This window comes from Gottfriedia luciferensis, assembly GCF_001712755.1.
Lineage (GTDB): Bacteria > Bacillota > Bacilli > Bacillales > Bacillaceae_G > Gottfriedia > Gottfriedia luciferensis_B.
On the sequence record NZ_MDKC01000023.1, the window covers coordinates 1 to 115343 of the forward strand.

The 115343-nt window shown below is 32.9% G+C and carries 124 protein-coding genes and 2 pseudogenes (1 of these 126 running past the window's edge); 25 read left to right on the forward strand and 101 right to left on the reverse strand.

All coding sequences use genetic code 11. From position 1 onward, the window contains the following. The 13 genes and pseudogenes from BED47_RS23740 to BED47_RS13160 all read right to left on the reverse strand — a co-directional run. Nucleotides 1-389: pseudogene (locus BED47_RS23740) on the reverse strand (hypothetical protein); the annotation flags it as partial. A gap of 361 nt (nt 390-750) precedes the next feature. Beyond that, on the reverse strand, nt 751-1224 hold the full coding sequence (locus BED47_RS13115) for a hypothetical protein (RefSeq protein ID WP_069034027.1): 474 nt from the start codon (nt 1222-1224) through the stop codon (nt 751-753). 203 nt (nt 1225-1427) lie between these two features. After that, nucleotides 1428-1814, reverse strand: coding sequence for a hypothetical protein (locus BED47_RS13120; protein WP_069034028.1), 387 nt, complete (start codon nt 1812-1814; stop codon nt 1428-1430). 182 nt (nt 1815-1996) lie between these two features. Next, nucleotides 1997-2437, reverse strand: a complete 441-nt coding sequence (locus BED47_RS13125; RefSeq protein WP_069034029.1) for a hypothetical protein — start codon at nt 2435-2437, stop codon at nt 1997-1999. Nucleotides 2438-3010: 573 nt separating this feature from the next. After that, nucleotides 3011-3796 carry a GNAT family N-acetyltransferase gene (locus tag BED47_RS13130; protein ID WP_069034030.1) on the reverse strand — a complete coding sequence of 262 codons (786 nt, stop codon included), beginning with the start codon at nt 3794-3796 and terminating at the stop codon, nt 3011-3013. Between the two features lie 171 nt (nt 3797-3967). Further along, on the reverse strand, nt 3968-4201 hold the full coding sequence (locus BED47_RS13135) for a hypothetical protein (RefSeq protein ID WP_069034031.1): 234 nt from the start codon (nt 4199-4201) through the stop codon (nt 3968-3970). 108 nt (nt 4202-4309) lie between these two features. Then, nucleotides 4310-4486, reverse strand: coding sequence for a hypothetical protein (locus BED47_RS23745; protein ID WP_175403498.1), 177 nt, complete (start codon nt 4484-4486; stop codon nt 4310-4312). Nucleotides 4487-4548: 62 nt separating this feature from the next. Next, a complete protein-coding gene (locus tag BED47_RS13140) occupies nt 4549-4728 on the reverse strand; it encodes a hypothetical protein (RefSeq protein WP_069034032.1) in 180 nt (59 codons plus the stop codon). A 542-nt stretch (nt 4729-5270) separates the two neighbouring features. Beyond that, entirely contained in the window at nt 5271-5411 is a 141-nt protein-coding gene (locus tag BED47_RS23750; protein WP_175403499.1) for a hypothetical protein, read from the reverse strand. Nucleotides 5412-5601: 190 nt separating this feature from the next. Continuing rightward, a complete protein-coding gene (locus BED47_RS13145) occupies nt 5602-6810 on the reverse strand; it encodes a macrolide family glycosyltransferase (protein ID WP_069034033.1) in 1209 nt (402 codons plus the stop codon). Nucleotides 6811-7180: 370 nt separating this feature from the next. Then, nucleotides 7181-7396: a hypothetical protein gene (locus BED47_RS13150; RefSeq protein ID WP_069034034.1), complete on the reverse strand. Its 216-nt coding sequence runs from the start codon at nt 7394-7396 to the stop codon at nt 7181-7183. A 514-nt stretch (nt 7397-7910) separates the two neighbouring features. Further along, on the reverse strand, nt 7911-8429 hold the full coding sequence (locus BED47_RS13155; protein WP_069034035.1) for a GNAT family N-acetyltransferase: 519 nt from the start codon (nt 8427-8429) through the stop codon (nt 7911-7913). Nucleotides 8430-8614: 185 nt separating this feature from the next. After that, a complete protein-coding gene (locus BED47_RS13160; RefSeq protein ID WP_069034036.1) occupies nt 8615-9136 on the reverse strand; it encodes a hypothetical protein in 522 nt (173 codons plus the stop codon). A 349-nt stretch (nt 9137-9485) separates the two neighbouring features. On the opposite strand from BED47_RS13160, the gene BED47_RS24385 reads away from it, so the two are divergent. Both BED47_RS24385 and BED47_RS13165 read left to right on the forward strand, forming a co-directional pair. Next, nucleotides 9486-9614: a hypothetical protein gene (locus tag BED47_RS24385; RefSeq protein WP_286143842.1), complete on the forward strand. Its 129-nt coding sequence runs from the start codon at nt 9486-9488 to the stop codon at nt 9612-9614. A 140-nt stretch (nt 9615-9754) separates the two neighbouring features. Next, on the forward strand, nt 9755-10153 hold the full coding sequence (locus BED47_RS13165) for a hypothetical protein (protein WP_069034037.1): 399 nt from the start codon (nt 9755-9757) through the stop codon (nt 10151-10153). A 481-nt stretch (nt 10154-10634) separates the two neighbouring features. On the opposite strand, the gene BED47_RS13170 is transcribed toward BED47_RS13165, so the two are convergent. The 4 genes from BED47_RS13170 to mce form a co-directional block, all read right to left on the reverse strand. Continuing rightward, complete coding sequence (locus BED47_RS13170) at nt 10635-11018, reverse strand: hypothetical protein (protein WP_069034038.1); 384 nt, start codon at nt 11016-11018, stop codon at nt 10635-10637. Between the two features lie 195 nt (nt 11019-11213). After that, nucleotides 11214-12332: a M20/M25/M40 family metallo-hydrolase gene (locus BED47_RS13175; protein WP_069034039.1), complete on the reverse strand. Its 1119-nt coding sequence runs from the start codon at nt 12330-12332 to the stop codon at nt 11214-11216. Nucleotides 12333-12370: 38 nt separating this feature from the next. After that, nucleotides 12371-13912, reverse strand: a complete 1542-nt coding sequence (locus tag BED47_RS13180) for an acyl-CoA carboxylase subunit beta (protein WP_069034040.1) — start codon at nt 13910-13912, stop codon at nt 12371-12373. Beyond that, nucleotides 13899-14318, reverse strand: coding sequence for a methylmalonyl-CoA epimerase (mce, locus tag BED47_RS13185; RefSeq protein WP_069034041.1), 420 nt, complete (start codon nt 14316-14318; stop codon nt 13899-13901). Before mce ends, BED47_RS13180 begins: the two co-directional genes overlap by 14 nt. A gap of 437 nt (nt 14319-14755) precedes the next feature. On the opposite strand from mce, the gene BED47_RS13190 reads away from it, so the two are divergent. Beyond that, entirely contained in the window at nt 14756-16417 is a 1662-nt protein-coding gene (locus BED47_RS13190) for a M4 family metallopeptidase (protein ID WP_069034042.1), read from the forward strand. Nucleotides 16418-16655: 238 nt separating this feature from the next. Beyond that, a complete protein-coding gene (gene prli42, locus BED47_RS23755) occupies nt 16656-16748 on the forward strand; it encodes a stressosome-associated protein Prli42 (RefSeq protein ID WP_156339731.1) in 93 nt (30 codons plus the stop codon). Nucleotides 16749-16828: 80 nt separating this feature from the next. Here prli42 and BED47_RS13195 read toward each other — a convergent pair whose 3' ends face one another. Together BED47_RS13195 and BED47_RS13200 are read right to left on the reverse strand one after the other, a co-directional pair. Continuing rightward, the gene (locus BED47_RS13195) at nt 16829-17344 is read right to left on the reverse strand and encodes a L,D-transpeptidase (RefSeq protein ID WP_069034043.1); all 516 of its coding nucleotides are present in this window, start codon (nt 17342-17344) and stop codon (nt 16829-16831) included. A 13-nt stretch (nt 17345-17357) separates the two neighbouring features. Then, nucleotides 17358-18317: an aromatic acid exporter family protein gene (locus tag BED47_RS13200; protein ID WP_069034044.1), complete on the reverse strand. Its 960-nt coding sequence runs from the start codon at nt 18315-18317 to the stop codon at nt 17358-17360. Between the two features lie 148 nt (nt 18318-18465). Between BED47_RS13200 and BED47_RS13205 the strand changes: the two genes are divergently transcribed. Next, nucleotides 18466-18990, forward strand: coding sequence for an acyl-CoA thioesterase (locus BED47_RS13205; protein WP_069034045.1), 525 nt, complete (start codon nt 18466-18468; stop codon nt 18988-18990). 68 nt (nt 18991-19058) lie between these two features. On the opposite strand, the gene BED47_RS13210 is transcribed toward BED47_RS13205, so the two are convergent. The 7 genes from BED47_RS13210 to BED47_RS13240 form a co-directional block, all read right to left on the reverse strand. After that, entirely contained in the window at nt 19059-20609 is a 1551-nt protein-coding gene (locus tag BED47_RS13210) for a solute symporter family protein (RefSeq protein ID WP_069034046.1), read from the reverse strand. Continuing rightward, nucleotides 20606-20950 (reverse strand): DUF485 domain-containing protein, encoded by a 345-nt coding sequence (locus BED47_RS13215; protein WP_069034047.1) that lies wholly within the window; start codon nt 20948-20950, stop codon nt 20606-20608. The genes BED47_RS13210 and BED47_RS13215 overlap by 4 nt, the downstream gene beginning before the upstream one ends. A gap of 341 nt (nt 20951-21291) precedes the next feature. Then, nucleotides 21292-22014 carry an amino acid ABC transporter ATP-binding protein gene (locus BED47_RS13220; RefSeq protein ID WP_069034048.1) on the reverse strand — a complete coding sequence of 241 codons (723 nt, stop codon included), beginning with the start codon at nt 22012-22014 and terminating at the stop codon, nt 21292-21294. Further along, entirely contained in the window at nt 22007-22666 is a 660-nt protein-coding gene (locus tag BED47_RS13225) for an amino acid ABC transporter permease (protein WP_069034049.1), read from the reverse strand. Before BED47_RS13225 ends, BED47_RS13220 begins: the two co-directional genes overlap by 8 nt. Nucleotides 22667-22745: 79 nt before the next feature. Beyond that, complete coding sequence (locus BED47_RS13230; RefSeq protein WP_084006908.1) at nt 22746-24086, reverse strand: aspartate aminotransferase family protein; 1341 nt, start codon at nt 24084-24086, stop codon at nt 22746-22748. Between the two features lie 96 nt (nt 24087-24182). Continuing rightward, nucleotides 24183-24938, reverse strand: a complete 756-nt coding sequence (locus tag BED47_RS13235; RefSeq protein WP_069034051.1) for a transporter substrate-binding domain-containing protein — start codon at nt 24936-24938, stop codon at nt 24183-24185. Between the two features lie 454 nt (nt 24939-25392). Continuing rightward, complete coding sequence (locus BED47_RS13240) at nt 25393-25875, reverse strand: NUDIX hydrolase (RefSeq protein WP_254664599.1); 483 nt, start codon at nt 25873-25875, stop codon at nt 25393-25395. Nucleotides 25876-26030: 155 nt separating this feature from the next. On the opposite strand from BED47_RS13240, the gene BED47_RS13245 reads away from it, so the two are divergent. Then, a complete protein-coding gene (locus BED47_RS13245; RefSeq protein ID WP_069034052.1) occupies nt 26031-26225 on the forward strand; it encodes a hypothetical protein in 195 nt (64 codons plus the stop codon). Nucleotides 26226-26325: 100 nt separating this feature from the next. On the opposite strand, the gene BED47_RS13250 is transcribed toward BED47_RS13245, so the two are convergent. The 12 genes from BED47_RS13250 to BED47_RS13305 all read right to left on the reverse strand — a co-directional run bounded on the left by BED47_RS13250 (nt 26326) and on the right by BED47_RS13305 (nt 40436). Then, nucleotides 26326-26763 (reverse strand): BrxA/BrxB family bacilliredoxin, encoded by a 438-nt coding sequence (locus BED47_RS13250; protein WP_025671100.1) that lies wholly within the window; start codon nt 26761-26763, stop codon nt 26326-26328. 110 nt (nt 26764-26873) lie between these two features. After that, nucleotides 26874-27185, reverse strand: coding sequence for a hypothetical protein (locus BED47_RS13255; protein WP_069034053.1), 312 nt, complete (start codon nt 27183-27185; stop codon nt 26874-26876). A gap of 272 nt (nt 27186-27457) precedes the next feature. Then, a complete protein-coding gene (locus tag BED47_RS13260; RefSeq protein ID WP_069034054.1) occupies nt 27458-28705 on the reverse strand; it encodes an MDR family MFS transporter in 1248 nt (415 codons plus the stop codon). A 167-nt stretch (nt 28706-28872) separates the two neighbouring features. Further along, nucleotides 28873-29349, reverse strand: coding sequence for a GNAT family N-acetyltransferase (locus tag BED47_RS13265; RefSeq protein ID WP_069034055.1), 477 nt, complete (start codon nt 29347-29349; stop codon nt 28873-28875). 651 nt (nt 29350-30000) lie between these two features. Further along, on the reverse strand, nt 30001-31335 hold the full coding sequence (locus BED47_RS13270; protein ID WP_069034056.1) for a dihydrolipoamide acetyltransferase family protein: 1335 nt from the start codon (nt 31333-31335) through the stop codon (nt 30001-30003). A 27-nt stretch (nt 31336-31362) separates the two neighbouring features. Next, nucleotides 31363-32346, reverse strand: coding sequence for an alpha-ketoacid dehydrogenase subunit beta (locus BED47_RS13275; protein ID WP_025671106.1), 984 nt, complete (start codon nt 32344-32346; stop codon nt 31363-31365). Between the two features lie 16 nt (nt 32347-32362). Next, a complete protein-coding gene (locus BED47_RS13280) occupies nt 32363-33367 on the reverse strand; it encodes a thiamine pyrophosphate-dependent dehydrogenase E1 component subunit alpha (protein WP_069034057.1) in 1005 nt (334 codons plus the stop codon). A gap of 97 nt (nt 33368-33464) precedes the next feature. Beyond that, entirely contained in the window at nt 33465-34886 is a 1422-nt protein-coding gene (lpdA, locus tag BED47_RS13285; RefSeq protein WP_069034058.1) for a dihydrolipoyl dehydrogenase, read from the reverse strand. A 19-nt stretch (nt 34887-34905) separates the two neighbouring features. Then, nucleotides 34906-36006, reverse strand: a complete 1101-nt coding sequence (gene buk, locus BED47_RS13290) for a butyrate kinase (protein WP_069034059.1) — start codon at nt 36004-36006, stop codon at nt 34906-34908. Nucleotides 36007-36123: 117 nt separating this feature from the next. Further along, nucleotides 36124-37218: a branched-chain amino acid dehydrogenase gene (gene bcd, locus BED47_RS13295; RefSeq protein WP_056475213.1), complete on the reverse strand. Its 1095-nt coding sequence runs from the start codon at nt 37216-37218 to the stop codon at nt 36124-36126. Between the two features lie 30 nt (nt 37219-37248). Continuing rightward, nucleotides 37249-38154: a phosphate butyryltransferase gene (gene yqiS, locus BED47_RS13300; protein ID WP_069034060.1), complete on the reverse strand. Its 906-nt coding sequence runs from the start codon at nt 38152-38154 to the stop codon at nt 37249-37251. 209 nt (nt 38155-38363) lie between these two features. Continuing rightward, entirely contained in the window at nt 38364-40436 is a 2073-nt protein-coding gene (locus BED47_RS13305; protein ID WP_069034061.1) for a sigma-54 interaction domain-containing protein, read from the reverse strand. 180 nt (nt 40437-40616) lie between these two features. Here BED47_RS13305 and BED47_RS13310 point away from each other — a divergent pair, with 180 nt between their 5' ends. Beyond that, nucleotides 40617-40865 (forward strand): DUF2627 domain-containing protein, encoded by a 249-nt coding sequence (locus BED47_RS13310; protein WP_069034062.1) that lies wholly within the window; start codon nt 40617-40619, stop codon nt 40863-40865. 83 nt (nt 40866-40948) lie between these two features. Here the strand turns inward: BED47_RS13310 and BED47_RS13315 are convergent, their stop codons facing one another. After that, nucleotides 40949-41683 carry a glycerophosphodiester phosphodiesterase gene (locus tag BED47_RS13315; RefSeq protein ID WP_286143849.1) on the reverse strand — a complete coding sequence of 245 codons (735 nt, stop codon included), beginning with the start codon at nt 41681-41683 and terminating at the stop codon, nt 40949-40951. Nucleotides 41684-41767: 84 nt separating this feature from the next. Between BED47_RS13315 and BED47_RS13320 the strand changes: the two genes are divergently transcribed. After that, nucleotides 41768-41935 carry a YycC family protein gene (locus BED47_RS13320; protein ID WP_069034063.1) on the forward strand — a complete coding sequence of 56 codons (168 nt, stop codon included), beginning with the start codon at nt 41768-41770 and terminating at the stop codon, nt 41933-41935. A gap of 229 nt (nt 41936-42164) precedes the next feature. Further along, nucleotides 42165-42965: an undecaprenyl-diphosphate phosphatase gene (gene bacA / locus BED47_RS13325; protein ID WP_069034064.1), complete on the forward strand. Its 801-nt coding sequence runs from the start codon at nt 42165-42167 to the stop codon at nt 42963-42965. A gap of 1162 nt (nt 42966-44127) precedes the next feature. On the opposite strand, the gene spo0A is transcribed toward bacA, so the two are convergent. The 29 genes and pseudogenes from spo0A to BED47_RS13470 form a co-directional block, all read right to left on the reverse strand. Further along, entirely contained in the window at nt 44128-44916 is a 789-nt protein-coding gene (spo0A, locus tag BED47_RS13330; protein WP_069034065.1) for a sporulation transcription factor Spo0A, read from the reverse strand. 618 nt (nt 44917-45534) lie between these two features. Continuing rightward, nucleotides 45535-46644: pseudogene (spoIVB, locus tag BED47_RS13335) on the reverse strand (SpoIVB peptidase); the annotation flags it as partial. A 309-nt stretch (nt 46645-46953) separates the two neighbouring features. After that, on the reverse strand, nt 46954-48684 hold the full coding sequence (gene recN, locus BED47_RS13340; protein ID WP_069034067.1) for a DNA repair protein RecN: 1731 nt from the start codon (nt 48682-48684) through the stop codon (nt 46954-46956). A gap of 32 nt (nt 48685-48716) precedes the next feature. Continuing rightward, a complete protein-coding gene (ahrC, locus tag BED47_RS13345) occupies nt 48717-49169 on the reverse strand; it encodes a transcriptional regulator AhrC/ArgR (RefSeq protein WP_069034068.1) in 453 nt (150 codons plus the stop codon). A 283-nt stretch (nt 49170-49452) separates the two neighbouring features. Further along, nucleotides 49453-50280 (reverse strand): TlyA family RNA methyltransferase, encoded by an 828-nt coding sequence (locus tag BED47_RS13350; RefSeq protein WP_069034069.1) that lies wholly within the window; start codon nt 50278-50280, stop codon nt 49453-49455. Nucleotides 50281-50295: 15 nt separating this feature from the next. Further along, nucleotides 50296-52176 (reverse strand): 1-deoxy-D-xylulose-5-phosphate synthase, encoded by a 1881-nt coding sequence (dxs, locus tag BED47_RS13355; protein WP_069034070.1) that lies wholly within the window; start codon nt 52174-52176, stop codon nt 50296-50298. A gap of 360 nt (nt 52177-52536) precedes the next feature. Continuing rightward, a complete protein-coding gene (locus BED47_RS13360) occupies nt 52537-53424 on the reverse strand; it encodes a polyprenyl synthetase family protein (protein ID WP_069034071.1) in 888 nt (295 codons plus the stop codon). A 1-nt stretch (nt 53425) separates the two neighbouring features. Then, entirely contained in the window at nt 53426-53653 is a 228-nt protein-coding gene (locus BED47_RS13365) for an exodeoxyribonuclease VII small subunit (RefSeq protein ID WP_439097786.1), read from the reverse strand. Between the two features lie 5 nt (nt 53654-53658). Then, complete coding sequence (gene xseA / locus BED47_RS13370) at nt 53659-55005, reverse strand: exodeoxyribonuclease VII large subunit (protein ID WP_069034072.1); 1347 nt, start codon at nt 55003-55005, stop codon at nt 53659-53661. Nucleotides 55006-55041: 36 nt separating this feature from the next. Continuing rightward, a complete protein-coding gene (gene folD, locus BED47_RS13375; RefSeq protein WP_069034073.1) occupies nt 55042-55917 on the reverse strand; it encodes a bifunctional methylenetetrahydrofolate dehydrogenase/methenyltetrahydrofolate cyclohydrolase FolD in 876 nt (291 codons plus the stop codon). A gap of 37 nt (nt 55918-55954) precedes the next feature. Continuing rightward, on the reverse strand, nt 55955-56335 hold the full coding sequence (nusB, locus tag BED47_RS13380) for a transcription antitermination factor NusB (RefSeq protein ID WP_069034313.1): 381 nt from the start codon (nt 56333-56335) through the stop codon (nt 55955-55957). Nucleotides 56336-56720: 385 nt separating this feature from the next. Continuing rightward, on the reverse strand, nt 56721-57284 hold the full coding sequence (locus BED47_RS13385) for a GNAT family N-acetyltransferase (RefSeq protein WP_069034074.1): 564 nt from the start codon (nt 57282-57284) through the stop codon (nt 56721-56723). Between the two features lie 183 nt (nt 57285-57467). Beyond that, nucleotides 57468-57866, reverse strand: a complete 399-nt coding sequence (locus BED47_RS13390; RefSeq protein WP_056475162.1) for an Asp23/Gls24 family envelope stress response protein — start codon at nt 57864-57866, stop codon at nt 57468-57470. A gap of 15 nt (nt 57867-57881) precedes the next feature. Continuing rightward, complete coding sequence (gene accC / locus BED47_RS13395; RefSeq protein WP_069034075.1) at nt 57882-59231, reverse strand: acetyl-CoA carboxylase biotin carboxylase subunit; 1350 nt, start codon at nt 59229-59231, stop codon at nt 57882-57884. 42 nt (nt 59232-59273) lie between these two features. Next, the gene (gene accB / locus BED47_RS13400) at nt 59274-59759 is read right to left on the reverse strand and encodes an acetyl-CoA carboxylase biotin carboxyl carrier protein (protein ID WP_069034076.1); all 486 of its coding nucleotides are present in this window, start codon (nt 59757-59759) and stop codon (nt 59274-59276) included. A 461-nt stretch (nt 59760-60220) separates the two neighbouring features. Next, the gene (locus BED47_RS13405) at nt 60221-60808 is read right to left on the reverse strand and encodes a SpoIIIAH-like family protein (RefSeq protein ID WP_069034077.1); all 588 of its coding nucleotides are present in this window, start codon (nt 60806-60808) and stop codon (nt 60221-60223) included. 21 nt (nt 60809-60829) lie between these two features. Next, nucleotides 60830-61522, reverse strand: coding sequence for a stage III sporulation protein AG (spoIIIAG, locus tag BED47_RS13410; RefSeq protein ID WP_069034078.1), 693 nt, complete (start codon nt 61520-61522; stop codon nt 60830-60832). A gap of 6 nt (nt 61523-61528) precedes the next feature. Then, entirely contained in the window at nt 61529-62146 is a 618-nt protein-coding gene (gene spoIIIAF / locus BED47_RS13415; protein ID WP_069034079.1) for a stage III sporulation protein AF, read from the reverse strand. Between the two features lie 8 nt (nt 62147-62154). Further along, on the reverse strand, nt 62155-63324 hold the full coding sequence (gene spoIIIAE, locus BED47_RS13420) for a stage III sporulation protein AE (RefSeq protein ID WP_069034080.1): 1170 nt from the start codon (nt 63322-63324) through the stop codon (nt 62155-62157). A 21-nt stretch (nt 63325-63345) separates the two neighbouring features. Then, complete coding sequence (gene spoIIIAD / locus BED47_RS13425) at nt 63346-63735, reverse strand: stage III sporulation protein AD (RefSeq protein WP_069034314.1); 390 nt, start codon at nt 63733-63735, stop codon at nt 63346-63348. 26 nt (nt 63736-63761) lie between these two features. After that, nucleotides 63762-63965: a stage III sporulation protein AC gene (spoIIIAC, locus tag BED47_RS13430; protein ID WP_088072847.1), complete on the reverse strand. Its 204-nt coding sequence runs from the start codon at nt 63963-63965 to the stop codon at nt 63762-63764. 12 nt (nt 63966-63977) lie between these two features. Beyond that, entirely contained in the window at nt 63978-64490 is a 513-nt protein-coding gene (gene spoIIIAB, locus BED47_RS13435; RefSeq protein WP_069034081.1) for a stage III sporulation protein SpoIIIAB, read from the reverse strand. Further along, nucleotides 64491-65411 (reverse strand): stage III sporulation protein AA, encoded by a 921-nt coding sequence (gene spoIIIAA, locus BED47_RS13440; protein ID WP_069034082.1) that lies wholly within the window; start codon nt 65409-65411, stop codon nt 64491-64493. It lies immediately after the preceding gene. Between the two features lie 16 nt (nt 65412-65427). Then, nucleotides 65428-65709 carry a YqhV family protein gene (locus BED47_RS13445; RefSeq protein ID WP_025672203.1) on the reverse strand — a complete coding sequence of 94 codons (282 nt, stop codon included), beginning with the start codon at nt 65707-65709 and terminating at the stop codon, nt 65428-65430. 724 nt (nt 65710-66433) lie between these two features. After that, nucleotides 66434-66922, reverse strand: coding sequence for a DUF456 domain-containing protein (locus BED47_RS13450; protein WP_069034083.1), 489 nt, complete (start codon nt 66920-66922; stop codon nt 66434-66436). An 81-nt stretch (nt 66923-67003) separates the two neighbouring features. After that, a complete protein-coding gene (gene efp, locus BED47_RS13455) occupies nt 67004-67567 on the reverse strand; it encodes an elongation factor P (protein ID WP_069034084.1) in 564 nt (187 codons plus the stop codon). Nucleotides 67568-67717: 150 nt separating this feature from the next. Further along, entirely contained in the window at nt 67718-68779 is a 1062-nt protein-coding gene (locus tag BED47_RS13460) for a M24 family metallopeptidase (protein WP_069034085.1), read from the reverse strand. Then, nucleotides 68766-69224, reverse strand: a complete 459-nt coding sequence (gene aroQ, locus BED47_RS13465) for a type II 3-dehydroquinate dehydratase (protein WP_069034086.1) — start codon at nt 69222-69224, stop codon at nt 68766-68768. The genes BED47_RS13460 and aroQ overlap by 14 nt, the downstream gene beginning before the upstream one ends. Before the next feature lie 88 nt (nt 69225-69312). Beyond that, the gene (locus BED47_RS13470; protein ID WP_084006912.1) at nt 69313-69930 is read right to left on the reverse strand and encodes a YqhR family membrane protein; all 618 of its coding nucleotides are present in this window, start codon (nt 69928-69930) and stop codon (nt 69313-69315) included. A 206-nt stretch (nt 69931-70136) separates the two neighbouring features. On the opposite strand from BED47_RS13470, the gene BED47_RS13475 reads away from it, so the two are divergent. Together BED47_RS13475 and BED47_RS13480 are read left to right on the forward strand one after the other, a co-directional pair. Next, entirely contained in the window at nt 70137-71066 is a 930-nt protein-coding gene (locus tag BED47_RS13475; RefSeq protein WP_069034087.1) for a DUF1385 domain-containing protein, read from the forward strand. A 110-nt stretch (nt 71067-71176) separates the two neighbouring features. Then, entirely contained in the window at nt 71177-71572 is a 396-nt protein-coding gene (locus BED47_RS13480) for an SA1362 family protein (protein WP_069034088.1), read from the forward strand. 11 nt (nt 71573-71583) lie between these two features. On the opposite strand, the gene mntR is transcribed toward BED47_RS13480, so the two are convergent. From mntR to BED47_RS13495, 3 genes are all read right to left on the reverse strand, one after another. After that, nucleotides 71584-72021 (reverse strand): transcriptional regulator MntR, encoded by a 438-nt coding sequence (mntR, locus tag BED47_RS13485; protein WP_069034089.1) that lies wholly within the window; start codon nt 72019-72021, stop codon nt 71584-71586. Nucleotides 72022-72202: 181 nt separating this feature from the next. Then, nucleotides 72203-73228 (reverse strand): spore photoproduct lyase, encoded by a 1026-nt coding sequence (gene splB / locus BED47_RS13490; protein ID WP_069034316.1) that lies wholly within the window; start codon nt 73226-73228, stop codon nt 72203-72205. Nucleotides 73229-73763: 535 nt separating this feature from the next. Beyond that, entirely contained in the window at nt 73764-74597 is an 834-nt protein-coding gene (locus BED47_RS13495; RefSeq protein ID WP_069034090.1) for a lipoate--protein ligase family protein, read from the reverse strand. Between the two features lie 175 nt (nt 74598-74772). On the opposite strand from BED47_RS13495, the gene BED47_RS13500 reads away from it, so the two are divergent. Continuing rightward, nucleotides 74773-75096, forward strand: coding sequence for a rhodanese-like domain-containing protein (locus BED47_RS13500; protein WP_084006937.1), 324 nt, complete (start codon nt 74773-74775; stop codon nt 75094-75096). Between the two features lie 53 nt (nt 75097-75149). Here BED47_RS13500 and BED47_RS13505 read toward each other — a convergent pair whose 3' ends face one another. From BED47_RS13505 to BED47_RS13515, 3 genes are all read right to left on the reverse strand, one after another. Further along, nucleotides 75150-75785 (reverse strand): peptidylprolyl isomerase, encoded by a 636-nt coding sequence (locus BED47_RS13505; RefSeq protein WP_069034092.1) that lies wholly within the window; start codon nt 75783-75785, stop codon nt 75150-75152. A 163-nt stretch (nt 75786-75948) separates the two neighbouring features. Continuing rightward, complete coding sequence (locus tag BED47_RS13510) at nt 75949-78180, reverse strand: MMPL family transporter (protein ID WP_069034093.1); 2232 nt, start codon at nt 78178-78180, stop codon at nt 75949-75951. A 239-nt stretch (nt 78181-78419) separates the two neighbouring features. Continuing rightward, nucleotides 78420-78845 (reverse strand): divergent PAP2 family protein, encoded by a 426-nt coding sequence (locus BED47_RS13515; RefSeq protein WP_069034094.1) that lies wholly within the window; start codon nt 78843-78845, stop codon nt 78420-78422. 339 nt (nt 78846-79184) lie between these two features. Here BED47_RS13515 and BED47_RS13520 point away from each other — a divergent pair, with 339 nt between their 5' ends. From BED47_RS13520 to BED47_RS13555, 8 genes are all read left to right on the forward strand, one after another. Then, entirely contained in the window at nt 79185-79328 is a 144-nt protein-coding gene (locus tag BED47_RS13520; RefSeq protein ID WP_056475111.1) for a YezD family protein, read from the forward strand. 122 nt (nt 79329-79450) lie between these two features. Further along, nucleotides 79451-80152: a phosphoadenylyl-sulfate reductase gene (locus BED47_RS13525; RefSeq protein WP_069034095.1), complete on the forward strand. Its 702-nt coding sequence runs from the start codon at nt 79451-79453 to the stop codon at nt 80150-80152. Between the two features lie 79 nt (nt 80153-80231). Next, nucleotides 80232-81383, forward strand: a complete 1152-nt coding sequence (gene sat / locus BED47_RS13530) for a sulfate adenylyltransferase (RefSeq protein ID WP_069034096.1) — start codon at nt 80232-80234, stop codon at nt 81381-81383. A 12-nt stretch (nt 81384-81395) separates the two neighbouring features. Continuing rightward, nucleotides 81396-81992 (forward strand): adenylyl-sulfate kinase, encoded by a 597-nt coding sequence (gene cysC, locus BED47_RS13535; protein WP_069034097.1) that lies wholly within the window; start codon nt 81396-81398, stop codon nt 81990-81992. An 11-nt stretch (nt 81993-82003) separates the two neighbouring features. After that, complete coding sequence (locus BED47_RS13540; protein WP_069034098.1) at nt 82004-83626, forward strand: nitrite/sulfite reductase; 1623 nt, start codon at nt 82004-82006, stop codon at nt 83624-83626. Between the two features lie 16 nt (nt 83627-83642). After that, the gene (locus BED47_RS13545; protein ID WP_069034099.1) at nt 83643-83861 is read left to right on the forward strand and encodes a DUF3906 family protein; all 219 of its coding nucleotides are present in this window, start codon (nt 83643-83645) and stop codon (nt 83859-83861) included. Nucleotides 83862-83877: 16 nt separating this feature from the next. Next, nucleotides 83878-84663 (forward strand): uroporphyrinogen-III C-methyltransferase, encoded by a 786-nt coding sequence (gene cobA, locus BED47_RS13550; RefSeq protein ID WP_069034100.1) that lies wholly within the window; start codon nt 83878-83880, stop codon nt 84661-84663. 33 nt (nt 84664-84696) lie between these two features. Next, nucleotides 84697-85452: a sirohydrochlorin chelatase gene (locus tag BED47_RS13555; RefSeq protein ID WP_069034101.1), complete on the forward strand. Its 756-nt coding sequence runs from the start codon at nt 84697-84699 to the stop codon at nt 85450-85452. 45 nt (nt 85453-85497) lie between these two features. Here BED47_RS13555 and BED47_RS13560 read toward each other — a convergent pair whose 3' ends face one another. The 6 genes from BED47_RS13560 to BED47_RS13585 form a co-directional block, all read right to left on the reverse strand. Beyond that, nucleotides 85498-86700: an aminotransferase gene (locus BED47_RS13560; RefSeq protein ID WP_069034102.1), complete on the reverse strand. Its 1203-nt coding sequence runs from the start codon at nt 86698-86700 to the stop codon at nt 85498-85500. Further along, on the reverse strand, nt 86697-87197 hold the full coding sequence (locus BED47_RS13565) for an Lrp/AsnC family transcriptional regulator (RefSeq protein WP_175403500.1): 501 nt from the start codon (nt 87195-87197) through the stop codon (nt 86697-86699). Before BED47_RS13565 ends, BED47_RS13560 begins: the two co-directional genes overlap by 4 nt. A 74-nt stretch (nt 87198-87271) precedes the next feature. Further along, nucleotides 87272-88633, reverse strand: a complete 1362-nt coding sequence (locus tag BED47_RS13570) for an aspartate kinase (protein ID WP_069034103.1) — start codon at nt 88631-88633, stop codon at nt 87272-87274. Nucleotides 88634-89072: 439 nt separating this feature from the next. Continuing rightward, entirely contained in the window at nt 89073-90437 is a 1365-nt protein-coding gene (locus BED47_RS13575) for a sensor histidine kinase (RefSeq protein WP_069034104.1), read from the reverse strand. Beyond that, a complete protein-coding gene (locus BED47_RS13580) occupies nt 90430-91134 on the reverse strand; it encodes a response regulator transcription factor (RefSeq protein ID WP_069034105.1) in 705 nt (234 codons plus the stop codon). Before BED47_RS13580 ends, BED47_RS13575 begins: the two co-directional genes overlap by 8 nt. A 145-nt stretch (nt 91135-91279) precedes the next feature. After that, nucleotides 91280-91975, reverse strand: a complete 696-nt coding sequence (locus BED47_RS13585; protein WP_069034106.1) for a sialidase family protein — start codon at nt 91973-91975, stop codon at nt 91280-91282. Nucleotides 91976-92346: 371 nt separating this feature from the next. Here BED47_RS13585 and BED47_RS13590 point away from each other — a divergent pair, with 371 nt between their 5' ends. After that, nucleotides 92347-93903, forward strand: coding sequence for a bifunctional metallophosphatase/5'-nucleotidase (locus BED47_RS13590; RefSeq protein ID WP_084006939.1), 1557 nt, complete (start codon nt 92347-92349; stop codon nt 93901-93903). A 106-nt stretch (nt 93904-94009) separates the two neighbouring features. Here BED47_RS13590 and gcvPB read toward each other — a convergent pair whose 3' ends face one another. The 3 genes from gcvPB to gcvT are packed head-to-tail and all read right to left on the reverse strand — an operon-like array spanning nt 94010 to nt 97954. After that, nucleotides 94010-95467, reverse strand: coding sequence for an aminomethyl-transferring glycine dehydrogenase subunit GcvPB (gene gcvPB, locus BED47_RS13595; RefSeq protein WP_069034108.1), 1458 nt, complete (start codon nt 95465-95467; stop codon nt 94010-94012). Then, a complete protein-coding gene (gcvPA, locus tag BED47_RS13600) occupies nt 95439-96824 on the reverse strand; it encodes an aminomethyl-transferring glycine dehydrogenase subunit GcvPA (RefSeq protein WP_069034109.1) in 1386 nt (461 codons plus the stop codon). The genes gcvPB and gcvPA overlap by 29 nt, the downstream gene beginning before the upstream one ends. Nucleotides 96825-96850: 26 nt before the next feature. Beyond that, a complete protein-coding gene (gene gcvT, locus BED47_RS13605; RefSeq protein ID WP_069034110.1) occupies nt 96851-97954 on the reverse strand; it encodes a glycine cleavage system aminomethyltransferase GcvT in 1104 nt (367 codons plus the stop codon). A 358-nt stretch (nt 97955-98312) separates the two neighbouring features. On the opposite strand from gcvT, the gene BED47_RS13610 reads away from it, so the two are divergent. Together BED47_RS13610 and BED47_RS13615 are read left to right on the forward strand one after the other, a co-directional pair. Beyond that, nucleotides 98313-99998, forward strand: a complete 1686-nt coding sequence (locus BED47_RS13610) for a DEAD/DEAH box helicase (RefSeq protein WP_069034111.1) — start codon at nt 98313-98315, stop codon at nt 99996-99998. Then, nucleotides 99985-100791, forward strand: coding sequence for a YqhG family protein (locus BED47_RS13615; RefSeq protein WP_069034112.1), 807 nt, complete (start codon nt 99985-99987; stop codon nt 100789-100791). The genes BED47_RS13610 and BED47_RS13615 overlap by 14 nt, the downstream gene beginning before the upstream one ends. Nucleotides 100792-100910: 119 nt before the next feature. On the opposite strand, the gene BED47_RS13620 is transcribed toward BED47_RS13615, so the two are convergent. From BED47_RS13620 to comGA, 9 genes are read right to left on the reverse strand one after another with little or no spacing between them, the layout of a single operon-like run. After that, the gene (locus BED47_RS13620; protein ID WP_069034113.1) at nt 100911-101120 is read right to left on the reverse strand and encodes a YqzE family protein; all 210 of its coding nucleotides are present in this window, start codon (nt 101118-101120) and stop codon (nt 100911-100913) included. 22 nt (nt 101121-101142) lie between these two features. After that, the gene (locus tag BED47_RS13625; protein ID WP_069034114.1) at nt 101143-101667 is read right to left on the reverse strand and encodes a shikimate kinase; all 525 of its coding nucleotides are present in this window, start codon (nt 101665-101667) and stop codon (nt 101143-101145) included. Nucleotides 101668-101680: 13 nt separating this feature from the next. Further along, nucleotides 101681-102085 carry a hypothetical protein gene (locus BED47_RS13630; protein ID WP_069034115.1) on the reverse strand — a complete coding sequence of 135 codons (405 nt, stop codon included), beginning with the start codon at nt 102083-102085 and terminating at the stop codon, nt 101681-101683. Then, the gene (comGF, locus tag BED47_RS13635) at nt 102054-102488 is read right to left on the reverse strand and encodes a competence type IV pilus minor pilin ComGF (RefSeq protein WP_069034116.1); all 435 of its coding nucleotides are present in this window, start codon (nt 102486-102488) and stop codon (nt 102054-102056) included. Before comGF ends, BED47_RS13630 begins: the two co-directional genes overlap by 32 nt. Further along, a complete protein-coding gene (locus tag BED47_RS13640; protein ID WP_069034117.1) occupies nt 102469-102798 on the reverse strand; it encodes a pilus assembly FimT family protein in 330 nt (109 codons plus the stop codon). The genes comGF and BED47_RS13640 overlap by 20 nt, the downstream gene beginning before the upstream one ends. Beyond that, complete coding sequence (comGD, locus tag BED47_RS13645; RefSeq protein ID WP_069034118.1) at nt 102785-103258, reverse strand: competence type IV pilus minor pilin ComGD; 474 nt, start codon at nt 103256-103258, stop codon at nt 102785-102787. Before comGD ends, BED47_RS13640 begins: the two co-directional genes overlap by 14 nt. Then, nucleotides 103224-103520, reverse strand: a complete 297-nt coding sequence (gene comGC / locus BED47_RS13650) for a competence type IV pilus major pilin ComGC (protein ID WP_084006914.1) — start codon at nt 103518-103520, stop codon at nt 103224-103226. The genes comGD and comGC overlap by 35 nt, the downstream gene beginning before the upstream one ends. Before the next feature lie 12 nt (nt 103521-103532). Then, nucleotides 103533-104576 carry a competence type IV pilus assembly protein ComGB gene (comGB, locus tag BED47_RS13655; RefSeq protein ID WP_069034120.1) on the reverse strand — a complete coding sequence of 348 codons (1044 nt, stop codon included), beginning with the start codon at nt 104574-104576 and terminating at the stop codon, nt 103533-103535. Continuing rightward, nucleotides 104569-105630, reverse strand: a complete 1062-nt coding sequence (gene comGA / locus BED47_RS13660; RefSeq protein ID WP_069034121.1) for a competence type IV pilus ATPase ComGA — start codon at nt 105628-105630, stop codon at nt 104569-104571. Before comGA ends, comGB begins: the two co-directional genes overlap by 8 nt. A 349-nt stretch (nt 105631-105979) precedes the next feature. On the opposite strand from comGA, the gene BED47_RS13665 reads away from it, so the two are divergent. Then, nucleotides 105980-106222, forward strand: coding sequence for a DUF2626 domain-containing protein (locus tag BED47_RS13665; protein ID WP_056475051.1), 243 nt, complete (start codon nt 105980-105982; stop codon nt 106220-106222). A 29-nt stretch (nt 106223-106251) separates the two neighbouring features. Here the strand turns inward: BED47_RS13665 and BED47_RS13670 are convergent, their stop codons facing one another. Together BED47_RS13670 and BED47_RS13675 are read right to left on the reverse strand one after the other, a co-directional pair. Continuing rightward, on the reverse strand, nt 106252-107382 hold the full coding sequence (locus tag BED47_RS13670; protein ID WP_069034122.1) for an SAM-dependent methyltransferase: 1131 nt from the start codon (nt 107380-107382) through the stop codon (nt 106252-106254). A 12-nt stretch (nt 107383-107394) separates the two neighbouring features. Then, a complete protein-coding gene (locus BED47_RS13675; protein WP_069034123.1) occupies nt 107395-108021 on the reverse strand; it encodes an MBL fold metallo-hydrolase in 627 nt (208 codons plus the stop codon). Nucleotides 108022-108178: 157 nt separating this feature from the next. Here BED47_RS13675 and BED47_RS13680 point away from each other — a divergent pair, with 157 nt between their 5' ends. Further along, nucleotides 108179-108355, forward strand: coding sequence for a DUF2759 domain-containing protein (locus BED47_RS13680; RefSeq protein ID WP_069034124.1), 177 nt, complete (start codon nt 108179-108181; stop codon nt 108353-108355). Nucleotides 108356-108440: 85 nt separating this feature from the next. On the opposite strand, the gene BED47_RS13685 is transcribed toward BED47_RS13680, so the two are convergent. The 7 genes from BED47_RS13685 to BED47_RS13715 form a co-directional block, all read right to left on the reverse strand. Then, a complete protein-coding gene (locus tag BED47_RS13685; protein ID WP_069034125.1) occupies nt 108441-109373 on the reverse strand; it encodes a M14 family metallopeptidase in 933 nt (310 codons plus the stop codon). Nucleotides 109374-109715: 342 nt separating this feature from the next. Continuing rightward, nucleotides 109716-111608 carry an LTA synthase family protein gene (locus tag BED47_RS13690; RefSeq protein WP_069034126.1) on the reverse strand — a complete coding sequence of 631 codons (1893 nt, stop codon included), beginning with the start codon at nt 111606-111608 and terminating at the stop codon, nt 109716-109718. 298 nt (nt 111609-111906) lie between these two features. Continuing rightward, nucleotides 111907-112881: an ROK family glucokinase gene (locus BED47_RS13695; RefSeq protein ID WP_091024441.1), complete on the reverse strand. Its 975-nt coding sequence runs from the start codon at nt 112879-112881 to the stop codon at nt 111907-111909. Nucleotides 112882-112937: 56 nt separating this feature from the next. Next, nucleotides 112938-113141, reverse strand: a complete 204-nt coding sequence (locus BED47_RS13700) for a YqgQ family protein (protein ID WP_069034128.1) — start codon at nt 113139-113141, stop codon at nt 112938-112940. A gap of 111 nt (nt 113142-113252) precedes the next feature. Next, nucleotides 113253-114008 carry a M15 family metallopeptidase gene (locus BED47_RS13705; RefSeq protein WP_069034129.1) on the reverse strand — a complete coding sequence of 252 codons (756 nt, stop codon included), beginning with the start codon at nt 114006-114008 and terminating at the stop codon, nt 113253-113255. A gap of 113 nt (nt 114009-114121) precedes the next feature. Then, complete coding sequence (locus tag BED47_RS13710) at nt 114122-115069, reverse strand: L-lactate dehydrogenase (RefSeq protein ID WP_069034130.1); 948 nt, start codon at nt 115067-115069, stop codon at nt 114122-114124. Nucleotides 115070-115266: 197 nt separating this feature from the next. Beyond that, nucleotides 115267-115343: the final stretch of a 5-formyltetrahydrofolate cyclo-ligase gene (locus BED47_RS13715; protein WP_069034131.1), read on the reverse strand. It continues 487 nt past the right edge of the window; 77 of the gene's 564 nt are visible here — the last part of the coding sequence; its start codon lies beyond the right edge, outside the window; the stop codon is at nt 115267-115269.

Below are 115343 nucleotides of genomic sequence, written 5' to 3' on the forward strand. Positions count from 1 at the left end.
GCTGTTCCAGTTGCTCCTGTCGCTCCAGCTGTTCCAGTTGCTCCTGTCGCTCCAGCTGTTCCAGTTGCTCCTGTCGCTCCGGCTGTTCCAGTTGCTCCTGTCGCTCCAGCTGTTCCAGTTGCTCCTGTCGCTCCGGCTGTTCCAGTTGCTCCTGTCGCTCCAGCTGTTCCAGTTGCTCCTGTCGCTCCGGCTGTTCCAGTTGCTCCTGTTCTCCCTCGTTTACCTCGATCTCCTTCTTTACCTCTTGGTCCTCTTGGTCCAACGCAACAACAGCAACAACAACACTTTTGACATTTATGACAATCATTACATTCACATTTTTGTTCTTTGTTTTCTTTACATTTACATTTGCATTTACATTCACTATCTTTATGCTTGTCTTTCTTCAAATAGGTCTCATCCTTAAATATTATTAGATATACTCCTCAAATAGCACTTATTGCCATATCACCAAAGTTATTTTATGGCATGTATATCTCATGTGTTTGAAGTATTTGCTTAGGTGTAAATTGGTATTTTTTTACAAATGCGTTCTATTAAAATAAAATATTGATATCTTATATTTGAAAAAAGACAGTCAAATTGACATTCCTTTTTAAAAACTTTTTCAACTATCCTGCCATTTACTTTAATAAAAAAAGCCGCATATTAGCAGCTTCTGATCTTCAACTAATGCATGCGTTAGTTGCATAAGATTTTAAATAAATAGGTAAAGAACAAAATCAGAGAACTCAGTGCCTAGATATATTTTTAGTTGAAATAGCTATTATTTACGGATCCACTGGTAGCTTTTTTTTCAAGACTTGTAAGTACAAAATAACCTGCTGCTATTCCAATTATTGCAATTAGTGTAGGTGTTGAACTTCCAAAATACCCTCCCATAATGTATTTCATTAAAGGATATTTCATAGAAATTAATTGTTTTAAGAATAAGTACGGCGTAATAACAAAATATAAAGTAGGAATTCCTAGTACAATAAATCGAACCCAATTGAATTTCCAATCTCCATGTTTGAAGAAGTTCTTAATATTATGAGGAATCGCCAACATTGCTCCAATAATTAAAGGAAACATAGTTTGAAATTTATAATAATCAAATAAATCATAGGTAACACCACTTTGCTTAAGAAGATTATTCTGATGCTTTAAACCAACTGAGATTACTATACCTAATACAATCAAATATAATAAATAACCTACTATCCTTTTAATTTTATCTCCCACCTAAATCCCCCTTGAACTTTACTTATATTGAACTAGCTAAGGTTAATATTAAACAATTATTACCACTATCCCTTTATTCAATTTAAAAATATGTTTGGTAATTATATAGTAGTACATTATTAATTTTTAATTGGAACCTAAAAAGTTGCTTATTTAGCAGCTCGTGATCTCAAACTAACGCATTAGTTAGTTGCATAAGCATATTAACAATAATCACCATTTTCGTCTATTCCAATTGGGAAGTAAGGCATACCATTCATTAATTCAAATAATTCATAAGGGTCTCCATCGTTTGATAGCCAATCAATTGTAAATATCTTTGGGTTAACATACTCGCTTGAACCATTTTTATTGTAATGAGCATTTAATTGATTGCACTTTAACCAATATTTCCTGAATACTGCAATAACACGTCCAGAACAGCATATAGGATCAAATTTTCCCATTATAAAATTCTCAATTTCTTCCTCAGATTTTCCTTCATTGAACAATTTTTCTCGAATTGAATCTAGTTTATCTTCTTCAAATGAAACAGCATTATCTAGTTCTTTTACATATTCATCAAATAAGTTTTTATAAGTTTTATTCATTTTTATCACCTGTATAGTTACAAACTTTATGAAAATTTTAATTTATTACACCAATAAAAACAACAATCCTTTATTCCACTAACCTGCCATTTACTTGTATAAGAAAAAGCTACCGAAGCAGCTTTAATGTTGTTCAACTAATGCATGCGTTAGTTGAATAAGGAAATTCATTTTAAAGACATTTAAGGCTGTAACAATACTTTCTTTCCATTAACAACTTCATAAATACTTAAATGTTTTTTTGCTGTAAAGTCAACGTAATACCATAATCTTAAATTATTGTTATAAGTAACAAGTGTAGCATCTGTATCTCCAACAATTATTTTGTCTGCTTCAGGATTAGTTATAGTACCAAAGTATAAAAAAGGTTTTTTATTGGACGAAATTACAAAATTTTTTTCTTCTCCAGTGGAGTATAATGTAGCACCATTAACTTGTTTCCACTTATTTTTATGTTTTTCTAAATAAACTAAATGAAAATGGGCTGTATTTTTATCAAAGTAAATAGTAATTTTTTCTGTGGGTACTATCTTAAGTTCATAAAAAGTTTCTTTTAAATCAGAACTCGAAGAACAACTTGATAAAATAAATAAAAATAGTAATGAAATAAATAATTTTTTCAAAAAATACAACACCTTCTTTCCATAAATACATCTTACTGGTTTATTCGATTATAGATTAAATAGTCCTTCCTTATGCAACTAACCTGCCATTTAGTTGCACAAAAAAGAGCTGCCGAAGCAACTCTTGTTGTGCAACTAACGCATGCGTTAGCCATCCATGAATCCTCAGATACACAACAGTGAATGGAAGTTTATATCGTACTCCCATGGTAGTTGCATAAGAATTTATTTATTTATTTTCCGATTCATTTATCAACTTACAAAGATATCCGACTTGTCTTTTGATAAAAAAGTTATGTAATAATTCTGCCCATCTATTGTAATTAAACTGCTGTGATATATGTTAGCTTACTATTATGGGTATTCATGTACTCAGATGAAGTTTCTCTAACTGCAATAAATTCTTGGCTTCTAGTGAATCATTTATTAGAAAAAATGTCCTTCTTAAAATGTTCTGACACAACAAAACGAGAATCCAAATAGTTATCAATGATGTCTTTCCTTATTGCTTCAATTTGGACTCAAGTATTAATTGAGTTGATTGAAAGTAGGTTCAACTAAGGCATGTGAAAATTACTCTTTAAAATATACTGCATAGTGAATAGGTTCTTCAAACCCTAACTTTTCTGCTAATCGTATTGAGCCAAAATTATCAATATCACATTCCCAACGAGGAGCTAAACCTTTATTTATACAATCTTGTATATACATTTTTGCAGCAATAAAGGCAAAACCCTTCCCTCTATATTCTTCTTTAGTTGCAATGTCTATTTCGGAGAATAATTCATTAGCAAATACAGATGTACACTCACATACAGACACTTCTTTATGTAAAACACAAATTCCAAAACCATTTTCTAAATAATTTGAAACAGAATCCCAGTAATGCTTATAGTAAATTGGTTTAAATCCAACATTTGACTGAAGTACATTTTCATCAATTTTTTTTAATGAATAGTCTTGTGGTAATTCATAATTATCTAGTATTTCTTCTTTAAATTTAAACGTAAAAGAATATCGATCCAACTTAGTTAATTTGTTATTTAAAAGGTCATTAATTAATTGATTCCAAGAACCTGATGAAGAATATAAAATAAAAGGTAATTCTTTCTCTTCTACTCTATCAATATAAAATTCCTTTATCCAATAGTTAAAAGAAATATTTGATGTTTCTCCAATTACACAGTAGAATCCTGATTTCGTACCAATAAAAATGGATTTTGGAGTTTCGATATGATCAACAAATACATCACCATCTACTATCTCTTGCAAAACTGAATAAACAAACGTAGGTGTATAATTTATTGAAATAATTAATGGGAAAATATTTTTATATTCTTTATTATTTAATTTAATCATTGATTCACCTTTCTTTATCGTCGTTTTTAAATTTTATTATGCCAACAATAGCTTTATGCCCATGCCATTAGCTTTGTTATCCTATTCGGCTAACATCACTAGAGTTCCTTCTTATCCGCTGTTATACTATTCAGTTAATCTGCCTAGCCACAACTAATGCAAACTACTCGATTACTTTCCAGGTTCGATAATGTTTGAACCAACTACCTCGGCAATCTTCTTGGGTACACCCAAATCAACTAAAGTTTCAGCATTTGTTTTTGGTTCTTTTCCACATCCTGCAAGTAATCCAATAGATAAAATACCGCATATTATTAATCTTTTTATATAATTCTCCTTCGTATAAAAACTCCTAACAAATGCTATTTCGTGAACAAACCAATTTTTACCTACTTTATTCTTCAACTAAACTGCCGAAAAAGTTTAAATAGACAAAATAAAAACCACTATTACAATTGTCTGTAATAGTGGTCAACTAATTTGTTACTAGAATATTACATTCAGTAAAGAACTTTATAATCTAGTAAACAAGAATTTTATCAAGTAAAGGACTTTTTTATCCAGAAATACGACTATATACTCTCTTTTTGTAGTTTCTTCGATATCATTATTTTCAACAAGGTCATCAATGCCTTTACTAATTACATTCCATAAAGGTGTATTTTCAAATTTTACATATGGAAGTGACATCCTATTTCCTCCTTGTGTCTTAGTTCAACTAAAGCATGCGTTAGTTGCATAAGGAATGTACTCTATTTAGCAGACCTTTTTTTCAAGAAAAGGAGACTAACAATGAAAACGACAATAAAAAGAACGAAGCCTTTTAGAGTGTCCATATGAATATAAAAGCCTCTAGCACGGATTATTGATAAAAGGACGACTGAAACAATTGCAGCAATTAGTGCAGACATAAATACATTTTTCAATGTCATATTAGTTTTCTTCCCCTCTGTTTTGTATAGGCCGATCCTTCAGTCCTCCATTTTGTTGAACAGTCTACTTAAATTCTTTTTGCCTCTTTACTTTTTGAATAAAATTTAGGACTAGAACTGAAGTAACAACTAATAGACATAAACCAATAATATTGATTCTGAAACCATTCTTAAAGAAATTAAAAGCATTTAAAATATTTGTGTTAAACAGAAGACCTAAAATATACAGCTACAATCACAAATAAAAGAATTATTTTCAATCTCTTATTTTTTTTAGAAAACATAACGTATAAAAGTGCCCCCGCAATTCCGATAAATGGAAAAATCTGTTCGAATAAATACACTACAATATTCCACATTCTCTTGTATAATGACTATTTTCTTAATCCAATTTTATCAAATCCCAACATCTTGGAGTAACCTTTTTCTTATATTCGTTATTCAACTAATCTGCCATTTACTTCAATAAAAAACGACCTGCAAGCAACTAGTGAAATTTAACTAAAGCACTGCTTTAGTTGTATAAGGAATGAATTTACGACTTATGCATATCCTCCATCTTTAATTCGCCATTTACCATTTTTACTATCTCTAACCAGAGTCCAACTGAAATCATCCATAGTTTTATTCGGTTCCCATCCTCCAACAACAGAAGGACCAGTTTTAATAGTAGCAAAGATCACAACCAGTTTTTACTGATTGACCAGATTTCGTTAGGTCTTATGATAGCGGTAGTCTGGGAAGAATATTAAATAGCTTAGACTTATCTAGAGCATAGGCTATTTAGTTACTGTTGCAGACATCTTGTTTAATCGGATGATAAAAGACGGCGATATTCATAAAGCGATATTCATATCCGGTGAACACTTCTTATTAATTTATTCCCCGTTCCTGGCGAAATCGATCCGCCGCTAACAGAGCGGTCCGGTAGCCGCCAGCGTCGCGGAGGGATTGACCGATAGTCGCGGCGCTCCTCTTGAAGCGTTGTTCGTTAAAGGCCTGATTTACAGCATCCCGCAGCTTGGCGGCGGTAAGCTTTGATTTGTTCAAAATGACACCTGCCCCCAACTTCTCTACACGTGCAGCGATAATAGGTTGATCGGCAGCATGGGGGATGAGCACCAACGGCACATCGTAGTACAACGCCTCAGATACGCTATTCATTCCGCCGTGACTTACAAATACGGCCGACCGTTGCAATACCTCCAGCTGTGGCACATACGGACGGGCAATTATATGGGATGGTGCGTTCCGGAAAAGTTCCATATCCGTATAGCGCCCCGCAGAGATCACCACCTGATAGCTCCCATCGCTGAAGGCATCCAGACATAATCGAAAGAAGGGTTCGCTCTTGGCTAATACAGTTCCCATTGAAATATAGACAACAGGCCTGTCATCCCCTTTCAGAGAGTCTAGTGGGAAGTCCGAATGGCTTTCACGTGTGGAAATGGATGGTCCAGAGAATACGTAAGAATGATCGAGGCGTTCATAATCCGGTTGGAAGTAAGTGCTAGTATAGACCAGATTCAGTTGGCCGGTCTGACAGAATACCTCATTGATTGATGGCCCCGATACGTCATATGTTTTGGCAAGATTGGCGGAAAGCCTCTTGATCTCGGGAATAAACTTTCCTCCCTTTAGGAGGTCGCCCACTTGTTTCAGCAGAGTCTCACCTGCCATCTTAGGTTTCTTACCCGTGGAAGCAAAGGAAGCATGTGAGGCAATGTTTGGCAGCTTAAGAAGTCGGGCTATTAAATTGCCCCAACCGAAAAGGGAGTCGTGGAACACAAAGTCGTAAGCCTCTTGCCGGGCCTGCTCCACTACCGTCGGCACGACATGGTTGGCGGAGTTAAGGAGCAAAACAATAAACTCTAAAAAATGAGAGATGTCCTCTTGACGTACGCCACCTAGGAAGTTTTCGAAGGGCTTAAAGACTGCCCCTGCGGCCTCCACTTTGACACGGGCATCCTCAGTGCTGTAGAAGTGTACCTCATCCCCGTCCTCACACCAGGCTTTAATGATTGGTAGCATGGGATTCACATGTCCTTCACCAATTCCACCAATTGCTAATATCTTTGCCATATTCATTCGCCCCTTATATGTAATCTTCAAAAGTTATTAATTAAGTGCTCATTGTAACTACTAATTTTAGTATGTATTAGGACTTATGTCTATTTGAACATTGGTAAACGTAATGGTAGTAAATCTACCTAGTATTCTCTTCTGAAAAAGGAATGGGAAGGTCGCAGTACCAGTCCCTTAGAGAGTGATTTAATTACTTAGATCATTATCTTTATGGGCTTTATTATTATAACGAATTATTGGTCTATTAAAAGTAATGAATCTTAAACAATCCTGCCATTTTGTTGAATCAAAAAATCGACTAAACAGCCAATTAAGTTGTACAACTAGAAATGCTTTAGTTGCATAAGAAATTATCTATTTTCTTTTTTCATACGAAAAATGATGCTCTTCTTCTTACATACTCTACTTCATCAAATATAAATTTTTTGAAAAACAGTTTAACCTCTTCCTCATAATCTGTAAATTCTCCAAGTCCATAGGCAATCTGCCATCTTGCCTCAAAGTCATTATATGATAAAGAATGTTTAGCTAATTCAATCAGTTGAGTAGGGGGATCAATTAACTGCTCAGTAATGTTCTCCAATCTCATTGTCCCTTACCTAAAATAAATAAAAATTTGTTAACTAAATTTGAACTCCAATTTCCAACTGGGATTTTTTCAATTAAGTTATTTGTAGTTTTTATATCCTATCCTAGTGAAAAAAATCAGTCTCCCATTCTACATAAGATTTCTCTACTTTCTTATACCATAAAACAAAACTCTCAATTTCTTTTATTAAATGAACCTCAAATTGTTTACCCATTTTAGACTCACTCCTACTTTATAGGACCATCAGTTTTGTTCAACTATTGCATGCGTTAGTTGGGTAAAAAAAATAGAGAAACTCACAGAATAAGTTTCTCTATAAATAGGTGATATTGGTAAAAAATTAAAACAAGAAATGTAATATTATTATATAAAAATTAATATCAATTGTTTTAGTTATACGACTTTCATTTTGGAAAATTATGTAAATAAGAAATCGGATATTCAGCTGAACATCTTGTTCAACTAAAGCATGCGTTAGTTAAATAATATCTATAAAAATCTTATAGGTTTATTGTCGGTTAAGTTCTAAACGCCAATTATTACATCTCATATAGCTACCAGGTGGGTATTCAAATTCACATTCTTTGATCAAACTGAAATTAAGTTTACTACAGATTGCATTTGAAGCAGGATTATCAATCGAAGGAAAAGCATGAATATATCTATATTTGTTTTCTACAGATGCTTCGTTGATTGCGAGGCTCACTGCATTTGTTGCAATCCCTTTCCCTTGAAAATTTGGTAGTACGCTCCAACCAATTTCATATACACTTTCACCGTTCCAAACTGTTTCCCAGAAACCAACAGAACCAACTGGTTTATATTCTGACAATAATTTTATACTAAACATACATCCCTTATCACTAAGGTTTAGATATCTATTATGGCGATTCAAAATCTGTTCTTTACTCTCTGGACCTCCGAGATGCTCCATCATTTCTGGTTGATTTATTTGAAAAAGTAAATCTAGATTTTTATCCTCCCAAGGCCTAATCTGAATAATGTGCTTATTAATTCGTTCCAAAATCTCCTTTTTGCCCCCTTATTTTCCTTAATAGGTATTACCACTTAAGAAATTAGAATTTGTTCTTAAGTTAACTTATATGTTTACATACCTTTTCCTTTTCTTATTTTTGTCAAATAGTAAGACAGGAGCTGATTGCTCAGCTCCTTAAGGTTGTACAACTAGCGCATGCGTTAGTTGATAAAGTTTTAATTATTTAATAATTCTTTAAGCTTTATCTTTAAATAATCTGGCAGGGGTTCTTTTAACATAAGATTTATTATATTTGCATTAGCTCCGTGAACTTTTAAATAGAAGAAAAGTTTATTTGCTTTTTCAATTCTATCCATAAGACTGTAAGCCACGTACCACACTTCTGGGCTACCAATTTGAATATTTTTCCACTCTTTTACCGATATTGTTGGCAAATTACAAACTCCATTTGATGTTTTAATTGAAAAATAACCTATTATTTCAACTTTAGGATTAACATTATGTACTAGAAATTTATATTTACTTGCAAACGGGTAATCTCCACTATCTATTTCTTTTATATCAAATGATTTAAGTACGTTTAATAATTCATTCTTTGGATTTTCAATTGTGATGTCCCAATCATTTACTTCATTAGTCAATCCTAAACTTAAAAGTAAACCACTGCCTCCTAGTGCATATTTAATATTATTTTGTTCTAATACTTTTACAACACTTATTAAATTTTTATAATCCATTTTGTAACTACACAACTCCCGGCTAAAAAGTTTATATAAATAGTATAATTATATACAAAGAATCCTTAGATAACTATACTGCCATTTAGGGCAATAAAAAATCGACTATTCATCTGATTTTACTGTTCAATTTATGCATAAGTTAGATCTAAAACTCTCAAAAAACTTTAGCCAAATACACAATTAAGATAGATTCGTCAACGATAGCAATAAATGTAAAAAATTACCAAGTAATATAATAGGTCAAAGTCATAGACAAGCTTGTCCTATTAAACATATGTATAAAATATGATAGTCCTGTTAAGGATTTCATTTAATTCTACTATTTCGAATGAAAGGGGGAAAAAAAATGACATTCAACCTTGCAACTTTTCTTATTGTAGTAGTACTTTTGGTTGCATTGCTTTTAGCATCATTACTGGGTGTTGAGCAAGCACCTATTTTAGCTGCTATCTGTGCAACACTTGGATGCAGTTAATCAATTGCACGTAGAATAAAGACGAGCCCATCTAAATTTGGGCAAAGCACCTAGAAGATATTTATATGATTTAATTATCTTCTAGGTTATTTTTAGGAAATTAAATTTTTTTCGAATTTATATAAAGGTGGGCTTTTAAAATGAATAATGATAAAGAGAATAGTGAGCAAACACCCGCTCAATCAAGTGATTTTAATGATTTTAAAAAAGAAAGTATTATAAAACTAGCAAATAAGCTTACGGCAAATGAAACTACTATAGATATGGGTTCAATTATGAGGATGGCACAAAACCTTTTTAAAGATGATTCGCTAATGAAATCTGTACAGGATCTTGGAATGATCAATCAGCCTAATTCAATTTCAGTTCAAAAATCCGCACCAAAAAAAGAAAATTTAGAGCTACCACTTAATAGTGAGTTATTAGAAAAAATATACAATGAATTTATCCAAATAAAATCAGAACTAGTTGAGATTAATGCAAATAATAAGACTTTAATTGAAATTTTTCAAAGAAAAGAAAAGAAAAACATAATATAAAACAATAAATTTTCTTAAAATGAATACTCTGTTAATGAATAACACTCTAAATTTTCAAATAACTTCTTTGAAAAGTTATTTTACTTTCTTAGCATTTCTCAAGCTTTAAAATGAAACCCCTACTGTTCAATTGTTTTATTTTGGTTTGCTGACTTTACAAATGGAGTCTTTATGGGGGGATTCTTTCCCAGCAATTGTCATTGAAGCTCCTATAGCTTTTATAAGAATCACTATAGGAGCTTCCATTTGACCTGCAAAAACGTTGAAAGTAGAGTCTTAACAATGGAAAAATATAGTCTAACTAATTACTGAATTGAATAAGCGATTGGTACTACCATTATAAATTCATCCAATTTTTATTCAACGAACCTGCAATTTAGCTCAATAAAAAATGGACTATTAAGTCGATCATTTTGTTCAACTAAAGCTTGCTTTAGTTGAATAAGAACACATCTTGCTAAGAACATAACGGTTAATCATATTAGTATTGTTTTGTTTGAAAAAATGATTTTTTCACGTACATTGTGTAGAACAAAATGAATAAGGAAAAAAGCATATTTCCAATGAGAGGTTGCTGACTATCTTGAATGGTTAAGTAAAAACTTATACTTCCGAAAAGTACAGAATATGAAATCATAAACCAAAATCCCCACTTTTTTAACCTAAAGTAACCAAAAATCATCAACAAAGTTATAAAAGCTACTATCACTCTAAAAAATGGTTCAGATACGTTTGAAACTCCAAATCTGTCGGCTATGCCAATCGAGTTAGTAGTTGCATTATAAAAAATGGAACTAATAATTAAAACTATGGAACCAAAAATATAAAAATAGCTAATCACTGAAATACCTAAAGGTTTTTTCAATAATTCCTCCTCCTTATAATTATTAATCACTCACCAAATATAACATAATTTACCAATTTTGTTTTACTCCTTATTGAACTAACCTGCCATTTACTTGAATAAAAAAATCAACAAGCTACCTTAACAGAAATTAAAAAGAGGCCGCTTATTTATCAGTTAATCTGACAGATAAGACAGCCCTTTTTTTTTACTTATTTATTTAGCAACTTCTTCTACAATTGCAATGACCATTTCAGCAGTTTTTACTAACTCTTTAATTGGCATTCTTTCATTTGTAGTGTGGATTTCTTCATAACCGATTGCTAAGTTTACGATTGGGAAACCGTGACCTGCGAATACGTTCGCATCAGATCCACCACCACTTTGTTGTAATGCAGGAGTACGTCCAATTTTTTCTGCTGCACGTTTTGCAACTTCAACAACGTGGTCTCCTTCACCAAATTTAAATCCTGGGTACATAATTTGAACTTCTACTTCAGCACGTCCACCCATTTCAGTAGCTGCTTCTTCAAAAGCCGCTTTCATTTTAGCTACTTGAGCTTCCATTTTTTCACCGATTAATGAACGAGCTTCAGCTAAAATATTCACTTGATCGCATACGATATTTGTTGCACTTCCACCTTCGAAACGTCCGATATTAGCAGTCGTTTCTTCGTCGATTCGACCAAGTGGCATTCTTGCAATTGCTTTAGAAGCAATCGTAATCGCTGAAACGCCTTTTTCAGGTGCAACACCTGCATGTGCTGTTTTACCATAAATTGTAGCAATTACTTTAGCTTGAGTTGGAGCTGCTACGATAATGTTACCTACTTCTTCATCGCTATCTAATGCATATCCAAATTTAGTAGTGATTAATTTTGGATCCATTGCTTTAGCACCATGTAATCCAGATTCTTCACCAACTGAGATAATGAATTGGATTTCACCATGTTCAATATTTTGTTCTTTAATGATTTTTACAGCTTCTAAAAATGCTGCGATACCAGCTTTATCATCTGCACCTAGAATTGTAGTTCCGTCAGTAACGATATATCCATCTTTGATTGATGGCTTGATTCCATTACCTGGAGTTACTGTATCCATATGACATGAGAAGAAAATACCGTCAACGCCTTCTTTAGTAGCAGGAATTGTAGCAACAATATTTCCAGCACCGTGACCTGTAACACCCATCGTGTCGTCTTCAAAAACATTCATTCCAAGAGCTTCTAATTTTTGTTTTAAAACCTTTGCAATTTCAGCTTCAAACTTAGTTTCAGAGTCTACTTGTACTAATTCTAAAAATTCATCGACTATACGTTGTTCATTAATCATTTGTGTCATGCCTCCAAATTGTATATGTAAAAAAATGTCTACAAAGGTATATTACCATGTTTTTTAGCTGGGCGCTTTTCATTTTTGTTTTTTAATACTTCTAAAGATTGAATAAGCTTTTTTCTAGTCATTCTTGGATCAATAACATCGTCAACTAAACCGTATTTTGCAGCAACGTAAGGATTAGAAAATTTCTCTTTATATTGTTCCATCCATTCTGATCGTAACTCTTCTGGTCGTTTACTTTGAGAGATTTCTTTTCCGTATAAGATGTTTACAGCACCTGCAGCACCCATTACAGCGATTTCAGCGTTTGGCCATGCAAATACTAAATCCGCTCCAATCGATTTACTATTTAATGCAACATATGCTCCACCAAATGCTTTTCTCGTAATGACTGTAACTTTTGGAACTGTTGCCTCAGAGTACGCGTATAAAAGCTTAGCACCATGCCTTATTATACCTCCATGCTCCTGTTTTACACCAGGGAAAAACCCTGTCACATCAACAAAAGTGATGATTGGTATATTAAAACTATCACAAAAACGAATAAATCTAGCCCCTTTATCAGCTGAATGTAAATCTAATCCTCCAGCCATAAATTTAGGTTGATTACAAACGAGTCCTACTACTTCACCATTTAATCTAGCAAATCCTATAACTAAATTTTTAGCGAAATCTTTTTGAACCTCAAAAAAGGAATCATCATCTACAATCATTTCTATTATTTTTTTAACATCATAGGGTCGACTACTTTCATCAGGAATTAGCTCCATTAAGTCATCTATATCTTTTTCAGTTTTCATTTTAGTAGGTGCTTTTTCTTTCCAATGAGCCGGTAAATACTCTATTAAATTTCTAACGACTTTAAGAGCTTCTTCCTCTGATTCAGCTTGGAAATGAGCATTACCACTTATTTCGTTATGGACTTTAGCTCCACCTAGATCCTCTGCAGTGATTTTTTCACCTGTTACACTTTCAATTACCTTTGGTCCAGTAATAAACATTTGGCTAGTTCCATTGACCATGATTACGAAGTCAGTAATTGCTGGGGAATAGACAGCACCACCAGCACAAGGCCCCATAATAACAGAAATTTGTGGTACGACCCCTGAATAAATTGTATTTCGATAAAAAACATGTCCATAACCATCTAAAGAAAGGACACCTTCTTGGATTCTAGCACCACCTGAATCATTTAAACCAATAATCGGAGCTTTACACTGTACTGCCATGTCCATTAATTGACTTATTTTTTTCGCATGCATTTCACCTAAAGCACCGCCGAACACAGTAAAATCTTGCGAAAAAACAAAGACCGTACGATCGTTAATTTTTCCGTAACCTGTGACAACTCCATCACATGCACCATTTTGTTCATCCATTCCAAAATCTGAACAACGATGCTGGACAAAACTAAATAACTCAACAAAACTCCCTTCATCTAATAGCATGTCTATTCTTTCTCGTGCTGTAAACTTTCCACGTTCATGTTGTTTCTCAATCCGTTCAAATCCTCCACCTTGCTCTATTTCAGATTTCTTTTCATATAGTCTATAAAGATCATCATACTTGCTCATTAAACTCCCCCCTTTTTTGAACAATTTCGATTAATACTCCGAATTGTTTAGGGTGTATAAAGGCAACTTTGGAACCCTCACTCCCATTTCGTGGTGAATGATGAATTAAATTGAATTGGCGTTTTTTTAGTTCTAATAGTGATTTTTCGATGTCATCTACTTGAAAAGCAATATGATGCAATCCTTCACCTTTTTTTTCAATATATTTATGTACAGGGTTCGTTGATGAAAGTGGTTGGATTAATTCAATATTAATTTTATTTGTTTTAAAAAATGCGACTTCTACACCTTCTTCTTCAACTATTTTTCGATATGAGTATGGTAAACCTAAATCGCCCTCATATTTTTTAATACTATCGTTTAAATTTTTTACACAGATTGCCATATGATCTATATTTGTGAACATTTTTTTGCCCTCTCCTTCAAATCAATGCTTTTTTTAGAAACATTATGAGATTTTTTATGTACTTTCATCTGTTCAAAAGTACATAAGCTATTATTTAAACAATATTCAAGAAAGTGGACAAACATGATTAAAAACCGTAGCAGTATACACCTGTATATTAAGAGATAACAAAGAAAATGAACTATGATTTTGAATCATGGAACCATTAAACTTAACACCAAAATTATTAAAAAAGTTCGACGGCATTCCCCTCACTTTTCTCTTTTCATAAAACAATATAACTACTTATCAATCGAGTGGTTAAATAAACCCGATATAAAAGACTTATTTTTCCAAAAAAAGTGAAATTATTGTAGTTTTTTGTAGTTTGTAAGCCTACTAGATTACATGATAATATTAGCTCGTTATTACTATTTGTTAACTAGGGAGGAAATTAAATGAACAAAAAAGTATTAGCAGTTGGGTTATCTTTAGGATTAGCAGCAAGTAGTTTTTCAGTCACAAATACATATGCTGCACCAAAAAATGTGTTATCTAGCTACAAGTATAATGAATCTGTAGGATCTCCTGAATTTGTATCAGGACAGCTGACAAAGTCATCAACTCAAAGTCCTGAGAGCATTGTACTTGGATATGTGAATGCTAATAAAGATAAATTTAAACTTGGTTCGAAATCCTCCGAAGAATCATTCATCATTAAGTCTAGTAATAAAGATCTGTTAGGAACCGCTCTTCGACTACAACAAGTATATAATGGTGTACCTGTTTGGGGTTCTACTCAAACAGCATTAGTTGCAGACGATGGTGTTCTAACAGCTTTCTCTGGTACCGTAGCTCCTAATCTAGATACGAAAAAAGGATTGAAATCTGAAAAGAAAGTAAATGCCAACAAATCAATTAAAATTGCAGAAGCCGACCTTGGTTATTCTCCTATCTATGAAAAAGACCCTACAGCTGATCTAGTAGTTTACACAAATGGTGATGAAGCATCTTACGCTTACCTTGTAAACTTAAACTTCCTTTCTCCCAAACCTGGAAACTTTAATTATTTCATTGATGCATCAACAGGAAAAATATTAAATAGCTATAATAACTTAGATGAAGCAGATAGTAGTGCCCCTGCTGCAAAACCAGGTGGTACAGCAAGTAGTACGAATACAACTGGAACAGGAGTTGGCGTGCTTGGTGATACAAAAACACTAAATATGACCCAATCGGGTTCATCTTATTATTTACAAGATAATACTAGAGCCCAAGGTGGTATTTTCACTTATGATGCGGCAAACCGACAACGTCTTGCTGGTACACTTTGGACAAGTCCTGATAACCTTCTAAATAGCACTTATGATGGGGCTGCAGTCGATGCACATTATTTTGCTGGATTAACATTTGATTATTATAAAAATGTTTTTAATCGTAATTCCTATGATAATAAAGGCGGTGCATTAAAATCGAGTGTCCATTATGGCCGTAATTACAACAATGCGTTTTGGAACGGTACGCAAATGGTTTATGGCGATGGTGACGGTACAACATTTATTCCATTATCAGGGGGTATTGACGTAGTTGCACATGAGTTAACACATGCAGTAACAGAAACTAGCTCAAATTTAACTTATCAAAATGAATCTGGTGCACTAAACGAAGCAATTTCTGATATTTTTGGTACTTTAATAGAGTTCTATAATAATAAAAATCCTGATTACGAGATTGGTGAAGATATTTATACGCCAAAAATTGCAGGTGATGCACTTCGTTCGATGAGTAATCCAACTAAATATGGAGATCCAGATAACTATGCAAATCGTTACACTGGAACATCTGACAATGGAGGAGTTCATACAAATAGCGGTATTATTAATAAAGCTGCTTATTTAATTGCTCAAGGTGGAACTGCTTATGGTGTGACTGTTACAGGAATCGGAAATGATAAACTAGCTCAAATTTTCTATCGTGCAAATACCGTTTACTTAACAGCTTCTTCTACTTTCAGTCAAGCACGTGCAGCATGTGTGAAAGCAGCTTCTGACCTTTTCGGTACTAGCTCAGCTGAAGTAACTACAGTAAATAAAGCATTTGATGGGGTTGGAATTAAGTAAAATTTTAATTACATTTTAAGAAAAAAAGGGATATCTCGTAAGCTAAAAATGCTTATGAGCCCTTTTTTTATTTCGTTAAAAGACAGCAATCTGATGAATCACGTTTAATCAGGGAGTTACTAATAAATAAGCTTAGAGTGTAAAAAATATCCTATATATGCTAAAATAGGACAACACTTGTATTATTCTAATAAAATAATTAATAAATTGTAATTCTTTAATATAAGGTGGTAATCACATGAGAAAAAAAACACAAAAAGTAGTTGTGATGATTATGTTAATTTCAATGCTTGCTACTACTTTACTTGCAGGTATCGCTGCTATGTTATAAGAGGACAGTGGAAAAAGAGGACAATGGAAAAAGAGGATTCATCATTAAGATCTTGAGATTTTGATGATGAATCCTCTTTATTATCTGATTGCACCTTGTTCACGAGCTAGTTGTTCAAATGAACTTGTTGATGTTGTGATTAACACTTTCGTTCCATATGGGACTTTATCAAAAAGTTCATTCACATCATTTGTGTACATTCTTACACATCCATTTGAGATATATTTACCAATTGATGAAGGGTCATTATTTCCATGAATACCATAAATCGAACCATCTGTACCTAATGCGTCAAAACCAATCCATCTAGTTCCTAGAGGATTTTTAGGATCACCCCCTGGAATATTCTTTTTGCGCCAATATGGATTTTTGGCTTTATATGTAATATTAAAAATACCTTCAGGAGTTAAATCTGCTGTTTTTCCTGTAGCAATTCGATAAATCCTTAGTACTTTACCATCTTCTATATATGCCAAATTATTTACTTCTTTATTAATAATAATAAATGGTTCACCTACCCTTGGATTTTGTCCAAGTGGCCATACTGGACCAATTACTAAAAGTAGTGACAGAACTAGTTTAAGCAAATAAAGCAACTCCTTTTTAAATTCACTTAACGTATTTTCCCTTAAACTTTGATTTCATAATCAAGAAACTTTCCATTTCATTGATGATGGTTAAAACCGCTGCTCGAGTTTCAAAATCATCAGATGTTTGTGGTAGTGGCATTGCACGAAACATATGATAGATTTCTTCTAACTGATGTAAGCAAATTACACCACTTATAATTGGATTTATTGAAAAGCTTAAATCATTAAAAAATTTGGATAAAATATGAGATTGTTCGTTACTCACTTTAATGTCACAAACCGTGTCAATAATACGGTGAATAATTTCAAGTTGCCGTTCTCTTAATAAAAAGTATTCATAATCTTCATCATTCGATGATTTAAAATAATGATTATCGATTTCTAATTTAGAAATTCTTTTCGCTTCTTGAAGCAATTTTACTGTTTCATCATATTCTTCTAAAAAACATTTATTAGCTGGTTCTTTTAAATAAATAGAAATCTTCTCAAAAATAAAACAAAATTTAGAATCAATTTGTACTTTAAAGTTTTTTATTTGCTCATCTAAACTAGGCATATATAAATTACAAAGTAAAGCTACACCAATTCCTATTACAATTACAGTTAACTCATCTACTATTATTGGAACTGTAATTTTTTTTAGACCATATAGATGTAGCATGATCACTGCACTGGAAATGACTCCTTCTTGAATTTTAAGCTTTACTAAGCTTGGAATAAAAAATAATAGTAATATTCCAATCGCTAAAGGTGTATAACCAAAAATATGAAAGAAAAAAATACAAAAAAGGATGATCAAAACGCATGCAGAAAACCTTCTCAACGCTGTATCTAATGAACGCTTTTTAGTAGTTTGTATACATAATATTGTTAATATTCCAGCAGACGAGTAAAAATGCACTCCCACCGATTGTGCAATAAAAATTGCAACTGCACTCCCTAACGCCGTTTTAACAATCCTTGAACCAATTCTATACATAAGATCACCTATTATTTATGTTTTACTTTATGTAGTATTTGATTCATTGAATAGGATAATATTTCGAATGAAAATTTCATCTCATAATTACGCTTAATAAAAAATAGATTGGTAAAAATATCATTATTCTAATAAAAGGTGTGAATTTATGAGTTCAAAATATTGCCATGAATCACGTTCAGCTTTGACTGTTCGAGTTTTCCCTACAGACTTAAACAATCACCAAACTTTATTTGGTGGAAAAATTCTCGCTGACATGGATATGACTGCTTCAATTACTGCTTCTAAGCATTCAAGATTGAAATGTGTAACTGCTTCGATCGACCATGTAGACTTCTTACATCCAGTTACAGAAGAGGATTGTATCTCTTATGAATCCTTTGTCGTAGTTACAGGAACTTCATCTATGGTAATTTTCGTAAAAGCGATTGCAGAGAACTTGATAACAGGCAATCGCCGAGTTGCTGCTACTTCATTTTTAACATTTGTTGGAATGAAAGATAATAAAACGGTACCAGTTCCCTCTATCATTCTTGAAACCGAAGAAGAACGCGAACTTGCTGAAATAGCAAAAGCAAGAATTGATAATCGTAAAAATAATAAATTAATCAGTAAAAACATTGAAACGATTATCTCTACGAAACCTTTAAAATTAAAACAAAGTGATGAGTAAATTAATTTGTGTCCTAAATAAAAAAGAAACTGAGAAATTTTCTTCAGTTTCTTTTTTTCTAATTATGATTAATGTGTTGAAATACTCGATATACCATGGCCAGTATTAGACTTCACAAGAATTTCATCAAATTTAGCTTCATTTTCTTTCTTACTTGAAAGAATTGTACCTAAATAAGCGGCTATGAATCCTAAAGGAATTGATATAATCCCTGGATTCGTTAAATTTATTAGTGGATCTCCAACAAAAATGGCTTTTCCTTCAATTGGACTCCAAATATTTGGACTTATCGCTACTAGTAAGATTGCAGATATTAATCCAGTTAACATACCAGTAATTGCGCCAGTCGTATTAAAACGTTTCCAATAGATTGTAAAGAGTATGACTGGTAAGTTCGCACTCGCAGCAACAGCAAATGCTAAGGATACTAAAAAGGCAACATTTAATGTTTGTGCAAATATTGCAAGTAAGATTGAGATTAGAGCAACTCCAATCGAAGCATATCTAGCCATTGAAACTTGCTCTTTTTCAGTTGCTTTACCATATTTTAAGATTTCATTGTAAAAATCATGTGCAAAGGCAGATGCAGCAGTTAATACTAGCCCTGCTACTACTGCAAGAATAGTTGCAAATGCTACAGCTGAAACAAAAGCAAATAAAAAGTTACCACCTAATGCTTCTGCTAATAGTGGCGCCGCCATATTTCCTGCAGGATTTGCTTTTATAATCTCAGAATTCCCAACAAATGCAGCTGCCCCAAATCCAAGGAAAATCGTCATGATATAAAATGCTCCTATTAACCAAGTTGCATAAACGACTGATTTTCGTGCCGTTTTCGCATCACGCACTGTAAAGAATCGGACCAATATATGAGGTAACCCGGCAGTTCCAAGAACCAGTGCTAAATTAAGTGAAATTGTATCTAGTCCATTTGTGTATTTTACACCTGGATTTAAAAACGAGTCCTTTAGAGGAGTTGCTGTTCTCATTTGGCTAAACATTTCATTAATGTTGAAATTAAATTTAGCAAAAACGATGATTGAAATGACTAACGTTCCAAGCATGAGAAGGATTGCCTTTACGATTTGCACCCAACTAGTAGCCCTCATACCTCCAAATATTACATATACAGTCATTAAAATACCTACTATTAAAACAGCAGTCGTATAATCAATTCCTAGTAATAATTTAATCAGTGCACCAGCACCAACTAGTTGTGCAATCATATAAAAGATTGAAATCGTCATTGTGTTTAAGGCGGCTACCCCTCTTACTTTTCTTTGATCAAATCGCGCAGCAATCATATCAGCTAACGTGTACTTTCCAAGGTTTCGTAAAGGCTCTGCTACTAAATATAAAACGACTAAGTATGCAACTAAAAATCCGATACTATAGAAAAATCCATCGAATCCAGTTAAAGCGATCGCACCTGCAATTCCTAAAAAGGATGCCGCTGACATATAGTCTCCTGCAATTGCAAATCCATTTTGCCATCCAGTCAATCCACCGCCTGCAGTATAAAAATCTTTCGCGTCTTTTGTTTTTTTAGAAGCGTAATATGTAATAACTAGCGTTCCAAGTACGATAATTAAAAATAAAGTAAATGCCGTCGTATTCAAATTTCCTCCCCTCCTTTATTTAACTTTTCCAATACTCGATCTGCCATTTTGTCAAAGGATTCAGCTTTCTTACTGTAAATCATACATAACACCCATGTCATAATAAATTGAGCGAATGCAAACAACCATGCCCATGTTACTTCCCCAATTGCTTTTGTATTTAGTGCTTTAGAATAAGAAGTCATTAAAGGTAATGCAATGTAAAAACAAAAAAAGAATAAAGACATTGGTAGAATAAACTTTCTTTTTGCTTTCAGTAACTGTTTAAACTCATGAGATTTTGCAACTTCCGAGTATTTGCTTTGACTCATACTCGTACTAGAGTTTTGGTCCAATTCCATCATCTTACTCCCCTTTCAAGTTTTTTTTCTTGAAAACTTTGAAGATATTATTGCTAAAAATAAATGAAAGAATATTCAGAAACTAAGATAATTGTATTTGATTTAGAAACATTTTAATAAATGTTTTCGATAGACAAGAATTTACAAGTTCTAATGATTAAAAATTTTTTTTGTAAAATTTGAAAACGAGCTGAAGTTGAAATACAAGAAACAACCGCTGACTTACAAATCTAAAACATATTTTGACATTTTTTAAGTAATTCAATGAATTTTTTGTCAATAAAAAAATCCCTCTTTTCAGATGAAAAGTAGGGATTCTTCACATTTAAGTGATTAATAACTTATAAAACTTTCTCAAGGAATAGCTTTGCACGATTTGTTTTTGGTTTTGTGAATAATTCGATCGGAGTTGCATCCTCAACTAGATTTCCTTCGTCTAAGAATAGAATTCGATCTGCAACTTCCTTTGCAAAACCCATTTCATGTGTAACGATGACCATTGTCATACCAGTATGTGCTAATGATTTCATTACTTCAAGTACTTCTTTTACCATCTCTGGATCTAAAGCTGAAGTTGGTTCATCAAATAGCATTACTTTAGGTTCCATTGCAAGTGCTCTTGCTATAGCGACACGTTGTTTTTGACCACCTGAAAGTTTAGGAGGATATACGTTTGCTTTTTCAAGAAGTCCAACTTTTTCAAGTAGTGCCTTTGCATTTTCCTCTGCCTTAGTTTTACTCATACCTTTTACATTAATCGGAGCATACGTAATATTTTCTAAAACTGTCATATGTGGGAACAAATGAAAATGCTGGAATACCATACCTACATCTTCACGAATTTTCATTATATTACATTTAGGATTCGTTACTTCAATTTCATCCATCCAAATTTCACCATTTGAAGGAGTTTCTAATAAATTCATACAACGTAAAAATGTAGACTTTCCAGAACCAGATGGGCCTATTACAGCAACAACAGATCCTTGCTCGATTGTAGTCGTTATTCCTTTTAATACATGAACATTACCAAAGCTTTTATTTAAATTAGTAATTTTAATCATTTGTACGCATTCTCCTTTCAACAGATTTACCTAGAAGTGATAGGATCATAATGATAATGTAATAGATTGCAGCTACAAAAATAAGTGGCTCCATAAATGAATAAGTCTCTCCACCTACTAAGAAAGCTCTTCTCATTAAATCAGATGCACCAATTACTGTTACCATTGCTGATTCCTTCGTTAACGTAATAAACTCATTCATCAATGCTGGTAAAATATTTTTAAATGCTTGAGGTAAAATTATTTTTGACATCATTTTACGGTAAGGGATTCCTAAAGCTGAAGCAGCTTCTTGTTGACCTTTATCTACTGCTAGTATACCTGCACGGATAATCTCTGATACATAAGCTCCTGAATTCAAACCAAAAGCTAATACCGCTGCTGGAAACTTTTCGATATCGAATCCAATTAATTGTGGTAAACCATAATAAATGATCATTAATTGCAAAACCATCGGTGTTCCACGAAAAATGGAAGTATAAAAATCAGCTATTACAACTAACCATTTTGCACGGCTAATTTTCATTAATGCAAGTAAAATTGCTAAAACAAGACCTAATAAAATTGAACAAACAACTACTAATAGTGTTAATTTTAATCCGGCCAATATATATGGAATTGAAGGGACAATTTGAGAAAAATCTAAGTTCATATTGTAGTACTCCTTTACTATTTGTCTTTTAAATTGCAAAGTTCATTCGACAAAGTCTGTTTAGATAAAGAGCACTGGTTTAGAAACCAATGCCCTTTGTTTCATATAATTCATATCCAATGGATTGCTCATATTCTGTTAATGCTTCATCTAAGATTGCTAACCCATCATCGATTTGATTCTTCGTAACTGTTAATGGTGGAATCATTCGAATTACTTCACTGTTATTACCACAGAAGTAGAATAAAACACCTTTTTCCAAAGCAAGATCAAGAATTTTAAATAATCCATCACCGTTTGGTTCTTTTGTTGCTGGATTAATGATTTCAATGCCGATCATTAAACCAATTGAGCGAATGCTCCCAATTACCGGATGCTTTTCTTTTAATGCATTCAGTTTTTCTACTGCGTAAGCTCCAACTTCTCTCGTATTTTCTAAAAGCTTTTCTTCTTTTATAATTTCCAAAACAGCCAATGCAGCTGAACAAGCGATTGGATTACCTCCAAATGTTGTTCCATGACTACCTAGTGGCCACTGTTTCATTAGTTCATTTGATGCTACAGTAGCACTTAAAGGAATACCATTTGCAATCCCTTTTGCTATTGCCATAATATCTGGCGTTACATCAAAAGTATGTGCAGCAAACCAATTTCCTGTACGGCCAAATCCAGTTTGAACTTCATCAAAAATTAGTAAAATATTATTTTTATCACAGATTTCTCGTATTTTCTTTAACCATGCTTTAGGTGGTACTACATATCCACCTTCACCTAGAACTGGCTCTACAATAACTGCAGCTACTTCTTCTGGTGTTACTTGATGATTAAATAAACGTTTAAAATCTTTTTCTAATTGCTCTACTACATATTGTTCTTCATCATAACCTTCAGGGCATTCTGAAACATTTGCATAAGGTATTTGATATGATCCTGTTGGTTGTAAAAATTTTCGATACTTACTTTTTGAAGTCGTAACGCTTAATGCTCCCATAGAACGGCCATGGAAACAACCAATAAATGAAACAATATATGGACGCTTAGTAGCATGTTTAGCTAGCTTAATAGCACCTTCAATCGCTTCAGTTCCACTATTACCAAAAAAGAAAGTATCTAAGTTACCAGGAAGAATTTCAGCCAACTCATCTGCTAGCTTTAAAATCGATTCGTAAATAATAACCCCCGATGGACCATGTGCTAAAGAATCTGCGCCATCTTTAATTGCCTGTACTACTTTTGGATGACGATGTCCAACATTTGTAGTAGCAATGCCAGATGTAAAGTCTAAGTACTCTTTACCATCTACACCATAGTAGTAACAGCCTTCTTCCTTTACAACTGGTAAGTTTGGATGATCCTTTGCCATGCTTGGTGCAAGACGTAAAGGCATTTTTTCTAATAAGTGACTCCAATCTCTCTCCATCAATAATTCCTCCCCTGTTTACAACAAAAACTTATCATTTCTATATTTTCCGTCATCCCCTTAAGGTTTATCTTTTTACTATTAAAATCTTACGGATTACTTCAATTCACCGAACCATTTTTTAACTAATTTATCAACAGTTCCATCTTCTTTTAATTCTTTTAACGCTTTATCAAATTTAGGTGTTAATTTACTTCCTTTTGGAAGAGCTACTGCCGAACCAGATTGTTCAAAGAAATCTTGCATTAATTCACCTTGCATTTCAGGTAATTTATTTAGATAGCCACTAGCTACAGATTGTTCGATCACAACAGCATCAAATCTTCCAGCTTTTAATTCTTCTACCATCTCAGGAATACGGTTACGGTTTTCAACTTTAAATCCAACCTTTTTAGAAACTTCAATTGCTTTTGTCTCTTGAATTGAACCAGCTTGTACACCGACTGTTTTTCCTTTTAAATCTTCAACACTTTTAATATTTGAATCTTTATTTACAACTATTTCATTTTGATCTGTGAAATATGGCTCAGTGAAATCTGCATTTTTCGCACGTTCAGGTGTCTTTTTCATACCTGCCATAATAAAATCTACTTTATCTGCATTCATCGCAGTAATTAATGAGGTAAAATCAATATCTTTTACTTTAATTGTGTATCCAGTTTTTTTACCAAGCGCTTTAGCTAAATCAACATCAAACCCAACGATTTTGTCATTTTTTGTGTCAATAAATTCATAAGGCTTATAATCCGCACTTGTTCCTAAGATTAAGGTTTTATCATCTGACTTGTTACAAGCAGATAACATTCCAATTGATAATGCTGATGCAGCTAAAACTCCGACTAATTTTTTCATTAATGCTTCCCCCTAATTTTCGTAAAATTCAAACTTCTTATTTCTATTATCTTTTTTAGTATTCTATTAAACAACCATTTTTTTCGAATGAATAATTATTCTACAAAATGAATTTTAACACATACTAATAAATATGCAACTAGTTTTTTCAGCATTTCGACAAAAAAATTAGATATAGCTTAATTTTACAGGGATATTATATAAAAAATTTTTTTATTAATATTCATTATGTTTATATATTTATTCAATCGAGTGAATGAGAGTCTTATTATTAGACTTTTTCAAATCTTTCAAAAACCTTTCGACAAATCTCGCAAATTACTACATTTTTCATGACCAAACACTTTAATTCCCCCAAATTTAAGCGTTTTCATACTTATTCATAAAAAAAACACCATTGTGGAAATGGTATTTTCATAAAAATGATTACATTATTCATTTATAAATTATTTTATTATATTAAAACTTCTTCTTCTATTAGTACATCAATAACCTTATTTTCCTTATAATAAAAGGAATAATGATGATTTCGCTCGTTTTTTAATAGTATTGGAAGAAAATAAGGAATACACTCTCCTACTCCTTGATTTTTTTCATCTATTACCCAATCAATTTTTTTCCAATCTAAAATTCCTTCATCTGTTTTTAAAGGCGTATCATATATTAAGCCATTAGAAACCTTAGCCAGAAATACATACATACCCCCGAAATCCACATTTTCTTCATGCCAAGTCACTTTACCTTTATATGTTATATCTCTCAACTCAAGCTGAATTCCAGTTTCTTCTGCAATCTCTCTTTGAACGGATCTTTCGATTGTTTCCCCTTTTTCTATTTTTCCACCAACACCATTCCAAATTCCCATTGTAGGAGCATTTATACGATTTAACATTAATAGTTCATCATTTCGTTTGATAAAACATAAAGTATATTTCACAAATTCCCACTTACCTTTCAAGCATATTAGTAAATTTTATTCCTATTAATTATGGCATAATTTGCTATTAATTTGTTTACAAAACAACTTTACTAATTATTTAGAATATTTTAAAATTTAATTAATATATTAGTACTACAAAGGAGAGGTGTGTTGTGGATCAATCAAATATTATCGATATAAACCAATATAGAAAATTAAAAAAACATAAATTAGAATCCTTCGCTTTTCGAGTAAAATATGATGAAACGGCATATAAGGATGCATTATTATTATTAATTTTCGCATGCTCATTAGCTGCATTATCTTTCTTTTTTATCTTTTATTTTATTTACAAAATAATTAACTAAAACGCTTTATTTAAACTCCAGTTTACATAATAATAATATTATGCACAAAAAAAGTACAAAAATTTATGGAATTTCCCCATAAATTTTTGTACTTTTTTATTTAAATTTCTTCACAAAATTGATCGAAGTAATTTTGAAGTTTTTGAATAACTTGCATTGGATCATGGCCTTCTATTTCATGACGCTCAACCATCGCTACAAGTTCACCGTCTTTTAAAAGTGCAAATGACGGAGATGAAGGTGCTTTACCAGTAAAATATTCACGAGCTTTCGCTGTAGCCTCTTTATCTTGCCCTGCAAACACAGTTACTAATTGGTCAGGTCTTGTATCGTAGTGCACTGAATGTGCTGCTGCAGGACGAGCAATACCACCAGCACAACCACATACTGAGTTTACCATTACAAGTGTAGTACCTTTCTTTTCTAATGCTTGTTCTACTTCCTCAGGTGTTTTTAACTCTGCATAACCAGCCGCTACGATTTCTTGACGTGCAGTATGGACAACATCATTCATAAAAAAATTAAAATTCATATTCATTTCATCTACTCCTTACATGCTTTTTTTCATCTTACCAATTTAGCGGCTATTAATTCAAGCTTTTGAACCTGCTAGTTATATTATTTCACGTGAATCTTATAATACCTTAATTATTCATTCACTAACTCTACGATTACATTCGGTAAATGAGCTAAAGTAGATATGGCGTATTGGTAATCTTCATTTAATTCTTCGACAACTCGTATGACAGTTACGAATGGATTTTTTATGACAAACTGATCAATCTTTTCCACATCTCCTGCAATAAATAAAACTTTAGCATCAATTTTATTTTTTAATCCGATTGAATGTAATGTGGATAAAACATTTTTCATTAGCTCTTCTTCTTGCTCACTAGCACCTTCTAATATTACACAGTCCCAACTTAATAACTTAAGCTGATCAAAAAGAAGTTCGTCCATATCTCTCCCTCCATATCGCTTGTTTATACAATATATGAGGAAAAGAACGAAAGCATACTTTATTAGTATGAAATGAAAAAACTCTAATTGTTAACTTTCTCCAATACCGAACGCCAATATTAAAATGAATAAGAAAACAAAACAAATATTACGCCTGTAATTGATAAGAAGCTGAAAAAAATACAAAGAATATGCCAGTGTATTTAGTGTTCTTTGAGTTTTACACAGAGAATAGTAGTAGAAATAAAAAAGAACGCTTTAAAAGCGTTCTTTTAAGAATTAACAGTTAACTTTGAATCCGATTCAACCTTGACTACTTTTCTTTTTTGAAAAAGTCGATTTACAAAAAACATCATTGGAAAACTGATAAAAGCGATTGCACTAATAATTACAAATCCACGGCCACCATTTTCATACCCGAAGTAAGCTAATAAACTTCCACCAAGCGCTGGACCGAAAACGAAACCGAGTTTTGAGAATCCCATTGCTCCGAAATAAGTTCCCTTTAATTCTTCAGGAGCAAGCTGATCGACAAATACATCTGTAAATGTAAATGCAAATATTTCTCCTACAGTTAACACAATCATTACGATTGCTAATAAGAAAAAGTTAGTAAATAACCCAAATCCAGCAACAGCTAAACTAACAATCACATTACCAATCATCATAGATACAGTAGGTGAAAAATTCTTCATTCTACTTACAATTGGGAATTGAAGTATTACTACAGTTACTGCATTGATTGTAGTTAAATATGCATACAGTTTAACGCCATTATGAAACTGTGGTGCATTCGCAAAATATTGAGACATTGTTGAAAAGCTTTGTGAATAACCAAGACCATAGAAACAGATTGTTAAAATCGTTAAAGCAAAGATAATATCCTTACGTAAAATTGAAAACGATGCCTTCATCGAAACTTTGTTTGTCGAAGCAGACTTTCCTTCTCCAATTTTATACTTAGATAACATAAATAATAATGTTAAACCATAAAAAAAGTACACAATTCCAGATAATACAAATGGCAATGTGCTTTTTGAGCTTCCTAGATATAAACCAACTAAAGGACCTACTGCAACCCCAACATTAATAGCGGCATACCGCAAATTAAACACTAACAGTTTTGATTTCTCGTCGGTTAAATCAGAAAGTAATGCCCTTGAAGAAGGTTCGAAAAATGATGAACAAATATTTAAGATCGAGTTCAGCACAAAAAACCAGGCAAATGAATTTCCTAGTCCAAAACCAACTAATGTAATAGACCATAAAAAAATACTCGATAATAAAATAGTTTTCCTTCCAATACGATCAGAAAGAGTTCCTCCAATAAAACTGAAAAACACCCCTAAAAAAGCTGAAACTGTTAACATAAGCCCAACCATTGCAGGTGAGATATGTTTAACTGAAGTTAAATAAATAGCTAAAAACGGCATACTTACTGTGCTCGCAAATCTAACGAATAAAGTTCCAATAACGATATTCCAAGCAACAGGATGTACGGCAGATAAATTTTTAAACATCTTATCCCCCCTATTTCTCTAAGATGTCACATATTTGTAAATTATCTTACAAATGTTACAGTTTGTAAAGGTTTTAGTTTATGGGGCAAAATGTAAACTGGAGGTTAAGTAAAGGAAAATAGTATAGCATGTAGGAAAAATGGGTTAAAGAGAAAAGGAATAGCATGCTACTCCTTAATTTTTTTCAAATTTCGATAGAGATTGTCTTTTAATATAGCCATGAATCGGTTTTTACTATTATCAATCACTTCAAAGCCGTACTTGCGATATAAGTTGTGAGCGTCCCTTGTTTTAAGCATGAATGTTCGCACAGTTGATAGTTTTTCATAACCCATGATTACTTCCATTAACCATTTTGATAAGCCTTGTTTACGATATTCTGGGAGAATAAATACGTCTGCTAAATAAGCAAACGTGACGCCATCTGATACTACTCTTGCGAAGCCTACTTGGGTTGGATCACTTTCTTCTGGATTACCCTTGTAAACACCAAAACAGAATGAACCTTTAATAAATCGATCAATATATTCATAAGGAATTTCATTTGCCCAATATGAATCTTTGTCTAAAAAGTTATAAATAACTTCTCTGTTTAATAATTCTTTATTCGTGGATATGTAATAGCCATTTTGTTCAACTAGCATGAATTCCACTCCTTTTAAAAAAATACTGAATTTTATGACTATTAAATTTTATCACAAATCACTAACAAAGGGTTATTTTTAAGTTAGGGATAGAAGACTCACATCTACTCCTTTTATTATTGAAAAAATAACTGTGTTAATTACTTTGAACATAGTTGAGGGGGTATCTCGGTGGTGTTTTTCTTTTTAAATAATTTTATGTGGCCATTTTTATAGATTTTAGCGTAATTCAAGACTATTTTTGTTCATAGGAGAAAGAATTTAGAATAAACTTGCTAGTTTTCTAAATAAATGGGTCAATTTTTTACTATTATTAAGTTAAAATACTCCAACCGGTATGGGTAATTTCTCATTTTATTTGTGATAGCAACGGATTTAATTGCGGTTTTGGTAATTTTAATTGCGGTTTTGGTAATTTTAATTGCGGTTTTGGTAATTTTAATTGCGGTTTTGGTAATTTTATTTGCAGTTTTACTTATTTTAATTGCAGATTCCCTATTTTTATTTGCACCTTGACTTTATTTGCAGTTCCCCTATTTTTTTTGCATCTAGAATTTTTTTTGCACCTCGCACAACGATTTTTATTTTCACATTATACAAAAGATCATAAAAAAAGAGGTCGCCCTTAAGACAACCTCTTTCATTTATAAATTAATATACGTTCGTATTTTCTTTTGTTGTATTTTCTAGGATTTCTTTTACTCTTCCTAAGAATTTACCACAAATGAAGCCGTCTAGTACACGGTGATCAAGTGATAAGCATAGGTTAACCATATCGCGAACACCAATCATTCCGTTTACAACAGCTGGACGTTTTACGATGCTTTCAATTTGTAAAATTGCAGCTTGTGGGTAGTTAATGATACCCGCACTTTGAACACTACCAAATGATCCAGTGTTATTTACTGTGAATGTGCCACCTTGCATTTCGTCTGATTTTAATTTACCAGTACGAACTTTTGTAGCTAATTCAGTAATTTCACGTGCGATACCTTTGATTGTTTTCTCATCAGCATTTTTAATAACTGGAACAAATAATGCATCGTCTGTTGCAACAGCGATCGATAAGTTAATATCTTTCTTTTGGATGATTTTGTCTCCAGCCCACATTGAATTAATCATTGGGTATTCTTTAAGTGCTTGCGCTACAGCTTTAACAAAGAATGCGAAGAATGTTAAAGAGAAACCTTCTTTTTTCTTGAAAGAATCTTTAAGGCTGTTTCTGTAATTAACTAAGTTTGTAACATCTACTTCAATCATCATCCAAGCATGTGGAGCTTCATGTTTACTACGTAACATATTTGAAGCAATTGCTTTACGTACACCTGTAACTGGAATTTCAATATCACCAACTGCTGTTGGGATAACAGGTGCAGGTGCTGCAGCAGGTGCTTTAGCTACTTGAGCAGCAGGAGCAGTTTGTGCTACAACTGGTTGAGTAGGAGCTTCAACTGCAACAGGTGCTGGTGCCGCTTGAGGTACACCATTTGCGATTGCATTTAAAACGTCTTTTCGAGTAACTCGACCATTATTTCCTGAACCAGGAATTAATGAAAGATCAAGATTATTTTCTTGTGCTAAACGAAGTACAGCTGGAGAATAACGTACTTTACCAGACTCATCAGTTTTAGCAATAGTTTGAACCGGTGCAGCAGCTACAGGAGTTTGTGCTGGTGCTACAGGTGCAGCTTTTTCAACTGGTTTAGTTTCTTCGATTGTAGTAGCAGCTACTTCACCAGCAGCTCCTTCAACTTCAATCGTACAAATGATTTCACCAACAGCTAAAGTTTCCCCTTCATTTGCGATTAATTCTTTAATCACACCAGAAAATGAAGATGGTACTTCAGCATTAACTTTATCTGTCATAACTTCTGCAAGTGGATCGTATTTATTTACACGATCTCCTACTTTTACTAACCAAGTACTGATTGTACCCTCAGTTACACTTTCACCTAATTGAGGCATTTTAATATTTTCGATCATCATTATGTCCCCCTTTTTCAAACAGTGCCATTAAAATGCTGCAAGTTCTCTAGCCGCTTTTTCTACTTTATCTGGATTAACCATGAAGAATTTTTCCATTGTAGGAGAATAAGGCATTGCCGGAACATCAGGGCCAGCAAGGCGTGCGATTGGCGCATCTAATTCAAATAAGCAATTTTCAGCAATAATAGCTGCAACTTCACTCATGATACTTCCTTCTTTATTATCTTCAGTTACTAATAAAACTTTTCCTGTTTTAGAAGCAGCTTCGATAATAGATTCTTTATCTAATGGATAAATTGTACGTAAGTCTAAAACATGTACAGAAATACCATCTTGAGCTAATTTTTCAGCAGCTTGAAGAGCAAAATGTACACATAGTCCGTAAGTGATGATTGTGATATCTTCACCTTCACGTTTTACATCAGCTTTCCCAATTGGAAGTACATAATCAGTTTCAGGTACTTCACCTTTAATTAAACGATAAGCACGTTTATGCTCAAAGAAAATTACTGGGTCATTATCACGAATTGCTGCTTTTAATAAACCTTTTACATCATAAGGTGTAGATGGCATTACAATTTTTAATCCTGGTTGACCTGCAAATACCTTCTCAACAGATTGAGAGTGATAAAGTGCACCGTGTACACCGCCTCCATAAGGAGCACGAATCGTAATAGGACAAGTCCAGTCATTGTTTGAACGATAACGAATTCTTGAAGCCTCAGAAATAATTTGGTTTACTGCAGGCATAATGAAATCAGCAAATTGCATTTCAGCTACTGGTCTAAGTCCGTACATTGCAGCACCAATACCAACACCCGCAATTGCAGATTCTGCTAGTGGTGTATCTAATACACGATCCTCACCAAATTGATCATATAGACCATGAGTAGCTTTAAATACTCCACCTTTTAATCCAACGTCTTCCCCTAATACAAATACCTTTGGATCGCGTTCCATTTCCTCTTTTAACGCTAAAGTTACTGCATCTATATAAGACATTACTGCCATATTGTCCTACCCCCTCTTATTCTTCGTAAACAAACTTCAATGCATGCTCAGCTGCTGCATATGGAGCGTTTTCTGCGTAGTCAGTTGCTTCATCAACAATCGCACGAATTTTTGTATCGATTTCTTTTTCTAATTCTTCTGTTAACACACCAACTTCATGAAGGTACTTAGCAAATGTAAATAAGCAATCTTTGCTTTTTGCTTCTTCTACTTCTTCACGAGAACGGTAGATACGATCATCATCATCACTAGAGTGAGCAGTTAATCGATAAGATACAGCTTCGATTAATGTTGGACCTTCTCCACGACGAGCACGGTCAACTGCTTCTTTTGTTACACGATAAACTTCTAAAGGATCATTTCCATCAACAGTGAAACCAGGCATGCCGTATCCAATTGCACGATCAGATACTTTTTCACACGCTAATTGCTTCTCAATCGGTACTGAGATCGCATATTTGTTATTTTCACACATGAAAATTACTGGTAACTTATGTACACCAGCAAAGTTTGCGCCTTCATGGAAATCACCTTGGTTAGAAGAACCTTCACCAAATGAAACCCAAGAGACAATATCTTTACCTTCCATTTTTGCAGCTAGAGATACACCTACAGCGTGAGGTACTTGAGTTGTAACTGGAGATGAACCAGTAACGATACGATTTTTCTTTTGACCAAAATGACCTGGCATTTGACGTCCACCAGAGTTTGGATCTTCTGCTTTTGCAAAACCAGAAAGCATTAATTCTTTTGCTGTCATTCCAAATTGTAAAACTACACCCATATCACGGTAATATGGTAATACGTAATCTTTTGTATTGTCTAATGCATACGCTGATCCAACTTGAGCTGCTTCTTGACCTTGACAAGAAATAACGAACGGAATTTTACCAGCACGATTTAATAACCACATACGCTCATCAATACGACGTGCCATTAGCATTGTTTCATACATACTAAGAACGTCATCATTTGATAGACCAAGCTGTTCATGACGGTTTGAAGTTGTAACCTTTTCCATAAATATCCCCCTTTTACCACATACATGTGTGGAAGCGTTTTAAATCATTATAGTGATGAAATGTAGAGATTTGCTCTCTACATTTCAATTTTTTAAATTAAGAGTGAATTGCTAATCCTTCTACAGCAAGTGCTGCTTCACCAATAGCTTCAGATAATGAAGGATGTGGATGAATTGTATGAGAAATTTCCCATGCAGTTGCATCTAATACTCGTGCTAAACCTGCTTCTGAGATCATATCCGTTACATGAGGTCCAATCATATGAACACCAAGAAGATCATTGGTCTCTTCATCAACAATTATTTTAACAAATCCATCTTGCTCACCGTAAACTAAAGCTTTACCAATTGCACGGAATGAGAATTTTCCTTTTTTAACTTTATAACCTTTTTCTTTTGCTTCACGCTCAGTTAAGCCAACAGATGCAACTTCTGGATTACTATAAACACACTTACTAACCATTGTTGGATCTAATGGAAGAGGTGAATTTCCTACAATATGCTCAACTGCAATTGTACCTTCTCTTGAAGCAACATGTGCTAATTGTAAACCACCAATAACATCACCAATCGCATAAATATGTGATTCTTTAGTTTGGTAATTGGCATTTGTTTGGATAAAACCATTTTCAACTACGATGTCAGTATTTTCTAATCCGATTCCTTCAACATTCGCTTGACGGCCAACAGATACTAACATTTTTTCAGCAGTGAAAGATTTCTCAGTATCTTTATGAAGCGCATTAATTCTAACGCCATTATCGATTACTAAAGTTTCAGCTAAAACTTTTGCATCAGTAACTAATTTAATCCCTTTTTTCTTTAATAATCTAGTCATTTCTTTAGAAATTTCTTCGTCTTCTAAAGGTAAAATAGTTTTACTGTACTCGATTACTGTTACTTCAACACCAAAATCTGCTAACATTGAAGCCCACTCAATACCGATTACACCGCCACCAACGATAATAATTGACTCAGGAAGTGTCTCCATTTTTAACGCCTCGTCAGATGACATTACATGCTCACCATCAATAGTTAATCCAGGTAAAGACTTTGGTCTTGAACCAGTTGCAACTAATACGTTCTTTGGAATTAGCATTTCGTTCTCGCTACCATCATTCATTTCTACTGAAATTGTTCCTGGCATTGGAGAAAAGATTGAAGGTCCTAAAATACGTCCTAAACCATTGTATACATCAATTTTCCCTTGTTTCATTAAGTGTTCAACACCTTTATGAAGCCCGGCAACGATATTTTCTTTTCTTTGTTGTACTTTGCTAAAGTTTAATGTTACGCCTGATGTTTCAACACCAAACTCTTCACTTTTCTTAGCAGTTGAAAAAACTTCTGCACTACGTAATAATGCTTTACTTGGGATACAGCCTGCATGTAAGCAAGTTCCACCAAGTTTGTTTTTTTCTACTACCGCTACTTTTAATCCTAATTGAGAAGCACGAATAGCAGCTACATAGCCGCCTGTACCGCCACCGAGTACGACTAAATCATATTCTGTTGCCATGATGAAATTCTCCTCACATTTATACTAAAGATTTAACTGCAAATTCTCCAGGATAGATTTTTGCTTCTTCTTCTTCTCGAAGTACGCGAAGTGCACCTTCACAAAGAGCTTGAAGTTCATTTTCACCTGGTAAAACAATTACACGTGCCATAAACTTAACTCTTTTAGTTATTTCATTAACAATAAAATCACTATAAGCAATTCCACCTGTTAATATAATTGCATCAATATTACCTTCAAGAACAGCTGCCGCACTTCCAATTTCTTTTGCGACTTGGTAAGCCATTGCTTCATATACTAATGCAGCTTTTTCGTCACCATCTTCAATCATGTTTTCAACTTTAATTGCATCAGCTGTTCCAAGATAACTAACTAAACCACCTTGACCAACCATCATTTTTTGTACTTCGTTAACATAGTAGTCACCAGAGTAACAAAGTTTTATTAGATCACCAATTGGTACAGTTCCTGCTCGCTCTGGACTAAAAGGTCCTTCACCATCTAAACCGTTATTTACGTCAATTACGCGTCCTTTTTTATGAGCACCAACACTCACACCTCCACCCATATGGGCGATAATAAGGTTTAAATCGTTATATGACTGTTCTAACTGTTTTGATACTTTTCGTGCGACAGCTTTTTGGTTTAAAGCATGGAAAACACTTCTTCTTTCCATAAGTGATTGTCCGCTGATTCTTGCAACTGGATGTAATTCATCTACAACTACTGGATCAACGATAAATGCTGGAATGTTTAATCCTTGTGCAATCTCATTAGCAATAATTCCACCAAGATTTGAAGCATGCTGACCACTATAACCAATTTTCAAATCTTCTAACATGATTTCATTTACTGCATAAGTTCCACCTTCGATTGGTCTTAGCAGTCCACCTCGACCACATACAGCACTTAATTTAGAAATGTTAATGCCTTCTTTGTGTAATACCTCTAAAATAACATTTTTTCTAAATTCATATTGATCAATTATTGTTTTGTATTTATTTAATTCTTCATCGTCATGGCGTATTGTTTGTTCAAAAATTGGTTTTTCATCATCAAATACACCAACCTTTGTGGATGTGCTGCCAGGATTAATTACTAAAATACGATGCATTGTCAACACTCTCCCTTCTAAGTTTACCTTACCTTTATAACTAGAAAGAAAGAGGTACTATTACTTCCCTCTTTCTTTCCACCTAAAAAATAAAGGAATTTTAATTAAATTTTATTTGGTCAATTATCTTCTGCTTAAGATGTTGTGACCATTTGATAAGAATTGGCTACGAGATTTAGCCATTGTAGCAATACGCTCTTCAGCTAAACGGTCTGCAGCTAAATAAGTTGGAATACCGTCACGTTTTGAAATTTCAATAACTTTTGCAATGTTATCGTATAAGCCTTCAACTTTTTTCATTGCACGGTCATAGTTGTATCCGTATAACTCATCAGCAACGTTAATTACTCCACCAGAATTGATTACATAGTCAGGAGCATAAACGATACCTAATTCATGGATTAAATCACCATGACGAGTTTCTTTTAATTGGTTATTTGCAGAACCTGCAATAACTCTTGCTTTTAATTGTGGGATTGTTTTATCGTTAATTGTTGCACCTAAAGCACATGGTGCATAAATATCACATTCTACTCCGTAAATATCATCTGGATCTACTGCTGTAGCACCAAATGCTTCTACTGCACGTTGTACAGCTTCTTTATTAATATCCGTTACGATTAATTGAGCACCTTCTTCATGTAAGTACTCGCAAAGGCTGTAAGCAACATTACCAACACCTTGGATTGCAATTTTTTTACCTTCTAAGCTGTCAGTTCCAAATGCTTCTTTTGCAGCAGCTTTCATACCACGGTAAACACCAAATGCAGTAACTGGAGATGGATTACCTGAAGAACCGAATGATGGTGAGATACCAGTTACATAATCAGTTTCTTCGTGGATTAAATCCATATCTGCAACAGTAGTACCTACGTCCTCAGCAGTAATGTATCGACCATTTAAGCCTTGGATATAACGACCAAATGCACGGAACATTGCTTCGTTTTTATCTTTACGTGGATCACCGATGATTACAGTTTTTCCTCCACCTAAGTTTAAGCCAGCAGCAGCATTTTTATAAGTCATACCTTTTGCTAAACGTAGAGCATCTTCAATTGCAGCTTCTTCTGATTCGTAAGTCCACATTCTTGTTCCACCTAAAGCTGGACCTAATGTAGTATCGTGGATCGCAATAATTGCTTTTAATCCTGATTCTTTATCTTGGCAGAAAACAACTTGCTCATAGTCATAAGTTTCTAAGTATTTGAAGATTTCCATGTAATAACAGCTCCCTTAAAATGTGTAAGTTTAGTTTTTAGAATTACATATAGCTAATGCTAATGAATATAATTTTGTCATTGCAGAGTCAGAACGCGATGTTAAAACAATCGGTGCCTTTGCTCCAGCAATAAGTGCAGCCACTTCTGAGTTAGCCATAAAGACTAAAGATTTATATAAAATATTTCCAGTTTCTATTGTAGGTACTAATAAAATATCAGCTTGCCCAGCAACTTCTCCAGTTAAGCCTTTATGTTTAGCTGCTTCAACAGAAATGGCATTATCAAGCGCTAATGGTCCATCAACAATACAATTTTTAATTTGTCCTCTTGTATTCATGACAGTTAGTGTTGCTGCATCTAGTGTTGCTTGCATTGCAGGATTTACTACTTCAACAGCTGCCAGTACAGCAACTTTAGGGGTTTCTATTCCTACTTTCCTTGCAATTTCAACACTGTTTTCAATAATTTTCACCTTTTGATCTAACGTAGGTGCTATGTTCATCGCAGCATCTGTTACGATTACTGCATTTTCTCTACCTGGTACGTCGAATATTGCAACATGTGATAAAACACTTTTATCTCTTAAACCATATTCTTTGTTCAATACTTCTTTTAGAAGAACTGAAGATGAAAGATTACCTTTCATTACAATTGAAGCTTCACCAGAGCGAACAGCTACAACTGCATTTTTAGCAGCCTCTTTGTTTGAATGAGAATGAACAATTTTTAGTCTTTCTGCAAATTGTTCGTTTTTTAATAATTCTTCATACATTTCATAGATCGCTTGCTCGTTTCCGAAAAGTAAAAAGTTTGCTAAATCATTGTCTAATGCAAATGAAACTGCTTCTTTTACTTCGAAGTCCTCAGCAATAGCTACAGCAACAGTTTGCCTAGAATGATTTTTCGCACGTAACATTATATCTGTTAAATTCATTGAAAGCCCTTCCTTTCATCCCCCTGCACTATATAAAGCAATTTGCGTGCCAACTTTTAAAAAAGGATAAAACTATTTTAAAAATAGTTGAAAAGCCTTACATTACCAACAATCTAGTACCAGGTACTAGTAACACCAATAAATCTATTCTACAACAATATTTTGAAAAATGACAGTAATTGTATGCAAAAATATTCATAGCACGCAAATTATTGCGTGCTATTTTTTGCAGTGTGGTATTTTTCCAATTTATAATATAAATTCCTTACTGATATTCCAAGCTCTTTTGCTGACCTTGTTTTATTGCCATTATTTTTCATTAATATCTTTTCAATAATTTCACCTTCATAATTGGTAACCATTTCATCAAGGGAGCTTATCTCTTCAGTATGAACTTCGTTATGATGAACAGATTGTTCTTGCTTAACTTGCACAATCGCTGATAAATGTTCGGGTAGGATTTGTTTTTCATTAAATTTCATAAATATAACAGCTCTTCCTAGCACATTTTCTAATTCCCTAACATTACCAGGCCAATTGTAACTTTTTAATTTATTTAAAGCTGATAATGAGATTCCCTCAACATTTCGACCGTAGTCTTGATTGATTTTTGCTAATAATCTTTCGCCAATCGGTAAAATATCTTCAATTCGATCCTTTAGTGCAGGAATTATAATAGGAAGTTTATTTAATCGATAATAAAGATCTTCTCGAAACTTTCCTTCAATGATTGCTTCCTCCAGGTGAACATTCGTCGCAGCAATCACTCGCACATTTATAGGAATAGACTTTGTCCCACCAACGCGTCTTATTTCTTTCTCTTGTAGGACCCTTAATAGTTTGGCTTGCATTGCAGGTGATAATTCTCCAATTTCATCTAAGAAAATACTACCATTATTAGCTTCCTCAAAAAGTCCTCTTTTCCCACCACGTTTTGCACCAGAAAAAGCACCTTCTTCATAACCAAATAATTCACTTTCCAATAAAGTTTCAGAAATCGCAGCACAATTCACTCGAACGAATTTATTATATTTGCGATCGCTTTCATTATGAATCGCATGAGCAAACAATTCTTTACCTGTTCCGGATTCTCCACGAAGTAATACGGTAGCAGGAGTGCTCGCAGCTAATTTCGCCTGCATGATCGCTAATTGAATACCTTCAGATTCACCTGCAATATCCTCGAAAGAGTACTTTGCCTCTAATGTTCTAATAATTTGGCGTGCTCTATGTAGCTCATTTGTTAACTGTGAAATTTCAGATACATCATGGATTACTCCAACACTACCTTTTAGTTTCCCGTCAACGATTACAGGGGCCACATTAACTAGGACATCACGATTTTGCTTCCCGACTTTCATTCGATGTCCACGAACTGCTTGTTTTGTTTTCAACACTTTTAAATGCACACTTTCCCCTTCAGCAATATCAATCGTTGCATGTTTACCAATAACTTGTTCACTTGATAATCCAGTCAGTCTTGTGTATGCCGGATTAATAATAATTCCATTTCCTTTTTCATCAACAACTGAAATTGCTTCATCCGAACTTTGAATGACTGCTTCAAGCATGCTATAAACTTCTTTTAAATTTGTAACCTCTTCTGCTAAATCGATTACCTCAGTATCATCTTTAAAAACAGAAATTGCACCTTCAAGTTCACCATCTTCTCGAAAGATTGGAATTCGAGTCGTAAAAATCTTACTTCCATTAATTAAAATATGCTCTTGATTAATTTCCTTCTTTTTTGTTTGAAGAACGCGGGGTAATTTACTAGTAGGGACAACATCCAATATATACCTACCAATCGCAGCATCTTTATCAGTATGTAACATTCTTTCTGCAGAGCGATTAAATAAAAGAATTTTTCCCCATTTATCAACCACAATCATCCCATCATGAGTGTTGTCCAAAATGAGTTCTTGTTGTCTTTTTTTATTATCGATTAAATTAAAAAGTGATTCTTTTTCTTGAACAAGATCAGATATCATTTTTGCAACAGAACCTGGGATTACTAAAGTATTCTTAGATTTATACTCGATTAATTCCTGGTAAATGGTTTCATCTCCAGTGGTATTTATGACAACATCAATCTCTTCGTTTAAATTAGACTTCCAATCCTTTAGTATTGGAATGTGTAAGCTTTTAGCAAATTCTAAACCTTTAGCCTCTTTTATCATATCTACTACTGCAACAACATGAAATAAATCAGAATGTGATAGAAGCTTTAATACAGCTGTGCCTCCTGTTCCCATTCCAACGATCATTACGTTTTGTTTCATCTTAGTTCACCTACTAATTTCAACAAATTATTAAACACATTAGACTATTATATATATAAAGTCATTCTTTCGTCTATTTCAAATGTTTTATAAGTCTTGACAACACTATCCTTGTATAAGATTATGAAGAAAGAGAATTACGTAAATTTATTGTTACTTTTATCGGAGGAATTAATAAACATGAAAGAATCATTTACACGTATGTTAGCATTCGTTGTGATTGTTGTACCAATAGCTTTAGCAGTTATCGGAATTAAATTACTTCGTGATACGGTATTTCTAATCCATTCTTTTGGCATTCCAAATCTTCCATTACAATTATTAATCGGGCTTGTATCATTAGGAGTCGGTTTTTATTTAGTCGGAAGCTTTGTATTATTTAGAGATCGTAAACGAAACAAAGTTCAAGGCAGATTTTTAAAAAGATAATTTTTGTCGGAGTATAACTTAGGTCTCATTAAAACCAAAAGATAAATAACAAAACAAAAAAAGTGCTGATGAGAGCACTTTTTTTATTTACTAAGAAGTTGACTTCTAACTTGGAAAGCTAGTTCTGGATAGTCAGTAATAATCGCTGTACAATTGACTTCAAATAATCGTTTCATAACAGCTGGTTCATTAATTGTATATGGTCTTACGGCTATGTGATGTTCAATAGTTTCTTCGATTTGTTCATCAGTAATAATGCGATAATTAGGATGAATTGCCTTTGCTTTATAATCTTCAGCAATCTTCCACGGTTCTTTACTTCTTCTATTAAATAGAACTGCTGTTTCAATATCCGGTGCCATTAAGTGGAACTTAAGCATACTTTTATGATTAAAGGAAGATAAAACGATTCTTTTTTCAAATTCATATGAACGGATTAAATTTATTACTCGTTCCTCAAGTCCATGGTATTCAATTTTATCATTTTTTAATTCAACATTGATACTAAAGTTATTTCCTTTTGCCCATTCAAATACTTCTTTTAAGGTTGGAATTGTGCACCCCTTGAATTGGCGTTTAAATCGATAACTTGCATCAAATTGCTTTAATTCAGCTAAAGTATAGTCTTTAACAAAACCCTTACCATTCGTTGTACGATTTATTGTTTCATCATGAATAACAACGATTTCACCATCTTTTGATAAGTGTACATCTAACTCTATGCCGTCTGCTCCTAAATCTTCACATGCCATAAAAGAAACCATTGTATTTTCTGGGTAGGTTCCTGCAGCACCTCGATGACCAATAATATCAACCACTCAAATTCCCCCCTTGTTGAGAAAATATGTACTTTCTTCTTTTTCTTATTGTATACTAATTTTACGAAACTAAGGAGGATTATTATGCGACCATTGCAAATTTCGCCTGAGACTGCAATTTTACTTTCTAAGAAATTAAACGTTCCTTTAGAACAAATTATGCATATGCCACAGCATATATTAATGAAAAAGTTGATGGAATTGGATTTGTCTAAAGGCGAAGAAGCTTCAGAGGATCACGAATCTAAATAGTATATCAGTGTTAATAAAGAAGGCAGAAGTAGTTTTTCTACTTCTTTTTTTATGCACCTTTTTTATTAATTCTAATCTTAAATTACATTTTTATGTAAAATTGTACAAATAATTAACAATTATGAGCTAATTTTAATTTAAACTTCCTTTCATATTAATTAGTTTTCAAGTAAAATGTAATGTATTGTGTATATTTTATAACGAATAGTATTTATGGAGGTATTTTTAAATGTTACCTGATTGGTTAATTGGTTTGATCATGGGGATGGTAGAAGGATTAACTGAATTTTTACCGGTTTCTTCTACTGGTCATATGATTTTAGTTGCTGATTTATTAAATTTCACAGGTGAGAAGGCTTCATTTTTTGAAGTAATTGTTCAACTTGGTTCAATTCTAGCGGTAGTTGTTGTTTTTTGGAAACGACTTTGGTCAGTATTAGGAGTTAAATCAGATGGTTATAGACAAACAAACCTCAACTTAATTCATATTATTATCGGTGCTATTCCAGCCGGGATTGTAGGGCTAATATTCCATGATTTCATTAAAGATGTTTTATTCTCACCTAAAACGGTTGTAATCGGATTAGTAGCTGGCGGTATTTTATTAATTGTTGCTGAAAAAGTCTCTAAACAACCTAAATCATCTGATTTAGATCACATCTCATATAAACAAGCTTTTATTATTGGTTGCTTCCAAATGCTAGCTTTATGGCCGGGATTTTCACGATCAGGCTCTACTATTGCTGGGGGATTATTATTTGGTTTAGATCGAAAAACTTCTGCAGAATTTACTTTTATTTTAGCAGTACCAATGATGATTGCTGCAAGTGGATTAGATTTTGTTAAAAATATCGATATTTTAAGTGCTTCAGATTTACCATTATTCGCAACTGGATTCATCACTGCATTCGTAGTTGCATTACTTGCGATCGTTTCCTTCCTAAAATTATTAGAGAAAGTAAAACTAACAGGTTTTGCAGTTTATCGTTTTATTGTAGCAATTGTTTTCACGATTGTATTTATATTTTAATTAAAAACTACGAAAAGATAGGACAACCATATTGGTAGTCCTATTTTTTTATTTCTGTATTCAACTTATCGGTTTATTTTACAAATGGAAAAGGCTATTCGTACAACGTATACGAATAGCCTTTGTAATATATATGTTAGTTTTATTTAAATTTAAAAATTGTTGTCTATTGGCGAAAGCCCTACCTCTCTTTCGCAATTCGGCTCCAGGGCCGTTCCATTAGGCAGCTTGTTTCACAACAATCTTCACTAACAGACACTACTACTAATTTTTAAATAAGGTTGAAATAGCTGACGCGTCATGGAATACGTCCAATTTTCTCCCAAATTTTCGTAGTAATAATATCGTTTTTCTAACAGTTATCAGTGGCGCAATAAGTATTATAGCATACTACAAATTATTACGCAAACTAATTTTTATAAAGTGTAAATTCAACGGTTCTAGCTTTCACTGTCTTAAAGTACAATTATTGTTTTTCAACATCAAAAGAAAACGTTTTCAATTAAATTACCAAATTTTCGTAAAAGGAGTAAAGTGATGTTGATTTCCACTACAGGATGCTCGCTTTCCATTGGGCGAGATTCTTTAGCCTCCTCGGCAAGCCTGCGGGGTCTAAGCCTTCCCGCTAATCCCATAGGAGTCGAGCACCCCTTTAGTTCCAATCAACTTACTCATAAAAATAAGTCTGCAATAAACCATAATCAAAAAGCCTTTACTTAGAGTAACCTAACCGTTGTGTATTAATCAGTTTGTAGGTCAACTAATATCGAACTTTAATTAAACCAATCAACTGAATTTGTTTTCTAAAATTTGCTCATAATATTTTTAACTTCAGAAAAAAACATTACTAGTGATTTTGAATCATAAAATTGCTTAAAATATTAACATTTAAAACCAATGATATATCATCCAAAAAATGATTATATATAAATAAGTTCAATTTAATGTCCGTTTTCCCTATTGACCATATTATATTTCAACACTAAAAAGAAAACGTTGTCTACGATAGACAACGTTTTCTTTTTACTATTATATAATTGCTAATGCGAAAAAAGTACCGAAGATCTCGTAAGAAGTTATTCGCTAAGAGAAATGTCTGTGGAATCACTGTTAGAAGTTAATCGGAATTGAATTTTTCTTTAGAAATTAATGCTAAAATAAATTAAGAAGCTTTATGTTCTAAACGTAATTTATCAGCTACCATTGCAATAAATTCTGAATTTGTTGGTTTTGCTTTTGACATTGAAATTGTATAACCGAATAATGTAGAAATACTATCGATATTGCCACGGCTCCATGCTACTTCAATCGCATGTCGAATTGCACGTTCAACTCGGCTAGCTGTTGTATTAAACTTTTTAGCGATATCTGGATATAAAACTTTTGTAATTGAACCTAAAAGCTCAATATCGTTGTATACCATCGAAATCGCTTCACGTAAATACATATATCCTTTAATATGTGCAGGTACCCCAATTTCATGGATGATACTTGTGATACTAGCATCTAAGTTACGTGGCTTGCTTTCGTAATTAGAAACTAAAGAAGGTGCATTACGTTTCGTTACCGCACTACCCTTTCCAACTACTTGACGGATATTGCTGATTAAATGCTCCATATCAAATGGTTTTAAAATAAAATATGATGCACCAAGGTCAACAGCTTTTTTAGTAACATCCTCTTGACCAAATGCTGTTAGCATAATTACGTTTGGAATTTTTTCCACTAAGCCAGCGCGTAAACGATCTAAAACCGCTAATCCATCTAAATGTGGCATAATAATATCTAAGACTAGCACATCTGGCTTTTTATCCTTCACTAGAGGCAAGCAGTCTTGTCCATTAAACGCAACACCAACCACTTCCATATCTGTTTGTGCGTTAATGTAGTTTTCTAACATAATAACAAGTTCTTTATTATCATCAACTAATAATACTTTAATTTTCTCCACGCCCGTTCCTCCCTACATCCTCTATAGTGAATTTTCATTACTTATTACCGATAATTTCGACAATAAAAATTTATTTCCTGTTTTTATTATAAATTCTGAATATTTTTATTAATATAGATAGTTTTCTTCAATTTCTTCTAGCATTCGACGATTGCGTTAAAAACTACTATGTAATAAGTCGAATTATACATATAATTCATTATATAAAAAATGAAATAGTATGTAAATTTATAATTTTTAATATAAATTTACAATTCTGTAACATCAACCGTCATATCAACCATCCTTTACATTAAATTTTTTTTAATCTTTCGTTGTTGCTAATAGTATATTACCATTTTTTCCCTATTTTGACTTATTTTTAACAAAATACACTACAAAATATTTACTGTGTTGAAACAAATGTTGAAACCAATTCATAAAGGGAAAGGGGGATTTTTGAGTATTTTTATGTGAGATCCATTTTACTTTGAAAGGATATTAAACACTTATGAGAGGTCCTGTGTAGCCCTTTAAGCCTTCTCACATGAAAAGATATGGCTTTACAGAACTCGAGCATCTGCAGTGCATTTAAACATAAAAATACACCTACATAATTAGTTAGGTGTATTTTTTAAATCAAGAAGCCTTTTTATTTTGATAATCATAAATAGGTACTTTAGCCTCATCAAGCATCCACTCAATATGAACCCCATACCCACTAGTCGAATCATTTACAAAAACATGTGTAACTGCTCCGATTAATTTTCCATTTTGAATGATCGGTGAGCCGCTCATTCCTTGTACAATCCCGCCAGTTTCTTTAAGTAAACGTTTATCAGTAACTTTTAAAATGATTCCTTTAGTAGATGGGAATTTTTGTTGAATACTGCTTACTATTTCAATGTCAAATGCTTCTACTTTATTATCATGTATTACGGTAAGTATTTTGGCAGGACCTTTTTTCACTTCATTTGATAATGCAATGGGTAAAGGTTGAGACATGATCCCGTTGTCTATTTTATTGTTAACTTTACCGAATATGCCAAATGGACTATTTGAAGTGATATTACCAATCGTTCCTCGATCTAAAGCAAAATGCGCTATTTTTTCTCCTGGTGAACCATCTGCACCTTTTTCAATTGCAGTGACTGTTGAATAGACTATATGCCCATCTTCTACTTCAATGGCTTTTCTCGTATCGCTATCAGAAATAACATGTCCAAGTGCGCCATATTTTAATGAATTAGGTTCTATGAATGTCATCGTGCCGATACCAGAAGCTGAATCTCTTATATATAATCCAATTCGATAGCTATTATGACCTTGGTCACGAATAGGTTGTAACATTTTTGTGTAATACTTACCCTCGCGTTTTACAGTGATTTTTATAGGCTTTCCATACTTTCCGGCTTTTTGAATAAACGGTAATACATCTGACATTTTTTCGATTTGTTTACCATTCATTTTTATGATCATGTCTCCAACTTTAATACCGGCAATTTCACCTGGAGACTTTTGTCCTGAACTAGTATTTACTAAATGATGTCCAACGACTAAGACACCTACTGAGTTAAGTTTTACTCCTATTGACTGTCCCCCTGGTATTATTCTTAAACTGTTTAATACTTTAACATCTACCTTTTTACTTGGTAATTCATTCATACCAAGTGCTACATTAACAATTTCTTGTTGATCCTTATTTTTAATGGTAGATGAAAACACATTATTTTGATTTATATTAAACACGCCAATACCAACTATAAATAAAAGGAGAAGAATTTTTATTATTCGATGAACATTTATATTTTTCACAAGCGAATCACTCTCCTTAGCGCCAAATTTCATTTTTTTTAATTCGTGGCTATGTAGTTAATGTTAGCTTTGCAAAAGCAAAATATGATTGTAAAAATATGATAGATTCTTTAACGTATAATGTTGTATTAGTATGTTTCATTTAGCATTTTCCAATTACTAATTTATCAATAATTCCCATAAAAAAAAGAGAATATTTAATGTATAGAAAACAATTTCCATCATTAAACATTCTCTTTATGTTCATTGAGATTGGTATTTTGAAGAAGCTGCCTGATCGATCAATTCTTTAGCGTGTTGAATCGTTACATCTGTAATTTCAACTCCGGCGATCATCCTTGCAATTTCATTAATTTTTTGATCATTTCGTAATGGTGTAACAGAAGTTTTCGTTCGATTTCCATCAATTAATTTGGCGATGAATAAATGCGTATCTGCCATAGAAGCTACTTGTGGTAAGTGAGTTATACAAAGAACTTGAGAATCTATAGATACCTTGTGTATTTTTTCCGCAATTGCTTGCGCTACTCTTCCACTAACCCCTGTATCAACTTCATCAAATATAATTGACGTAATCCCCTGATGCTTCGTGAAAATGCTCTTTAACGCTAGGAACATCCTTGAAAGTTCTCCACCAGAAGCAACCTTTGCTAAAGGCTTTAAAGGCTCCCCTGGATTTGTTGAAATATAAAACTCAACAAAATCAAATCCATCTTTTTTAAACTTTATATGTTGTTCATCAATAATTGGATCTGATTCTTGTCCTTCTTCAACATCAAACATAATTTCAAAGGTTGTTTTATCCATATAAAGCTCTTTTAATTCTTTATGTATATCAGCAGTCAATTTGATAGCTAATTCTTTTCTTTTATTTGAAAGAGTCTTACCAGCTTTAATTAGCTTGATTGTCACATTATCTAAGTCTTTTTGTAGCTTCTCGATATGCATATCTTTATGTTGAATAGTATCCAACTCTTGTTCGATATTTTCTGCGTATTTTAAAATATCAGCAACACTGTGCCCATACTTCTTTTTTAACATAGAGATCTCACTCAATCGAGTTTCAATTTCGTTTAATCTATTTGGATCATATTCCATTTGTTCAATGGAATCACGTAATCGATACGATATATCCTCTAATAAGTAATAGCTACTACTGATTCCTTCATGCATTTCTTTAATGTCATTATCAATATTCGTAACTGACTCTAAAGAATACATACATGATCTAACCGAATCTAAACCTGATCCATCCTGCGATAAACTTTGATATGCTTCAACTAATGACTTATAAATGCGTTCAAAATTAGAAATTTTGAGTCTTTCTTCCATCAACTGATCGTCTTCATTTTCTTGCAAATTCGCATTTTGTATTTCAGTTAGCTGAAATTGAATTAAATCCAACCTATGAGCCATTTGTTGTTCATTTTCAGTTAATTGCTTTAACTGTTTTTTTAAGTCTGTATAGTTATTAAATATATTTTGATATTCAGTATACAAAGGAACAATTGCTTTTTCATCATATTGTTGTAACATCGGTAAATGATGTTCTTGGTCCATTAAATCTTGGCTCTCATGTTGCCCATGAATATCAACAAGTAAACCACCAATTTCCTTCAGTATAGAAGTTGTCACTAATTTCCCATTGATACGGCATACACTTTTACCAGATGAAGTAATATCTCTTTTTAAAATAATCATTTCATCTTCAATGTCAAAACCTAATTCTCTGCATCTTGAATAAATTAGATGATTCTCATTTTCGATATGAAATAAGCCTTCAATTTCTGCTTTTTCAGTATCATATCTTACGAATTCTGCAGATCCACGACCACCAAGTAACAGGCCGATAGCGTCAATAATGATCGACTTCCCCGCTCCTGTTTCACCACTTAGTACAGTTAAACCCTTTTCAAATGAAATGGAAACTTCCTCAATGATTGCAAAATTTTTAATGATAATTTCAGATAACAATGAGTTTCTCTCCTCTTTTTAAAACCATTCTCCTATTGAAGCATGTCAATAAATTTTTCTTTTAAATCCTCAGCATCTACAGGTGTACGACAAATGATTAAGATCGTATCATCTCCACAGATTGTACCCATAATTTCTGACCAATCTAAATGATCAATTAATGCACCAACTGCATTTGCATTACCTGGCAATGTCTTCATTACAATTAAATGACTTGAACTATCAATTTTAATGAATGAATCAATTAAAAGTCTTTTTAATTTTTGTAACGGATTAAATCGTTGATCTGCAGGTAAGCTATATTTATATCGACCATCAGATAACGGTACTTTCACTAGATGTAGTTCTTTTATATCACGTGAAATCGTTGCTTGGGTTACTTTAAACCCTAAGTCTCTTAGTGATTGTACTAATTCATCTTGTGTTTCGACTTCATTTTTTGCGATAATTTCTCGTATTTTTATATGACGCTGACCTTTATTCATAATACACCTCTTTGCAAATTCCGACAAATATCTTACTTAAAGAATATCTTATCTAATCTACTCGTTATTGTATATATTTTTTTAAACGTTTTCATAAAATGCATTTTTCAGCATGATATTTTCTTTACTTTTTTATTAGGTTGAACGAATCCTATCGAATTAATTACTTAATTTGAAAAAGGAGAAAAAGGAAACCTATTCGGTTTCCTTTCAGTGTGTAGTAAAGAGTACTAAAAATTTGATTTTCAGACTGATTGTAAGCAGCCTGAAAGTCTCCTTCTTATTATTTTACCTTCTTTAATTCACTATGTGCTTCATTTACAATATCCATTGGTAAACGATTTAACCCGCTATTTCCAATTTCCTTTGAACCTTCCCAATGAAGATGAATTAAAAATTCAATATTACCGTCTCCACCAGTTATAGGAGAAAAAGTTAAAGCTTTTATATCATATCCTTGGCGAAGCGCAAAATCGATCATCATTTCGATAACTTGTTCATGCACTTTTGGATCGCGTACAATCCCCTTTTTACCAACTTGCTCTCTACCAGCTTCAAATTGTGGTTTAATTAACGCGACAACATCACTTGTGGGTACTAATAATGTTTTTAAGACTGGTAAAATCAAACGTAACGAAATAAAGGATACGTCAATTGAAGCAAATTGAGGTAACCCTTCAATTAAATCTTCTGGTTTAACATAACGAAAATTTGTGCGTTCCATAACAATAACACGTTCATCTTGCCTTAATTTCCAAGCAAGTTGATTGTATCCAACATCAAGTGCGTATGATTTTTTTGCCCCGTTTTGAAGTGCACAATCCGTAAATCCACCTGTCGAAGATCCAATATCAATCATAATTTTATCTTTAACTGATAGATCGAATGTGTTTATCGCTTTTTCTAATTTGTACCCTCCACGACTCACATAAGGCATAACTTCACCTTTAATTTGTAAAGGGAGTTCGATGTCTATTTTTTCTCCAGGCTTATCTAATCTTTGTTCGTTTGTATAGACTAGTCCTGCCATAATTGCTCGTTTAGCTTTTTCACGTGTTTCGATTAAACCACGATCTACTAAAAGTACGTCTACTCGTTCCTTTTTTGCCATTTAAATGTCATCCTCTTATTTATTACAAACCATTTCACGGATTTTCTTAACCGATTCATCTTTTGTTAAATGAATTTCATCAAGTAATTTATCCACATCACCGTGTTCAACAAATAAATCCGGTATACCAATACGTTCTACGCGGACGTTTTGATAATTATTTGAACTTGCAAATTCTAAAACAGCACTTCCAAAACCACCTTGTAATACTGCTTCTTCAATCGTTAAAATCGGTTTTCCGTCCTTAAAGATATCATTTAACATTGCAGTATCCATTGGTTTAATAAATCTTGCGTTTACTACTTTAACAGAAATATTTTCTTTCTCCAACTCATCCGCCGCATCTAATGCCATTTTAATTGTAGTACCAAATGTTAAAATAACTGCATCAGAACCTTCTCTTAATACTTCCCATGAACCAATCGGAATTTCTTTTAATTGCTCATCCATTGGTACGCCGATACCATTCCCTCTAGGGAAACGTAGGGCAATTGGACCATCTTCGTATTGAATTGCAGTATTTACCATATGTTGCCCTTCATTCTCATCTTTAGGCATCATTAAAACTAAGTTTGGTATATGACGTAGAAAGGCAATATCAAACACACCTTGGTGAGTTTCACCGTCAGCACCTACTAATCCTGCACGATCGATTCCAATGAATACATTTAAATTTTGTCTACAAATATCATGTAATACTTGGTCGTATGCTCTTTGAAGGAATGTTGAATAAATTGCTAAAAATGGCTTCATTCCTTGCGTTGCTAAACCAGCTGCGACTGTTGCCGCATGTTGCTCTGCAATACCAACATCAAAAATTCGGCCAGGTAATTGAGCTTGGAAATTTTCCAATTTTGAACCGACTGGCATTGCAGGAGTAATCGCTACGATTCGCTCATCTTTTAAAGCTAATTTTAATACAGTATCACTAACAAGTTTACTCCATGCAGGTGGTGCTTTATCAGGCTTAATTAACTTCCCAGATTCTACCTTATAAGGACCTGTGCCATGCCAAGTTCCGATATCATCACTTTCTGCTGGCTTATATCCTTTTCCTTTTTTCGTTAGTACGTGTACTAATACCGGGCCTTTAGTTTTCTTAGCATATTCAAGTGATTCAAATAAGTCTTCAAAATTATGTCCATCAACTGGTCCAAAATAAGTGAATCCCATTTCCTCAAAAAACATTCCTTGAGTAACTAAGTATTTTAGGCTATCTTTTAATTTTTTTGATGTACTTGATAGTTTATCCCCGATTCCAGGAATTTTTTTGATCACACCTTCAAGCTCACCTTTAGCCCAACGGTATTTCCCAGTTGTTCTCAGTCTTCCTAAAATGCTATGTAATGCGCCTACGTTCGGAGCTATAGACATTTCATTATCATTTAAAATAACGATGACATCTTTTTGTTCATGTCCAATATGATTCATTGCTTCAAGAGCCATCCCACCAGTTAATGCACCATCTCCGATAATCGGAATAATATATTCACCAGTTTTTTTAATATCTCTAGCAATAGCCATCCCCATTGCCGCAGATAGTGAAGTCGAGCTGTGCCCAGTTTCCCATACATCATGCTCACTTTCATTTCGCTTAGGAAAGCCACATAGTCCTTTAAATTGTCTTAGTGTTGTAAATTCTTTAGCACGACCAGTTAATATTTTATGAACATACGATTGATGTCCTACATCCCATAAAAATTTGTCTTTAGGCGAATCAAAGACTTTATGTAATGCAATCGTTAATTCAACAACTCCTAAATTTGGCGCAATATGACCACCTGTCTCAGAAAGCTGCTGAATAAGAAATTTACGAATTTCTTCACTTAATACTTCTAATTCACCGTTCGTTTTATTTTTTAAAAAGCTCGGATTTTCAATTGTCGTAAGATCCATCTTGGATCACTCACCTTCCTAGATGTTAAATCTATATAAATAATTCATTATTATGTAATTTTATCTATAAAATGATTTTACCATACTTGTAGTTAAACGCTAGTTTCTTAAATGACTAACTCTTAACACCATGTATCATAATACCATTTTTATTAAAATCTGTTTAATGTTTTTTATTTTTATAGAACAAAATAATATATATTTTTTTGCAAAATGAAAAGAAAGCCGCTAGCACAAATGTGTTAACGGCCTACATTTCTGTATATTTTATTAACAACATTAACGGTTATAAAGTAGTTACATTATACATAAATGAATAAATCTATTCAATGGACATGGAATTAATTACATAATCAAAGTTTAAAAACTGCGATTTTCAACAAAATCACAAATTGAGATTAAGTAGTCATCTTTAATCCCACATGCTCGAACATGTTGTTTGGCTTCAGTAATAAATGTATGAAGCCTTTCTTTAGCTCCCTCAACTGAATACAACTTAACATAAGTAGTTTTATCATTTTCTATATCACTACCAACTGGCTTACCAAGTACTTCTTCATCACCAATTACGTCTAAAATATCATCTTGTATTTGAAATGCGATACCGAGTTTATAAGCAAATTGGGTTAGGTGAGATAATTGTTCAGCTGTTGCTTTTGAAATGATTGCACCTGCAATAACTGGATACATTAACATTTTACCCGTTTTTCTTTCATGGATATATTGCAATTCTTCTCCACTAAGCTCTTTACTTTCACCTTCCATATCTGCTACCTGACCGGCAACCATACCTTCAGGACCTGCAGCAATCGCTAATTCACTAATTAATTGAAGTTTCACTTGATCAGACACATGAAAATCATTCATTTCCGTAATTAATTTAAATGCGTATGTCAGTAAACCATCACCTGCTAATACCGCAAGATCTTCGCCAAATACTTTATGATTTGTCGGTTTTCCTCTTCGAAAATCATCATCATCCATACATGGTAAATCATCATGAATTAATGAATAAGTATGAATCATTTCTAAAGCACATGCAGGTTTAATCCCTATTAATGGGTCATTACCAAATGCATCTAGCGTTGCGAAAAGTAAAAGAGGTCTAATTCTTTTCCCTCCACCTTGCAATGAATAGGACATAGATTCTTTTAATTTTTCTGGTGCTTTTAATCTTTCAACCGATTTAATCATTTCATCATTTACTATTCTACTGGAATACTCCATAAAATCTTTGAAAGTGTTCATATTATTCCTCCTCAACAGTAAAAGGAGTTTGTTCACCCTGTTCATTTAATATAGAAGTCATTTGCTTTTCAACTTTAGTAAGCTTCTCTTGACAAATTTGAGAGAGTTTTATTCCTTCTTGAAAGTATTCGATCGCTTTTTCAAGTGGTACGTCACCTTGCTCTAATTTTTGTACGATCATTTCAATTTCTTTTATTGCTTCTTCAAAAGTGCGCTCATTTTGTGACAATTGATTCACTCTCCTTTTACTTCAAGTACTTCACAATTTAATTTCCCATCGGTCATTTGTAATTGGAACCGGTCTCCGCTTTTTGCTTGTTTAACCGATTTCATTAATTCGTTATCATTTTTATATGCTAATGAATAACCTCTGGCCATAACTTTTAATGGACTAAGTGCATCTAGTGTATGAACTACTCTTTCCATTTCAAATTTCTTCTGGGTAATTAGGCGATTAAATTCTTTTTGTAAAGACATATGTAATTGCTGGTGCCTTTGCTTTTCAAGCTGAACTCTATTACTTGGATGATGAATAAGTAGCGACGAATTTAGTTCTTTATGCTTGTTTATTTTAGACTTAACAATTTCATTTATTGATGTATGTAAACGTTCATTAATCCGGTCAAATTGCTCTTGTTTTGGATGGAATAGTGAATTTGGATATCTAAAAACATAAGCATCTTGAACAGCCTTTAATTGCGCTTGTTTTCGTTCAATAATCGTATCCATTGCTTTATTAAGTCTTGATTTTCGAACTGTAAATTGCTCTAGTATCTCTCTTTGGCTTAACGAAACTAATTCTGCTGCAGCTGTTGGTGTAGGTGCCCTTAGATCAGCGACATAATCAGCAATTGTCGTATCTGTTTCGTGACCCACTGCGGAAATGATTGGGATTTTTGATTGAAAGATCGCTCTCGCTACTATTTCTTCGTTAAAGGCCCAGAGTTCCTCAATTGATCCTCCGCCTCGTCCGACTATTAACACATCTATTTCTTCCATTTTACCCGCTGTTTCAATTGATTTTACAATCGACGCTTTCGCCCCTTCACCTTGTACAAGCGTTGGAATTACAACTATTTTCCCAATCGGGTATCTTCGTTGAATCGTTGTAATGATATCGCGAACTGCTGCACCAGTTGGTGAAGTAACAACCCCGATTACACTAGGAAAAGAAGGAATCTTTTTCTTAAATTTCTGATCAAAGAGTCCTTCTTCTAATAGTTTTTTCTTCAATTGTTCATAAGCTACAAAGAGACCGCCGACCCCATCAGGTTGCATGTCTCTTATGTAGATTTGATAGCTACCAGATCCTGGGTATACATTTATTTCACCTTGTACAATAACCTGCATACCATCGGTTGGTTGAAATGCGATATTTGCATTATAGGATTGAAACATGACCGCTGCAATTCTAGCACCATCATCTTTTAACGTAAAATAATAATGTCCGCTAGATGAATGACGTTTAAAATTTGAGATTTCTCCACGGAGAAGTATATTTTGCAAATTACGATCCGCTTGAAATTTTGCTTTTAAATATTTCGTTAATGCGGTAACAGTAACTGGTAGCTTTTCCGTCATGCATAGCCCTTCTTTCATTCTTACAAAGCAATAAGATTAAAGTTTAGTACTCAAATTTAATTTACTATCAATTTGAGAAGCTGCTTTTAACGTATTATGAAGTAGCATTGTAATTGTCATTGGTCCAACTCCACCTGGTACAGGAGTAATATAACCAGCAACATTTTTTACATCTTCAAAATTTACGTCTCCGCATAATTTGCCATTTTCGTCTCTATTCATGCCGACGTCAATTACAATTGCTCCCTCTTTAACATAATCAGCTGTAATTAATTTTGCTACGCCAATAGCAACAATTAAAATATCAGCCTGCTTTGTAATATATTTTAGATTAGTTGTACGTGAATGTGTATAAGTAACCGTTGCATTTTCGTTTAAGAATAGTTGTCCAACTGGTTTCCCTACAATATTACTGCGTCCAATAACAACGACATGTTTTCCACTAATCGGAATATTTGTATTTTCTATTAATTTTAATATACCAAAAGGAGTACAAGGTAGTAATGAATCTTGATTCGTCATCATTCTTCCAATATTAATTGGATGAAATCCATCAACATCTTTTAATGGAGAAATTGTTTCAATTACTTTCTTTTCTGAGATATGAGCAGGTAATGGCAACTGAACTAAAATACCATGAATTGACTGATCATCGTTTAATTTGTTTACAACGGATAATAACTCATCTTCAGTAACTGTTTCAGGTAATTCAATTACTTCAGAATACATTCCTAATTCATTACATGCTCTATGCTTCGAATTCACATATGTTCTTGAAGCAGAATTATTTCCAACTAAAACAACTGCTAAACCTGGTGTAATACCTTGATTTTTTAATTCTGAAACACCATTCTTTAATTCCTCACGAATTGATACTGAAACTTCTTTACCATTAATTAATGTTGCTACCATTTTAGTTTCCCCCTATGCATATAAACAATCTATCTATTTAGAATTTTGATAATACCGCATTGATAAATTTACTAGAATCATCATCACCGTAAACTTTAGCAATTTCAATCGCTTCATTGATTGCTACACTTTTTGGAACATCCTCTAAGTAATTAATTTCTACTAGAGCGATTCTAAGTATATTGCGATCAACGTTACCTAAACGATCAATCGTCCAGCTTTCGATATTTGAAGCTAATTGTTCGTCAATCACTTCTTTATGACTAACAAAATTTGTTACAATTGCCTCTAAAAATGCATCCTGTTTTTCTTCAGCTTCTTCTAATACATGCTCTAATGCATCTGAAGCATTCGCTTCACTTAAATCCATTTGGAATAATGTTTGTAATGCAAGTTCCCTTGCTTTTCTACGTTTCATCAAAATAATAAACTCCTTTAAGCTAAATTCATCATTCGTTGCATAGGTAATAACGAATTCTAATTTTGTATAGTAACACGTTATTTTACCATTTTTTTTAATAAGTTCCAACGACTGTCTGTATTAACTCTAATTTTTATTATTATTAACGTTTCTAAGCAAACTCAATACTTTAAACTGTTTTCTACATTTTAACTTAAAATCCAATAAAATAACAGAATAATGTTTGTGTTTTTTTAAAAAAATTTCCTTTTTATTACTTTAAAATAAAATTTATATACCAAAACACGAACATTAAAAAAGATAGATTAAGAAAATGAGGGATTAAAGGGAATGCAAAGATTTTTAAGAAATAAAAAAACTTTCCAACTAATACCAGATTTTATTAACTTTCCTGGCCTTCCTGACCCCTAAGCCATTCATGTTCTAGTATGCTGTATAAATAAGTGTCTCTCCAGCCGTCTCTTAATAATAGATCTTCACGCATTTTACCTTCTAAATTTAATCCGCATTTTTCAAGAACTTTTGCTGATGCAATATTTCTAACATCACATGTCGCAAATATTCGATGAAGTTTAAAATTTTTAAATCCAAATGAAATTACTTCTTTAGTAGCTTCACTAGCAAATCCCTTGCCCCAATAGTTTGGATGAATTATATACCCTATTTCACCAATTTGATTAATTTCATCCCTAATATTAAACTCGATTGATCCTATTAATTTATCGGATTTCTTTTCTATTATTGCAAATGCAAATCTAGTCCTATTTATTTGTTTCATATCTCTTAGTATGATTTGAATGAATTCCTTTGTTTCACTCTCTGTATTCGGTCCCCATGGCTGAAATTGACATACAACTGATTGGGATGCATATTTATGTATTTGCTGCCAATCACTTTCAACAAATTCACGTAAGTTCATTCGATTTGTGTTCAAATTTAAAATCATATTGTCACCTATTTCTATTTCATTTATATATAAATTTTAACATATTTCAAAATATTTAATTAGTTACAATAGAACCGGAAAAAGTATACACCGAAATGAAAGAACTACATAAAACGATCCCTACTTCTTATCTAACAAAACAAAAAAAAGAGCCTCTATTAAATAGAGACTCTTTTTATCCTATTAAAGTTCAATTGGAGCTTCTTGCTCAGGTTTCGTATCGAATTGAACTCCTACTACGTGAACATTTACTTCAGATAATTCAAGACCTGTCATCGTTAATAATGCTTGACGAATATTGTCTTGTACATTACCTGCTACAGTTGGGATTGACTTACCAAATTTAACTAGAATGTATACATCGATTGTAATTCGATCTTCTGATAAATCAACTCGGACACCTTTACCGTGATATTTCTTACCGATAATTTCAGAAATACCAGATGCTAGGTTTCCACGCATGCTTGAAACACCTTCAACTTCAGCAGCTGCAATACCAGCAATTACTTCGATTACTTCAGGTGCGATTTCTACTCGACCTAATGTCGCAGTACCCATTTCTAAAATCTGATTTTCGTTCATACAGATCCCTCCACTTTATCCTTTAACAAGCGCATGCTCCTCAAGGAATTTAGTATTATACTTCCCTTTTACGAAGATTTCATTTTGCAATAAATTTAAATGGAATGGAATTGTTGTGTAAATTCCTTCTACCACAAATTCTTCAAGTGCTCTTATCATTATAGCAATTGCTTCTTCTCTTGTCTTGCCATGCACGATAACTTTCGCAATCATTGAATCATAATATGGCGGAATTGTGTATCCGCTATATACAGCAGAATCAACACGAACATTCGGACCACCTGGTGGTAAATACGTAATGATTTTACCAGGGGACGGCATAAAGTTCTTATCTGGATTTTCAGCATTAATACGACACTCAATTGACCAACCTTTTAAAGATACTTCTGATTGAGTTAATTTTAATGGATGACCTTTAGCAATTAATAATTGTTGCTTAATAAGATCAATACCAGAAATATATTCAGTTACAGGATGCTCAACTTGAATACGTGTGTTCATCTCCATAAAGAAGAAGTTTTTAGTATGTGGTTCATAAATAAACTCAACAGTACCAGCACCCCAGTAATTTACTGCTTCAGCCGCACGAACAGCTGCTTGACCCATTTTTTGACGAGTTTCTTCGTCTAAAACAGGAGATGGCGCTTCTTCTACTAATTTTTGAAGACGACGTTGAATTGTGCAATCACGTTCTCCAAGATGAATTGTATTACCATGTTCATCTGCTAAAACTTGAATTTCAACATGTCTAAAATCTGTAATATATCTTTCAAGATATACACCCGGATTACCGAAAGCTGTTTGAGCTTCTTGTTGAGTAATTTGTATACCTTTTTCAAGTTCGATTTCATCTTTTGCTACACGGATCCCTTTACCTCCGCCACCAGCTGTAGCTTTGATAATAACTGGATAGCCGATTTCTGCAGCAATCTTTTTACCATCTTCAATACTTTGAATAATACCTTGTGAACCAGGTACTACTGGTACTCCTGCTTCTTTCATTGTTTCACGAGCAACGTCTTTTGTTCCCATTTTAGAAATAGAATCAGCCGTTGGTCCAATGAATTTCACATTGCACTCTGTACATAATTCTGCAAAACTAGCATTTTCTGATAAGAAACCATAACCAGGATGGATTCCATCACAGCCAGTTAATTTTGCAATACTAATGATATTAGTCATATTTAAATAACTATCTTTTGATAATTTAGGACCGACACAATAAGCTTCATCAGCCATTTGAACATGTAATGCTTCTTTATCTCCTTCAGAGTAAATAGCAACTGTTTCAATATTTAATTCTTTACATGCTCGAATAATTCGAATGGCGATTTCTCCACGATTCGCTATTAAAACCTTTTTCATTTCTTCACCTTCTCTAGTAAAGTACTGTTAACTTTGTAGGTATTAGGCCTTAACCAAGAATAATGGTTGACCGTATTCTACTAATTGACCATTTTTAGCAAGTACTTCAACGATTTCGCCTTCAATTTCAGCTTCGATTTCATTAAATAGCTTCATTGCTTCAACGATACAAACGATTGAATCGTTTTTAATACGATCACCTATTGCTACGTATTCTTTTGCATCAGGTGATGGAGATGCGTAGAAAGTACCTACCATCGGTGATGTAATCTTATGTAAGTTACTTGTATCTTCTTTTTCCACTACAGGTGCAGCAACTTCTGCAGCAACTGGTCTATCTAAAGTTGCAACTGGAGCAGATGTAACAACAGGAGCTACCTCTTGGTGTACAACTGGAGTAGTTGTAACGACAGTTGTTTGTCCACCTTTTTTAATTTTAACGATAGCACCATTATCCTCAAATTCGAATTCATTTATTGTTGATTGATCGATTAACTTAATTAGTTCTCTAATTTCATGAATTTTCATTCTGTTCACCCCTTAAGACATATAGTCTAATCTTATAACCTAATACTAAACTTTTCAACAAATTATTGTAATTCCTAATTATTTTTAGCTATTTTACAACGAATATTTATATATTATTCCTTACCAAAAATAATTCAATATAAACTATTATAACAGGGAAAACCAAAGACGTAAAAGTGTAGAGGAATTAGGAATAATCCTAAAATTCATATTAATTATTTATATGCTTATTAAAAAAATGAAGAGCCAGTAGTTAATCCCACTGGCAACAGAAGATCTAAACAATGGAAAGCTTTTTATTTTGACTTTTCCATACATAAGGTACTTAGTCGATTTCCATTCCAAGTTGAAAATCACCTCTACCATGCTTCATATATTGTAGAAAATTGGTCAAACTGACAATTGCCTTTTATACAAAATGATAGCCAGTAGAATGACTTCTACTGGCTTTGTCCAAAAAATTATTTAACTTGGAATTTTACAACTACTAATTTTTCACCTAAGACGCTTCTAGTCATTTGAATGATGTCATTTGCTGCTTTTCTGCTTGGTTTTGCAGATGTTACATCGACTTTTACTTCATCATTATCAGAACGAACTAGTGCATCTTTATAGCCAGCTTCTTTAATCATAGTTTCTACATCTGATTCTAATGCAGTTAATTTTTGAAGTTCATTCATATTAGTGAATGCATCACTCTTCTCTTTTGCTGAAGCAGTTGCTGAGTCAACAGTAGCTTTATATTCATCAATTAATTGACTTCTTTGATCTTCTTGTTCCATACGCTGTTTTAAGAATACTTCACTAGTAGAATTTTCTTGAGAAGCAGTTTCTTTACCATTTTGTTTAGAAGTATTTGTTTTAGAATCTGTATTAGAATCTGTCTTCTTAGTATCTTTAGGAGTTGAGTCTAATGAATCTGTATTTGTATTGTTATTCATGTTCATAAAACTTGTTGTTTTTAAATTATCAGGTGTTGTAACATAATAAACTGATAATACAACTACTAAACTTAACATTGTTAATAACCAAATTGTTTGTTTTTTCATTTAACTTTTACCTTCTTCCTCTTATTTTTTTGGTTGTACAGAGACACGATAGCTTGGTACATCAAGTAATCGTATAACAGCTTCTCGAATCATTTGCTTTACTTCAAGGTTTTCTGCGCCTTTAGCAATAACGAGTACACCTCTAATTCTTGGCATTTCAGTTTCGGCTATAACAGGTTCTTGTTTATCACCGTTATCAATAATGACGACTTGCTCTTCTTGTGATTGATCATCAATATTTCGTTTCCCACCTTGTTTATCTGTTTCCTCAGTTTCTTGAGAACGATTCGTTTTATTTGTTTGATAAACGTTCTTTCCACTACCTTCAAGATTTACTACTACTTTTACATTACTTACACCAGCCATATTATTTAATGTCTCTGTTAGCTGCTGCTCGTATTTTGTTTCATATTCTTCCATTTTGTTTGATGATGATTTTCCACCATCACTTCCAAGAGTCTCAACAGATTTTTCATTATTTTTTGGTGTTCCACTCGTTTGTGTGGAAATAGGTGAAAGCATTGAATTCGTTTTTTGATTTGTATTAGCAAATAGACTGCTTGCAATCATCCAACAAATCCCGAGTCCCAGTAGAGCTAGTACATATTTTCTCGTCAGTTTAAATGGACTTTTTTCTTTGTCAGAAGAGGTTTTGTCATCGCCATTTCCTTTTAGAAAGTCTGCTAATTTTATTGGTGGAATCTTTTTCTTCATTTGTCATTACTCCCCTCCTTCCATCTTGACTTCGATTTGCTTGTCCTCAAGCTCCCATTTATTTGCTAAAAAAGTTTGTAACTCTTGTTGTTTAATTTTTTCATCGTCTGTCTGAACTGGCTGATCGGTATTAATTGATACTTCTTGAACAGGTTCTACATTGCTTGTCTCATCTTTTTTAGGGCCAACGTAAACGATTACTTTGGACAGGTCCTGGGCTGTTTTGACTGTATTAACTCCATCTTTTACTTGTAAATCCACATTTGTAATGACCTGTTCAAACTCTTTTGTAAAGCTTTTTTCAACGTCCTTTTTCATTTGGACAGCCATTTGTTTTAATATATATGCACGTTCTGCTTCTTGTATTTCATTTTTCTTATTATTTATTTCATTTTTTATTTCGCCATTTGCTTCATACGTTTTTGACTGGTATCCAGCTAGCACTTCTTTTATATTTACTCTGAATAATTGAAAAATTGGTTGGAGCATCATGACAATTAATAATAGACTGGCGACAAATCGGACATATTTTGCTAAGCCGGTATTTGGAATTAACATCATAATGACGGTTGCAACTAATATATAAACGATAATATTTGAAACCCAGTGTATAAAGAATTCCATTTTTTCACCTACCTAAACATGACGACAATGTTTCCTGCCGCTATTATTAAAGTCATACTTAAGAAAAACATTAATGAAACAATTGATAAACAAACAAATAAATAAGTTACACTTTTTCCGATCGTATCAATTGTGCTAATGATATTTTTACTTCCAACTGGTTGTAAAATCGCCGCTGAGAATTTATAAATTAAAGCTAAAACTAATATTTTAATAGCTGGGAATACAACGATTGCTAGTAAAGTAACTAAACCTACTATCCCAACAGTATTTTTTAATAATAAAGACGCACTAATAACTGTATCTGTAACGTCTGCAAAAACTTTACCAACAACCGGAACAAAATTACTTGTTACAAATTTTGCTGTTTTTACTGCTACCCCATCCGAAACTGCAGTCGTCAAACCTTGTACACTTAATACACCTAAAAAAATAGTTAAAAAGATTCCTAGGACACCTACAGCAACATTTCTTATTAAAGAAGCTAGTTTCGTCACCTTTAACTCATCATTTATAATGCTTACAATACTTAAAATTGTAGATACAAGAATTAAAGGTAGTACAAAATACGTCACTAGTAATCCACTTGTATGCATTAAAAAAATTAAAATTGGATGGAAAACGCCAACAGAAATAACACCACCTGATGTTGCAATCAAAGCTAGTAAAATAGGAATTAGTGCTCGTAAAAAATCAATCATAACTGTAATTGCATCTTGGGTGGCCTGCGTTGCAACATAGAAACTATTTAATGCAAACACTACAAGTACTAGAAAAACCACATTATCAGCGATCTTACTAACCGTACTCTTCTCAAATGCATTTTGTAATGATTGGAGTAAAGAGCTAAAAATAACTAACATAATTAAAATCCCTAATATTTTCCCATTACTTAATAACTCAAAAAATATATATTTAGCAAATGCAATAAACCACTCTTGTAATGAAAATTTCTTTTCTCCCTTTATAAATTGGATAAAGTCTCCTTTTTGACTTTCTGGTAAAAAACCACCATATTGATGAACAACTTCATCCCAATATTGTTGAACGTCATCAATTCCTAACTTTTGTATTTGTTCATTTACTATTTCAGCAGGTGGAGGAGCAGCTTGTACAATTCTTGGTACTAAAAAAAAGAGAGTAAAGAAAAGAAGAAAAACTTTCATCCTTTTTGACATAATGTCCTCCTCCCCTTACACTTAAGAAATTTTTGGTAAAAAACTTAAAATTGTTTCAATTAAGGCTGTTAAAATCGGTACTGCAAGAACCAAAATGAGTACTTTGCCCCCTAATTCAATCTTGGAAGCAATTGCCCCTTGGCCTGCATCTTTCGTAATTTGAACTCCAAATTCAGCTATGTATGCGATCCCAATTATTTTTAATAAAGTTTCAACATACACATTTTTAATACTAGCTTGATTTGCTAGTTTTTGAATTTGATCTAATAAGAACTGCACCTTATCTAATAAAAATAAAAACAAAACACAGCTTATAAAAACAGTTATTGCTAAAGTAAAATTATTCATTTTAAATTGATTTAATAGAAGAATGACAAATGTAGCAGCTAAACCAATACCAACAATTTGGATGATTTCCAAAGACTCTCACCCCTAATCTAATGAAATAGAAATACATCCCTAACTTTATTAAATAGATCTCCAGCTTTAGTGATAACTTGAAGAAATACGATAATGAATGCAGTAATAATCGTCCAAGTAGCAAACTCTTCCTGTCCGGCTTTTTTTAAGACCGCATGAATAATTGCAGCAATTACTCCAATCCCAGCAATTTGAAACATCAGCGCATAATTTGTAATCAATTTAAATTCCTCCTACAAGAGTAATATAACGATTAAGATTCCACTCAAAACACCTAGCATTTTAGACATTCGTTCATAACTACCCTGTGAATCGATTGCTTCTTGCTCTTCCCTTTCCAAATGCTTTAATGCTAAAATGATTTGTTTTTGTTGTGAATATTTATCATGCATACCAATTGTCTCACCAAATTGTAATAACACTTGTATGTCAGACTCTTTAATCGAGACAGTTTTTGCATATTTCATTAATGAATTTTCCCAGGCTTCTTTCGCTGAAAATGCACTCGTTTCAAGTTGAATTGCAAAATCCTTTAAACAACTATTAATTGGTCCTTTCAATTGACTCGAAATTCTTCTAAACGCTTCTTGCAGTGGCAATTGACTGTACATTACCTCTGCCTCAAGAGATTGAAGCGCCAATTTCCAGCCCCTTAATTCTTTTGTTCGTTCTGATAATCTACCTGCAAAATAAAATCCAAGCCAGCTTGTTGAAAAAATGATAATAAGTGCTCCAATCCATCTCATCTAAAGCACCGCCCTTGGATGAAATAAACTTGTAAAATCCTTATTTTTAATATCCGTTACAGTACCTGGTGAAGGAAAATTTGAAATTTCAATAAATCGTTCAAATGTCCCATTTTGGAACAAAGGCAAAAGAGAAGGACGTTTTCTAATTTCCTCAAGAGAATAGCCATGGACGGTCACTATTAATTGAACACCGGCAAAAATCGCTTCTAAAATTGCATCGACATCTTCCTTTTTTCCAATTTCGTCTACAAGAATGACATGAGGACTCATCGACCTTACAAGCATCATCATTCCTTCAGCCTTAGGACATGCATCTAATACATCGATTCTTTCACCAAATGTATATTGAGGAACCCCTTTAACTGAACCCGCTATCTCAGATCGTTCGTCAACAATGCCAACCTTCCCAGGTCTTATTCCTCTTATGGCATCGCCTTGACTCACCACTCTAGCAAAATCCCTCAGTAATGTGGTTTTCCCTGCTTGAGGTGGGCCAATCAGCATAGTGTTTTTCCATCTTCCTTCATAAACATACTTTACAAATGGACTAGCTATTCCTACTTTTTCTTTTGCAATACGAAAATTATATGAACTAATATCTCGAATCATTTTAACCATTCCGTTTTCGGTAACAACGCGACCAGCTAACCCGACTCGATGCCCACCTTTAATTGTGATATAGCCTTTTTTCAATTCTTCCTCAATTGTATAAATTGAAAATTGACTTAACTTCCCAAGAATCTGAGCGCCTTCTTCTTCTGTTAGGATATAAGGAATAAAATTTGACTGATTATTAGAAATCACTTCAACCGGACGCCCAATTCTTAACCTTAACTCCTCAACTTGATGTAAGTCTCCATATGAACGCTGTAACTTTTCTTTAATTAATGAAGGCAATACGTTGAAAACCTCTTTCATAAAAGGTCACATCCTATCATTTAAAAACTGCCAACAATATTAAAAACACACCACAAACAACTAAAACTAATCGAATAGGGTCTAATTTAGATGCAACACCTATAATTCCAATAGCCATTGTTGAAATGAGGATAATCGGTCCGACAGTTGCCAAAACACTATTTACTGCTAATGCTTTCTTAATGTCGTTTAAATACAAAATTGTAAAAGCAGCAATCAATTCAACACTTCCACCAAAAACTCTGAGCATTCCCATACTTAGAACTGCTCGATCCATTGAATCAATCCAATCCTTCATAGCTACACACCTTTTTTCATTCGTTTTTATTACTAATATGCTGAACATGTCCATTTCAGAAGACAAACATTAATTCGAAGGCACAAAAAAAGAGAGAAGTCATATAACTTCTCTCTCTCGTTGTTGAAAAACAACCTCTTCAATTAAATTATCATATTTTCGCAAAAGGAGTAGAGTGATGCTGATTTCCACTACAGGATGCTCGCTTTCCATGGGGCGAGACCTGAGCCTCCTCGGCAAGCCTGCGGGGTCTTTAGCCTTCCCGCTAATCCCATAGGAGTCGAGCAGCCCTCCGTTCCAATCAACTTATTCATCGAAAAAAGTCTGCAATAAATTCTAATCAAAAAGCCTTTACTTAGAGTAACCTACTATTGTTTAGGTCAATAAATATCGAACATTAATTAGAACTTATTCTTGAATTTGTTATTCTAAAAATTAGTCCATAGTAATTTTAACTTCTGAAATTCACTACTAGTGATTTTTGAAATCATGAAATAGCTCAAAATATTAACATTTAAAACCATTAATAAATGATCCAAAAAATGATAATTTCATTATAAATAAGTTGAATTTAATGTCCGTTTTCCATATTGACCATTTTATTTTTTAACATTCTGAGAGAGAAGTCGTATAACTTCTCTCTCTCACGCTGTTGAAAGACAAACTTGTCAATTAAATTAAAAATTTCTTTCTTCGTTGTTTAAATAAAAGATTCTAATACTAATTAAAATATAATATAAACAAAAAAGATTATTACCATAATAACTTGCAATACCGCTTTTGCTAATGAGCTACTAATAAAAGAGACAACTGTCGCCCATGCAGATTTTATTGACTCTTTCGTATTCTTCCCTTGTAATTTCTCAGCAATAAAAACAGAAATGAATGGGACGATAATTAAGCCAAAGGGAGGAAAAACAAACGATCCTACGATTACAGCTAAACAACCTACTCTTTCACCAGTTTTTGTACTGCCATATTTTTTTAGAAAGTATTTATTAGCTAGAATATCCGCTAGAAAAATAACAGCTGTAAAAATTAGCATAATAATCCAAAACGACATATTTAAATTACTTTTATTAATACCAAAGTAATAAATTAAAAAGCCCACCCATAATACTGGTACACCTGGAATTATTGGTTTGATTAGCGCAATAAACGCCAATGCAAAACAAATGATAATCAATGTCCAAAGAACAATTGATGTAACCATTTAATCACCCTTACTTATTTAAATTGGTTAATAGAAAAAAAGAGACACTATTTAAATTAGTGCCCCCATTTTTACATTAAATTAAGATTTTGCACGTGAAACGTAGCTAGCTTCAGTTGTGTTAATGATTAATACTTCGCCTTCATTAATGAAGATTGGTACTTGTACTACTAAACCAGTTTCCATTGTAGCTGGTTTTGTAACGTTAGAAGCAGTATCACCTTTAATACCTGGCTCAGTTTCAACTACTTTTAGGTCAACTGTGTTTGGTAATTCAACACCTAAAATTTCACTTTCAAACGTCATGATATAAACTTCCATATTTTCTTTAAGGAATTTTAATTCACGCTCAATATTTGCTTCTGGTAATTCAATTTGCTCATATGACTCATTGTCCATGAATACATGTTGGTTACCATTAGCATATAAATATTGCATTTTACGGTTTTGAATATGAGCTTTCGCTACTTTCTCACCAGCACGGAATGTTTTTTCTTGTACAGCACCTGTACGTAGGTTACGAAGTTTTGAACGTACGAATGCAGCACCTTTACCCGGTTTAACGTGTTGGAAATCCATTACTTGCCAAAGTCCACCGTCAGTTTCAATTGTTAAACCTGTACGAAAATCGTTTACTGAAATCATTAAATATCCTCCTAAAAAATGAAATGGTTCTATAAGTATGTATTGTGTAAAAAAAGAACCATTTCTCTTACCATGAATTTCTTTTACAACTTTATATCATAAAGTAAAATACGCTTTTTGTGTAGTTCTAATTTCTAATCTAATGAAAACTTATAAAATGATTAGATTTTTTGGTGAAGACATTAAGTTTTCGTTACCACCAGTTTTAACGATTAAATCGTCTTCTATACGAACTCCACCTAGATTTGGAATATAAATACCTGGTTCACAAGTTACGATCATATTTGGCTCTAATACTGTATCAGAACGGAATGATACGCCAGGTCCCTCATGTACTTCTAGACCAATACCATGGCCAGTTCCATGTCCATAATATTCTCCATAACCTTTTTCAGTAATATAATCACGTGTTAAAGCATCAGCTTCTTTACCTGTAATACCTGCTTTAATCCCGTTAACACCACGTAATTGAGCTTCAAGAACGATATCATAAATTTTCTTCAAATCAGAATGAGGCTCACCTACAGAAACTGTTCTAGTCATATCTGATACATAACCTTTATAGTATGCTCCAAAATCTAACGTTACAAAATCACCTGTTTCAATTACTTTTTCTGATGCTACACCGTGAGGAAGAGCAGAACGAGTACCAGAAGCAACGATTGTATCAAATGATGATGAAGTAGCACCTAATTTACGCATAAAAAATTCTAACTCATTCGATACTTCTAATTCAGTAACACCTGGACGGATAAATCCTAAAATATGATCAAAAGCAGATTCTGCAATTTTAGCAGCTTCCTTAATGATTGAAATCTCTGCATCCGTTTTAATTAAGCGTAATTTTTCAATTAATCCGCTTACAGGAACTAATTCTGCTTTTACCACTTTGCGGTAAGAACCAAATTCTGTAAACGTAACATGATCTTGCTCAAATCCAAGTTTTGCTACGCCAAATTTCTCTGTTAAAGCTGCAACTTCAGCTGGAATTGAACCTTCATGTTTAACAATCTCATAACCTTCACATTGGCTAGTAGCTTGTTCAATGTAGCGGAAATCAGTAATGAATAAAGCTTTGTCCTGTGTAATTAAAGCAACACCAGCAGAACCTGTAAAGTTCGTCATGTAACGTCTGTTGTATGTACTAGTAACTAATAATGCATCTATTCCTTTTTCTACTAAAGCTTCACGTAACTTTTTAATTTTTTCCATTGTTTTTCTCTCCCCTACTAATCTTTTTTAACGCACTTAAACCTAAATCATATCCATACACACCTAAACCAACGATTTGCCCTACAGTTACTGCAGCTAAAACTGAAGTATGTCTGAACTCTTCTCTTTTATGTATATTTGAAATGTGTACTTCAATAGTTGGTACGGTAATACTTGCAATTGCATCACGAATTGCATAACTATAATGAGTAAATGCGCCAGGATTAAATAGAATCCCATCATAGACATTATTTGCCGCATGCAGCTGATCAATTAGTTCACCTTCATGATTCGATTGAAAGCAATCAATCGTATCCCCATCTTCATGTGCAAGCGATGATAAATGATCCTCAATATCCTTTAATGTAGTTGAACCATAGATAGAAACTTCTCTCTGACCGAGCATATTTAGATTAGGTCCATTCAATAATAAAAACTTAGCCATTTTAAAAGTCTCCACCCATCATTTCGGCATATTTATCCCAAATACACATATCTTGGAATACCCAAGGTTTATTTTATCATAGGCCAGACTATTTTGAATAGCCACGCAAATATGCCTTTTGCTCTTGAAATGCAAAAGAAACAGAATATGCAATAAAAGTTCCGTATAAAATGAATAAACAGATTGTAGTAACTGTCGTATCAGATGAGTAATCCTTAATTGCTTTTAAATCGAATGCTATTTTACCTAGAAGAATAAAAACAATAACCCAAAGGAGCAATCCAAAAAATATACCTGGCAGAACTCCGTTAAATTTTCTACCGATAAAATAAAATACAAATGCAATAATGATTGAAATAATGCCTATTCCAACTATAGAAATTAAGTTTTCAACATAACCATTTGCCCATTTTCCAAGTTTGATTCTTTCTAAAACAAAATTTGGACCAATTTGAGTAAAGTCAAAATAACTAAGAACTAACAAAACTGAAGACCAAAATATGCCACCAAAAAACCCAATACTTACAATCTTATTAAAGTTCTTATTCCCTTTTGAATCACCATCGCCACCTTGGACTAGGTATTCATTTTGGCTTTTACTCTGATTTTGATCTTGGTTTTGATTGTTTTCTTGATCCTGTATACCTTTTTCTTGTTCTTGAACCTGATCTTGATTTTTTTCTTGTTCTTTATCTTTTTCCTGCATTTAACATTTCCCTTTCCATACATTGCTAAATATCTCTGAGTATTATGTCCAACTAAGAAATTTTTAATGTGATTCTGAATTTTTATTAGAAAATTAAAAATATTATGATTATTATTTAGATTTTCCTACTTCTTACTTGCACCATTATTATGCTTACATTTACAATAGATAGTAATAGATAAAAAACAAGTTTAGGTTGGTGCAACATGAGAGAGAAAAATAAAGCAGTTTATGGGGGTCAAGCAATCGTAGAGGGCGTAATGTTTGGTGGCAAAACACATACAGTCTCTGCTATCCGCAGGACAAATGAAGAAATTCAATATTATGAAGAACCGATACATATAAATCGGACAATGCAAAAATTAAAGAAAATTCCTTTTGTCCGTGGTGTAGTCGCGATTATACAAGCAAGTATTAATGGATCTAAGCATTTAAATTACTCAACTGAAAGATATGGAATTGATCCAAAAGATGATGAGAAAATTGCAATTGAGCGTGAAAAACAAAAAGGTACACTTGCAACTTATCTCGGACTTTCATTACTAGCCGTTTTATCATTTATAGTTGGAAAAGTTATTTTTACACTTGTACCGGTACTACTAGCAGCAACATTGAAACCAATATTTGAAACCGATTTTCAACAAGTCGTAATAGAAAGTATCTTAAAACTAGGTTTTTTATTAATTTATATTTACTTAGTTTCATTGACTCCATTTATAAAAAGAGTGTTTATGTATCACGGTGCCGAGCATAAAGTGATTAATGCATATGAAAATAATATTCCTTTAACGATTGAAGGAGTCCAATCACAATCTAGACTACATTATCGTTGTGGAAGTAGCTTTATCCTATTTACTGTAATAGTTGGTATGTTCATATACTTCTTAGTTCCAACTAGCCCACTATGGCTAAGAATTGTCGATCGACTTTTATTAATTCCAGTCGTTATAGGTGTTTCGTTCGAAGTTCTCCAATTAACAAATAAAGTTCGAAATGTTCCTATATTAAGATGGGTAGGTTACCCTGGATTATGGCTTCAATTATTAACAACGAAAGAACCAACTGATGATCAAGTTGAAGTCTCAATCGCTTCATTTAACCGACTTTTAGAAGTGGAAAAAAATAACAAGAATTAATTGACAGAATTTTATAAAAAATATCAACTTATTGGATAAAATGTAATAAACTATAAGAAACAATGTTTTTCTAATACATTATTTACTCTTCACCATAGGAGGTGCTTAAAGTGAATCAAAAAGTGTACACATCAATATTTTATGGAATTATAGCATTAGCACTTTTTGGCTTAATTGCTCAGTTGATAAACGATCCAGCAAAATTATTACAACGATTTTTGTTTATTGGATTAATCCTTTTAATTATTTATTTTATTTATAGAGTTTTTACATCTTCAAACAGTCAAAGAGGCCAACAAGACTCCTATCGTAAGGCTGCAAAACAAACTATAAAAAAATATAACACTCAAAAATCTAGCTCGTTTAAAAAATCGATTAACAAATCAAAGCCCACTTCAAGAAAAAGTACCTCCACTCCTTTGTTAAAAAAACGATCAAAGGATGCAAGTCACTTAACTGTGATTGAGGGTGAAAAGGGCAAAAAGAAAGACCGTGCTTCCTACTAAGCACGGTCTTTTTAATTATTTGAATTCGATTGGGCTTCATTAGACTTTTGAATATCTTTTAATGCTTCGATTCGATTTTTATCTTCTTCAAAGAACTGAACTAGTTCTCCAATTCGATCAATCGCTTCCCAACTCATATGATGTTCCATTCCTTCAACATCTTGATAAATTAAGTTTTCATCTACACCAATAATTCTTAAGAATTGCTCAAGTAATACATGGCGATAGACAAGTCTTTTTCCCATTTTTTTACCTTTTTGTGTTAGGATTAATCCTCTATATTTTTCATAAATTAAGTAATCGTCTTTATCTAGTTTTTGCACCATTTTGGTTACTGACGATGGGTGTACAGATAATGCTTCAGCAATATCAGATACACGAGCATACCCTTTATCTTCAATTAAAAGGTAAATTTGTTCAATATAATCTTCCATACTAGGTGTGGGCATGTTCTTCCTCCAATACACTCATTCAAACTTTATTCCGTCACAATAAGCATCAATAAAATGATACACCACATAAACCAAAAGTGCAATTAACATGAACTCATTTAAATGATAAGAGAACGTCATTCTGTATAAGAGTATGATGAAAATAATAAGAGTGTACCTAAAAAATAGATACACTTCATTATGTAAAATATTGAATTTCTCCATTAGGAAAATACTTTTTTATATAACCCGAAATGGTCTCTTCAATTGAAGCAGCCTCTTCTTTTTGATAAACATATTTTCCAATTCCATATTTGCCCCATTTATATTTCCTTTTCTCTTCATCCATTTCAAGTTTAGTATTAGGATATCTCTGTAAAATCACTTTTTTGGCAGGCTTAGTAAAACGATGCTGTATAAGCTCGAACGTCATATTTTCATTTGCCAATTCACCTAAAGCATCCTTTAATCGAATAAAAAGCTCCTCATAGCCCTCTTCCCAATCTTCATGCATATAAATAGGTGCAACAATAAAACCAAATGGATATCCTGCATATGCTACTTTTTTTGCGGCTTCTATTCTTTCATCAAATGAACCAGTTCCAGGTTCGAAGTTTTTGATAACATACCTAGAATTAATACTGAATCTAAATGTTGTTTTTCCATTATGCTTTGCATCAAGTAAATGGTCTACATGTGGAAATTTCGTTACAAATCGTAAACGACCGTATTCTGTTTCACCAATAAATTCAATCGTTTTCTTAAGAGAATGTGTTAAATAATCTATTCCAACTATATCAGAAGTACACGCAGCCTCAAACCGTGTAATCTCCGGCTCGCGTTCCTTTATATATTTCTGTGCTTGCTCAAAAATATCTTCTAAATTTACATATACCCGTATATAGGGCTTGGAACCAAGTGTTGTTTGTAAGTAACAATAATGACAATGCCCCATACAGCCTGTAGCAAGAGGAATCGCATATTCCGCTGAAGGTTTAGATGTTTCAAACTTTAATGTCTTACGCAACCCAACTACTAAAGTTGACTTAGCGATTCGATATTTTTCCACATCATTTTCACCAGGTAAATTTCGAATTTGATTATGGGATGTTGTTTCTCTTATTTCTAGACCCATCTGCTCAAATTTCTCCTTTAACTCCTTTCCTAACGGATACTCTAAAGCTTGGGGCTCGAAATAAACAAGCTTTGGTATAAAAGGCTTCATATAATCTACTCCTTCTCCACTTTTTTGTTTAGTATTAACTCCAATCATAATTAAATCAGTGGAAAAGGTAGGAAGTTCTCTTGTAGTGCTCGTTTATTTTTACTTGATGCCTAAATTGAACGGTATGAGGGTATTTTATTGCTTGATCTGCAAAAAAAGATGGATTTATTTATAAGGGATTAACTTTTTATTGAATTACGCTACATATCGGCGGTTTCATTAAAATTTTGCGTTCAATATGACTTATATTATAATTAAACCCCGCTAGGATACCCATAGCTGTATTGGTATATTTTTGATTTATTTGCGGTTTTCGTATTTTTATTTGCGGTTTTCGTATTTTTATTTGCGGTTTTCGAATTTTAATTGCACTTTTGCCTTTTTTAATTGCGTTTTTCGAATTTTAATTGCACTTTCGCCTCTTTTAAATTGCACTTCTACATTTCCTCTTTTATTTACACTTCTAATTTATAACCATCTCTCCCCACAAACTCAATACAAAAAAAAGAAAGCCAAAAAGGCTTTCAATAAAAAACTACTTACGTAAGTTCCATTCCTCAGTACCATATTTAGTAGCAGCTAATTCCTGTACTTCCTTCTCCTGAGCCTCTGTTAATTCATAAGGCACCAACTCGATATCTAAGCCAATTTCGAAGCCTTTTTCAAATGCTTCATAAAGGTCAGCCATTGTTTTAGGAGTAGTACTTTCTGCATTGATCCATGTTGCACGATCTAAGAATCGTTTTTTCATTCTTTCTCTTACTGCGTCTGAAGAGAAGATATATAAGTCATATAACATGTCAACATCGATATTTAAAGGAATTGAACCGTGCTGAAGAATTGAGCCCTTTTGTCTCGTTTGAGCACTTCCAGCAATTTTTTTATCATTAACAACTACTTCATACCATGATGGCGCATCAAAACATACAGCACTTGCTGGGTTTTTTAGTTCATTTTTTTCTTCTGCAGTTTTTGGTACAGAAAAAGATGCATCTAAACCAAGTAGCTTGTACCCTTCTAAAATTCCCATTGAAATCACTCGATATGCTTCTGTAACAGATACAGGCATATTAGGGTAGCTTTCTGGAACAATTACGCTATAAGTTAATTCATCATGATGAAGTACGCTTCTTCCACCAGTTTGGCGTCTTACGAAATCACCATTGTATTTTTTTAACGCTTCTAAACTTATTTCTTGGTTTTTTTGGAAATATCCGATTGTTACAGTAGGATTTTCCCATTCATAGAAACGCAGTGTTGGAAGAAAACCTTCTTCACTTTGCCACTTGATTAAGCATTCATCAAGAGCCATATTATAGCTACCTGATTTTACTCCGCTATTAATAAAATTCCACTTTGTCTTTGTCATGTTGAAAATCTCCTCATTTTTCGATAAATTTTTACTTTTTTAATGAAAGTTTCTTGCACAATCCTACTAGAGAATTATAATAAGATAAGTAGGTAATTGAAAGGTGTTGAAAAATTTGAGTCAGTTTTTACCAATAATTTTTGTCGTACTAGGTATCATTGTATACTCAACAGTTATGTATTTCTACCAAAAACGTTTAATTAAAACGTTAACTGAGGAAGAATTTCGTGCTGGCTACCGTAAAGCTCAGCTAATTGACTTACGTGATCAAGAAGATTTTAAGAACGGCCATATATTAGGTGCTCGTAATATTCCGTTCGCACAATTAAAAACGCGTTCAAAAGAAATTCGTAAAGATCAAGCAGTATATTTATATGATCAAATGGGCGTTCGTCCAGGACAAGCTGCACGTATTTTACGTAAACAAGGTGTTACAGAACTTTACCAACTTAAAGGCGGCTACAAACTTTGGTCTGGTAAAATAAAAAAAGGTTTATAATCCACATTTAATTGAAAAAACTACTTCATTTTTGTGAAGTAGTTTTTTGTGTTTTATTCTTTATGAGTTTTTGGTTTAGCGTATTTCTCGCCTTTTGTATCGACCTTTATGGACTCGATGATTACTGGAGTAACTGGTTTTTCCATTGAATCTACTTCAACTGCGTCAATTTTCTTAACAATATCGATTCCTTCTGTCACTTTACCAAATGAAGCATATTGCCCATCTAGATCAGGTGTATCGTTTGCCATTATGAAAAATTGACTTCCTGCACTATTTGGATCACCAGTTCGTGCCATAGATAGAACACCTGTTGTATGTTTTAAGTTGTTTTTAAAGCCGTTTGATGTAAATTCTCCATTAATTGCATATCCTGGACCACCGCCACCAGTTCCCTCAGGGTCGCCACCTTGAATTACGAAGTCTCTAACAACTCGATGGAATGTTAATCCATTATAAAATCCTTTGTTTGCAAGTGTTATAAAATTATCTACTGTATTCGGTGCAATATTAGGATATAATTCAGCTTTAATAACACCGTAATCCTTAACTTTTATTGTTGCTATTGGTAATTTCACATGTTTTTTACCATTTGCAGATTTTTCATTATTGTTACCACATGCTGCTAATAAGCTGATTGTTAATACAAGACAGCTTATTAAAATTGCCCTAATCGATCTTTTTAACATTTTTCCTTCTCCCCCTCTTTCATTTTTTAGTTTACCAAATTTGACCATGTATTTTCTATAGTTTCGAAAAATTGGGAATTTTTACACAGAGCCAGTTAATTCACATAAACAGACAAAAACTGCTATTCAAATATAAAATGAATAACAGTTTCTTTTCATTCATTTATCCAACTCGTTTAGATGGTTCCTCAATTTTATTTTTTGCAAATGGAAACCACCAATTCCATTTTCCAAATAACTGCATTAAGCTAGGAACTAAAACTAAGCGAACGATTGTAGCATCCAAGAAAATGGCTATAGCAATCCCGATTCCCATCTGTTTAACAGGTACCATATCCGTAAAAGCAAATGCTCCTGTAATAACAATCATTATAGATGCCGCTGATGTAATAATACGGCTCGTCGATACTAAGCCTTCTCTTGTTGAATAAGTATTATCTCCCGATTCATAGTATAGCTCTTGCATTCTCGACATTAAAAATACTTCATAGTCCATACTTAAACCAAACACTAATCCAAAGACAAACACTGGCAAAATCAACATAATATCAGATTGAGGCAAGCCAAAATTACCACCTTGGAATAACCAAGTAATGATTCCAAACGTTGCACTTAAAGATAATACATTCATTAAGATCGCTTTGATTGGAATGATAATCGACCTAAATGCAATCATTAATATAACAAAAGTACTAACCATAATCACAAGTAAACCGTATACAATATTATCTGTAATCTCATCAAATAATTCTTGTTCAAATTTCACTTGACCACCGACAGTATAATCAAGCCCTTCAATTTTCCCATTGTATTTATCTTCAAAATCTCTTACCCATTGTTTCCCTTTTTCTGATTTAGGATCAGAATTCAAGAATACTTGAATATAAGTTTTATTCTTTTTAATATAGGCATCAATCGCAGGCTGAATTTTTGATGCGTTTGGAGATTTTAAAGCAGGTAATAATTGTTGAGCATTTAAATTAACAGCATTCAATACACTTTTAACTTCATAAACATTTTTGTCATCTTCAAGCTTTTTTTGTATCCTATCTAATGCGTTTACATTATTTTGTTTTAAAAAATCAGTATTGGATTCTAGTACAATTGAGATCGTTCCATGTGTTTGAGCTTCTGGAAGAAAAGCTTTTTGATATTTTTCATAATTAATTCTCGACGTTGCATCCTTTGGTAATGCATCAATTGTAGGTATATTTAGGTGCACATCCCTAATTGGAATGACGAAAAGACCTAAAATGATTAATGATGTTAGTGCCATGATGATTGGTCTTTTCATAACGAAATTTGCAAATTTTCTCCAAACGGCTTGTTGTTGGTCTTGGCTTCGATTCGCTATTGATTTTAACGTACCTTTATTAATATTTTTACCAAGAGCTGAAAGTACTGCTGGTAATAGAGTTAATGATAAAAATAAACTAACTAAGACCACAACTGCACCACTTATTGCGACACTTCTAAATAGATCAATATTTATGAAGTACAGAGCTGATAATCCAATAAATACACAAATACCAGAAAAAATAATCGCTCTACCTGCAGTTGCAAACGTTATACTAATTGCTTCTTTTACTGATGAATGATTCTGTAATTCAGTCTTATAACGGCTTACGAATAATAAGGCAAAATCAATTGATAACGCTAATCCAATCATCGGTGCTACATTTAAGACAAAGATTGATAAATCAACATGTTTACCTATAAAGAATAAAATTCCAAATGTACTTAAAATACTAATCATACCGATTATAATTGGAATCGCAGATGCTACTAAGCTTCCAAATGCAAAAAATAGAACGATAAACGCAATCGGTACACCAATCATTTCTGCTTTCTTTAAGTCTTCTTGACTAGTTTTATTCATTACATCACTAATGATTGTAAACCCTGTTGTTCCTACCTTTACCGTATCATTTGAAAAAGACTCTACTTTTTTTGCAAATTTATTGTTTAGATCAACAAGTTTATCGTGATCCTTCTCATTGAATAAAAGAGATAAGTAGGCAATATTATCCTTTTTCATCCCCGGATTCAGTAGAGGGTGATGAAATTGTTTTATATTCTTTTCCTTTTGAACTTCCTTCACAATCCGTTCAATATCAGATTGGAATTCGGCGTTAGAGGCACCTTTTTTCCGCTCAAGTATAATGATGAGTGAATCTGGCGATTGTTCAAATTCTTTTTCTAGCACATTCTTAGCTTTTTCATACTCTCCAGGTGTCCTAAAACCATCTCCATCTAAAATGCCAGGTAAATGCTTCGAATAAATACCTAGAATGATTGAAAAGATTGCTAAAATTGCAATAACAATATATCGTAATTGATAAATCGATCTACCCACCTTTTTCCAAGCACTATTTTCACTTACTGTACTTTTCATTCTTCCACTCCTTATTTACATATCCTACCAATATCTTATCAAACTGATGTAAATTCGCCTATTGATTTATATTATTAGTCAGAAAATAGAGAAAGAAAACTCTCTGAGTACAAGTCTTAAGGCTAAGACACAAGGGGTAGTTGCCATCCCGTTGAAATGACTAGCTCAATGACAATTGATTTTTTCTCAATGTGTAAAAAAACGCCCATAATATAAATCAATTGATTTATATTAGAGCGTTAAAATTTTGAAACTATGATTGCAATGATGATGCCAATTAATGCTCCAACAACAACTTCATATGAAGTATGACCTACTAGTTCATTTAATGCTTTATAATTTTTAATTCTTCCATGAAAAAAATCATTTAATAACTTTGCATGTTTACTAACCGCCAATCTTACACCTGAAGCATCATACATAATAATCGTAGCAAAAATTGCTGAGATTGCGAAAGTAACATTTCCAAAACCTTCTGTTAATCCAACACTTAATGCTAATCCAGTAACTGTTGAGGAATGTGAACTTGGCATACCTCCAGAAGCAAAAAACTTAGATATATCAAATTCTTTTTCTTTAAATAAATGGATAATGACCTTTAAAAACTGCGCAATAAACCACGCTATAACAGCTGAAATTAATGGTTCGTTATGAAGTATCGTCAAAAGGACCTCCTTTTAGGTGTAACTAATTGTTATTCCATTATTATCTATCTTAAATAATTGTATATTCATTAATAGCTTATAAGAACAAAATAATTTTTGTTAAATATTAAATTGTAAAACAGAGTTTTACTTTTGTATCAATATTATTAGTTCACTGATTTATTTTATCATAATGGTTTTTACTAATAATTTCCATATATTTGACATATATTGGAGAGCTCCTATCACATAATACAAAATTAAGAAATATATAAATTTTTAATAAATTATCATTTTTGAAATTGACAATCCATATAATTCTGATAGACTTAGTTGTAATTAAATTCTAGGAGGAAGCTCATGAGCCAAACCAACGACTTAAAACCCATCATTGAGGTCGTGGAATCGTTACTTAATGGTTTAAGATTTGGAACAATCACATTAGTCGTTCAAGATGGGAGAATTATTCAAGTAGAAAAGCAAGAAAAAATACGATTAAAGTAAATATGTTCCTGCTGACTAGAAAAACTAGAGGCAGCTCAAGTCTACGTATGAAAAATGTAGATTTGAGCTGCCTTTTCTTTTTAGGATAACTTGGCTTCTTTAGTCAATTGGAGGAAATGAAAATGAGATTTGAAAATTGGAACGAGAAAAATATTCCTGACTTTTCGATTGATAATGAAACAAAAGGTGCACTTGAAGTACTAGAGTGGGCTTACAAAACCTATGGTGATGGCCTAATTTATGCTTGTAGCTTTGGGGTTGAGGGAATCTTATTAATTGATTTAATTTCAAAAGTAAAACCTGATGCAAAGGTTGTTTTCTTAGAGACTGGCCTACATTTCAAGGAAACTTATGAATTAATAGACCGCGTACAAGCTAAATATCCAAGCTTACAAATAGAAAAGAAAACACCTAGTCTGACTTTAGAAGAGCAAGCAAGTATTCATGGAGATGAGTTATGGAAGCGTGAACCAAATAAGTGCTGTAATATTCGCAAAATCTTACCACTTCAAGAAGCTCTAAAAGGGGCTCCAGCCTGGGTGTCAGGCTTAAGAAGGGAACAATCTCCTTCAAGACAAAAAACTGAATTTCTTAATCTAGATAATAAGTTCAGCTCAATTAAAGTTTGTCCCTTAATCCATTGGACTTGGAAGGAAGTTTGGCGATATGTATATTACAAAAATCTCCCATACAATCCATTACACGATATAGGGTACCCAAGTATTGGTTGTGAGGTATGTACATTACCTGCTTCAAATTCTTCGGATAGTCGCTCTGGTCGTTGGTCTGGTTCACAAAAAACTGAATGCGGATTACATGATTAGTTGTCTATATTAGATGCTAAAAAATGAAATTTTATTCTCACTAACTATTAATATAGGAAAATTTAAGGAGTGTTTAGAAATGAGTTTACCCCCTCATGGCGGAGTCTTAATTAATCGATTTAATCCAGAAGTTACGATTAAAGATGGTTTGAAGGAAATTCCATTAGATTTAATTGCGTTAAGTGATCTAGAGTTAATTGGAAATGGAGCTTATAGTCCCCTAACTGGTTATTTAGGCAAGGATGATTATGAGCAAGTCGTTAGCACAATGAGATTAAAAGATGGGACTGTATGGAGTATTCCAATTTCCCTTCCTGTTAGTGGTCAAATAGCTAGCAATCTAAAACTAGGTGAACTAGTTAAACTAACTTGGGAAAATAATGTTTATGGCTTGTTAAAGATTGACGATATTTATACACCTAACAAATTACTTGAGGCACAGTTTGTTTATGGTACTACTGACACAAACCACCCTGGAGTAGCAAAAATGTATTCCCGTGGTGATGTTTATTTAGGTGGAGAAGTAACTGTTATTAGACAAATTAATCGTACTCAATTCACTGAACATTATTTAAGTCCAAAAGAAACGAGAGAAAAATTTGCATCATTAAATTGGAAGAAAATAGTTGGGTTTCAAACACGTAATCCAGTTCATCGTGCCCATGAATATATTCAGAAAACCGCACTTGAAATTGTGGATGGTTTGTTCTTAAACCCATTAGTTGGAGAGACAAAATCGGACGATATTCCTGCAGAAGTCCGAATGAAAAGCTATAAAGTATTACTCCAAAACTATTATCCTACAGATCGTGTATTTTTAGCCGTATTCCCTGCCGCTATGCGATATGCAGGACCAAGAGAAGCTGTGTTCCATTCGATTGTTAGAAAAAATTACGGCTGCACACATTTTATAGTAGGGCGTGATCATGCTGGAGTTGGTAATTATTACGGAACTTATGATGCTCAAAAAATCTTTCAAAAGTTTTCACAAGATGAATTAGGAATCTCTCTCCTATTCTTTGAAAATAGTTTCTATTGCTCAAAATGCGAGAATATGGCATCTACAAAAACATGCCCGCATGGTAGTGAGCATCACGTAACATTATCAGGTACGAAGGTTCGTGAAATGCTAAAAAATGGCGAAGTTCCTCCTTCTGCTTTTAGTAGAAAAGAAGTTGTTGAAGTATTAATAGAAGGTTTAAAAGAACCTGAATCAATTTCTGTAGAATAGGAGAAAAGTTAAATGTCTAAAAATATCGTTTGGCATCAGGCTAGTATTTCAAAAGAAGACCGTCGTCAAAAAAACAATCACCACAGCTGTATTTTATGGTTTACTGGTTTATCTGCTTCAGGTAAATCGACAATTGCTAACGAGATTGCAAAAGCTTTATACCATCTTAATGTTCAACAATACGTATTAGATGGTGATAATATTCGTCACGGCTTAAATAAAGATCTAGGATTCACTGATTTTGACAGAACTGAAAACATAAGACGAATTGGTGAAGTAGCGAAACTCTTTGTTGATAACGGGCAAATTGTCTTAACGGCTTTTATCTCCCCATTTATTGCTGATCGAAATATCGTTCGGTCATTAGTCGAACAAAACGAGTTTATTGAAGTTTACGTAGAATGCTCCGTTGAAACTTGTGAGAGTAGAGATCCGAAAGGACTTTATAAAAAAGCAAAAAATGGTGAAATTCAAAACTTTACGGGCATCAGCTCTCCGTATGAGGCACCAATTAATCCTGAAATTACATTGAATACTGATAAGCAATCTGTACAAGAATGTGTTGAAACAATACTGGAATTTTTAAAGAGTAAAAATTATATTGGGTAAGGTGATGTTCGATGGCATTTGAAAAAATTTGGAAAGACAATCTTAAGTTAAATGAAACTGAAAAAAAGAAACTCGTTAAGGATGGACTTAAAATTTATGATGACATCCCCTACTATGCTGAAAATGGATTTGAATCAATTCCAAAAGATCAATGGGATTTATTCAAGTGGGCTGGATGCTATTTACAAAAACCAAAAGAAGCCGGATATTTTATGATGCGAGTTAATGTTCCGTCTGGCATATTAACACATGAACAGCTTATAACATTAGCAGAAATCGCTCGTGATTATGGTCGAGATGTATATGATATTACAACTCGACAAGCGATCCAATTTCATTGGTTAACAATTGATCAAATACCAGATATTTTCACTCGTTTAGAAAAGGTTGGTCTATCTAGTGCTGGTGCGTGTGGTGATATTACACGTAATATCGTTGGAAATCCACTCGCAGGGATCGATCCAAATGAATTATTTGATACTACACCTATTGTAAAAGAAGTTTATGAATTCTTTCAGTTTAATGAAGAATTCTCTAATCTACCTAGAAAATATAAAATGTCGATTAGTACAAATAAAAATAATGCGTCAAATGCAGAAATTAACTGCATTTCATTTATTCCGGCTATTAAAGAAATTAACGGCAAAGAAACGTCTGGTTTCCATATAAAAGTTGGTGGTGGGCTATCTTCAGCTCCACACTTAGCTCAAGAACTGGATGTATTCTTGTTGCCACATCAAGTGAAAGAAGTTGCAATCGCCGTTACAACAATCTTTAGAGATTATGGCTACCGTGAAAAACGCCATCACTCCCGTTTAAAGTTTTTAGTCGCTGATTGGGGCGTTGAAAAGTTTAAAGAAGTTTTAGAGGGATATACAGGTAAGCTATTAACAAAAGGATCTGGCTTTGAAGAGTCATGGAATGCAGGCTATTTTTATGGGGTTCAACCACAAAAGCAAGAAGGATTAAATTATGTTGGATTAAGTATACCTGTTGGTAGATTGCATTCTAAGGAAGTTTTTGAGTTAGCTAGAATTGTTAAAAAATACGGTAATGGTGAAATACGTAATTGTAATTCACAAAATTTAATTTTGCCAAATATTCCAACTGAAAATATTGATGAATTATTGAAAGAACCAATACTTGAAAAATTCACACCAATACCGCCAAAATTTATTGGTTATTCTGTTGCTTGTACTGGAAGTGAATACTGCAATTTAGCTTTAGTCGAAACGAAGGCTCGTATGAAGGATACAGCTTCTTATTTAGATGAAAAAATCACTTTAGATGTACCTGTTAGAATTCATATGGTTGGCTGCCCTAACTCTTGTGGTCAAAGAGCAATCGCTGATATAGGACTTCAAGGAATTAAGGCACGTAATGAGAAAAAAGAATTAGTAGAGGCTTTTGAAATATATGTAGGTGGTACATTAGCCAACGGTGGTAAATTAAATGAAAAATTAAAAGGGAAGGTTGAGTCCCCTGCCCTACACCTAGTATTAGAAAAATTCTTGCAGCACTTTAGCGAAAATAAACTACCTTCAGAAACATTTTTAGATTATGTATCAAGAGTTGGAATTGAACAATTACAAACCTATTTAACTTCCATTCTTGAAACGGTCAATGCATCTTAAAGAAAGTCGGTGACATATGTTTTTATATCGATTTGAAGCAACAATCGAAAGCCGTATCGTTCCAATTGTAATATTAGCAAATGATGATGAAAAAGCATTTAAACTAGTTGATACAGAACTTGAAAAGTTTTATGTTAAAAAACCGAACGTTAAAGAACTACTGATGTATGAAAAAAAGAAAGTTAGTCAAAGTGGTGGATTTGTTTTAGATTTAGAAGTTTTAAGTAAACGATGATGATGAGGTGTGTGGAATGATTGGAAAAGTTTATTTAGTTGGTGCTGGACCAGGGGATGTTGATCTAATTACAGTTAAAGGACTAAAGTGCATTCAAAATGCAGATGTCATTATATATGACCGACTAGTTAATAAGGAACTATTAGAGTATGCAAAAGAATCCGTCGAGTTAATATACGCTGGTAAACTCCCAAACTACCATGCATTAAAACAAGAAACAATAAATGCTTTCTTAGTAAAGTATGCAAAAAAAGGAAAAAATGTAGTTCGATTAAAAGGTGGAGATCCTTTCATTTTTGGTCGTGGTGGCGAAGAAGCAACTTATCTTGTTGAGCGTGGTGTCTCCTTTGAAATCATTCCTGGCATTACATCAGGTATAGCAGCTCCAGCTTATGCTGGTATCCCTGTCACCCATCGTGATTATAGTAGTTCCTTTGCTTTTGTAACAGGTCATTGCAAAGAAGAGGATACGGTTAAATGGGCCTCTTTAGCAAAAGGCATTGACACACTAGCAATTTATATGGGAGTTAATAACTTACCGTATATTCGTCATCAACTAATTTCAAATGGAAAACATCAAGACACCCCCGTTGCCCTAATTCATTATGGTACGACTGAACAACAGCGAACAATCATTAGTACATTAAAAAATGTAATATCAGATGTTGAAAAAGAAAAAATAACTAATCCTAGCATGATCATCGTAGGAGAAGTAGTTAAATTACACCATCAATTACAATGGTTTGAGACTAACTATAACTCGATCACAGAACATAAAAACATTAATTATTCAAGTCTATAAATTCTCTCTTAAAATGGAATGAGGTGCTTTAGAATGGATGCAATCTTATATGTTTGTCATGGAAGCCGTGTAAAATCGGCTGTCCATTCAGCCATACAATTTGTTAAAAAAGTACAAAAACAAATCGATTGCCCTATTCAAGAAATTAGTTTTATTGAACTCGCAGAACCATCAATTTCAGTAGGATTAGAGAATTGTTTACGTAAAGGAGCAAAATCGGTAACAGTATTGCCGGTTTTACTTCTTTCTGCAAATCATGCCAAAGTGGATATTCCTCTTGAAATCGATAAATTTCAAAAGGAATATCCACATATAAAAATAAAAATTGCCGCTCCTATCGGTATTCACAAAAACATGATTGAATTAATCCAAAAGCGAATTAATGAAAAGGTAAAGCATTTAATCAAGCCAACTAAAATACTACTAGTTGGACGAGGAAGTAGTGATCCATTAACGATAGATGATTTCAATTCAATCGTTAAACATCTTGAAGCAAATTTACAGCATCCTGTTCTCCCCGCTTTTATGGCAGTTTCAAAGCCGTCGATTCACGAAGCTTGGAATCAACTATTGACTGAAAAAAATCATCAAGTAATAATCATTCCGTATTTATTTTTTTCAGGAACTCTTATGAATGAATTAAAAGATAGAATAAAATCGTTACCTCTAGAAATGCAAAGTAACTGGATATTATGTGAAACATTAGGGTATGATGACTTAATTGCATCAATTTTTACTGAAAGAATATTTGAAGCTCAAACAAAGGAATTAGTTACTGCAATAAAATAAAAGCTCTTGTTTCCTCAAATGGAAAACAAGAGCTTTATTTTTCGTTTATTTACTTTCAACTTTAATAAAATTTGTTGGTTCGTAAGTTGGAAGAGTCTGTAAGAATCGATTAATCCTTTTGCTAGCTTCAATTAAATGATTTAATGAAGTTGCATAAGAACATCGAATATACCCTTCACCACAATCTCCAAAAACATTTCCCGGGACGACCGCTACTCTCTCTTTTAATAATAATTGTTCAGCGAACTCCTCTGATGTTAAGCCAGTATTCTGTATTGATGGGAATACATAAAAAGCTCCACCTGGAAGATGACATGATAATCCAATTTCCTGAAGAGATTGCACAAGGAAATTACGACGTTGCATATAACTGCGTCGCATTGCTTCTACATCATGATCTCCATTTCGAAGTGCTTCAACTGCAGCATGCTGTGACATTGTTGGTGCACACATAATTGCATATTGATGAACTTTAAGCATATGGGAAATAATGTCCGAAGGTGCTGCAACAATTCCAAGTCTCCAGCCCGTCATTGCAAATGTTTTAGAAAATCCAGAAATTAAAATTGTATGATCTCGCATTCCTTCGATGTTAGCAAAGCTTGTATATTCACCATCATAAACAAGCTCAGCATAAATTTCATCAGAAATGACAATTAAATTATGTTTTTTAACAAATACGGCTAAATCCTCTAATAATTCTTTTTCTAGTAGAGTACCAGTTGGATTATTAGGATTACAAAGTAAGATCGCCTTTGTTTTCGGTGTAAGTTTCTTTTTCAACGCTTGAAGATTGATTTTAAACTCTTCTTCTCCTGTCGTTGATAAATGAACTGGAACACCACCTGCTAGTGAAACTAAAGGAGCATATGAAACAAAGCATGGATCGATAACGATTACTTCGTCCCCTGGATTTAAAATTGTTCTTAAAGCAATATCAATCCCTTGACTTGCCCCTACAGTTATAATTAATTCGTCTTCTGGACTATAATGCACATCAAATTTCTTAGCAAAATAACGACTTACTTCTTGACGTAATTCTAGCAGTCCAGCATTTGAAGTATATGCTGTATGTCCTGTTTCTAAAGAATAGATACTTGCTTCTCTCACGTTCCAAGGCGTGACAAAATCAGGTTCACCTACCCCAAGTGAAATGACATTATCCATACTAGCTGCTAAATCAAAAAACTTTCGAATCCCTGATGGTTGTAATGTAGTTACTGTATTTGATAAGTTAAATTTACTCATGGCGTGATCACCATACGCTTATCACTTTGTTTTTGACCATATACAATACTATCATGTTTATAACGTTTTAAAATAAAATGGGTAGTCGTTGATAAAATAGATTCTAAAGTCGATAGTTTTTGGGATACAAATGAAGCAATTGATGTCATTGTTTTTCCTTCAACTACAACTGATAAGTCATATGTTCCTGACATTAAATAAACTGATTTAACTTCTGGGTATAAATAGATTTTTTCAGCAATCTCATCAAAGCCTACCCCACGTTTTGGAGCTACTTTTACATCAATCATAGCCGTTATACTTTCTTGAACTGGGACTTTCCCCCAATCAATAAGCGTAATGTATTGAAGAATAATACGATCGTTTTCAAATTTTGTTAAAATATCAGCTACCTCTTCTTCTGTAGCTCCAATCATTTTTGCTATTACGTCATTACTTAAGCGTCCGTTTTGTTCAATACACTGAAGTAATTGTATTTCTTTTTCTGTCATATTCATATACTCCTTATGTATTCCATTTTCTGGAATTACGTTAGATGTTCAATCTTTTCATCTATATTTTAGTAATTTACTTAGATGACACTTTTTGAGAAGAATTCTTCATAAATAACTTGCACTGCTTTTTTCTCATCGAATGATTTTACTCCAAACATCATACTTACTTCTGAAGAACCTTGGTTTATCATTTCAATATTTATTCCCGCATTTGCTAATGCTTTACTCGCTCTTGCAGTAGTACCAACATTATGACGCATCCCCTCGCCTACTAACATGATCAAGGCAAGATCTCTTTCAACGACCACATGGTCTGCATCTAATTCATCATGAATCCGATTAATAATTTGGCATTCTAATTCAACTGGTAATTGATTTTGGCGAATAATAATTGAGATATCGTCGATTCCACTTGGCTGATGCTCATATGAAATCTGATTCTCCTCAAGTATTTGCAATAATTTACGCCCAAATCCTATTTCTCGGTTCATTAAATACTTGCTTATATAAATACTACAAAATCCATTATCACTCGCAATCCCAATTAAAGGACCGTTTGATAACGTACGTTCCTTAACAATTCGTGAACCAGGAGCAGTTGGATTATTCGTATTTTTAATGTTTACTGGAATTCCAGCTTGAAAGGCAGGGATCAATGCTTCGTCATGAAATACGTTAAAGCCTGCATAAGATAACTCCCTCATTTCTCGATAAGTTAATTCTTTTATTTCCTTTGGATTATGAATAATCGCAGGATTTACAGAAAAAACTGCATCAACATCAGTAAAGTTTTCATATAAAGTAGCTTTTACTCCGTTGGCAACAACAGAACCAGTAATATCTGAGCCACTGCGAGAAAATGTAACGATATGTCCTTCTTCTGAATAGCCAAAAAATCCTGGGAAAATAAGAATCCCAGATTTTTTTCTCAATTCAAATAACTTCTCATAGCTTTTCGCTAAAACTTGAGCATGTCCTGGTTCATTTGTAACAAACAAACCTGCTTCTTTTGGATTAATATAACTTGCCTCAAGTTCTTTTAACTGAAAATATGACGCTACTAATCTGGCACAATTATCTTCCCCACATGCCATAACAGCATCCATATATCTTGCAGGGTGATCCTTTTTACTACTTAAAGAAAGTTCGATACCTAGTGAAATTTCATTCGTAATATCCTCAGATAAACCTAATCCATTGGCAATTTCAGAATACCTTTGAATAATTTGATTGAATTCCTTCGAATAATCCTTTCCCTGTAGAGAAAGTTGTGCGCAACTAATTAGTAAATCGGTAACTTTGATATCATCTGGAAATCTTTTACCTGGTGCAGATACAACGATAATTTTACGTTCAACATCTGATGTAACAATCTGAAATACTTTTTCAATTTGTTCCGAAGTGGCTAATGAAGACCCACCAAATTTTACGATTTTCATTTTTATTACCCCTAATTTAGTTAATTTTCAGTTAAAAATAATGTTACAATTATCCTCCTTATGTGAGAAAAAATCAACACCATTTATTAAGTTTTTTGGGGAATTTTAGTATGTTACAAAACGAATTTGATAAAGTTGTGGGTATTTATTCATTCCACTGAAAAGAATGGCCGTAGATTATTTAAGGAGTTTAGGCTTATAAAAGTAAGGAATTAAATGCAGGTAATAAGGAAAGCAAGGGTAAAGGTATATTAAAGACATTATTACCCTTTTGTCCATCCTGTTCTACTTTTGTATTACTGTTGATCAATTTTAATTATTGTATAAAAATGCAATTAAAAATAATATTAAAAATATTTAATAATTAATAAAAAAGAATACGAACAAAAAATAGCGATAATCATAAGAAATCTCCCTATTTTAGTAAATAAGGAGCTTTTTATGATAAATCTAGTAATACAATGAAATTTGTATACTCGTTTTCTATACTTGATACTGATATCGTCCCACCTAAACGATTTGTTATTGACTGAGCGATTGATAAACCAAGTCCATAGCCTTCCGTTTTTTTTGCTCTTGATGGATCAGAACGGTAGAATCGATCAAATACTTTTGGCAAATCTTTGGCAGGAATACCATTGCCACTATTTTTAATAGCAAACTTCACTTGCCGTTTTAATTTAGTAAGTGTTACTTCAATCTGTCCATGTTCATTCGTATATTTAATTGCATTATCAAATAATATAATCATTAACTGCTTAATTTTGTCTGGATCACTTTCTATCATAAGATTCGTTTCAATGGAATGCTTTAATATAATTTTCTTTTCCTTCAATACCGTTTCCATTGATATCATTACTTCATGTAGTTCCTTACTGAGATCAAAATGCTTTAGATTAATTTCATCAATTGCTTCTTCCATTTTAGTTAAAGTTAATAGGCTATTTATTAGTTTTGTCATACGATCGGAGCCAACTTTTATATGATTGAACCATTTTTGCTGATTTTCAATTGTTTCTTCCTTATGTGCCATAAGCACATCATAATTCGCATTAATAATAGCTAAAGGTGTCTTTAATTCATGTGATGCATCTGTTACAAACTGATTTTGCTTTTTCCAAGCTTCAGCAATAGGTTCAATTGCTCGATTTGCAAAATAACGACTAATAAAATAAATAACAAAAAGCGTGATTAGCCCAACACTTATTAATGTTGTTAGAAGTTTAAATAATGCTTTATGAGACTCGGTAACATCTAGAAAATTTATTAAAGTCACTTTATTAATAATTTGTGGTTGTTCATTCATTTGATTAACAATCATTTCTGCTGGTTTGATTACATACTGCCACTTTTTCCCATCCAAAGTGAAAGTTGAAAAGTTTTTTTTATTTTCCAAAGCAATTTCTGTAGCTTTTTTAAATGTCTCCGTAGGCATTGAAATAAATGAGTGACCTTCAATAACATTTCCAGTTGAATCGACTTCTACACTAAAAGACACTGAATCTCCAAGAGAAATTTTTTGTGTTACAATTCCACCTTTACCAATTATATTCGTTATTTCTTTCTTTGTTTCGACCTTACCTTTTATATCATTATTATTTTTCAACTCAGAACCTATTTCTTTATTTTTTATCTCTCTTTGAATCGTAATTAGTTTTTCAGTCTGTGCATCTAGCTTTTTTTTATTTTCATTTTGAATATTGTTGTAAGTCATTATATAGATGATTGTAAAAGCCACAACCATTACTAATGAAATAACCGACATATTAATAAGGAGAAATTTATTTCGAAGTTTCTTAAACATATTTTTCCCCAGCTTTACCAGCTTTACCAGTTTTCAAAAAATAACCTGCACCTCGAACCGTTCCAATGGAAACACTTGATTCAACTTGTCTTAGTTTTTTTCGTAAAAGTGATACTTGTACCTCAACATGACGGTCATCTGTGTCTGTGTCGTAACCCCATAGCTTCTCGATAATTGTTTCTTTTGAACTAATTGCATCTTTTCGGTTAATAAGCATTTCCAATAGTTGAAATTCTTTTAAAGTCAACTTAACTTCATAATCTCCACAGCATAAAACTAACATCTTTTGATTAAGCGAAATATCTTCATATGTAAGAATACCATCTCTTATTAATTCTGTTTTTCGTCGCCCTAATGCTCTTAGTCGAGCTAATAGTTCATCCGTATGGAATGGTTTAGCTAAATAATCATCTGCACCGCTGTCTAAACCTCGTATTTTATCAGTAATATCCCCCTTAGCTGTCAACAAAATGACAGGAGTCTTGATGCCATTATTTCGTAATTCAATTAAAACTTCGATGCCATCTATTTTTGGTAGCATGATATCAAGAATAATAATGTCATATATATTTGAAAGTCCACAATCTAGTCCAAACTCACCATCACTGGCTAAATCAACACTATAGTGATTCTTCCTTAATACTTGTGCTATCGCTTCAGCAATATAAATTTCATCTTCAACCATTAATATTCTCATAATAAACAAACCTCTTTACTTTGGATTCATTTTATCCGAAGCATCTCCAACAAGTGAGCTGTACACTTCTCATTCGTTAGAGATGCTCTAAGTATTTTCTGCTGTGACTAAAATCGTTTATGTCTCAGTTAGATGTCGCTATTCATTAATCAATTTTTTTTTTGACAATAATCGAACCATCTTCATTTTTTTTAATTGTTACTCCATCAGGGGCTTTCTCAGTCCAAGTTTTACCTCCATCTATAGAAAACTTCACTTTTCCATTTTCTTTTTTCGTCATAAACGGTTTTTTCAATTCTGGCTCACCATTAATCCATGTTTTGCCACCGTCTTTTGAGAATTTAGCTATACCATTTTCTTTTTTAACAATCAACTTTTCTTTCATCATAACTGATTTATCGTCTTTTTCTACTATTTTAAAATTATCTGGAGTTTTTTCACTCCATGTCTTTCCACCGTCTTTTGAGAACTTAAGCTTTCCATCTTCTTTCTTTACCATCACACCTCCAGAAGGTGTCGCTTTTGAATCACGAAAAATAAATGATTTTTTTCCATCAACATCTTGAATTACTTTTCCTTTTTCAGGAGCACCTGGAATCCAAGTCTTTCCATCATCCATTGAGTGACTAATTACACCATTTTCATTTTTAACTAACATTTTAGTTCTAATTTTCTCACTTAGTTGAGTAACAGAAACTTGATTATGTTTTGTTTGGGATCCATCATTATTTGCAGCATATGCAGCGCCTGATCCAATACATAGAACTAACGCGCCACAAACCGATGCTGCAACTGCCTTCTTTTTTGTTGTATTTAACAGCTTATAAATTTTTTCTTGCATTTTTATTTCCTCCTAAATTCAAATTTATGTAAGCAGCTGACTTACAATAATAATAGTAGTAAACAGACCTTTAACGAACCTTTAACGGTTATATATTTCTTAAATTTGCTTTTATATTTTGCTAGCTATTGTCTATAGCTTGCTTTTAATACACTGCTCAATACTTTTATTTTCCTTGGGAGTGGATTGATCATCTGTTTTTAAATTTAACTGAAAATTCACACTGAAGTAAAGAAGCTTTAACAATCCTTCCCTATGCTTAGTAAGTAACCTACTAGCAAATTAGGAGGGCGAATATATTGAATTGGAACGCATTGAAAAAAGCAGTTCTTGCTTTTGTTCTTACGACTACATTATCTGCAGGAGTATTTATGGCTTCAAGTAAACCGGCTGCTAGAAACATTCCTCTTAACACCAAGAAAGATAAGAACCGTTTCATTCAAGTACAATTACTTGGCATTAATGATTTTCATGGACAATTAGATACGACTCGAAAATTTAACGGCAGGAATGTTGGCGGGGCAGAATATCTTTCTGCATATTTAAATCAAAAGAAAAAGGAAAACAAAAATACTATTTTAGTTCATGCAGGTGACATGGTTGGTGGAAGTCCTCCGATTTCTTCATTTCTTAAGGATGAACCTACAATTGAAGTATTAAACAAGATGGGTTTTGACTATGGGACTCTAGGAAACCATGAATTCGATCGTGGTGTGGATGAAATGATGAGATTGATTCAAGGAGGTAATGACTCAAAAAATGGTTATTTTACTGGGGCAAATTTCCCGTATTTATGCGCCAACGTAATCGACAATCATACAGGTAAGACCATTCTGCCTCCATACAGTATAAAAAATATTAATGGCGTACCGATTGGATTTATCGGCGTCGTTATAAAAGATACGCCAAAGATTGCACCACCAAATAAAACAGATGGCGTAAAGTTTATTGATGAAGTAAAAGCAATCAATAATTCAGTAAAAACACTTAAAAAACAAGGGGTAAAAACAATCGTAGTGCTGGCACATAATGGTGGAAATCAGTCCAAAGCAAATGAAAATGCGACAGGTGAAATCGTTAGAATGGCAAAAAAAATGGATGATGAAGTTGACGTAATAATCTCTGGACATACCCATACTTACCTTAACAAAGAAGTAGACGGAAAGCTGATTGTTCAATCCTACTCTTATGGAATATCTTTCTCCGACATTCAGTTAACAATTGATCCTAATACGAAAGATATTGTAGACAAAAAGGCAAGTATAAAGATGGTCTATCAAGATGAAATTAAACCAGATCCTGAAATAAAGAAAATGATACAAACTTATGAATCTAAAATTGCCCCAATCGTAAATAAAGTTGTTGGAAAAGCTGCAAATGACATTTTAAGCAAGAAGAATCATAATGGAGAATCTAGTTTAGGAAATATGATTGCAGATTCACAACGACTTGCAATGAACTCTGATTTCGCATTTATGAACTTTAGTGGGATACGTGCTGATCTTCCAAAAGGGGATGTTACTTTGGACGAATTGTTCACGATTCAACCATTTAAAATTAAACTCGTTAAAATGACACTAACTGGTGAACAAATCCGGGAACTTCTCAATCAGCAATGGCAGGAACATGATAGTGTTCGGATACTACAAATATCAGGTTTAAAATATACTTGGGATAACACGAAAGATTCTGGTCAAAAAGTGATTAAGATCATGCGAACAGATGGTACCCCGATTAACCCACAAACTAGTTATACGGTCACTACTAATAGCTATCTTGCAAATGGCGGTGACAATTTCTCTATATTTCTATCAGGTATAAATAAAGTAGAAGGTCCAACAGACTTTGATGCATTTGAAGATTATGTGAAGGAACAAAAGCAACCATTGGTCCAGGCATTTGATGGTCGGATTAATCGGATTAAATAGATTTTTAGAAGGTCCAAAAACTCGGTTTCATTTTGTTAAGATTCTATATAACTATTCGGAAATACGCCATAAAAAAAGTTCCCTTCGATGAGGGAACTTTTTTGATTTATGCTTTAATATAACGTAATACAGGTTTACGAGCTGCTAAAGTTTCGTCAAGACGACTTACAACAGTTGTATGTGGAGCCTCTTGTACGATTTCTGGATTTTCTTCAGCTTCTTTAGCAATTGTAATCATTGCATCGATGAACGCATCTAAAGTTTCTTTCGATTCTGTTTCAGTTGGTTCAATCATGATACACTCTTCCACGTTTAATGGGAAGTAGATTGTTGGTGGGTGGTAGCCAAAGTCTAATAGGCGTTTAGCAATATCTAAAGTACGAACACCTAATTTCTTTTGACGTTTTCCACTTAAAACGAACTCATGCTTACAATGACGATCGAATGGTAGATCGAAATGAGGCTCTAAACGACGCATCATGTAGTTAGCGTTTAATACCGCATCTTCAGTTACTTGTTTTAATCCTTCAGGACCCATTGAACGAATATAAGTATATGCTCTTACATTAATTCCAAAGTTTCCGAAGAAAGGTTTAACACGACCAATTGTTTCTGGACGGTCTGAATTTAATACGTACTTATCTCCAACCTTCTCAACGATTGGTGCTGGTAAGTAAGGAATTAAATCTGCTTTAACTCCAACAGGACCAGAACCAGGACCACCTCCACCGTGAGGACCAGTGAATGTTTTATGAAGATTTAAGTGAACTACGTCAAATCCCATGTCTCCTGGGCGTGCTTTACTTAATACAGCATTTAAGTTTGCTCCATCATAGTAAACTTTACCACCAGCAGCGTGGATGATCTCAGAGATTTCATAAATATCTTCTTCGAAAAGACCTAATGTATTAGGGTTTGTAAGCATTAATGCTGCAACATTTTCATCAACAACACGACGTAAATCATCTAAGTCAACTAAGCCTTTTTCATTTGATTTAACCGTGATTGTTTCGAAACCTGCAACAGTTGCTGATGCTGGGTTTGTACCATGAGCAGAGTCAGGTACGATTACTTTAGTACGGTTGAAGTCACCACGGCTTTCGTGATAAGCACGGATAATCATTAATCCAGTCCACTCACCATGTGCACCTGCAGCTGGTTGTAAAGTCACTTCATCCATTCCAGTAATTTCTTTTAATTCTTGTTGAAGCTCATGCATTAATTCTAATGCACCTTGAACAGTATACTCATCTTGAAGTGGATGAATATGCGCAAAACCTGGAATACGAGCTACAGCTTCGTTAATTTTTGGATTGTATTTCATCGTACATGATCCAAGTGGATAAAACCCTGAATCTAAACCATGATTACGTTTAGATAACGCAGTATAATGGCGCATTAAATCTAATTCAGAAACCTCTGGTAATTCCGCTTTTTCTTTACGGATATAAGCACTTGGGATAACTTCATTAATATCAATTTCTTCTACATCCATTGTAGGAAGACTATATGCAATACGACCTTCTTTACTTATCTCAAAAACTAACGGTTGATCCTTCAGCATGTTGAATCCCCTTTCCGTCTACTAATAATGCTAATTCTTCTACAAATGTATCAATATGTTGTTTAGAACGTAATTCAGTTACTGCGATTAACATATGATTTTCCATAGTAGGTTCAACTTTTGCTAAGTCATAACCACCGATAATTTTCTTAGTAAATAATTGTTTATTGATTTCAAAGACATTTTGTTTTACATCAATTACAAGTTCGTTGAATGCAGCACCTTCAAATACAACCGAGATACCGTTTTCAATTAATTTTTTCTTCATATATTGAGTACGAGAAATGTTCTGCATTGCCATCTCTACAGCACCATTTTTACCAAGAGCTGTCATTGCAACAGAAGCTGCTAATGCATTAAGCGCTTGGTTAGAACAAATATTTGAAGTCGCTTTATCACGACGGATATGTTGCTCGCGAGCTTGAAGTGTTAATACAAATCCACGACGACCTTCTCCATCAACAGTTTGCCCTACTAAACGACCTGGCATTTTACGCATTAATTTAGATGTTGTAGCGAAGTATCCACAGTGAGGTCCACCAAATTGAGTTGGAATACCAAATGTTTGAGCATCACCTGCAACGATATCCGCTCCGAATTCACCTGGAGGAGTTAAAGCTGCTAATGCTAATGGGTTACTTGAAACAACGAATAAACTTTTACCAGTATGTGCAATTGGTTCGATTTCAGCTAATTCTTCTACTTGTCCATAGAAGTTAGGATATTGAACAACAACACATGCTACATTGTCATTCATTTCATTTTTTAATTCTTCGATATCAGTTCTTCCATCTTTAATGCCAATTTCAACTACCTCTAAATGTTGACCTTTTGCATAAGATAAGATAACTTCACGTGATTGTGGATGAACACCTTTTGAAACTAAAATACGTTTTTTACCATTGTGACCTGCTGCTAAAGTAGTTGCCTCTGCTAAAGAAGTACCACCGTCATACATTGACGAGTTTGCCACATCCATACCAGTTAATTCACAAATCATTGTTTGGAATTCAAAGATTGCTTGAAGCTCACCTTGAGAAATCTCAGGTTGATATGGTGTATAAGCAGTATAAAACTCTGAACGGGAAATAACATGATCTACAACTGTTGGTAAATAATGATCATAAACACCAGCACCTAAGAAAGAAACATACTCTCTTAAGTTAGCGTTTTTCTTTGCTAATTCGCTTAACTCCTGAATTAAATCGGTTTCAGATTTTGCCTTTTTAATGTTTAATAAGCCATTAAAACGAACTTTTTCAGGAATATCACTAAATAATTCATCAACTGATGAAACACCTACTACTTTTAACATCTCTTGACGATCTTGCTCTGTCATTGGTAAATAACGATGCATTAAGGTAATCCCCTTTCTCCCCCTAGTTACTTCTTCTCTCTTTTGTAAAATGGTTTTGAAACTACTACTGCTTTTAATTTTTTATTTCGAATTTCAACTTCAAGTTCAGTACCTAAAGCAGAAAATTCAGATTTGATTAATGCAAGTCCAATATTTTTCTTTAATGTTGGAGATTGAGTACCACTTGTTACTTCACCAATTACTTCCCCGTTTACATATACAGGATAGTGAGTTCTCGGAATACCTTTGTCAATCATTTCAATTCCAACAAGTTTACGAGGTACACCTTGCTCTTTTTGATTTTTCAGAACTTCTTTACCGAAGAAATCTTCTTCTTTATTTAATTTCACAGCAAAGCCTATACCAGCTTCTAATGGAGTAATGTCTTTAGTTAGTTCTTGACCATATAATGCTAGAGCTGCTTCGAAACGAAGTGTATCACGAGCACCTAATCCACATGGTTTTAAACCGTCTTCCTTACCTGCTTCTAAAAGTAAAGTCCAAAGCTTAGACGCATCTTCTGCAGCTAAATATAACTCGTATCCATCTTCACCTGTGTAACCTGTGCGTGAAACTAAAACGTTTAGATCACCAATTAATACATTATCTTTGAATGTAAAGTACTTAATATCAGCAACGTTCTCATTCGTTAAACGTTGTAAAATTGCAACAGATTTTGGCCCTTGAAGAGCTAATTGTGCAACTTCATTACTTTTATTAACTACTTTTACATCACCTTCTACATGTGAAATTAACCATGCGAAATCTTTTTCAATATTAGACGCATTTACAACTAATAAATAGTGTTCATCGTTATACTTATAAACTAGTAAGTCGTCTACCGTTCCAGCATTTTCATAGCACATTGCTGTATATAATGCGCCTTCTTCATTTAATTTTGAAATATCATTTGTCATCATTTTTTGTAAATATTTAAGACTATCTTTACCAGTTACTTCAATTTCTCCCATATGAGAAACATCAAATAAACCAGCTGCTGTACGAACAGCTTCGTGTTCTTCTTTAATGCTCGAAAATTGCACAGGTAGCTCCCAGCCACCAAAATCAATTGTTTTACCACCTAATACTTTGTAATCTTCAAACAATGGTGTGCGTAATAAAGTCGTCATGTAGCCATTTCCCCCTTATCTACATGCTAGCATGATGGAAAACTAAATTAATAGTTCGTCCAGCTAACCATTAAATAATTTACATATTTTGTATATTTTCGGAAAAACTAGTAGAAAACAAGAAAATAATATCAAACTATATTAGTTAACTGTTTTTTCTTAACAATAAGAGTTTTTTGTTTAATAAAAGAATAATAAATTTTTACTTTTTTTCTACACTATTATCCTAACATTAAACGACAAGTTTCATCAATATCCAAGTGAAATTTTTTAAAAATAAAATAACGAACGTTATACCAGTTATTTTACTATAACGTTCATGATTATCCAATATAAAAATGAAATAGGTGAGGATTACATGTCAATTGAGATTAAATTCCATACAGAATGGCAGGAAGAGTTCTTAGAGAAGCTTGAAAATGATGGACCATGGTCAAATTGGGAGAATTATAAGCTTGCCTATCATACTTCTACAAAATTAGCAATTCCATCTTTTACAGGTATGATTGCTCCTACTCATTTGCCAAACTTAACTCCATTGCCTCATCAATTAGATGTGGCTACGACTGTAATTGAAAAAATGAATGGAAAAGCAATTTTAGCTGACGAAGTAGGATTAGGTAAGACAGTTGAGGCAGGTTTAATTTTAAAAGAATACATGATTCGTGGTTTAGTTAATAAGGTGCTTATACTAGTTCCAGCATCACTTGTATCACAGTGGACCTTTGAATTAAATACAAAATTCCATATTCCAGCAATCGCACAACAAAAAAAGAATTATGTATGGGATAGTTGTGATGTTGTTGTATCATCAATCGATACTGCAAAAAGAGATCCTCATCGAGAAAAAATATTAAGTATCAACTATGATCTCGTCATTATCGATGAAGCTCACAAACTTAAAAATAATAAAACAAAAAACTATGAGTTTGTACAACATCTTAAAAAGAAATATTGTTTACTGCTTACTGCTACACCAGTTCAAAATAACATAGAAGAAATTTTCCATTTAGTCTCTTTATTAAAACCTGGCCATTTAGGTAATAAATCTAGTTTTGAAGAATATTTTTCTGCTAAGAACCGCTCATTAGAGCATGAAGACTTATTACGAGAACTAATTGGAAAAGTAATGGTCCGAAATCGTAGACAAGATACAGGCATCGAGTGGACAAAGCGAAAGGTAGAAACAGTATTAATTAATTTTAATGAAGAAGAACAAAAGCTTTATGACTTAATCGATGAATGGCAGAAATCACAATATACTGGGGTAACCTCAGCATTCTCCTTTTTAACATTTAAGCGTGAAGCTTGTAGTAGTCGTGAAGCTGTTTATGTATCAATGAAAAAAATGCTTCAAAGATTTGAAAAAGAAAATATTGATATTAACGATCCTTATATCGAGAAAATTTTTCATCAAATTAATCAAATTACATCTAATTCAAAAGCGAATAAAGTAGTTGAACTAATTAAAAAAATAAATGATAAAGTAATTATTTTTACTGAATATCGCGCAACACAGTTGTATTTACAATGGTTATTAAAGCAAAACGGTATTACATCTGTACCATTTCGGGGTGGTTTCAAACGTGGTAAGAAAGATTGGATGAAAGAATTATTTAAAAATCGTGTACAGGTGCTAATAGCAACAGAAGCTGGTGGTGAAGGTATTAACTTACAATTTTGTTCAAATATGATTAATTATGACCTTCCTTGGAATCCGATGAGGCTAGAACAAAGAATAGGACGTATACATCGACTTGGACAAACAGAGGATGTAAGTATCTATAACTTTGCAACTGTTGGCTCAATTGAAGAACACATACTAAGATTACTTTATGAAAAAATCAATTTATTTGAGCGTGTAATTGGTGAACTCGATGATATTCTGACTAGAATTCCTTATAAAGATTTTGAAGCTCATATGAATGAAATATTTATTCATTCTAAAACTGAAGGCGAAATGAAAATTAAAATGGAAAATTTAACGTCCATCATTCAATTACAGCAACATAAACAAGCAGGTGATAGTTATGCAGCAACATGAAATCCATGATTATATCGAATATTTTTTCAGACATAATGATTGTGAAATTCTACAGAAAACACCAACATATTTAGAAATACAATTAACAATTGAGATGGATAAAAAATTAATGAATCGTCCTTTCTATTGGCATTATTTAGAAAAAACAGGCGGTATCCCAAATCCAATGAAGTTAACACTGATTACAGATAGTGATAATGCACCTGAAGATCTTAAAGGTGAACAAATTCATTTTGGGTCGCCCCGCCTTCACCAAATTTTCTCAATCGTTAATGAACTAGGACAGTCAATTAGACTTTATGAAGACACAAAAGCACCTATGGGCCAACAAATTGCATTACACCCTTGGTTAGGTGTTAATTATCAGGTTTCATTTACTTGTGATCATAAAAAAGATTATTTATATTCTTTTGGCATCCATTTAATTTCTGGAAGAATTATTGAAGATTTTCATCCAAAACTTGAAAAAATTCAATTCAACTCTAAAATACCTGATTTTTGCTATTCCATGTCACCTTTGATTAAACCAATAAGTGGTTTAAATCGAATGGAACAATTGCTTCGAAACATAATTGAAAAAGAAGATACGGTATGGGCTGAAGAAGCAAGGAATAGATGGCAACATGATTTAGATTTATTAAATCAATTTTATGAAGCTGATGAAGAAAAACCTGAAAATTATCATGTAGAATTCAATGCGCTTAAAGAACTTTACGAACCAATTATTCATGTTGATGCTATTAATGGTGGGCTTTTTTATCTATCACCTAACACAATGAATAAGTTAAGTTAATGGCATTTAAGTGAAGATTAGGTATTGAGGGAAATCTAAATAAGATTGTTCCTCATTCCTTTTCTTCCTGTTGCAAAAAAATAAAGACTGACTTCTTTAATTGAAATCAGTCTTATTAACTAGATACTTTTCTTTTCTTTGTCTTTTCGATTTTGAACTTTTTTCATTAATAAAGCTAAACTTAATGGTAACATTCCAAACATGTTAGTAGAAAATGGGGCCTTCAACTCTTCTTTTTCTTGTTTTATTGAATCACGTTTCTCTTTTGGTTGATCGATATAATTAATAAATTGTTCTGTCATATATTTTACATAATCATTTGTTTTCAATAGAAATCACCTTACTTTCTTATCACTTATTTCTACTATCTCCTCCTTTTGAATAATTTAAACAGTCAATGATTTCCATGGCAATTTCAATTGGTGTTAAATTATTCGTAGAAATTTCATAATCTGCTTTTTTATATTGTGATTCTCTCTTTTGAAACAGCTCCGTTAGTTCTTCAATCGTCCGATTTACAGCATTTGGTCGGTTAGAATCCAAATGAATTCTTTCGTATATTATTTCAATTGGAGTTTCAAGATAAATTATTTTGCCAGTTTCTTTCATATATCCAATGTTTTCATCACGAAGAATGACTCCACCACCTGTTGAAGTGATCATTTTTTTTGATGGTAAATTTTTTAATACTTGTGTTTCTATATCGCGAAAACCGCTTTCACCAAACTCATTAAACAATTCTGGTATGCTTTTGCCTGTTTGAGAAACTATTTCCTCGTCTAAATCAATAAATTTTTTGTTTACTCTTTTAGCTAATTCCTTTCCCACAGTCGTCTTACCACACCCCATAAATCCTACTAAATAAATTGATTCCATTTCATCCTCCAACTTAATCGATCCAATCCGATACGTGATTTGTACTTTTTTTATATTTAAATTGAACTACATATTTTTTTATTTTTGAATTACTACTAGTTAAAGTTACATGATATACATCATTTGTAACTAAATAAGTATTCAATATAATTTTTGTATTATTATAATACTTTACTGTATTTCCTTGAAGTGGTAAATTACCATGCTTTAAATCGTAAATTGCTTGTGAATGTACACGGTCTAGTTTGTTTTGATATCTCGTATACGAATAAAAGGTATTGAACGAATGAAATATATCTATTTGTATTAGAAAAAAAATTAGTAAAATATTTATCATAAAGATCGTGTAAGGTAAATATACTCCATTTTCACCAAGCATTTTAAATTTAATTAATAAACAATCGAATCGTTTTTTCATAAGTTCCACCATTTAAATCGATTATCTTTACTAGGATTTGCCTTTCGCTTATTTGTTCAAACTTTATATCCCTTATTTTCTGAAGTACAATTTCATGACCTAATCCAAGCCTTTGTCGTCGAATAATCGTTGCATATTTTCGATAACTAGTCGAAACTTGATTAAACTCTTCAAAGAGTAGAAGTTCGGAATGAACTGTAAAACTTATACTTTTGTTTGCCTCTTTTTGGACTTCTTTTATAAAATTATCTAATTCTAACCTATTTACGGATTCATAGCTGTAATTTCGTTTAACAAAGCTTTTTATACTTGAAGTAGAGATAGAAATAATCATTAAAAATAAAACAAGTGAAAAAAGTGTTTCTAGTAAAGTAAAGCCTTTTTCATTCTGTAATTTCTTCACATATTTCACTTTCCTTTTTTCGATCAGTCCAAGTAACACAAATCGAATTAAAATTATTTCTAGCGTTTATTTTTATTAAAAATTCTCTACCATTCTTTGTATAGAAACCCTCTTTAAAATCTTCTCTGTTCATAAAATAAAGATGAACCATATCTGTTAATAAGTCATCTGCCATATTGCTAATCGTTATCTTATCTTTTGTTTGTAAAAATAATGACATTGAAGGAACAATCATAATACAAAAAATAATTAGTAAGTTTAAAGAAATAACTGCCTCAATAAATGTAAATCCTTTTTCATTTCCGATCATATTTAAATCGACCACTTCCTAAGTAAAAAGTAACGATATATTCAGCTTTTTTATATTTAATTGAAATCGTTCCTGAGCTAGAGATATTACCGTCGGAGTTAAATCTTAACGGAGGTTTTAAAGTAAGGTTAGTTATACTAATTGATTTGTCAAAATTTCGAACGACTACAGGGGGATTTAGTAAATTATCTTCTATTTCATATTTATTTTGATAAAAGATGATCCTAGTAGGAATTTGTTTTATTATTGCGTTCCTTTGCGCAAGAAAAATATCATTTTGAAGCATTTGAATAAATAATGTTACCTTTTGTTCATCTTCAATCTTCCTAACTTGATTGATCGGTAAAATCAATAACATTATCATTATTGAAAGGACTAATAACATCTCTACAAATGTAAAACCATACGAATTATCCAACCTTTTTTTAAGGTATAGATACTGATCCAGTTGCTTTGTCATACGATAATTCAACTTTATTATTGCATTTATATGATGTTATATAGCCCTGTTCTTTTAAGACTGATAAACTCTCAGGTAATTGTTCATTTTCTAATCGATATGATTCAACACTTGACTGTACCATTTTTTGAAGTGCAGAACATCCTTTCGTTTGAATGGTCTGTTGCTGTTTTCCTAAATTTGGTATCACTAGTAATAAAAGAAGTGAAATGATAAATAAAACAATTAACATTTCAATTAAAGTAAAACCTTTTTCATTCAAAATTAACTCCTCCTAGATATTGTTCATCAATTGAAACATCGGAAACAGGATGGCTATATACAGTGATAGAATGCTTGATGAAATTAGGATTAATATAATCGGTTGAATGATCCTCATCGATCGGTGAAAGTAAGTTTCAATACTCTCCTTTAAATAATCAGCATAATCAGCAAGTTCTTTACTTAGCGTACTATTGTTCATGCCATGTTCAATCACAAATATAATATCTCTATGGAATGCACGTTCATTTTTAAATCCTTCTTGCATTGAAATTCCGTTTAAAATTTGATTGTAGAAAACTACTGCTTTTTCTTTTATAAATGTCCTACTATCATTATTCTGCATTGTTTTTAGTGCATCAACTATAGGAAAACCAGCATGTAATAATATACTTAACTGCATTGAAAATTCATAAGTATTCATTGTAATTAAATAGTTCCTAACTAACGGGATTTGAATTAATTTATTCATCCGCTCGATTGAATTTAATTTATTAATTGCAAATAAGTATCCGTAGGCGGTCAATCCAATTAAGAAAAGAGAAGAGAACATAATTGAAGGTAATCTTTTTATAACTTGTAGATAGATGAAAATAAAAGAGTTCTGATTAGAATTGAATGTTGAAAAAAGCATTTCATATTGAGGAATGATTATATTTCTAAACAAAAACAAAATTAGCAATAATATTGTGATTAAAAAAATAGGATATCCCATGATTTTTCTTATGTAAGCTCTATGTTGAATCTTTTTTGTAAGCATATAACTGCCTTCACCTAGCGCTAAGGACAAATCACCATGCTTTTCTGCATAATATAAGTATACGAGTACATCTTGATGAAGACCAAGTATATTAGCAAAATCGATGAATGATCCTCCTTCCACCAATGCTATTTTAGCTTTATAAATCACTTCTTTTAGGTCATCTGGGAATTGAATCGTTAAGAATTCAATTGCTTGAATTAGAGGATAACCTTTTTGTAAAAGTTCTCCTAAAATTTTTAATAGCTTAGCCTGTTCAATATAAGTTAATTTTCTTTTATTAAAAAATTTACCCATAGATTATACTTCGGCCCAAATGTTTGTTATCAATAAAACCTAATGCATATCCTTTAATGAGCTGACTATTTAAAGTTGATAATTGAACTTCTTCTTGTATCCCTCTAAATTCATTAATAACCGAATTTAGAGCATTACCATAAAGCAATTCATATACCCCTAATCTTCTGTGATTCCGATTTACAAAACAATTTGGTTCACATTCCCCTTCACAAAAACGGCATTTTATTGGAACTAATCTTTGAGAAACAATAGCAACCATTGCCTGAAATAATTCCTCCTTTGGAATTCCAAGTTCTAACATTCGATATAATGCACCTTTTGTGTTATTAGAATGAATTGTCGTTAATACTAAATGACCCGTCAATGCTGCCCGAACGGCAATTTTCGCAGTCTCTTCATCCCTAATCTCTCCTACCATTACGATATCTGGATCAGATCGAAGAATCGCTTTTAATCCAGTTGCATAGGTTAAGCCTGCTTTTTCATTAACTTGGACTTGAAAATATTCATCTGATTTCCTTTCTATCGGATCCTCTAACGTGATGATATTTCTTGCTATGTCTTTTTTAGCTGATTGTAATAAGGAATAAAGCGTTGTTGTTTTCCCGCAGCCTGTTGGACCTGTAAACATCATTAACCCATGTGAATGATGTAATAAAGACAAAAGCTTACGAGTTGTAGATGGGAATAAGGAAAGACTTTCTATTGGAGCGATTTTTTGTTGGGGATGAATACGAATAACCATAGACTCATCAATAATGGTTGGTAAAGTGGCTAAGCGAAGTGATAATAAAATTTCATTAATGTTAACAACCAAAATACCAGTCTGTGGCCGTCTAATTTCTCCTATATCCATACTTCCTAAAAACTTCAAATGCATGATGATCCTCTTGGACTTCTCTTTATTTATTCGTTGAATAAGTTTCAATTCACCATCAACACGAAAAAAAATTTGTACCTCATCCTCTTTTGGTAATAAATGAATATCCGATGCCCCAAAATGGCAAGCTTTTTTTAGAAGTTCTTCGACCATTTTTTCTACTGATACCATTTTTAGTCCCCCTTTCTATACGAGCAATTATATTTTTGTTTTCCTCAGCTGCCAAATCATGAAAATGATGAAATTAATCAAAAATATTAAATTTAGCTAAAATTTATATACAAACTAAAGTTAATTTACCAAAATAACGTACAAGAAAATCAATTATATAAAATAAAATAAAAAGTATGTTTTCAAATCAATGTATAGAAAATCATTAAATAAGAAAAATAATATCAGATAGGGTTAATTTCATTATCTCTAGAATCAATTTAGAATTGTATTAATACATTGTTTACAATTGTAACTTTCTTATTTTATAATAATGAATGGGTAGAAATTTTTTATGGGGGGATTTAGGATGGATCGAATGTTCCGCGTTCTAGGATTCTGGACAGCTATATTTACGGTAATGTTCTTTGTTGGACATATGTCAGCAGCTGCACTTATTTTCGCATGTCAAACAGCATTTTTCGTAGTATTAGGCTATCTAAAGCTTTCTGAGCGTATGTACATCTATATCTTTGGCGCATACTTAACTGTGTTCTTTATTGGATTTACATATTATAGTACTTTCTTATTAGTACCAGGCTTTAGTGAATAATAGAAAAACCAGTCATTTGACTGGTTTTTTTATTTGTATTCATTTAATGAAATCAATTCATTCAACTTAGTAAGGTCGTTTGTTGACATACCTTTTGTTTGTAATAGCCATTGGAAGGAATCGCTTATTCCACCAGGCATAATTAAAGATTGTACGGCTCTATTTTGTTTATATTCACTTGAAAATGGATTTGACTGAGCATGCGGAATAAGCCAATTTAATATACCAAAATCTAAGATTGCATCTCTTTGGTTAGAAAAGTATAGATTTTCGATATGATTCAGTAATCCGAACTTTTTTAATTCATCCCAGTGAATATGAGTTGTAATGTCCATATGGCCTAAATTCTCTAGTATATTTGATTTCATTTCATGCTTATAATAACCGCGCAAACTTCCCTTCATTCGATGGGGTGCATCCCATTCTTCCCTCGTAAAACCATAATCAACAGTTAAAATAATTCCTTTACTAATTTTCGATTGTAAAAGGTTATAAACTTTTTCCATACCAACAGGGATTTCAACTCTTTGACCATTTTTTCCAACAAAATTGTATCTTCTTAGAAAATCACTGATTTCCCGATCTTGTATTTCAACGAGATTTTCTTTCAGATTATTTAGTTCATCAATTATAATTACTACCTCTTGCCATTCGTTTTGATTATATTCAACCACTCGAACAGGTAAAGCATCAAACAATTCATTTGAAAAAACCATTCCATTATTGATTTGCTCGATTTCTACTATATTTGAGAAGTATTTACAATTTAAATGGTTCGTCAATAATTCTTTTTGTAATTTACGATGATATTGGCTTGCATCAATTAGATAGTAATTTAAATTTTGATAAATTTCAGGCTCTTTTTTTTCACAGTACGAAAGAAAGGATGATGCGAATCTGCCATTTCCACCACCAACTTCGATAAAAAAAGGTTCGATTAGGTTATTCTTAACAAACCGACAAAATGATGCTGCAATTACTTCTCCATATACCGAACCTACTGAGCTTGTAGTATAGAAATCACCTTTTCGTCCAATTTTTTCATTTGCCATTTGATAATAACCATTTTCATGATCATAAAGAACTAACAAAATAAATTGTTCGTATGTAATAAAACCTTTTTTGCTGTTATTTATCGCATTCATTATTATGTTTTTCATCATATTACCTTATTATAAAAATGGATTATATCTTTTCTCATCACCAATCGTTGTAGTCTCTCCATGACCACTACATACAACGACATCATCAGGTAAAGAAAGTAACTTACCTTTTATACTTCTAATCAACTGCTCGTGATCCCCACCAGGTAAATCAGTTCGTCCGATGCTTCCTTCAAATAATGCATCACCAGAAAATACTGTCTTTATTTCTTTACAATAAAATGAAACACTTCCTGGAGAATGGCCTGGAGTTTCAAAAATTGAAAATAAGAAAGGACCAATTTCCATTTTACCTTCTTTTTCAATCAAGTGATCTGCTTCCCTTGCAAAAATTGATTGATTTCTCATAAATAATTCAGAACCATTTTTTTGTCCATCTGTTAACCAATCCGCTTCATATTTATGAATATAAACGGGTATATTATATTCATCACGCACATCATCAACAGCCCCAATATGATCAAAATGGGCGTGGGTTAAAAGGATTGCTAATGGCTTTAATTTATTTTCTTCAATAACATTAAAGATTACATGTGCTTCTTCGCCCGGATCAAAAATAACTGCTTCATTCATATCATTACTTAAGATATAACAATTAGTTTGTAATGGACCTAGTGGTAATTGTAAAACATTCATATTCATACCCTGCTTTCTTTTTTAATCTATATAATACTATATCATAATTTTGTTTTAGCACTTAATTTCAAATAGACAATTGTTCATAAAAGTTTTACAATAATAATGATGTGATAGCAAACAGGGGTTGCTTGAAGAAATTTATAGGGGGTTTACAATGGGTACAGTTATTATTTTTATACTAGTAGCTATTCTAAGTGTTCCTGCTTTATTAGGATCATTAAAGAAGAAGAACTTTTTAGCCGTTTTTTGGTCTGCCGCTACATTAGTTTTATTTGGTTGGTTTGCCATTATGACAATTTTACATAACGGTTATCCACCAGCGCACTTATAATATTTATTTATTGTGTAACGGACTATTTTCTACATATAGAAAACATGTTACTAAAATAAAAAAGCTGACAAAATTGTCAGCTTTTTTATTTTGAGACTGATTGGTTTTCTAAATTAAATAAAGACGCTAACAGTATTGGGAAAGTCTCTGAAAAAATGGATTCAAACATAGAGAGTGGCAATGGATTGATTCCTTTACCTAATTCAAGTGTAAATCCTGGTTTCCGAAAATCTTGTATATACCAATCCTTAAAACCTGCATGGCTATCAATTGTTTTTACTGCTTTATAGGGACTAATACTAGAAAAATAATTTGCATAGACTTCCGAGATAGGCGGTTCAAGATTGTCATAGCCCCAATAAAATTCTTTACCTTGAGTATGCAAAGCCAAAATAAGATCAAACTTCCTTTCAATTGCTAAATTACTCATTGCGATTGTTTCTGGTTCAGTTAATGGAGCATCTCCTGGGTAGTCTCTAGGAGAGAATGTTTTTTGTTTCTTTCTTTCTTTTTCAACCTCCCACTGTGCAGGAAATTGATTGTTTAAATCAACCCCTCTTATATTTGCTTTCCATCCAGTAAAACCATCATTTCCTTCGTTAATTTTATGAACAAATTCCATATAATCACTTTGTTCAACAGTTCCATTTATAACTAAATTTACCCCATCGGGATTAACCATAGGGACAATCGACAAAGTATTTTCATTTAATAAAGCTACTAATTCTTTATGAAATGGAGACTCTTCAGTTGTTAAAGTGTTACATATCCAAAAAAGCATTTTCATGATTACACATGTTGTAATCCATTCATTTGCATGAAACGAACCATTCCAATGTACCTTTCTATGTCCATTTCCAATTTGAATCTCATATATAGGCTGATATAAAACGCTGTGTCCAATCGTATTTAAACGAAGAAAAGGAAATTCTTGTACTAGTAAACTAATATCATTTGAAAGTTCATTAAAATCGTATCTTCTTGGATGAAAGGATAAAGGCCGATTGTTTTTATACAAAATTTTCACCTCATCAATTATTTTCTAGTTAATTGTATGTAATTAAAATATAGAAAAGCACTTTCGATTAGGAAGTGCTTTATTTAACGATTTAACAAGTCATATTAAATTATTAAAGCTTCGTGGGTTTCAGGCTCTTGTGGGATTAAGAGCTTGGCTAATAGATGGGAATAAAAGACTTGCAGGACAAATGTGGTAAGGTAGCTACAAAATCTTCGCTACACTTAAAGGTGAGCATCAAGTAGTCGAAAGTAACAAGATCAAGATATTACTTTCTTATATGATAAATTACTTTTTCTGTAAAAAGAAAAAGCACTCCCATTAAGGAAGTGCTTTTCATGTTTATTCAAACTTCGTATCAGCTTTTTTGTATTTAACTTCATAGAAACGAAGTAAATCTTTATAAATAATTGAGTTTGAATACTCAAGTGATTTATTTGCTTTTGCTAAGTCTTCTTTAGGTGGTTTTTGTCCTTTTAATTCTTCACCAGTATTTGGATCATACATCTTCTCACCAGTGTAAATATATTTATCAGTAACAATTGTACCATCACGGAAAACTACAAAGTTTTTGTGTTTAGGAGAGAATATATCATTACCAAAGTTGATAGATGTTTTATTTGGATCTTCACCTAATAAGTTTAAAATTGTCGGTTTAACATCAATTTGACCTGCAACTTTATGAATTGTTTCACCCTTAGTTTGTCCAGGTACGTGGATAAAGAAAGGTACTTTTTGTAATTTAACATGTTCTGCAGGTGTAATATCTTGTCCTAATACTTCACTCATTGCACGGTTATGGTTTTCAGAAATACCATAGTGGTCACCATACATTACAATGATTGTATTATTATATAAACCTTTTGCTTTCATTTCTTCAATGAAATGTTTAATTGATTCATCTAAATAGCGTACTGTTGTTACATAATTATCAACAGTCTGGTCTCCAGTTTTTAAACGTGGAATCATTAAATCCTCATCATTTAATTCGAATGGATAATGGTTAGTTAGTGTAATCATACGGTTGTAGAACGGTTTAGGCTCTGCTACCATTTTATCTACTGCTTGTTCAACGAAATATTTATCTTTTAGTCCCCAGCCAATTGAAGTAGCTGCAGATACTTTAAAGTCAACTTCATTATAATAACGATCGTAACCTAGACTAGGATACATCATGTCACGGTTCCAAAACGATTTATTATTTGAATGCATTACTGAAGTGTAATAATTTTGATCCTGTTTAAGGATTGCTGGTGTTGCAGTAAACGTATTACCACTGTTTGTAAAGTAAACAGCACCACGATCTAATGGGAATAAACTATTATCAATTAAGAATTCAGCATCAGATGTTTTACCTTGTCCAGTTTGGTGGTAAAAATTATCAAAATAATAACTTTCTTTTGTAAATTTATTTAAGAAAGGAGTAATTTCTTGTCCATTAATTTTTCGTCCAATTACGAAATTTTGTAATGATTCTAATGAAACTACTACTACGTTTTTACCTTTATATTTACCATGTAATTGTGCATTCACACCTGTATCGTTAGCACGAATAAAGTTTTCGATTCCTGCTAATTCACTATCATCAGCCATCGCTTTTTGAGCAGATGTTTTTGATTGAATAACCATATCATATAAATGATAATTGTATAATCCTAAGAATTTAACAATGTATTCTCTATCAAAAGAACGTGTTAATAATTGTGGGCGTTCAGTTTCTGCTAATCCAAGGTTAACTAAGAAAATAGCAACCGCTACTAAGAAATAAGCTGTTCTAGCTTTCCCTTTAATGTTCCCAGTAGTAAAGAATTTTTTACCCCAGAAATAATTAACCGCAATTAAGATAAAAATATCAGAAAAAGCTAAGATTGTTTTATAGCTGATCATTGCTTTAACACTTGAACCTAAATCCCCAAAGTTTCGAGTCATAAATAAAACTGGAATCGTTACGAAATCGTCAAAGAATGAATAATAAGCTGTATCAGCTACTAAAATAAAGGACATGATTATAGTAATCCAAATAACCGCTCTATTTCGTTTTGGTCCTTTTGCAAAAAGAGCTATACCTATGAATATTAATAATGAAGATATAGGAGCAATTATTAAGATAAATTCTTGCATTGAATTTTCAATTTCTAAATCAAAATAAAATTGGCTTAGAATAGTTGCTTTAATCCATAAAAGGAATACAGCAAGTAACGGGAATCCAAAGTTTTTAATAAACTTTTTCCACATATTCTGTTCCTCCTCTTTTTTAGACTATTAATCTATTTTATCTATTATAAAACAATGTTTGGCATTTCACATATCTATTTTATTGGCATTTAAATACCAAGAATTTTTAAAATAATTCATACAATTATTAGCTACTAAATGTATGAATCTAAAATTTTATTTGACGTTACCTTAGTTTTTTTTCTAACGTCATTCAATTTATCATAAACTAGTTCCGCCGTCAAATAACTAATTTTTTTTTCAATTCAATACTATAAACATAATAAGGTACTTCAATTAGAAGTACCTTAAATTTAAGTTAAATTTCATTAGTAATAAATTTTTTTACTAAATATGCTGCTCCAATTGCTCCTGCATCGTTCCCTAACTTGGCAATTGAAAGTTTTGTCGAATCTCGTACTGTTGTGAAAGCAAATTCGTCAAAATATTTCTTTAGAGGTTTTAATAACAGTTCACCTGCATTTGATACTCCGCCGCCAATAATGATGTTTTCAGGATTTAACGTATTTCCAACTCCAGCTAATACTAAAGCAAGATATCTCATTACATGATTAACGATTTCTTCTGCAACTTCATCACCATTTGAATAAGCTTCAAAAACATCCTTTGCTGTAATTGGTGAATCATTCGACATTTCTTTTAAAACTGTCTCTTTTGTCGTATTTTGTAATTTCTCGTTTGCTATTCTTGCAATTCCTGTAGCTGAAGAAATTGTTTCTAAGCATCCCGTTTTTCCACAGTTACATAATACTCCATTTTCAAGTTGTACTGTTATATGGCCAATTTCACCCGCAGATCCACTAATTCCATGTGCAACGTCCCCGTTTACAATTACGCCTCCACCGACTCCTGTTCCAAGCGTAACCATTACTACATCTTTTGCTCCATTCCCAGCACCTTTCCACATTTCTCCAACAGCTGCGATATTTGCATCATTATCGACAATTACTGGAATACCTGATTCCTTTTCTAGAATGTCCTTTAAAGGAAAATTAACCCATCCTAAATTTACGGCTGCAAATATAAGTCCATCTTCTAATCGAACCGAACCTGGAGCTCCAATACCAATTCCAGCGATATCTTCCTTTGTTTTATCCATCTGTTTAAGCTTGTCTTCAATTGCAATTGTAATTGTTTTAGGAATATGCTTACCACTATCAGATTTATCTGTTGGTACTTCCCATTTATCGATGAATTCCCCGTTATTTGTTAATAATGCCAATTTAATGCTTGTACCACCTAAATCTACACCAACAATCATTTTAGCCATAATGCCTTCTCCCTCCGCAGTGAAATCGTTTGCAATAAATTCTAAAAAAAACGATTTCTTCAAACCGTTTTATTTTTTATTTCATCCATCTCTTTTTTTAAGATCATGGTAGCAATTTGTAAATCTTTACTTTCAAGTATATTCGCTAAAAATAATTCTTTTAGCTCATCTTGCATTAACATCAAGTCAGCTAATCGATCACCTGTATAAATAAAGGTGCCATAACTCTTTAGAAATTGTTGAATATCATATACGGATTTCATACTTAACTCCTATTATTTTATCTTTCTAAACATGTAATAAGTATAAGTTGGAAACGATTACTCGTCAATGTGAAATACCAAACAAACCATTTATTTTGTAGGCATTTATAATTATTTTTTAGGCTTCATTACTTCTTCTAAAGCTAAATCGTTCTTATATAAATATGTAGCGTATTTTATCCCGAGATATCTTATATGCCATGGTTCATAATTGTATTCAGTAATATCTACTTTGTCCTCTGGATAACGAATGATAAATCCAAATTCATGTGCATGGTCTGCAAGCCAAGTACCTTCTTTCGTTTCTCCAAATCCTTGTTCAAGCTTGTTACCGAAGTTTGGAGATGATACATCTATTGATAAACCAGTTTGATGTTCGCTTGTACCAGGAACTGCACTAAAAGATTGAGTCCAATCTTCACCATGAATTTGTACATAATAATTATATAAGCTTTTTTGTCGATCAAAAGAGCGATATGCGGAAACTGGAGTAAGCTTTATGCCATCTGCTTCAGCTCTTTCAAATAATTTTTCTAAAGCATGAGCTGCCTCTTTCCTCATTAATGTCTTATCTTTATTTACTCCATGTAAAGGAACGACCGGGTAAACTAGATCAGGGGGTTCATACCCATCTGGTAGCTTTCTTTCTTTATTAACTAATACTAAATTAGATGTAGGATTCGTTACAGCTAATAATCCATTCTCGGCTTCGATCGCTGTATCATCGTAATTAGGAAATTTTATCGAAGTTTCTTTAGGCTTTCTTAGATGATTAATAAAAAATTCTTGGTTTCCAAAAAATAGAGCTAGTCCAATAATGAATATTACGATTAATACCCATGCGTACTTACTATTTATTTTTTTCAAAATTACCTCCTTAATTCTTTTTGTTACTTTTACAATATAAAAAGTTGGCATATTTTTCAAATAATCTATACAATAAGACCTCTTTCAAATAGAAAGAGGTCTTGTTGTCTAATTTATAAAACAGGTGCCATTGTTTTTCTTAATGTTTCTACAGAGTTTTTAAACTGACGTTGCTCTAATTCATTTAAATCTAGTTCAACAACTTCTCGAATTCCACCACGATTAATTACTGCTGGAACGCCAATGTATATATCGTGTTCTCCATATTGTCCATCTAAATATGCAGAAACCGTAATAATACTATTTTCATTTTTTAGAATCGCTTTCGTTAATCTAACTAAGCCCATTCCAATTCCATAGTATGTTGCACCTTTTTTCTTTATAATGTGATATGCTGCGTCACGTGTATTTAAAAAGATTTCATCAAGCTCTCTTTGGCTGTATTTTGGATTTTTCTTTAATACATGGTGTACTGGTGAAGTACCAACATTTGTTTTAGACCAAACTGGTAGTTCGCTATCACCATGTTCACCGATAATATAACCATGGATATTTCTTGCGTCAACATTAAAATAATCACCAAGCATATATCTAAAACGTGCAGTATCTAAACTAGTACCAGATCCGATTACTCTTTCTTTTGGCAACCCTGAAAATTTCCAAGTCGCATAAGTTAAAATATCTACTGGATTTGTAGCAATTAAAAAGATACCGTCAAATCCTGAAGCCATAATGTCTCCAACGATTCCTTTAAAGATAGCACAATTTTTTGCAACTAAATCTAAGCGAGTTTCTCCAGGCTTTTGAGCTGCTCCAGCTGTAATGACGACTAGACTTGCATCCTTACAATCACTGTAATCTCCAGCCCAAATTTTTGTTCGAGAATCTACAAAAGGCAGGCAATGACTTAAATCCATTGCGTCCCCTTCCGCTTTATCTTTATTTAAATCAATCATAACTAGTTCTTCGGCAACACCTTTATTTAACATACCAAAAGCATAACTAGCTCCAACTGCTCCTGTTCCGATAAGTGCGACACGATTTATTTCTTTGTGTAACATAATATCCACCTCATTTGTGTAATTAAAGTGTAAGTAACTGGGACTTCTATATTATATATGTATTTTCACTCAAAGTTTGTGAAACTTTTTACAAATTTGTTACAATATTAGTCCAATACAAATTTAAATTTTTTACAACAAGAATCTAATTCTGTCTTTACCTATTTTCAAACAAATCGTGTCGCATTATTCACTTATTAAATCGCTTCTATTATTCTTGATTCCGTTAAAACCAACGGCATCTTAATGTCATGTTTTTCTGTTGGTAAATCAT

Excerpts from the sequence above, each read along its gene's own strand:
- BED47_RS13200 (WP_069034044.1), bottom strand. The coding sequence starts at position 18,317 with ATGTATAGAATTGGTTCAAGGATTGTTAAAACGGCGTTAGGGAGTGCA.
- BED47_RS13450 (WP_069034083.1), bottom strand. The coding sequence starts at position 66,922 with ATGGTTACATCAATTGTTCTTTGGACATTGATTATCATTTGTTTTGCA.
- BED47_RS13670 (WP_069034122.1), bottom strand. The coding sequence starts at position 107,382 with ATGAAAAACATAATAATGAATGCGATAAATAACAGCAAAAAAGGTTTT.
- spoIIIAA (WP_069034082.1), bottom strand. The coding sequence starts at position 65,411 with ATGAAAGAGGTTTTCAACGTATTGCCTTCATTAATTAAAGAAAAGTTA.
- BED47_RS13665 (WP_056475051.1), top strand. The coding sequence starts at position 105,980 with ATGGATCGAATGTTCCGCGTTCTAGGATTCTGGACAGCTATATTTACG.
- BED47_RS13215 (WP_069034047.1), bottom strand. The coding sequence starts at position 20,950 with ATGGAATTGGACCAAAACTCTAGTACGAGTATGAGTCAAAGCAAATAC.
- BED47_RS13160 (WP_069034036.1), bottom strand. The coding sequence starts at position 9,136 with ATGGATTATAAAAATTTAATAAGTGTTGTAAAAGTATTAGAACAAAAT.
- accB (WP_069034076.1), bottom strand. The coding sequence starts at position 59,759 with ATGAAAATTCATGAAATTAGAGAACTAATTAAGTTAATCGATCAATCA.
- BED47_RS13630 (WP_069034115.1), bottom strand. The coding sequence starts at position 102,085 with ATGAAAAAACGATTCGATTGTTTATTAATTAAATTTAAAATGCTTGGT.
- spoIIIAB (WP_069034081.1), bottom strand. The coding sequence starts at position 64,490 with ATGAGATGGATTGGAGCACTTATTATCATTTTTTCAACAAGCTGGCTT.
- comGD (WP_069034118.1), bottom strand. The coding sequence starts at position 103,258 with ATGACAAAGCAACTGGATCAGTATCTATACCTTAAAAAAAGGTTGGAT.
- BED47_RS13500 (WP_084006937.1), top strand. The coding sequence starts at position 74,773 with ATGTATTTCTACCAAAAACGTTTAATTAAAACGTTAACTGAGGAAGAA.
- mntR (WP_069034089.1), bottom strand. The coding sequence starts at position 72,021 with ATGCCCACACCTAGTATGGAAGATTATATTGAACAAATTTACCTTTTA.
- BED47_RS13390 (WP_056475162.1), bottom strand. The coding sequence starts at position 57,866 with ATGAACGAAAATCAGATTTTAGAAATGGGTACTGCGACATTAGGTCGA.
- BED47_RS13690 (WP_069034126.1), bottom strand. The coding sequence starts at position 111,608 with ATGTGGAAAAAGTTTATTAAAAACTTTGGATTCCCGTTACTTGCTGTA.
- gcvT (WP_069034110.1), bottom strand. The coding sequence starts at position 97,954 with ATGACGACTTTATTACGCACACCATTGTTTGAAGATTACAAAGTATTA.
- aroQ (WP_069034086.1), bottom strand. The coding sequence starts at position 69,224 with ATGGCTAAGTTTTTATTATTGAATGGACCTAATCTAAATATGCTCGGT.
- BED47_RS13235 (WP_069034051.1), bottom strand. The coding sequence starts at position 24,938 with ATGAAAAAATTAGTCGGAGTTTTAGCTGCATCAGCATTATCAATTGGA.
- cysC (WP_069034097.1), top strand. The coding sequence starts at position 81,396 with ATGTCTAAAAATATCGTTTGGCATCAGGCTAGTATTTCAAAAGAAGAC.
- BED47_RS13540 (WP_069034098.1), top strand. The coding sequence starts at position 82,004 with ATGGCATTTGAAAAAATTTGGAAAGACAATCTTAAGTTAAATGAAACT.
- BED47_RS24385 (WP_286143842.1), top strand. The coding sequence starts at position 9,486 with ATGACATTCAACCTTGCAACTTTTCTTATTGTAGTAGTACTTTTGGTT.
- BED47_RS13280 (WP_069034057.1), bottom strand. The coding sequence starts at position 33,367 with ATGGAAAAGGTTACAACTTCAAACCGTCATGAACAGCTTGGTCTATCA.
- BED47_RS13545 (WP_069034099.1), top strand. The coding sequence starts at position 83,643 with ATGTTTTTATATCGATTTGAAGCAACAATCGAAAGCCGTATCGTTCCA.
- BED47_RS13130 (WP_069034030.1), bottom strand. The coding sequence starts at position 3,796 with ATGATTAAATTAAATAATAAAGAATATAAAAATATTTTCCCATTAATT.
- BED47_RS13460 (WP_069034085.1), bottom strand. The coding sequence starts at position 68,779 with ATGGAAAAAATTAAAAAGTTACGTGAAGCTTTAGTAGAAAAAGGAATA.
- accC (WP_069034075.1), bottom strand. The coding sequence starts at position 59,231 with ATGAAAAAGGTTTTAATAGCGAATCGTGGAGAAATCGCCATTCGAATT.
- ahrC (WP_069034068.1), bottom strand. The coding sequence starts at position 49,169 with ATGAATAAAGGTCAGCGTCATATAAAAATACGAGAAATTATCGCAAAA.
- BED47_RS13305 (WP_069034061.1), bottom strand. The coding sequence starts at position 40,436 with ATGAAACAAAACGTAATGATCGTTGGAATGGGAACAGGAGGCACAGCT.
- BED47_RS13310 (WP_069034062.1), top strand. The coding sequence starts at position 40,617 with ATGAAAGAATCATTTACACGTATGTTAGCATTCGTTGTGATTGTTGTA.
- BED47_RS13320 (WP_069034063.1), top strand. The coding sequence starts at position 41,768 with ATGCGACCATTGCAAATTTCGCCTGAGACTGCAATTTTACTTTCTAAG.
- comGA (WP_069034121.1), bottom strand. The coding sequence starts at position 105,630 with ATGGTATCAGTAGAAAAAATGGTCGAAGAACTTCTAAAAAAAGCTTGC.
- BED47_RS23745 (WP_175403498.1), bottom strand. The coding sequence starts at position 4,486 with ATGTCACTTCCATATGTAAAATTTGAAAATACACCTTTATGGAATGTA.
- spoIIIAE (WP_069034080.1), bottom strand. The coding sequence starts at position 63,324 with ATGTCAAAAAGGATGAAAGTTTTTCTTCTTTTCTTTACTCTCTTTTTT.
- BED47_RS13120 (WP_069034028.1), bottom strand. The coding sequence starts at position 1,814 with ATGAATAAAACTTATAAAAACTTATTTGATGAATATGTAAAAGAACTA.
- dxs (WP_069034070.1), bottom strand. The coding sequence starts at position 52,176 with ATGGATCTTACGACAATTGAAAATCCGAGCTTTTTAAAAAATAAAACG.
- folD (WP_069034073.1), bottom strand. The coding sequence starts at position 55,917 with ATGGTAGCAACATTAATTAATGGTAAAGAAGTTTCAGTATCAATTCGT.
- BED47_RS13175 (WP_069034039.1), bottom strand. The coding sequence starts at position 12,332 with ATGATTAATGAACAACGTATAGTCGATGAATTTTTAGAATTAGTACAA.
- efp (WP_069034084.1), bottom strand. The coding sequence starts at position 67,567 with ATGATTTCAGTAAACGATTTTCGTACAGGTTTAACAATTGAAACTGAC.
- BED47_RS13220 (WP_069034048.1), bottom strand. The coding sequence starts at position 22,014 with ATGATTAAAATTACTAATTTAAATAAAAGCTTTGGTAATGTTCATGTA.
- BED47_RS13445 (WP_025672203.1), bottom strand. The coding sequence starts at position 65,709 with ATGAAGGATTGGATTGATTCAATGGATCGAGCAGTTCTAAGTATGGGA.
- BED47_RS13570 (WP_069034103.1), bottom strand. The coding sequence starts at position 88,633 with ATGAAAATCGTAAAATTTGGTGGGTCTTCATTAGCCACTTCGGAACAA.
- BED47_RS13585 (WP_069034106.1), bottom strand. The coding sequence starts at position 91,975 with ATGCAAGAAAAAATTTATAAGCTGTTAAATACAACAAAAAAGAAGGCA.
- BED47_RS13405 (WP_069034077.1), bottom strand. The coding sequence starts at position 60,808 with ATGAAAAAACAAACAATTTGGTTATTAACAATGTTAAGTTTAGTAGTT.
- bcd (WP_056475213.1), bottom strand. The coding sequence starts at position 37,218 with ATGGAAATCTTCAAATACTTAGAAACTTATGACTATGAGCAAGTTGTT.
- BED47_RS13580 (WP_069034105.1), bottom strand. The coding sequence starts at position 91,134 with ATGAGAATATTAATGGTTGAAGATGAAATTTATATTGCTGAAGCGATA.
- BED47_RS13250 (WP_025671100.1), bottom strand. The coding sequence starts at position 26,763 with ATGAATATGAATTTTAATTTTTTTATGAATGATGTTGTCCATACTGCA.
- spoIIIAG (WP_069034078.1), bottom strand. The coding sequence starts at position 61,522 with ATGAAGAAAAAGATTCCACCAATAAAATTAGCAGACTTTCTAAAAGGA.
- BED47_RS13180 (WP_069034040.1), bottom strand. The coding sequence starts at position 13,912 with ATGAGCAAGTATGATGATCTTTATAGACTATATGAAAAGAAATCTGAA.
- BED47_RS13230 (WP_084006908.1), bottom strand. The coding sequence starts at position 24,086 with ATGGAGAGAGATTGGAGTCACTTATTAGAAAAAATGCCTTTACGTCTT.
- BED47_RS13495 (WP_069034090.1), bottom strand. The coding sequence starts at position 74,597 with ATGACAAAGACAAAGTGGAATTTTATTAATAGCGGAGTAAAATCAGGT.
- yqiS (WP_069034060.1), bottom strand. The coding sequence starts at position 38,154 with ATGAATTTAACAGATATAATGTTACGTGCGAAAAATCATTCTAGGCAA.
- BED47_RS13260 (WP_069034054.1), bottom strand. The coding sequence starts at position 28,705 with ATGTTTAAAAATTTATCTGCCGTACATCCTGTTGCTTGGAATATCGTT.
- BED47_RS13255 (WP_069034053.1), bottom strand. The coding sequence starts at position 27,185 with ATGGACGAACTTCTTTTTGATCAGCTTAAGTTATTAAGTTGGGACTGT.
- BED47_RS13700 (WP_069034128.1), bottom strand. The coding sequence starts at position 113,141 with ATGAAATCCGTATATGATATTCAACAATTTCTAAAGAGTTATGGCACC.
- BED47_RS13165 (WP_069034037.1), top strand. The coding sequence starts at position 9,755 with ATGAATAATGATAAAGAGAATAGTGAGCAAACACCCGCTCAATCAAGT.
- BED47_RS13625 (WP_069034114.1), bottom strand. The coding sequence starts at position 101,667 with ATGGAATCAATTTATTTAGTAGGATTTATGGGGTGTGGTAAGACGACT.
- BED47_RS13525 (WP_069034095.1), top strand. The coding sequence starts at position 79,451 with ATGAGATTTGAAAATTGGAACGAGAAAAATATTCCTGACTTTTCGATT.
- BED47_RS13555 (WP_069034101.1), top strand. The coding sequence starts at position 84,697 with ATGGATGCAATCTTATATGTTTGTCATGGAAGCCGTGTAAAATCGGCT.
- BED47_RS13265 (WP_069034055.1), bottom strand. The coding sequence starts at position 29,349 with ATGCTAGTTGAACAAAATGGCTATTACATATCCACGAATAAAGAATTA.
- BED47_RS13505 (WP_069034092.1), bottom strand. The coding sequence starts at position 75,785 with ATGTTAAAAAGATCGATTAGGGCAATTTTAATAAGCTGTCTTGTATTA.
- BED47_RS13140 (WP_069034032.1), bottom strand. The coding sequence starts at position 4,728 with ATGACATTGAAAAATGTATTTATGTCTGCACTAATTGCTGCAATTGTT.
- BED47_RS13190 (WP_069034042.1), top strand. The coding sequence starts at position 14,756 with ATGAACAAAAAAGTATTAGCAGTTGGGTTATCTTTAGGATTAGCAGCA.
- mce (WP_069034041.1), bottom strand. The coding sequence starts at position 14,318 with ATGTTCACAAATATAGATCATATGGCAATCTGTGTAAAAAATTTAAAC.
- BED47_RS13615 (WP_069034112.1), top strand. The coding sequence starts at position 99,985 with ATGCAGCAACATGAAATCCATGATTATATCGAATATTTTTTCAGACAT.
- lpdA (WP_069034058.1), bottom strand. The coding sequence starts at position 34,886 with ATGGCAACAGAATATGATTTAGTCGTACTCGGTGGCGGTACAGGCGGC.
- sat (WP_069034096.1), top strand. The coding sequence starts at position 80,232 with ATGAGTTTACCCCCTCATGGCGGAGTCTTAATTAATCGATTTAATCCA.
- BED47_RS13560 (WP_069034102.1), bottom strand. The coding sequence starts at position 86,700 with ATGAGTAAATTTAACTTATCAAATACAGTAACTACATTACAACCATCA.
- BED47_RS13640 (WP_069034117.1), bottom strand. The coding sequence starts at position 102,798 with ATGATCGGAAATGAAAAAGGATTTACATTTATTGAGGCAGTTATTTCT.
- BED47_RS13610 (WP_069034111.1), top strand. The coding sequence starts at position 98,313 with ATGTCAATTGAGATTAAATTCCATACAGAATGGCAGGAAGAGTTCTTA.
- BED47_RS13510 (WP_069034093.1), bottom strand. The coding sequence starts at position 78,180 with ATGAAAAGTACAGTAAGTGAAAATAGTGCTTGGAAAAAGGTGGGTAGA.
- BED47_RS13470 (WP_084006912.1), bottom strand. The coding sequence starts at position 69,930 with ATGCAGGAAAAAGATAAAGAACAAGAAAAAAATCAAGATCAGGTTCAA.
- splB (WP_069034316.1), bottom strand. The coding sequence starts at position 73,228 with ATGAAGCCTTTTATACCAAAGCTTGTTTATTTCGAGCCCCAAGCTTTA.
- BED47_RS13205 (WP_069034045.1), top strand. The coding sequence starts at position 18,466 with ATGAGTTCAAAATATTGCCATGAATCACGTTCAGCTTTGACTGTTCGA.
- BED47_RS13710 (WP_069034130.1), bottom strand. The coding sequence starts at position 115,069 with ATGTTACACAAAGAAATAAATCGTGTCGCACTTATCGGAACAGGAGCA.
- prli42 (WP_156339731.1), top strand. The coding sequence starts at position 16,656 with ATGAGAAAAAAAACACAAAAAGTAGTTGTGATGATTATGTTAATTTCA.
- BED47_RS13575 (WP_069034104.1), bottom strand. The coding sequence starts at position 90,437 with ATGTTTAAGAAACTTCGAAATAAATTTCTCCTTATTAATATGTCGGTT.
- BED47_RS13225 (WP_069034049.1), bottom strand. The coding sequence starts at position 22,666 with ATGAACTTAGATTTTTCTCAAATTGTCCCTTCAATTCCATATATATTG.
- nusB (WP_069034313.1), bottom strand. The coding sequence starts at position 56,335 with ATGAAACGTAGAAAAGCAAGGGAACTTGCATTACAAACATTATTCCAA.
- BED47_RS13680 (WP_069034124.1), top strand. The coding sequence starts at position 108,179 with ATGGGTACAGTTATTATTTTTATACTAGTAGCTATTCTAAGTGTTCCT.
- BED47_RS13270 (WP_069034056.1), bottom strand. The coding sequence starts at position 31,335 with ATGATGATCGAAAATATTAAAATGCCTCAATTAGGTGAAAGTGTAACT.
- BED47_RS13145 (WP_069034033.1), bottom strand. The coding sequence starts at position 6,810 with ATGGCAAAGATATTAGCAATTGGTGGAATTGGTGAAGGACATGTGAAT.
- BED47_RS13275 (WP_025671106.1), bottom strand. The coding sequence starts at position 32,346 with ATGGCAGTAATGTCTTATATAGATGCAGTAACTTTAGCGTTAAAAGAG.
- gcvPB (WP_069034108.1), bottom strand. The coding sequence starts at position 95,467 with ATGCTGAAGGATCAACCGTTAGTTTTTGAGATAAGTAAAGAAGGTCGT.
- BED47_RS13360 (WP_069034071.1), bottom strand. The coding sequence starts at position 53,424 with ATGAACACTTTCAAAGATTTTATGGAGTATTCCAGTAGAATAGTAAAT.
- bacA (WP_069034064.1), top strand. The coding sequence starts at position 42,165 with ATGTTACCTGATTGGTTAATTGGTTTGATCATGGGGATGGTAGAAGGA.
- BED47_RS13385 (WP_069034074.1), bottom strand. The coding sequence starts at position 57,284 with ATGATTTTAAATTTGAACACAAATCGAATGAACTTACGTGAATTTGTT.
- BED47_RS13475 (WP_069034087.1), top strand. The coding sequence starts at position 70,137 with ATGAGAGAGAAAAATAAAGCAGTTTATGGGGGTCAAGCAATCGTAGAG.
- gcvPA (WP_069034109.1), bottom strand. The coding sequence starts at position 96,824 with ATGCATCGTTATTTACCAATGACAGAGCAAGATCGTCAAGAGATGTTA.
- BED47_RS13590 (WP_084006939.1), top strand. The coding sequence starts at position 92,347 with ATGGCTTCAAGTAAACCGGCTGCTAGAAACATTCCTCTTAACACCAAG.
- BED47_RS13350 (WP_069034069.1), bottom strand. The coding sequence starts at position 50,280 with ATGGCAAAAAAGGAACGAGTAGACGTACTTTTAGTAGATCGTGGTTTA.
- BED47_RS13520 (WP_056475111.1), top strand. The coding sequence starts at position 79,185 with ATGAGCCAAACCAACGACTTAAAACCCATCATTGAGGTCGTGGAATCG.
- comGB (WP_069034120.1), bottom strand. The coding sequence starts at position 104,576 with ATGGGTAAATTTTTTAATAAAAGAAAATTAACTTATATTGAACAGGCT.
- xseA (WP_069034072.1), bottom strand. The coding sequence starts at position 55,005 with ATGACGGAAAAGCTACCAGTTACTGTTACCGCATTAACGAAATATTTA.
- BED47_RS13565 (WP_175403500.1), bottom strand. The coding sequence starts at position 87,197 with ATGAATATGACAGAAAAAGAAATACAATTACTTCAGTGTATTGAACAA.
- cobA (WP_069034100.1), top strand. The coding sequence starts at position 83,878 with ATGATTGGAAAAGTTTATTTAGTTGGTGCTGGACCAGGGGATGTTGAT.
- BED47_RS13675 (WP_069034123.1), bottom strand. The coding sequence starts at position 108,021 with ATGAATGTTTTACAATTACCACTAGGTCCATTACAAACTAATTGTTAT.
- spoIIIAF (WP_069034079.1), bottom strand. The coding sequence starts at position 62,146 with ATGGAATTCTTTATACACTGGGTTTCAAATATTATCGTTTATATATTA.